Below are 94,538 nucleotides of genomic sequence, written 5' to 3'. Positions count from 1 at the left end.
ACGGCCAGCGGCCTGGCCGCTGGAGCAGAGGTCGGAAAAGCGGATGAATTGCATGGTGGTGCCTTGAGCGGGCAGCGGTGCTGCGGGGATGCGGGAGCGCAGGTGCGAAACGCGCAGCGCAAATTGTAGGCACTGCCGCCGCGTGAGGGCCGCGGCGACCAAGGCACGCCGTCAGTCCGGGTGCTGCGGCAGGGCTTCGGGGGCCTCGGCCCTGAAGCTGGCGAGCCACGCCCGGCCCTGGCTCCATCGGTGCACCACGGTCCAGGCCAGCACCGAGGCCAGCAAGCCGCCGGTCAGCACATCGACCGGGAAATGCAGGCCCAGCGCGACCCGGCTCCAGGCGACCAGCACGCCCGTCGCCAGCAGCAGCACACGCCCGATGCCATGCGGCGCGGACAACCAGCCCACCACGCCCAGGGCCATGGCCACGCTGGCGTGGCTGCTCGGGAAGCTTGGGGTGGGGGAGTGCTCCAGCCAGCGGTGCCCCAGGCCCAGGACGAAGGGCCGCGGCATCGGCAGCGCCCACTGGATGCAACGCGCCACCAGCCAGGCCAGGGCCATGGCCAGCAGCATCTGGCGCGCCATGGTGCGCCAGCGGGGCTGGCCCACCACAGCCACGCTGAGCGCGAAGACGACGGCAAAAGCGGGCAGCTGGACCGACGCAAAACGCGCCAGCGACAAGACCCACGGGCTCGCCGACGGCGACAGGTTCAACCAGAGGAACAGCGGTTGGTGAAGCTCGCTCATGGCTGCGCACCCCGGTGACCGGTGCGCTCGCGGAGCGTGTGCTGAGGGGTTCGCTGCATGGGGTGAAGATCTCCAACCGGGTTGATGCGCCGTCAGGACCTTAGGAGGTCCAACTTATGCGGCGCTTATCGCGGGCCACACCCCAGGAAATCCCCTGGACTTAAGCGGGCACAAATTTTAACAACCCAGTATCGACCCCGGCCCATCGGTCTATGTGAATTTGTCTTCGTTTCCCCAACTTTTCAGGAGGTTCCCCCCATGTCATCGCCCGCGCTCACCGAACGCTACCGCACCCCGTCCATCGTCCTGCACTGGGTCATGCTGCTGTTGATGGTGGCGGTCTACGCCAGCATCGAACTGCGCGAGCTGTTCCCCAAGGGCAGCGATCCGCGCGAGAACATCAAGACCCTGCACTTCATGCTGGGTCTCACCGTGCTGGCGCTGGTGGCCCTGCGCGTGGCCCTGCGCTTCTCGGCCCCCACGCCGCGCATCGAACCCGCACCACCCCGCGGCCAGCAGATCATGTCCAAACTGATGCACGCCGCGCTCTATGTGTTCATGGTCGGCATGCCGCTGGCGGGCTGGCTCTACCTGAGCGCCAAAGGCAAACCCGTCCCGTTCTTCGGCCTGGAACTGCCGGCCCTGATGGGCACCAACCCCGATGCCGCCCAGTGGATCAAGGAAGTGCACGAAACGGTGGGCGAGGCCGGCTACTGGTTCATCGGACTGCACGCCGCGGCCGCCCTGTTTCACCACCATGTGATCAAGGACAACACCTTGCTGCGCATGTTGCCCTCGCGCGGCTGAGCCGCCGCGCCGGACTCACCCCCCAACGCTTGAACAGGTGGCCCAGATCATGAACACCACAACGCCCATTCGCTCCACGACCGTCTGGCTCTTCGCGCTCCTGGCGGGCTGGGGCGGCCTTGCCATGGCCAGCACGCCCACCGAAAAAGTGGTCTGCACCCAGCTGCCGCGCTCGCAGTGGATGTCGGAGCAGCAGGCCCGGGCCGCGTTCGACGCGCCCCGGTACCTGCTGGTGCGCTTCAAGATCTCCCGGGGCAACTGCCACGAGTTCTACGCGGTGGAAAAAGACGGCACCGTGGTGGAAGCCTACCGGCACCCCGTCACCGGCGAAACCGTGCGTCTGACCCGCGTGCCGCCGCCCACGCCGGTGGCACCGCAGCCGACGGGGCAGCCCGAGGCATCGGGGACGCCGCCTGCGGGCCGGTAGTCTTGTTGGTTGGTTGGCTGGGCGGGCACGGCGCAAAGCCCGCACCCTGTTCGGGCCGGCCTTTTCGGTCTGAAGGCTATGGTGCAAATACCGGGTGCGCTCCAGAATCGGGTCCAAGAGACGGGTGGAACACCAACCAAATTGCGGCAAACTGCAGGCCTGAACACACACCACACACGTCCTGAAATGGGGCCCGAGCCCTTGGAGCCAGACGGCGAGCGGCTCGTCGCGAATCTCGAACGGAGGACACCATGGGACTTAAACCAACCAGCCTCCACGATTCCCGGGGCGGTTCATATATGCGCCGCAGACTAACGCTATCTCTCATCGTCGCACTCGCGGCCCCTCATGCAGCCGAAGCCGCCGATCCCGCGTTCGCGCCTCTTCCTCAAACAACCCAACGACAACTGGCAAATCAACGCCTGTTCGTTTCGTCACTTGTTGCCAACAATTTTCCCGGTGAAAAATTGTCTGGTTCGAAAAGCGACTTTCAGCTACTGCAACGCATACTCGACGCGAAACTGATCCCAAAGACCAGAACCTGGGAACTACAAGCTCTTGGGGTCGCATTTGGGGATTCGCTGGTCGCCACCGTCCCCGGTCTGGCCTGGTGGCAAGTCACAGACGAATACGGCACCGACCCGACAGTGCGCTATCGTGAGACAACTGTTCAGATCAACGCGCTCACAGCACTGTCGAAGCGAGTTGAAAGAAGCGAGGGCATCGAGGTCGAGAAACTTGCTGAGCACTTCTCGAAATTCATCGAGACTGAGGCGAAAAAATTCAAATGAAGCCCACCCCTTTCATCGAGAGGGACGTCCAAAGGCTATCGCCCTTGGACGCCATCATGCAAAACGTTGGGTGTCGCCGGGTATCCTTCGCGCATGTTCGCAAAATCTCAGGCTCAGTCCCTTCTTAAGAGTGCTCTCTCGGAGATCGCACAGTCCGACGGCATTGCAGCCACGGATCGCTTCTCTGGCCTGAGAGAAGTCGACGCGAAGGTCCGCGAAGTACGAATGATTCTTGAGGGAGTGGAAGGCTTGCCGCCGTCACTACTCACAAATCTCTCAAACGACATCGACTTCCAAGCTAACAGTCGGCGAATCAGACTGGAAGCACTTGCGAACTACATCAAAAGTGCCCTCAAGTTTCTGGATACGGGCGCTTTTGAGAAACCGAAAAAGATCATTCATGCACCACCCAATTTCAGCCAGCTTACAGCCTCCGTGCCAGGGTTGAGAGAGGAGCTGGAGAAAAGATGGCGCGAGTCCCAGAAGTGCATTCACGTAGAGGCGTACACGTCAGCCGTCATTCTGATGGGCAGTGTCTTAGAAGGTGCATTGCTTGCAAGAGCGCAGCTATCAGTCTCTTCTGCCTATCAGGCACAACGCGCACCGCGCGACAAGACTGGTAAGTCGCTCGCGATCCAGGACTGGACGCTAAGCGCTCTAATTGACGTCGCTGTCGAGCTTGGCTGGGTCAAGTCTGATCGCGGGAAGTTCAGTCACGCACTCCGCGAGTCGCGAAACGTTGTTCATCCTTGGCAAGCGGTAATGATTCGTGCCGCCTTCGATCAAGCCACATGCGTCACGAGTTGGAGCGTTCTTGAAGCCTCGGTGGAGGATCTGCTTTCAAGCCTGCCGTGAGAGCAACGCCTAACCCATTAATTGAGAGAGTGTGCCCCGACAAGCCGGGTGCCACCTTTCACGTCAAACCTTATGTCGATAGCTGACGCCTGGCCGATTGTCAGAGAAGGCGTTTGGCTGTACGCCGGCTCAGTCCCTGTCGCGGTTCGTATTCTGTTGAGTGCCGAAACGTGGGGAAGTGGCGACTATGAAGACGAGGAATCGATTCGCGAGAATCGTCAAGAAGAGTGCTATTTCCTTGCCTATGAGATGGCTGCGGCACCGGGAAAATTTTGCAATCTGGTGCCAAACCTTATGAGCTTGGAAGAAGCTGTGTCTGTTGCAGAGGAGCGCTTTCCCGGCATTCGATGGATGCCGAGAACGAGGCAATGAGCCATGTCCAGTCAAGCGTCCTGCTGCACGCAACAAGGCCGCAGCATCCGACCACCTGCGATGTCGGCTGAACGGCAACCTCAAACCTCACTGATCACGAAATCCGCCTTGCCCACCGAGCATTCGGGGCAGCGCCAGTCTTCCGGCACGTCGGCCCAGCGGGTGCCGGGCGGGATGCCGTCTTCGGGCCGGCCGGCGGCCTCGTCGTAGAAGAATCCGCAGACCACGCAGAGATAGCAGTTCATGGGGATGCCTTTCTTCAAATTTTCAAATGGGGTTGGAAAGAGGTGGGGCTGGAGACGCGGAAACGGACGGGGCACAGCGTCAATCGTCGTCGCCGTCATCGTCATGTCCGCCGCTGCCCCGGTGGTCGCCTGTGGTGAGGCTGCTCAGGGCCTGGGCCGACACCAGCCCCTTGGGCGACTGCTGCCACTCCCAGGCGCCGTAGGCCAGCACCGCGATCAACAGCAGGGCCGCGAGCCAGCGGCGGTTGTGCTGCACCAGGTTGGGCCCCGGACCTTCGACGCGGCCGCTCAGCATGGGCAGCGCCTGGTTCTTGCGCCGCAGCAGGCTCAAACCGGCGATCAGCGCCAGGTGCGCCAGCACCACGAACAATATGGCTTCGCCGAAGAATTCGTGCAGCTCTTCGAGCCAGTCACCACCGAGCACGTCGCCCCAGTCGTTGTAGGTGCCGTAGCCGCTGAGGGTGATCGGCACCACCAGCGCGAGCAGGGCCACCACGGCCAGCGCCATCAGCAGGTTCTGGCCCTGGCGCCAGTTGACGCCGGCCAGCGAGCCCCTGGGCACGGCCGCGCGGATCGAGCGCAGCCAGGCCGGGGCGGCGCCGAGCTTGCGCCACAGCAGGCCCAGCCCCGCTTGGCGCGGGCCGAACAGGCCGTAGAGCACGCGAAACGCCAGCAGGCCGGCCATGGTGTAGCCCAGGGTGACGTGCAGTAGCCGCCAGTGTTCGCCGTCGGCGGTGAGGTAGGCGCCCAGAAAGCTCAGGGCGAACAGCCAGTGGAACATGCGTGTGGGCGCATCGGTGACCAGGCGGCCCGGCGCGGCGGCCGCACGCGGCTGGCTGGTGGAGGTGTTGAGGGAGGGGTTGGCGTACATGGTCTGCTCCGTGACTCAGTCGTTCCAGGCCCGGCGCGAACGGGCATCGAGCCCGGCCGGAAACTGCAGGTTGTCGTCGTCGTAGTCGCCCTTGTCCGCGCCGGTGTGGCAGGCGGCGCAGTTGGCCGCGCTCTTCACGCTGGCGAGTCTCCAGACGGAGGGGGCGATGTCGTCGTGCTTGCGCTCGAACCAGGCCGAGCGGGTGATGCGGTCCTCGGGCGGTGCCTCGGCCACGCGTTTGTAGGTGCCGGCGTTGGCCACCAGCCAGGTGGTCAGCTGCTGCACGGTGGCGGCGTCGAGCGAGGCGTCGGTGCCGTAGTGCCGGTCCAGCCCGCTCATGATGCGTTGCCATGAGCGGGCGGGCAGCATGCCCGGGGCGTAGCCGGTGTGACAGGCAGCGCATTCCTGGGTGTAGGCCTGCGGCACATTGCGCGGCAGTCGGCGACCACCGTCGGCGTGCGCGGCCGACAGCGCGACCAGACCCAGGCTAGCGGCCAGGAGCAGGGAACGAAGGGTGCGGTGGGTGTTCATGGGGTTCTCCAGAGACCGGGGCCGGCGGGCGGTCATTTGAGGCTGTTCAGGTAGGCCAGCACGTCGGCCTTTTCGCCGGCGCTGCATTCGCGGCTGAGCACGTCGTTGCAGTTGCGCTTGAACCACTTGTCCACCTTGGCGGTGTCGGTGAAGGCCTTGGGGTTGAAGGCTGGCGCGAGCGGCGCGATCACTTTGCCGGTGTTGGCGTGTTTGCCCTGGGTGGTGGGCGGCGTGCCGTGGCAGGACGCGCAGGACCACTCGCCGCCCTGGCGGTTGTTGAAAAAGACCTGACCCTTGTCGGCGTTGCCTGGGGCGCCGGCCTGCGCGCTCCAGCGCTGCAGCTGCTCGGCGGCCGAGGTATCGGCGGCCTGGGCGGCGGGGGACAACAGGGCGCTGCTCAGGGCGATGGCCGTGAGGCCGGCGCGGATGAAAGAAGGGCGGATGGCGGTCATGGTGTGGGGCTTTCCGAAGCGTGGTGGGGGAACGGTGTCGCGATGGGGTGCATTGTTGAAAAAGCGTCTTGAACCGAAGCTGAAGACGGTGTTCATGGGCCGTTCAGAAAGCCGGCCCGACAATCGCGCCATGCCGTTGCACCCCACCACTCCCCGCACCCGCCGCTTCGTGGCCTGCACCGTGGCCGTGGCCGCGCTGTGGGCGGGCGGCGCCGCTGCCTGGGCCCGGGGTGAAGACGACCACGAGCGAGCGCAGCAGGCGGTGCAGGCCGGGCAGGTGCTGCCCCTGCGCACGGTGCTGGAGCGGCTGGAGCGCGAACACCCGGGCCAGGTGCTGGAGGTGGAGCTGGAGCACGACGGCGAGCGCTGGCTCTACGAAATCAAGCTGTTGCAAGCGGACGGACGGCTGTTCAAGCTTTTGCTCGACGCGCGAACCGCCGAGGTGCTGCGCAGCAAAAGCCGCGATCACAATGGCAGCGGTGGGCGCCGCCCGCCCCGCTGAAACCATCCCCTTTCCATTCCATGCGCATCCTGCTGGTTGAAGACGAACCCACCCTGCGCGCGCAGCTGCGCACGGGCCTGGTGGAAGCTGGCTACGCGGTGGATGAGGCCGACAACGGGCGCGAGGCCCACTTCCTGGGCGACACGCAGGCGTTTGACGCGGTGGTGCTCGACCTGGGCCTGCCGGTGCTCGACGGGCTGTCGGTGCTCAAGCGCTGGCGCGATGCCGGCCGCACGATGCCGGTGCTGATCCTGACCGCGCGCGACAACTGGCACGAGAAGGTGGCCGGCATCGACGCCGGGGCCGACGACTACCTGACCAAACCCTTCCACCTGGAAGAGCTGCTGGCGCGCCTGCGTGCGCTGATCCGCCGCGCCAGTGGGCAGGCCTCGCCGGTGCTGCAGTGCGGCGCGCTGGCGCTGGACACGCGCAGCGGCCGCGTCACGCTCGATGGCCAGCCCGTGACCCTGACCAGCCACGAATACAAAGTGCTGGACTACCTGATGCACCGCCCGGGCACGGTGGTCTCGCGCACCGAACTGACCGAACACATCTACGCCCAGGACTTCGACCGCGACTCCAACACCATCGAGGTGTTCGTGGGCCGGCTGCGCAAGAAGCTGCCCCAGGCCTGCATCGAGACCGTGCGGGGGCTGGGCTACCGGCTGGTCCCGCCCCCCCCCCCCTCCCCATGACGCGCGTGCGCTGGACCCGCTCCCTGCGTTTTCGCCTGCTCGCGGCCACGCTGGTGGCGCTGGCGCTGGCGCTGTTGCTCGCTGGCTGGGGGCTCGCTGGCCTGTTCCGCCAGCACGTGATGCGCCAGTTCGAGACCAGCCTGACCCAGCAGCTCGACCAGCTGACGGCGCGGCTGGAATTCGACGCCGCCGGGCAGCCGCAGATCGACCCGCAGACGCTGTCGGATCCGCGCTGGCACAAGCCGTATTCGGGGCTGTACTGGCAGATCGACCAGGTGAGCCGCAACGGCCAGGCGCGCAGCAGCGTACTGCGCTCGCGTTCGCTGTGGGACACCCGGCTGGAACTGCACCCCGACGATCTGGCCGACGGCGCGCTGCACGCGCACGAAGGCATCGGGCCGCAGGGTGCGGCGGTGCTGATGCTGGAGCGCACGGTGCGCCCCGACGAACAACCCGAAGCGCGCTGGCGACTGGTGGTGGCGGCCAACACCCAGGACAGCCTGCAGGCCGTGGCGCGCTTCAATGGCGTGCTCGCCACGTCGTTGCTGGTGCTGGGGTTGCTGCTGGTGCTGGCCGCGCTGGCGCAGGTGGCGGTGGGCCTGTCGCCGCTGCGCGCCCTGCAGCGTGCGCTGGCCCAGGTGCGCGAGGGACAGGCGGCGCGGCTGCAGGGCCAATTTCCGGCCGAGGTGCAGCCGCTGATCGACGATTTCAACGGCGTGCTGGAGCGCAACGCCGAGGTGGTGGCACGCGCGCGCACCCACGCCGGCAACCTGGCGCACGCCATCAAGACCCCGCTGGCGGTGCTCGGGCAAGCGGCCGCGCAGTCGCTGCAGGCCAGCCCGGGCGACCCGGCGCTGGCGCGGCTGGTGCAGGAACAGGTGGCCACCGCGCGCCGCCACATCGACTGGCACCTCGCGCGCTCGCGCGCGGCGGCCGCGCAGCGCCTGCCCGGCCTGCGCACGCCGCTGGCCCCGGTGGCCGCCGGCCTGGTGCGCGTGATGCAGCGGGTGCACGCTGCCCGCGCGCTGCGCATCGACACCACGGGGGTGCCGGACGCACTGGCCTTCGCGGGCGAAGAGCAGGACCTGCAAGAGATGCTGGGCAACCTGCTCGACAACGCCTGCAAGTGGGCGCGCACCACGGTACGGATCAGCGCCACGGGCACGGCCGACGGGCTGTGCGTGGCGGTGGAAGACGACGGGCCGGGCATCGATGAGGCCGCCCGCGATGCGGTGCTCGCGCGCGGGGTGCGCATGGACGAAACCGTGCCCGGCTCCGGCCTGGGCCTGGCCATCGTGAACGAGCTCGCGCAGCTCTACGGTGGCCAGCTGCGGCTGCGCAGCTCCGAACTGGGCGGGCTGCGGGTGACGCTCAGCCTGCCGATGGCGGCTTGAGGTCGGCGGCCTGCACGCGCGGCGCCGCGCAGGGCGCCAGGGCGTCCAGCGCCGGCCGGTAGGCCTGGGTGTTCACGTCCATCAGGCCCAGCACCGAATGGAAGAAGTGGTCGTGCGAGATCGGGTCGGCGCCACGGGCGCGCAGGCAGTCCAGCGACAGCCCCGAGCGCTCGCGCAGCCCGGGCGAGAGCCAGGCCACCATGGGCACATGGGTCTGCTGTTCGGGCGCGAAGCTGTAGGGCACCCCGTGCAGGTAAAGGCCGTTTTCCCCCAGCGACTCGCCGTGGTCCGACAGGTAGATCAGACCGGTGTCGTGGCTGCCGCTCTGGGCCTGGGTCTGCAGCCATTGCAGTGTCTGGTCCAGGAAGTGGTCGGTGTAGGCCAGGGTGTTGTCGTAGGCGTTGATCAGTTGTTCCGCCGGGCAGTCCGAAAGCGTGTTGCTGCGGCACTCGGGCTGGAACGGTTTGTGGCTGGCGGGCGTGCGCTTGAAGTACGCGGGGCCATGGCTGCCCATCTGGTGCATCACCACCACCACGCCGCGTGCGCGGCGCTGCGGGTCGAGCGCGGCGATGCGCTGGTCCAGCCCCTGCAGCATCACGGCATCAAAACACTCACCGTCTTCGCACAGGCCGGGCACCTGGAGCGCCAGGGTGCTGGCGTGCGGCACACGGTCACACACCCCCTTGCAGCCCGACTGGTTGTCCAGCCAGAGCACGGCCAGGCCGGCGCGCTGCAGCACGTCGAGCAGGTTTTCGTGCTCGGGGGTCTGGTCGCCGCCCTGCTGGCGCGTGAGCGGTGAAAACAGACAGGGCACGGAGACCTGGGTGTTGGTGCCGCAGGAATGCACCTGGCTGAAATTCACCAGCTCGCCCTGGGCCTGCCAGCGCGCCAGCGCCGGGGTGGTGGGGCGCGCATAGCCGTCGAGCATGAAGTGGTCGGCGCGCGCGGTCTCGCCCACCACCAGCACCAGCAGGGGCGGGCGCGGCTGTTGCGCGTAGCTCGCGCCCAGGCGCGCGTCTTCGCCCACGGGCTGCAGCGCGTGCGCCTGCCGGGGCCACTGGTCGGCGGCGAGCCGGGTGGCGGCGTACACGGTGTTGAGCGGGTTGGCCATGTAGCGCAGCGCCTTCTGGTTGCGCATGAGCGAGGCCAGGTCCTGGTAGCTCAGCAGCGCCATCAACAGCGCCAGCCCCAGGCCCGCCAGCACACCGGCGGTGTTGCGCGCGGCCTGCTGCCAGGAGCCACGCGCGCGCAGCGGGCGCTGCCACAGCCACCACAGCGGCGGCGCCGCCACCAGCAGCACGGTGGCGAGCAGCGACAGCGAGAGCAGGTCGCGCACCTCGCGCGCATCGGTCTGCACCACGTTGGCGAACATGGTCGGGTCGATCACGGCGCCGTACTGCCACATGAAGTGGGTGTTGAAAGCCGCCACCAGCAGCAAGCCGCTGGCCGCAGGCCGGAACAGGCGCGGCCAGGCCAGCAGCGAGAGCAGCGCGGCGATGGCGCCGGTCATCAACAGCGCAAAGCTGGCAAGCAGCCACACGCGATGCGCCAAGCTGCCCTCCATGCCGGCGATGCGCTGCCACAAGGGCAGGTTGCCGGGCACGGCGAGCCAGAGCGCCAGCGGCCAGACCATGGCCGCCGGCCACCGGCCGGCCGGCGGGGTGAACGTGTCCGCCCCCCGCGCGCTCGGGCTGAAACTGACAAAAAGAAGGGGCCGGGTGACCTGCATGGACAAGACCGAAAGCACCAGCACATGCTGGCCTTGCCATGTTGGAGGGGCGAAATTAAGTCAGCCTTATCAACCGCCGCGCCACCCTTTCACCGGAGCGCGCGACCCAGCCCAAGGCGCCGCGGAACCGGCTTTGCCGGGCCGCCAGCGCCGCCCCCTTGAGGGGGTCGCGCGTAGCGCGACGGGGGTGCTTCCTAGCTCTTCCAGCGCAAGGTAAAGCGTGTGGTCATGGGCGGCTGGCCCGTGTCACGCTCGAAACCTGCGCCCATCTGTTCGGCGAGGCGTTCGACCAGGCGCAGGCCCAGTCCCAGACCGGAGGTGTCCGCGGGCGCCAGTCGCGCGCTGCCGGGTGGGCTGGTGTCCAGCGGCAGCGGGCCGCCGCGCTGGCCGTCGTCACTGACCGAGACGCCCACCTCCTGCGGGGTCTGCCAGACCTCGACACACACCTGGGTGCCACGCGGGGTATGGCGCAGGGCGTTCTCGATCAGGTTGCGCAAGGCCAGCTCCAGCAGCATGGGTTGCACCTTGACCTCCACCGCGGTCGCGGGCTGCACCAGCGACAGCTCGTGGTCGGTCTCGTAGCCCAGCTGCGCGTGCCGGGAGATCAGTTCGCTGGCGACCGCGCCCAGGGCGACGGTCTGCGCTGCGACGCCGTCCGGCCCGTTGCCGCCGGTGCGCTGCGCGCGGGCCAGGTCCAGCAGCTGGGACAGGATGCGTCCGGCGCGCAGGGCCTCCTGCTCCAGCTGGGCCAGTTGTTCACGCGTTGCGCCGTGCTGCGCCGCGCTGGCCTGCAGGGCAATGGCCGACAGCGGGGTGCGCAACTCGTGCGCCACGTCGGAGGCGAACTCGCGCTCGCGCTGAGCCCGGGTCTGCAATGTGTCGACCAGGGTGTTGATGGCCGCCACGGTGCTGAAGAATTCACGGAAGCGGTGCTGCGTGTCCAGCCGCTGGCCGGCAAAACCGTCCAACGCCTCGACCTCGCTGGAGAGGCGGTCGAGCGGGCGCAGGCCACGCCGGATGGTCCACCACAGCACCAGGGCCACCAGCGGCAGCACCAGGATCGCGGGTTGCGCCACGTGCTCGGCAATGTCCTTGCCGAGCTCGAAGCGCTTGTCCATGTCCATCAGCGCCAGCACGCGGCGCTCGCGCCCGCCCACGTTCAGCTGCACGCCGTAGGAGCGCCATTCCCCCACGCCGTGTTCGGTCTGGAGCGTCACGGTGGAGAACCCGTGCGGGGGCATGTTGCTCAGGTTCAGGCCCGGCGCCATGCGGTGGGTGTCGGTCAGCAGGCGGCCGTTCTCCCAGGCCAGCACGGCCACGTCCTGCATGTACTCGTGATCGATCCCGGCCGATTCGGGGATGCTGTTCAGGGTGGTCCCGGTGGGCGCCGCTTCGAGCCACAAACGGGCCACCCCCACCAGTTGCCCATCGGAGAACTTGCGGGTCTCACGGAACCCGGTGGCCGCGGCCACGGCGATCAGTGTGAGCCACACCACCAGCAGGGCGCCCAGCGTCCAGCTCAGGATGTAGCGGCGCAGCACGGGCTGGCGCGCGGGCCGCGGCACGGAGGCGAGGTTCACGCCGCGTCCGCCTTGCCCGGTGCCGGGGCGGCCTCCACCTCGCGCGGGATGAAGTAGCCCACGCCGCGCACGGTCTTGATCAGCGCGTCGCCCAGCTTGCGGCGCAGGTGGTGTACATGGACTTCGATCGCGTTGCTCTCCAGCGACTCGCCAAAGCCGTACAGCGCCGACTCCAGCCGCGATTTGGACAGGACCTGCGGGCGCGCCTGCAGCAGCGTGAGCAGCAGCGCGAACTCGCGCCCGCCCAGGGCCACCGGCTGGCCCGCGCGTTCGACCGTGCGGTTGGCCGGGTCGAGCACCAGGTCGCCGTGCTCGATCACCGGCTTGCTGCGCCCGCTGGCGCGGCGCAGCATGGCGCGCAGCCGGGCCAGCAGCTCGTTGGCGTCGAAGGGTTTGACGATGTAGTCGTCGGCGCCGCTGTCCAGCCCGCTGATGCGGTCGCTCACGCCGTCGCGCGCGGTCATGATCAGCACCGGCATGTCGCTGTGGGGCAGGGTGTGGTGTCCGGCGGCGGGTTCGCGTTGGCGGCGCAGGCGCGCGAGCAGGTCCAGCCCGTCGCCATCGGGCAGGCCCAGGTCGAGCAGCATGACGTCGAACGGTTCCACCGAGAGCGCCGCCCAGGCCGCGTCCAGGGTCTGGCACACGTCCACCGCGTAACCGGCCTGACGCAGCGACACCGTCAGGCCGCTGGCGATGCCGGGATCGTCTTCCACCACAAGTGCACGCATGTCAAAGGAGGGCTCTGGGCCCTGGTGAAAAAGAAGTCATTATCCGAAGCGCGCTTAAGCACCCCTTAAAGCGGCCCACCGATGATGGTGCCCCATGCATGCCCCCACCCACAACCCCTCCCTCGCGGCGGCACGCCCGCCGCTCCCCCGACTGCTGCAGGCCTGGGCCGCCATGTTGCTGCTGACCCTGGGCTGGGATGTCTCGGGCGCCGACCTCGCCGTCATGCAGGCCATCGGCCACCCCGACGGGTTTGCCTGGCGCCACCAGTGGCTGCTGGAGGTGGTGTTGCACGATGGCCTGCGCCGGGTAGCGCTCGGCTTGTTCGCCCTGCTCGGGCTCTGGGCGCTCTGGCCCGCCCGGCCCGGGGGCGTGCGGCCGGGGCTTGCGCGGCGCGAGCGGGTGGTGGTGCTGTTGCTGGTGCTGCTGTCGCTGCTGGCGGTGAACCTGGTGAAGTCCAGCAGCCGCACCAGCTGCCCCTGGGAGCTGCAGCTGTTCGGCGGCCACGCCAGCTATGTGTCCCACTGGAACCTCTGGGTCGGGGATGGCGGTGGTGGCCGCTGTTTCCCGGGCGGCCACGCTTCCAGCGCCTTCGCCTTCCTGGCACTCTGCCTGCCCTGGCTGGCACCGCCACACGCCGCGGCCCGCCCGGCGCGGCGCGGCTGGGGTGTGCTGGGCGCCGTGCTGCTCGTGGGGCTGGTGGCGGGCGCCACACAAACCCTGCGCGGCGCACACCACCCCAGCCACACGCTGTGGACGCTGCTGATCTGCGGCGGGGTCAGCCTGGCGGGCTGGTACACGGCGCGACCCTGGATGGCCGCGGGCCGGCGCGAAGGACGCTCAGCCTCTCAAGCCGCGGAGCCGTCGCCGTAATAGCCGCGGTACCAGTCCACGAAACGCTGCACGCCCAGCTGCAGCTCGGTGTGGGGCCGCACACCGAAGCCCTGTTCGAGCGCGGTGGTGTCGGCCCAGGTTTCGGGCACGTCGCCCTGCTGCATGGGCAGGAAACGCTTGATGGCCTCGATGCCGGTGGCCTTTTCGATGCAGCCGATGAAGTCCAGCAGGCTCACCGGCGCGCTGTTGCCCACGTTGAGCACGCGGTGCGCCGCCGCGCCCGCGCTGGCCACCGGCGGCACGGCCATCACCTTGACCACGGCATCGATCACGTCATCCACATAGGTGAAGTCGCGGCGCATCTGGCCGTTGTTGTAGACGTCGATCGGCTGCTGCGCCAGGATGGCGCGCACGAACTTGAAGATCGCCATGTCGGGCCGGCCCCAGGGGCCGTACACCGTGAACAGCCGCAGCGCCGTGGCCGGGATCTGGTAGAGGTGGCTGTAGCTGTAGGCCATCAGCTCGTTGGCCTTCTTGCTCGCGGCGTAGAGCGAGATCGGCTGGTCGGTGACCTGGTCCTCGCGCAGCGGCATCTGGCGCGACGCGCCGTAGATCGAGCTCGACGAGGCGTAGACCAGGTGCGGCACGGCGCTGTGGCGGCAGCCTTCGAGCACGGTGAGCATGCCGGCCAGGTTGCTGTCCAGATAGGCCATGGGGTGGTCCACCGAGTAGCGCACGCCGGCCTGGGCCGCCAGGTGCACGACGCGCTCGAAGCGGTGCGTGGCAAACAGCCGGGCCATGGCGTCGCGGTCGGCCAGGTCCAGCGCGTGGAACACGAAACCCGGCTGCGCCTGCAGCTGCCGCAGGCGGGCCTGCTTCAGGCTGGGTTCGTAGTAGGCGTTCAGGTTGTCCAGGCCGTGCACCTGCAGCCCCAGGCCCAGCAGGCGCTGGCTCAGGTGAAAGCCGATGAAACCGGCGGCGCCGGTGACGAGCACGGGGCCAACGGCGTGGGGAGTCGAAGCGGTCATGGCAGGACCCCGCGCGTCACGGGGCGGTAAACAAAACGTTGGGCCTTGCGCGGGCTGCCACAGGCGCTCGCCAGGGTGTCGGGCCCCAGCAGCACCCATTCTCGGCGGTGCGCCTCGCCCAGCGAGACGGCGCGGCTCACGTCGAAACAGCTCAACTCGGCGTCGGTGGGCACGAGCAGGTGGCGCCCAGGCGCCTCGCGCATCCAGATCCAGGCGTTTTTCTCCTGCTCGGCCAGTGGCGCCAGGTAGCTGAAGTGGGTCAGCGGCCGCTCGGCAAAGAGCAGGAACTGCTCCTTGAAAAAGAGCAGGCCCAGCTCGGCGCTGGCGGGCAGCCGCTGCTCCACCTGCTGCATCAGGCGCTGCGGTGTGCGGTACGGGTCCACCAGCGGCCAGACCAGCAGCGAGACAAACAGCCAGACCGCCAGGCTGCTGGCCGCCAGCCGCACGAACAGGTCGGCGCGGCGCAGCCACAGCAGCAGGGCCAGCCACGCCAGCCCGAGCCCGATCAGCGGCCAGGCCACCGCGCCGAGCAGTTCGCTGTAGTCCTGCAGCCGCGCCGGCAGCCGGTGCGGGGCCAGCAGCAGGGCAAGGCCCAGGCCGGCGAGCAGCACGGCCAGCGCCATCAGCAGCCACTGCAGGACGGTGCCGATCTTCCAGGCCAGTGCGCGTTCGCGCACCTGCCCCCAGAGCACCGCCACCACCAGCGACAACAAGGGCAGCGCCGGGAAGATGTAGACCTCGCGTTTGCCCGAGCTGAGCGAGAAGAACAGCAGCACCAGTCCCACCCAGGCCAGCAGCACGCGCAGCTTCGGGTCTTCCCGCAGAAGACCCGCCAGCGGCCGCCAGAACACCAGCATCAGCAGCGGCAGCGGGAACCACACGGTCGGAATCGCCTGGGTGAAGAAGTAGTGCCAGGGCTTGACGTGGTGCCAGGCGTTCACGAAACGTTCGCCGGTCTGGCGGAACAGCAGGTCGTTCCGGTAGGCCACCATGGTGTCGGTGCCGACGCTGTGCACCTGCCAGAGCATCGGCCCCAGCCAGAGCGCGATCACCGCGAGCATCACCGGCAAGCCCAGCAGCAGCCTCCAGCTCCAAACCGGAGCGGCACCGTCGACCGGGCGTTTCACCCAAAGCGCCAGCGGCAGCAGCATCAGCAGCGGCAGGAAGCCGACGCCCTTGGTCATGATGCCCAGGCCCATGGCCACCCAGCTCAGGAAATACCAGCGCCAGTGCGGCCCGGTCAGGAAATGGCGCAGCAGGCCATAACAGCCCAGCGTGATCCAGAACGTGACCAGGGCATCCATCTGCGCGGCCTTGCCCTGCAGCAGGAACTGCGGCGTGAAAGCCAGCACCAGCACGGCGAACAGGGCGGTCTGCGCATTCCACAGGCGCCGGCCCAGGTCGTGCACCAGCCACAGGGTGCCGATCGAGGCCAGCGCGCTGGGCAGCAGGAACGACAGCTTCAGGTTGCCCAGCAACCCGTAGAACAGGGCGCTGAACCAGAGGAACACCGGCGGCTTGTCCGGGTAATACTCGCCGCCCCGGGTGGGAAACAGCCACTGGCCGCCCTCCACCATCTCGCGGGCGATCTGAGCGAAGCGGGGCTCGTCGGCCGGCCAGGGGTAGCGCAGGCCGATGCCGGCCAGCAGCACGAGGGCCGTGGCCGCCAGCCAGAACAGCGTCTGGCGGCGCACAGTGGTGTCAGACGTCATGGGTGTTGCGCTCCATCAAGCCTGCAACGCCATCCGTCCCAGGCAGCCGCGGAACCGGCTCCGCCGGGCCGCTGGCATCGCCCCCTGGAGGGGGTGACGCCGCAGGCGGCGCGGGGGTGACTTTCAATGCTTCCAGCCGCTGCTTGAAACCGTGGTGGTAGAGGTACCAGGCCAGCACGCTGGAGCCCACCAGCAAGGCAAAACTCATCCAGATCTTCGAGCTGTCCTGCAGGGCCACGCCGCGCCCGGCGTAGCTGAACAGCAAGGACTGCGGCAGGTACCCCGGCAGGCTGCCCAGGAACACCCCGCGCCGACTCAGGCCGGCGAGCGCCGCGGCCACGTTGGTCGCCAGATTGCTGCCCACGGGCATGAGCCGGATGATGCAGATCCAGAGCCAGGTGTCTTCGGCCAGCACCCGGCGCAACAGATCGATCCGGTCGCCATGGCGCTGGCGCATCCAGTCCAGGCCCATCTGACGCACCACGGCGATGGTCAGCAGCGCGCCAAACCCGGTGAGCAGCGCACTGACCACCCCGCCCGCAAAACCCCCGAGCAGGTACCCGCAGCTGAAGGCCAGCACCTGGCGCGGGCCACCCGCGGCCGTGTAGAGAATGCCGCCCAGGGCGAACACCGGCCAGGCCACGGCCCAGTGCTGCTGGAACAGCTGGCGCAGCAGGTCCTCTTCAGTGAACGATCCCCACCAGCCGTAGTGCAGGGAGACAAAGGCCAGCGTCAGCACAGCCGTCAGCCCCAGCGGCTTGACGAGCAGTTTGGCGCTAGATTTCACCGATGGTTTCCACCTGAGCGACCACCGCTTGCTTGCTGCGCCGGGTCAGCCAGCGCACGCCGAACATGTCGACGATGCCCACCCACACGCGGTTCCAGGCGGTGTACTTGGACACCCCGGCCGTGCGGTGGCGGTGGTTCACCGGCACCACCGCGATGCGGCCACCCAGGCGGCGCACCAGCGCGGGAATGTAGCGGTGCATGTGGTCAAAGTAGGGCAGCCGCAGCCAGGTCGCGCGCGGAATCAGCTTGAGGCCGCAGCCCGTGTCGGGCACGCCGTCGTCCAGTATCTGGCGACGCACGGCGTTGGCGATCTTCGACTGGATCTTCTTCCACTCGGTGTCCTTGCGCTTGTGGCGAAAGCCCGCGATGCAGAAATGCTCGCCCCCCGCCTCCAGGGCCTGCGCCTGGCGCAGCAGAGCCGGGATGTCGGCCGGATCGTTCTGGCCATCGCCGTCGATGGTGACCAGGTAACGCCCCCGGGCGTGCCGGGCGGCGGTGGACAGCGCCGTGCTCTGGCCCACGCTGGCCTGGTGCCGGATCAGCTGGGCGGCGGCGCCCAGCGCGGTGCAGCGCTGCACGAACTCGGCCGCCGTGCCGTCGCCACTGCCATCGTCCACCAGCACGATCTCGAAACCGCACACGGGCCGCAAAGCCTCCACCACCTCGGTCACGAGCTGGCCGATGTTGCCGGCCTCGTCCTTGGCCGGGATCAACACGGAGATCAGGGGGGTGGCGCTGGACGGCGCCGCAAGGCTCGCCGCCGGGCTGGGAGCTGACATGTTCTGGGTCACCATTCAGGAATCATCTGGGTCTGCTGCCGGTCAGCAACAGCGGCGCCCGAGGGAAAACCCTGACGCCTTGCGATTATCGGTAAGCTTTCTTAAGCATCTCTTAAGAAAAGTCGCCGGTCGTCCATTTTCACCCACCCGGTTCGGTGGTTGTTTGCGTTCGACCTACCAGCCCAGCCCGATCTTCAGCGGCAGGTACACCAGCATGCCGGCCACGATGGTGCCCAGCACGCCGCGTTTCCAGACAAACCAGGCCACGCCGGCGGCGGCGGCAAACAGGCGCGCGTCCTGCCAGGTGTGGATGATCTGGCCCTGCGTCATCACGATCTCCGGAATCACCACCGCCGACAGAGCGGCGATGGGCGCGTACTTCAGGCCGCGCTGGGCCCAGTGCGGCAAGGTCCAGGGCTTGCTGGAGATCAGGAAGAAACCGCGCGCGACCACCGTGACGACGCCCATCGCCACGATGGTGAGCAGAGTCCAGGGGTTGAGGTCAAACATGCCGCCCTCCTGGCGCGCTGCCACCCGATGCCCGGCTTTCGATGATCAGGCAGATGGCCACCGCGCTGGCGATGGCCACCAGGATGTTGAGCTTGAGCGGCAGCGCCCAGGCCGCCACCGCCGCGGCTCCGGCCACACCGGCCGAGACGATGCGCAGCGGTGAGCTCGCCAGCGAACTCAGCACCCCCAGCAAGGCCAGGATGCCTGCAAAGCCCAGGCCCCACGCGGTCGGGATGGCGTTGGCCAGCAGCACCCCGACCACACTGGCCAGCATCCAGGCCACGTAGTTCACCGCGCAGTTGCCCATCAGGTAGGCCTGCTGGCGCGCCAGTTCTTCCGGCGTCTGGCCCGGCTTGGGGAAACGGCGGGCAAAAAACACATAGCTCAGATCGCCGGTGACATAGCCCGACACCAGCCGCTGCCAACGCGGCAGATGCATCAGATAGGGCCGCAGATGCGCCGAGAACACCATGAAGCGCAGGTTGACGCAGAACGCCGCGGCCAGGATCACCCACAGCGGTGCGCCCGCCGTGATCATGGGCACGGCGGCGAGCTGGGCGCTGCCGGCGTAGACGATGAGCGTCATGAGCAGCGCCTCCAGCACCGACAGGCCGGACTTGACCATGGCCACACCGGTCATCAGGCCCCAGGCGGCGATGCCCATGGCTACCGTGGCCTGATCGCGCACGCCCTCCCGGAATTCCACCCGCTGGCGGTGCTCGCGCAGGTAGAACACGCCGAGTCAGCCCACCACGCTCTGCGGGGCCACGCCGTCCAGAACCTGCCCGGCTTCGAGGGGAAAGCCGCGCAGGAAGTCGGCCACACCCAGACGCTTGCCGCCCGCGCGCTGCAACTCGGTGAGCACCAGCACACCCTCGCCGGTCATGACACGGATGCCGCCCGCTCCCACGGCCAGCACCTGCCCCGGCGTGCCCGCGGCCGGCGCCGGGCCCGCTTCGGCGTGCGCCGCCCACAGCTTCACCGGCTCACCCGCCAGGGCGAAGGACGCCCCTGGAAACGGGTTGAAGGCCCGCACCCGCCGCGCAATGACGGCAGCGGGCAGTGACCAGTCGATGCTGGCCTCGGCTTTTTCGATCTTGTGGGCATAGCTCACGCCCTCGGTTGGTTGGGGCACCGGGCGCAAACCGCCGCAGGCGGCCAGTTCCAGCGCCTCCACGATCAGCCGTCCGCCCAGTTCGGCCAGGCGGTCGTGCAGCTCGCCCGTGGTCTCGGCCTCGCCGATGGGCAGGCGCTCCACCAGCAGCATGTCGCCGGTGTCCAGCCCGGCGTCCATCTGCATGATGGTCACGCCGGTGGCCGCGTCACCCGCTTCGATGGCCCGGTGAATTGGCGCGGCGCCGCGCCAGCGCGGCAGCAGCGAGGCATGGATGTTGAGGCAACCCAGGCCCAGACCTGAAGCGCTGGCAGCCCCCATGGCATCCAGCACCCACTGCGGCAGGATGAGGCCGTAGGCGGCCACCACCATCGCATCGGCCCGGGCGGCCACGATGGCCTCGCGCGCCGCAGCCGCGTCCTCGGGGTATCGGCCGTCCAGCCGCAGGCTGCGCGGCTGGGCCACGGGCATGCCCTGCGCCTGGGCGAACTGCTTCACCGCCGAGGCCTGCAGCTTCATGCCCCGACCGGCCGGCCGGTCGGGCTGGGTCAGCACCAGGGCGATCTCGAAGCCCGCCGCGTGCAGGCGCTCCAGCGCCACCCGGGCGAAATCGGGCGTGCCCGCGAAAATGACTCTCATGGGCTCACAGTCGTCACGACCGCTCCATGTCACGCTGGGCCTTCACCAGCTTGTTCTTGATGCGGTTGCGCTTGAGGGGGGACAGGTATTCCACAAACACCTTGCCCATCAAGTGGTCCATTTCGTGCTGAATGCACACGGCCAGCATGCCTTCGGCCTCGATGATGCGCGCCTCACCCTCGCCGTCGAGGGCGCGCACCCGCACCGCCACCGAGCGCTCCACACCGTCGTAAATGCCGGGCACCGAGAGGCAGCCTTCTTCGCCCTTACGGGTTTCCGGGCTGGCCCACTCGATCTCCGGGTTGATCAGCACCAGCGGCTGGTCGCGCGTCTCGCTGACGTCGATCACGACGAGGCGCTCGTGCACGTCCACCTGGGTCGCGGCCAGGCCGATGCCACTGGCGTCGTACATGGTGGCGAACATGCGGCCGATCAGCTCCTGGATGCGATCGTCCACCGCCTGGACAGGTTTGGCCACGGTGTGCAGTCGCGAATCGGGGTAGCGCAGGATGTTGAGCAAAGTCGGCGAAGTCATGGTCGGTCGCGGCCACTGGGCATCGGAAATGGGAGTCAACCCGGCGGGCCGATGGTGCGGCGCGGCGACCGGGTTACGGTTTGTCGCTATTTTCGCCACTTTTGAACCGGGGCGTGAGACTCGAACGCCATAAACATTGCCTAATCAAGGGCTTGGGCGCAAAATCAAATGCGAATTGTCAAGTCAAAAGCGCGACCGCGCTGGTACCGCCACCCCCTTTGCGGGCAAGGTTCGGGCAGCGGTGGCGACTGCCACAGGGCCCACACATGCCATTGAAAACCTGCGCGTCCGCCAATTTCCACCCGATTCAGACCCTGCGCCCGCTGGCCTGCGCCGTCGCCGTGTTCGCCACGCTGGCCAGCGCAACGGCCTGGGCCCAGAACCATCCGATCACGCAAGACCAGCGCGCCACCGCCAACCTGGTGGCCGAGTCCGGCGTGCCGCTGCACGAACTGGCCCCCAACGCGCCCGACAGCCACACCGTCAAACGCGGCGACACCCTGTGGGGCATTTCCAGCATCTTCCTCCAGAGCCCCTGGCGCTGGCCCGAGCTCTGGGGCATGAACATGCAGGACATCCGCAACCCGCACCTGATCTACCCGGGCCAGGTGCTGTACCTCGACAAGTCGGGCGGCCGCGCCCGCCTGAGCACACGCCGCCCCGGTGACAACGGTGAGCCGCAGACCGTGCGCGTGTCGCCGCGCACGCGTTACGAAGGCCTGTCCGAGTCCGCCATTCCCCCGATTTCGCTGCAGGCCATCGAGGCCTTCCTCACGGAGCCTCTGATCGTGGACGAAGCCACGTTCGCCCGGGCGCCCCGGATCGTGGCCGCGAAAGACAGCCGTGTGCTGCTCAGCCGTGGAGACCGTGCCTATGCGCGCTCGTTCTACGGCGACAACGCCCAAACCGAGGTCGAGCCCCTGAGCACTGCGTCGGGCCAACCGAGGGATTACCGGGTCTTCCGCAACGCCGTTCCGCTCAAGGACCCGAGCACGGGTGAAGTGCTGGCCTACGAGGCACAGTACGTCGGCAAGGCCTTCATCGTGCGTGGCGAGTCCCGCCAGGCGGCCGCGGCGGCACCGGCCAAAGTCCAGCCCGCCCAGCCCGCGACCCAGGACGTCTACACCCCGCAGTTCGAACGCACCGCGGCCAACATCGAGCGGGACAAGCCCGCCGCCAGCGCCGCCGCCCCCGCCAAGCCCCCTGTGGGCGAGATCGTGCCGGCGACGATCGACATCGTCTCGGCCAAGGAAGAAATGCGCGTGGGCGATCGCCTGCTGCCCGAGCCGCCACGCGAGTTCCCGCACTACGTGCCGGCCGCGCCGAGCAGTACCCAAACCGGCCAGATCGTTTCGGTCTACGGCAATGCGGTCACGTTTGCGGCACAGAACCAGGTGGTGGCCATCAACCGGGGCCGCGAACACGGCATCGAGCGCGGCCATGTGCTGGCCCTGCTGAGCGACAGCAACACCCTGGTCGACAAGACCGACGACAGCCGGCCAACCCTGCGCCTGCCCGGCGAACGCAATGGCCTGATGATGGTGTTTCGGACCTTCGACAAGGTGTCCTACGCGTTGGTGCTGCAGATCGCCGATGGCGTGAAGGTGGGCGACCGCTTCACCAACCCCTGATCCGCGCATGAGCAGGGACGAGCTGGCCGCATGGTTGCGGCTATTGCTCACGCCCGGCGTGGGCCCGGAGCATGCGCGCAAACTGCTGAGCGCCTTCGGCCTGCCCGAGGCGGTGTTCGAGCAGTCCGTCAGCGCACTGTCGGTGGTCGTGCCAAGCAGGCTCGCGCAATCCCTGCAGACGCCACCCGAAGATCTGGAAGCCCAGGTGGATCGGGTGATGGCTTGGCTGGCGGCGTCGACGGATCGCCACGTGCTGACGCTGGCCGATCCGCGCTTTCCGCCTGACCTGTTGCAGATCGCGGACCCGCCCTTGCTGCTGTACGTACAGGGTCAACCCGAGGCGCTTCGCCACCCCCGCCGGCTGGCCATCGTGGGCAGTCGGAATCCCACGCCGCAGGGCGAAACCAACGCGCGCCAGTTCGCCTTTGCGCTGGGCCAGGCCGACGTGTGCGTGGTGTCCGGCATGGCCCTGGGAGTGGACGGGGCCGCACACACCGGCGCCCTGGACGCCGGTGCACCCACGGTGGCGGTGGTCGGTACCGGGCTGGACCGGGTCTACCCCAAACGCCACCTGGCGCTCGCCCACCGCATCGCCGCACAGGGCGCCATCGTCAGCGAATTCCCGCTGGGCACGCCACCGCTACCGGCCCACTTCCCGATGCGCAACCGCATCATCGCCGGGCTGTCGCAAGGCACGCTGGTGGTGGAAGCGGCCGTGCAGTCGGGCTCCCTGATCACCGCGCGGCTGGCGGCCGAGCAGGGCCGCGAGGTGTTTGCCATCCCCGGGTCGATCCACGCGCCGCAGTCGCGTGGCTGCCATGCGCTGATCCGGCAGGGTGCCAAGCTGGTGGAATCGGCGCAGGACATTCTGGAAGATCTGCACATGGCCGAGGCGCCGACGGCGCCCGAGACCCCGACACCGCGCCCGGACAGCCTGCTCGATGCCATGGGCTACGACCCGGTGAGCTTCGACGCGTTGCAGGCCCGCACCGGGCTGGACACCGCCACCTTGCAGGCCCGCTTGCTGGATCTGGAGCTGGACGGCGAGGTGAGTCGCATGCCCGGTGGCTTGCTGCAGCGAATCGGGCAAAGCTGAGCCATCAAAACCAAGAGGGTTTCGACGCGCAATGTCTCAACCCAGAATGCCGCGGAACCGGCTCCGCCGGGCCGCTGGCATGGCCCCTTGAGGGGCGGAGCTGGCTCACAGAGTGAGCCAGCAATGGGGGTGGGGTGGTTAGCCGAGCAGTCTCTCGGGGTTGGCGTCGAGCTTGGCCAGCGCGTCGCGGGTGGCCCGCACCGTGAGCGCCTCTTCCTCGCTGGGCACCAGCAAACCGGCCTGCAGGTAGGCCGCAACCCGGTTGGACTGGACCAGGAAACAGCGTCCGCCGTTGGTGACGAACATGAACAGCTGACCACGCTCGCTGCGCCAGGCCAGTTGCACACTGTTGAGCTTGCCGTTGTGGTCCAACCCGAACCAGGAACCGATCTGCAGCTCCACCGCCCAGGCGCGCATGGCTTCGTTGGGCTGGCTGCCGCCCTGGTTGATCACCTCGATGTTGCTGGCGTCCACGCCGGTGATCATCTCGATGCTCTCGTTGTCCAGATCCAGATCCCCCATGCCGTTCTCGGGGATGTAGTCTTCCAGGTTCGCTAACCGGTCGGACAGGAGGTCCAGGCTTTCCTGGGAGATCGGTTCGGTGCGCGACATGAACGCATCGGCCAGCGTATCGCTGACGGACTTGATGTGCTGGTCCTGCAGCCCGGGTGGGTACCCGAGCAACCCCATGCCCTGGCGCAGGCGCTGCAGCAGGCTCGGCAGTTGCTGGATCACGCGGGCGCGGTCGTTGCGATTGGGCTTGGCGCTGGCCGCCCACAGCAGATCAGTCGCCACCTGCTTGAGCGAGGTGGTTTCTTCGTGCTTGAGGCCGTACTTGACGCTGGCCACCGCCAGCACGTCCACCCAGACCTTGAACAGGAAGTCCCGCACCTCGTCGCGAACCGGCACCTCATCGAGCAGCTTGCGCAGCTCGATGGTGTACTGGACCGACAGGGTTTCTTTCTGCTCCACCTGCTGCGCGACGCTGACGAAGCGGCTCGCACTGCCGTTTTCACTGAGGTAGGTGGAGAGGAACTTCTGGAACTCGTCGAGCACCAGCTGGAACACCCGCCGACCGGTTTCGGGGTACTGCTCGATCACCTGCACCACGCGTTTGATCTCGGCCTCCAGGGCGGCCGATCCGACGTTGGACTCGAAGCCCAACACACAGGAGCCCATGCGGTCGATCAGGCGCCGCGCGGGGTGCTGCAGGGCGCTGAAAAACTCGGGTTCGGCCAGCGCCACGCGCAACACCGGGATCTGCAGCCGTGCAAACCAGACCCGCACGCTCGGCGGGATGCGCTCCTCGGCCAGGATGCTCTGGAACATCAGCGCCACCACCTCGATGGTGGCCTTTTCGGTCGGTGTGGAGGCCGCTTCCTTGAGCTCGGTCGTGCGCTGGCGTAGCACCCTGGCAGCCTGTTCCACATGCGTGGCGTCCATGTAGGCCACGCCTGCACCAGCGTCCCCCGCGTTGGACACGCCGGCATTGATGTTGATCATCGGCAGCGGCTGCTCCATGGCCTGCTGAAGCCCCGGGGACGGCGGCACCAGCTGAGTGGCTTCGAAGTCGCTGCCCACCTTGTCCATCAGCATGCGCTTGAGCCGACCCATCACCCCTTGCGCACGCATGCGGGCACGGGCCAGCGGCGACGCACCGGTCATCATGCGGGTTTCGTCGTGAACACCCATGCTGGACGACGACATGCTCCCATGTGAGGAGCTCGGTGGGCCGCTGCGGCCTGAATCGGTCGCGGCACCACCCGGGCCCCAACGCGCCGGGGAGGAACCAGGCCCCTGACCCGCACGCCCCTGCGCATCGGGGGCAGCGGCGCTCCTGGGCACCGGCGGGGTCGCCGAGCGGCCGCCCGGTGTGCGTTTGACCAGCGCCTGCAGGTCGATCTCCTTCATGACACCGCTGGACACCAGGAACTCGTTGGTGGCCTTGTAGGCCTCGAGCAGCTTCTTGGCCATCAGCGGCGCCAGCGCGTCCTGCACCAGTTGCCAGCTTTCGCGGGTCATGTGCACGTCGAGCCACTGGTCCACCAGGATGCGGGCCGTGACGTCGGGCAGCAGCACGTCGCCGCGCGGCAGCTCCTGGCGTTTTTCCAGATGCTGGATGCGCAGGCGCAATTCGTTGAGTTCGGTGGAGGCGAGATCCAGCACCCGCATGGCCAGCCGCGAGGCCATGATCTGGTCGTCCATGACCCCTTCGGCCATCAACTCCAGCCGGCCCGGGGTGCTGACCTCGTGGCCCGACTGGCTGAAACGGGGCAGCAGGGTGCGCTGCAATGCCTTGCGGCTCTGGTTGAGCCAGGCGGTCTGGTTTTTCTGAAAGGCGGTCCAGGCATCGCGGCGCTCCTGCATTTCGCGCGCCGGGCCGGCCTGATCAAGGATGGTGGTGAGCCGGGTGTCGCAGGCCTTGACCAGTTCGGGAAGGGCGCGGCCCACCTGAACCACGAAGAGTTCACGCGCCTGTTTGGCTAGGGACGAGACGTTCTGATCGGGTGACGACACAATGTTTTCAGTATGACACGAAAGCACTCAGCCGCTCAGCCCCGCGGGCCCTCGCATACCCGCAAGCCCAGGCTTGTTCGCGCTTATACGACAGCACCCGCGTTGGGATCATCGGGATCACCTTCCTTGCGGCTGCCTCCGCCCTTGATCAGGTCCTCGCGCTTGATACCCAGCCACATCGCGATGGCGGCGGCCACGAACACCGACGAATAGATGCCGAAGAGAATGCCGATGGTCAGCGCCATCGCAAAGTAGTGCAGCGTCGGGCCACCGAACAGCAGCATCGACAGCACCATGATCTGGGTTGAACCGTGCGTGATGATGGTGCGGCTGATGGTGGAGGTGATGGCGTGGTCGATGATCTGAGACGTGGTCTTCTTGCGGTGCCGGCGGAAACTCTCTCGGATCCGGTCGAAGATCACCACAGATTCGTTGACGGAATAACCCAGCACCGCCAGCACCGCGGCCAGCACCGCCAGCGAGAACTCCCACTGGAAGAAGGCAAAGAACCCCAGGATGATGACCACGTCGTGCAGGTTGGCGATGATGGCCGACACAGCGTATTTCCATTCGAAACGGAACGCCAAGTAAATCATGATGCCGACGACCACCATGGCGAGCGCCTTGAGACCGTCTTCCACCAGCTCCTGCCCCACCTGCGGCCCCACGAACTCCGAGCGGCGCAACGCCACCGCCGGGTTCTGCGCCTTCAGTGCGGCCAGCACAGCCTCACTCTGTTGTCCCGAGCTCTTGCCCGCCTGCACCGGCAGGCGCAGCAGCACGTCGCGGGCGGAACCGAAGTTCTGCACCGGCACCTCGGCATAACCGAGCGACTCCACCACCTGGCGCACGGCGGCGAGGTCGGCCGGCTGCTCGTAGGCCACCTCCATGACGGTGCCACCGGTGAATTCCACCGACAGGTTCAGGCCCCGGGTCACCAAGAAGATGACGGCAGCGACGAAGGTGATGGCCGAGATCGCGTTGAGCACGATGGCGTGCTTCATGAACGGGATGTCGCGGCGGATGCGGAAGAGTTCCATGCTGCTTTACCTTCAAGTCTTCAGTCGGCCTTGGCGACGGCGTTGGCGGCGTCGGGGCGCCAGACGGTGCCGATGGACACGGTCTTGAGCTTCTTCTGACGACCGTACCAGAGGTTGACCAGTCCGCGCGAAAACACCACCGAGGAGAACATGCTGGTGAGAATGCCGATGCAGTGCACCACCGCAAAACCGCGCACCGGGCCGGAGCCGAAGATCAGCAGGGCCACGCCCGCGATCAGGGTGGTGACGTTGGAGTCCAGGATAGTGCCCCAGGCGTGTTCGTAACCGGCGTTGATGGCCGACTGCGGCGATGCGCCGTTGCGCAGCTCCTCGCGCACGCGCTCGTTGATCAGCACGTTGGAGTCGATCGCCATGCCCAGCGCCAACGCCATGGCCGCGATGCCTGGCAGCGTCAGCGTGGCCTGCAGCATGGACAACACCGCCACCAGCAACACCAGGTTGAACGCCAGCGCCAAGCTGGAGAACACGCCGAACAGCATGTAGTAGACGCACATGAAGACCACGATCACCGCGAAGCCCCACATCACGCTGTTGAAGCCCTTGGCGATGTTTTCAGCACCCAGGCTCGGGCCGATGGTGCGCTCCTCAATGATCTCCATGGGCGCGGCCAGTGAGCCGGCGCGCAGCAGCAGCGCGGTGTCGCTGGCCTCCACCGTGGTCATCGCACCCGAGATCTGCACCCGGCCACCGCCGATTTCGGTGCGGATCACCGGGGCCGTCACCACCTCGCCCTTGCCCTTTTCGAACAGGATGATGGCCATGCGTTTGCCCACGTTGTCGCGCGTGACGTCGCGGAAGATGCGCGAGCCCTTGGCGTCGAGCGTCAGGTGCACCGCGGCTTCCTGGGTCTGGCTGTCGAAGCCGGCCTGCGCGTCGGTGAGGTTCTCGCCGCTGAGCAGCACCTCGCGTTTCACGATCACGGCCCGGCCGCTGCGCTCGGGGTAGCGTTCGGAACCGAACGGCACCGCGCCGGTGCCGCGTTCGGCGGCCAGGCCCTCGGCGCTTTCGTCGACCAGGCGCACCTCCAGGGTGGCGGTGCGGCCCAGGATGTCCTTGGCCTTGGCGGTGTCCTGCACGCCGGGCAGCTGCACCACGATGCGGTCGGCGCCCTGCTGCTGGATCACCGGCTCGGACACGGCCAGTTCGTTGATGCGGTTGTGCAGGGTGGTGATGTTCTGCTTGAGCGCCTGGTCCTGCACCAGCAGCGCCGCCGCCGGTTTGAGGGTCGCCACGACGCGGAACTCACCGCCCTCGGGCGTGAGCACCGGCTGCAGATCGGGAAACTGGTCCTGGATCACGTTCTGCGCCGCCTGCGCCGTGGCTTCATCGCGTGCGCGCAGCTCAATGGTCTGGCCATTGCGGCTGACGCCGCCGTGGCGCACGCCCTTTTCGCGCAGGGCGGAGCGCAGGTCGGCGGCCAGCACGTCGGCACGCCGCTGCAGGGCCGCGGGCATGTCCACCTGCAGCATGAAATGCACACCGCCGCGCAGATCCAGGCCCAGGTACATGGGCGCAGCGTTCAGGCCGGCCAGCCAGGCGGGCGTGCGCGGCAGCAGGTTGAGCGCGACCACATGGCTCGGGCTGGTCGGATCGGGGTTGAGCGCCCGCTCCAGCGCGTCGCGCGCCTTGATCTGGTCGTCGGTGGTCTCGAACCGGGCCTTGACCGAGTTGCCTTCGAGCTGGATCAGCGACGGCGTGAGCCCCTGGGCGGCCAGCGCCTGCTCGACCTGGGTGACCGTGGCCGCGTCCACACGCACCGTGGCCCGCCCCGCCGACACCTGGACGGCCGGCGATTCACCAAAGACGTTGGGCAGGGCATACAGCAAACCGATCACCAGCGCGAAAGCGATGATCAGGTACTTCCAGAGCGGATATCGGTTCATGAGAAGGCAACCAAGGTGGCTTGAGGGGTAGCAATCCGTGAATGCGGCGGAACCGGCTCTGCCGGGCCGCCCGCATTGCCCCCTTGAGGGGGTGACGGGCCACGCAGTGAGCCCGGCGCGGGGGTGTTACTTAATAGTGCCCTTGGGCAGCACCTGCGTCACGGCCGAGCGTTGCATCTGGACTTCCACGCCATTGGCGAGTTCCACACCGATGTAGATGTCACCGATCTTGGACACCTTGCCCAGGAAACCCCCGGCGGTCACGACTTCGTCGCCTTTGGCCAGGGCCTCGACCATGGCCTTGTGCTCTTTCTGCCGCTTCATCTGGGGGCGGATCATCACGAAATACAGCACCACGAACATCAACACCAGAGGCAGCATGCCCATGATGGTGGATTGGGTATCGCCACCGGTGGCGGCCTGGGCGTAAGCGGAAGAAATGAACACGGACGGTCTCCAACAGGTTCAGGTGCACAACAGCGCCAAAGGCCCGGCGGCCCCGTGGGGCAGCGCCAGGCGCTTTGAACTCAACCGGCGATTGTATGTTGCGGGGGTCGCGATCAGGCGGCCCGGGTCACAGAGGCCGTGGGGGGCTGGCGCCATTGCGCCATCAGGCCGCTCCAGCGGCTGCGCGCGGCCGCCAGATGACGTTCCTTCACATGGCCGAACCCCTTGATCTGCTCCGGCAGGTTCGCGATCTCCAGCGCCAGCGCGTGGTTGTCGGCGTTCAGGCCCTGCAGCAACTCTTCCACACAGGCCCGGTACTCACCGATCAGGGCCCGCTCGGTGCGCCGCTCCTCGGTACGGCCGAAGATGTCCAGCGCCGTACCCCGCAGGCCCTTGAGCTTGGCCAGCACGCGGAACACGGTGAACATGGCCGGGCCGAACTTCTGCTTGACCAGCTCGCCCTTCTCGTTCTTCTTCGCGATCAGCGGCGGCGCCAGGTGCACCTTCAGCTTGAAATCGCCCTCGAACTGGCTGGCGATCCGGGCGTGAAACGCCGGGTCGCTGTGCAGGCGCGCCACCTCGTACTCATCCTTGTAGGCCATGAGCTTGAAGAGCTGGCGCGCCACGGACTCGGTGAGCACGGTCTTGCCCAGCGGCGCCTCGACCACCCGCACCTTCTCCACGAACCGCTGGTAGTCGGCGGCGTAGGCGGCGTTCTGGTAGCCGGTCAGGAACTCGACGCGGCGCGCCACCAGACCATCCACCGTCTCGCGCTTCTTGAACTGGATCACCTGCGCACCCGCGCCCGCCGGCACCAGCAAGGCGGCCAGCGCTTTCGGGTCGTGCGCGGCGCGGCGGCCCCATTCGAACGCGGTCTTGTTTTTTTCCACCTGCACGGCATTGAGTTCGATGGCGCGCATCAGCGCGTCGTGCCCCAGCGGCACCCAGCCGCGCTGCCAGGCGTAGCCCAGCATCATGGGGTTGGTGTAGATGCTGTCGCCCATCAGCTTCGTGGCCGCGGTTTCGGCGTCGAACACGCCCACCTCGTCCGCGCCCAGGCTGCGGGTCAGCGCGTCCACGCAGGCCTGCGCCGGGTTCTGCCAGTCCGGGTGGGTCACGAAGGCGGCCGTGGGCGTGGCGCTGGCGTTGAGCGCCACATGGCTGCGCCCGGCGCGCAGGCGCTGCCAGGTTTCCTTGTGCGCGGCGACGATGGGGTCGCAGCCGATCACGAGGTCGGCCGAGGCGGCCGACACACGCGTGGTGCGGATCGCATCCTGGTGCGCGCCGATCAGCACGTGGCTCCAGGTGGCGCCGCCCTTTTGCGCCAGGCCCGCCGCGTCCTGCGTGACGATGCCCTTGCCTTCGATGTGCGCGGCCATACCCAGCAGTTGGCCGATGGTGATGACCCCGGTGCCACCAACCCCGGCGACGATGATGCCCCAGGCCTCGGTGTCGAGCGCGGGCAGGGACGGCTGCGGCAACACGCCACCGGTCCATTCCAGACCGCCGGTTTTCTTGTCTTTCTTGCGCAGCTGGCCGCCTTCCACGGTGACGAAGCTCGGGCAGAAGCCCTTGACGCAGGAAAAGTCCTTGTTGCAGCTGCTCTGGTTGATGGTGCGCTTGCGGCCGAACTCGGTCTCCAGCGGCTCCACCGACAGGCAGTTGCTCTGCACGCTGCAGTCGCCACAGCCCTCGCACACCAGCTCGTTGATCACCACGCGCTCGGCCGGGTCCACCAGGGTGCCGCGCTTGCGGCGGCGGCGTTTTTCGGTGGCGCAGGTCTGGTCGTAGATGATGACCGTGGTGCCCTTGATCTCGCGGAACTCGCGCTGCACCGCATCCAGCGTGTCGCGGTGCTGGATCGCGATGCCACTGGGCAGGCCGCTCACCGAAGCGTATTTCTCCGGTTCGTCGGTCACGATGGTGATCTTCACCGCGCCCTCGGCGCGCATGCTCTGCGCGATCTGCACCACGCTGTGGCCCTCGGGCCGTTCGCCCACCTGCTGACCTCCGGTCATGGCGACGGCGTCGTTGTAGAGGATCTTGTAGGTGATGTTCACACCGGCGGCGATGCTCTGGCGGATCGCCAGGATGCCGCTGTGGAAGTAGGTGCCATCCCCCAGGTTGGCGAACATGTGCTGGTCATGGGAAAAGGGCTGCTGACCGATCCACGGCACGCCCTCGCCGCCCATCTGGGTGAAGCCCACGGTGGCGCGGTCCATCCAGATGGTCATGAAATGGCAGCCGATGCCGGCCATGGCGCGCGAGCCTTCGGGCACGCGGGTGCTGGTGTTGTGTGGGCAGCCCGAGCAGAACCAGGGCTGGCGCTCGGCGCCTTCGACGCCCTTGGTCAGCAGCGTCTGCATCGACTGCTCCTGCGCGGTGTAGATGGCGAGCTGCGCGTCGATGCGCGCCTGCACGTCCTCGGGCAGGCCCAGCTTGCGCAGGCGACGCGCCACGGCGCGCGCGATGATGGCCGGCGACAGGTCGGCGTTGGCGCGCAGCAGGGTGTGGGCGCTCGGGTTGGGCATGCTCCACTCGCCGCCGCTGAAATCGCCTTCGACCTCGTCGAACTTGCCCAGCACGTTGGGCCGCACGTCGCCGCGCCAGTTGTAGAGCTCTTCTTTCAGCTGGTATTCGATGACCTGGCGCTTCTCTTCCACCACCAGGATCTCGCGCAGGCCGGTGGCGAATTCGCGCGTGGTCTGCGCTTCCAGCGGCCAGACCACGTTGACCTTGTGCAGACGCAGGCCGATGCGACGGCAGGTGACGTCGTCCAGGCCCAGATCCAGCAGCGCCTGGCGCGTGTCGTTGAAAGCCTTGCCGCTGGCGATGATGCCGAAGCGGTCGTTCGGGCCGGCGATCACGTTGTGGTTGAGCTTGTTGGCCCGGATGTAGGCCAGCGCGGCGTACCACTTGAAGTCGAACAGGCGCGCTTCCTGGTCCAGCGCGTGGTCCGGCCAGCGGATGTGCACGCCGCCAGGCGGCATGTCGAACTCGGGGATCACGATCTCGACCCGCTCGGGGTCGATCATGGCCGTGGCGCTGGACTCGACGATCTCCTGGATCGTCTTCATGCCGGCCCAGACGCCGGAAAAGCGGCTCATGGCGATGGCGTGCTGCCCCAGGTCCAGGATGTCCTGCACGCTGGTCGGGAAGAACACCGGCAGGCCGCAGGCCTTGAAGATGTGGTCGCTCTGGTGCGCGGCGGTGCTGCTCTTGGCCACGTGGTCGTCACCGGCCACCGCGATCACGCCGCCCCAGGGCGTGGTGCCGGCCATATTGGCGTGCTTGAACACGTCGGAGCAACGGTCCACTCCCGGACCCTTGCCGTACCAGATGCCGAACACGCCATCGAATTTGTTGGAGCCGGGGGGTGCAAAGCCCAGCTGCTGCGTGCCCCAGAGCGCGGTGGCCGCCAGTTCCTCGTTCACGCCCGGCTGGAACACGATGTTCTGTGCCTTCAGGTACGGCGCCGCCTTCTGCAAGGCCTGGTCGTAGCCACCGAGCGGCGAACCGCGGTAACCACTGATGAAGCCCGCCGTGTTCTTGCCCTGCAGGGCATCACGCTGGCGCTGCAGCATCGGCAGCTTCACCAGCGCCTGCACGCCGCTCATGAAGGCGCGGCCGTGGTCCAGGGCGTATTTGTCGTCCAGCGTGACGGTTTCGAGCGCGCGGCGGATGTGTTCGGGCAGTGGGGCGTTCATCTTGTTGTCTCCAGTGGGTGGGGGCCGCCTCGTGAGCGGATGTCAACTGTCAACAGGCCGGATCAGCCTGTTTCAGTGTGCCGCACAGTGTATGACCCGGACGCCGACAGGTGTTTGCTTTTCATGCCGAAATTTCCGCCACCAAGGAAAGATTCTTCCCCAATAATGCCGACCATGGAAACACTCGACAAGTTTGACCTCGCCATCCTGAACGAACTGCAAAACGATGGCCGCCTGACCAACGCCGAGCTGGCCAACCGCGTGGGTCTGTCGGCCGCGCCCTGCTGGCGGCGCGTACGCGCGCTCGAAGAACAGGGCTTCATCCGCGGCTACCGGGCCGAGCTCGACCGCGAAAAAATGGGGCTGGGCGTGCTCGCTTTCGTGCGGCTCGATGCCGAACGCAACAGCGGCGACGTGCTGCGCCAGATGGAAGCCGCCATCCGGGGCATCCCCGAAATCGTCTCCTGCCACTACATCAGCGGCTCGGGCACCTTCGAGCTGCAGGTGGTCTGCCCCGACCTCAACCACTTCAGCCGTTTCGCGCGCGAGGTGCTGATCAACCTGCCCAACGTGAAGGATCTGCACACCAGTTTTTCGCTCGGCGAGGTCAAGTCCGCCAGTGCACTTCCGTTGTCACACCTGTCAACCAAAAGTTCTGGCACGGCACGTTCCACGAAAACTTGAGCCCTTTTTGCAACCGCCCATCCTCGAACCTCGACCGCCGGGGGAATAAGTGACCGTAAGTGCTTGGAAAACGTGACTTTTTCCCGGATATGGGCTTGCGCCAATAGACCTCACTCCGTACCATCGGCCTCACTATAAAAGTGACCAAAGTATTCAAAGTGCTGCGGCCACGCCGGTTTTCCATCCTTGAAGGTAACGTCGTGAAAAACTCCCTGCTCCTCAAGTCCGCCCTGGCGCTGGCCATGGCGGCGCCTCTCCTGGCTTCGGCCGAGTCCCAACTGGTGACCGGTGCCGGCACCGCCACCGCCCGCCTGGACCTGCGCGTTGTGATTCCGCGCGTGCTGTTCCTGGGTGTGGGCTCCGGCGCGGCCACCCCGCTGGCCAACAATGGCAGCATCAACACGCTGACATTCGACTACTCCACCAACCCGCTGGACGTCGGCACCGGCGCTGCGGCCGCGTCCATATCGAACGACGGCCCCCTGCCCGGCGGCAATGCCGTGCCGGTGCGCGTCTTCGGCAACGATGGCCAGATCACCATCACCGCCACCAACCCGGCCAACCTGACCAGCGGCGCCGACACCATTCCCTTCACCGAGCTGTCGGTGACCACCACGAATGCGGCCCTGCCTGCTCCCGGTTTCAACGGGGGCACCAGCCTGCCCACCCTGGCCGGCCGTGTCACCAACCAGACCGCCAACTGGGAATACAGCTACGCCAACGCCACCACGCCGGCGTTTGGTACCTACTCGGGCCGAGTGACCTACACCGCCACGATGCCTTGAGCACGCAGGTCCTGCGTCGCCGACACCGGTGAGCGCCTGCGCCACCACCGGTCAAACCACGGAGGGCCTGCACACCGCAGCCCTCCGTTGTCATTTGGGCCGCCACCGGTCCTCCCCCCGGAACCGCCCGGACGGCCGGCGATCACACCGACACCATGAACCACTTCCCGCGCCCGCACACCCCCAGACGGCTCGCCGCCGCCTGCCTGGCGCTGCTGTGTGGCGCACACATGGCGGCGGCGCAGGCCTGGTCGCTGACCCTTGCGGCGGCCTCACGCCGCGTGTTCCTGCACGTGGGCAACGGCACCTACGACAACAACAACGGCACCATCAACCTGGTGCAGGTCACGGTGCCCACGGCGCAGCTGGGCAACGGCACCGCGCTGGCCATGACCAGCAACAGCACCCAGGCCACCAGCCTGTACGGTGACAACTATGCCACCTGCCCCACACCCGCCAGCCAGGTGATGGTGGGGGCCTCCTACCGGCGCAGCAACGCCTTCAACGGCCCCGCCAGCGCCACGCTGAGCGTGACCTCACCGGCCAGCCTGACCACCACCGGCGGTGACACCATCCCCATTTCGCAGGTCAGCTGGACCGTGTCCGCACCGGGCAGCAACGCGCCCAACGTGATTCCCGCCGGCACCTTCAACGGCGGCACGCAGACCCTGGCCACCGTGCCCGCGAACCGCTACATCGAGAACTGCCACACCTTCAGCTACGCCAACAGCGCCGTGCGCGCCGCGGGCACCTACAACGGCCGGGTGACCTACACCCTGAGCAGTCCATGACGCTGACGCGCCCGCTGCTGCTCGCGTTGCTGGGCGGGCTGCTGGCCGGTCCGGTGCTGGCCAACCCGCACCGCTTGGACGACTCGCAGAGCCACACGGTGCCGCCCAACGTGCAGATGCAGTGGCGGCCCGTGGCCAAGAGCCGGTCCGACGTGGGTGGCATGGAAGCCTGGCTGCGGGTGAACGTGCGCATCGACACGAGCGAGTGGATCGGGCGCAGCGGCCGCGTCTACATGGTGTTGCCGCGCGACGAGACTTCCACCATCGAGGCCGTGTGGACCACGCAGGGGCGCCTGCTGGGCGGGCGCCTGGTGTCGGGCGAGCGCGCGCTGGTGTACGCGGGCCAGATTCCGGGCGCCACGCTGCAGGACCAGTTCCACGTGCGCCTGCGCTCGGGCGCGGACTGGCAGAGCAACACCCGACGCCTGAACTTCCACTTCGAGTTCGATGCCGACTGAGAGGCCGAGAGTCCTTCCCCCATGCCTTTTCTGATGTTCCGCTTCCAACGCCTCGAAACCCTGCTGCTGGGCTGCCTGCTGTGGGCCGCCGCCCCCTTCGCCAGCGCCCAGGGCTTCGCCGCGTACATCACGCCGCCCCGGTTCGACGTCAAGATCGCGCCCGGCCAGAGCCTGCGCCAGGTGTTCGAGATCCAGCACGTGGGCCAGCTCAAAGGGGGCTACCGCCTGTACACCAACGACTGGACCTATCTGCCGGACAACACCGTCACCTTCAGCGACGAGCTTGCGCCCGACAGTTGCCGCCCCTGGGTCGCGATCGAACGGCGTGAACTCACGCTGGAGCCCGGCGCGCGCTACCGCTTCCGGTTCGAGATCACCCCCCCGCCGGGCACGCCGGCGCGCGAATGCCGCTTCGCCATCATGGTCGAGGGCGTGGACCCGGCCAAGAGCAGCGTGGACGTGGGTGGGCGCATCGGCGTCATCGTCTATGCCGCCATTGGTGGCGCCGAGCCCGCGCTCGAACTCGCCGCCACCCGCGTGGCCATGGTCGGGGGCAAACCGGTCGCGATGCTGGACATCCGCAACCGCGGCAACGCCCATGGCCGGCTGGAAGGCTTCGTCAACGCCACCGATGCCGCCGGACGCCGCCTGGAGATGACCCCCACCGACATGCCCATCCTGCCCGGCGAGACGCGCAGCGTGGCGCTCGGGCCGGTGGTCGACGAAGGCCAGCCCGTGCCCGAGATCCGCTTCCCGCTGGTGGTCAAGGGCAACCTGGAATGGGGCAAGAACCGTCTTCCGCTGGACGCGAGTTTTGCTCCATGAGCCTGGCATCCCGGCCAGGCCGCTTGCTGCTGGCGACCCTGTTGGGCGCGGCGGGCCAGGCGCAGGCCCAGACGCCCCCGGCCGTGGCTGCGTCCACCGAGCCCACGGCCACCGCTACATCGCCAGTCCCGGCCTACGTCGACCGTGTCATCGAGGGTCTGCAGCCCGAGTCGCTGGACGAGGACGCCGGCTACGACTACGACCGCGCCGGATGGCCGCGCTTCCTGCGGCTGGAAACCCGGCTGGGCACCCAACCCTTTGACGAAAGCCAGCGCACCCGCCTGGGCTACAACCTCTACGGGCTGCTGGAAACCCCCAACCACGGCACCCTGTCGCTGGACGGCAGCTTCACGCCCAGCGACCGCCAGGGCACCCTCACCCTGCGCCAGCGCGGCATGCCGCTGGCCGGCGGCTGGCTGGCCAACCACGAGCTCGGCATCATCAGCACGCCCGCGCCCGCCATCACCCGCTTGCCCTCGCGCGTGTTCGTGCCCACCTCGATCCTGCAGGGCGTGGGCGGCGAGTGGGAAAACCCGGGCCGGGGCCTGCAGCTGCAGGCCGCCACCGGGGTGCCCGGGCAGTTGCAGATCCAGCCGGCTTCCGGGTTCGAGCGGCTGGCCGGGCGGCGCAGCACCCTGGGCGCCCAGTGGCGGCTGGACGCGGACAGCGCCAGCGACCCGCTGGGCGAGTCGCGCGAGGGCTGGACCCTGGCCCTGCAGCACGAAAGCGCGCAGGACGTGGCCCCCGTGGGCGCGCCCAGCGCGTCCGACCAGCGGGTTGATGCCCAGGCCACCCTGGTGGCCGCGCGCCACGAAGGGGCACAACACCGCCTGCAGGCCAAGGCCATGCGCAGCCGCGTCAACGATGCGCGCGGCGCGCTCGCCGGCTACTGGCTCGACGGCGAATGGGACGACGGCCCCCGGCGCTACGGGGCGGGGCTGTACCGGCTCGACCCCGGGCTGAACTGGGCCAACCTGCCCATGGCCAACGACATCACCGGCGCCCACCTGAGCACGGGCTGGCGCACCCGCCAGTGGTCGGCCGAGGGCTCGGTCGACTGGCTGCGCTCCGTGAGCGGGCGCAGCTCCGACGGCTACTACGCCACCTCCAGCGCCCGCTGGCGCCTGAGCCGCGACAGCAACCTGGGCCTTGGCGCGGCCCTGCGCAACTACGCCGGCCGGGCCTGGAGCAGCTACGGCGACTACCGCTGGCAGAACGGCTGGGGCACCAGCGGCCTGCGCCTGGAGCTCGAAGGCGGCGCCAGCCAGGCCTCGTCCCAACTGCTGAGCTACGACCAGGACTGGGCGGTGCCCCAGGGCTGGACGGTCTCCACCAGCGTGGGCGTGGGCCATGCCGGCGCCGATGCCACCAGCGGCCTGCCCGCCGAAAGCCTGTGGTCCACCGCGATCAGCTTCTCGGCCCCGGTGACCTCGCGCGCCAGCCTGCACGGCAGCCTCAACACCGAACACGCCAGCGCCAGCGCGAGCCGCAACAGCCTGAACCTGGGCGCCAGCTGGCGCATCGACACCCGCTGGAGCCTGGAGGGCAGCGCCATCCGCTCCACCGGGCGCAGCCGCACGCGCACCTCGATCGACCCCCTGGCCCCCCCACAGACCGCGGTCAACACCAGCGCCTACCGTTCGTTCCACGCCGTGCTGCGCTACGAGCTGCAGGCCGGCAGCCGCAGCGTGCCCATGGGCGGCAAACCCTCGGATGGCGGCGGGCGCATCGAAGGCACGGTGTATTTCGACACCAACCGCAGCGGCACCCAGGAAGCCAGCGAAACCGGGGTGCCGGGCGTCACGGTGTACCTGGACAACCGCTACGCCGTGCGCACCGACACGCAGGGCCGCTTCGAATTCCCCTTCGTCGCCAGCGGCCCGCGTACCGTGACCGTGCGCAACGAGACCCTGCCCCTGCCCTGGGGCGTGGTCGACGAAGGCCAGGCCAAGGTGGACGTGCGGCTGCGCGAAACCACCCGACTGAGCCTGCCGGTGCAGCGCAGCGACAACTGAGCCTGCAGACCGGCCATCGGTCACCATCAAGTTGGGCCACGGGCGGCCGATACAGGTGGCATGTCCGCGCCACTTCGCCCCTTGTTGCCGTCTTTTCTGGCGGCGCTCGGCCTGTTGTTCAGTCCGGCCGCCAGCATGGGCGAGAGCGCGAGCACATCGACCGCCCTGAGCGCCAGTGCGACGCTGGACATCCGCATCATCGTCCCGCCGGTGATCCGCGTGCTGGAAAACAGCCACCCGCAGCTGCTCGACGCCTTCGTCGACGGCGAGGCCAGCGCCCAGCAGCGCCTGGTGGTGCTGTCCACCATGAAGCGGGGTTTTTGCGTCTCGCTGCAGCGCACCGCCCCCCAACTCGGCACCTGGGAGGTGCAGACCGCCCCACAAAGCGGCATCCAGCTCAGCCCTGCAACCAACGGCTACCGCCTCTGCGGCACCCGCCCGGGACGCTACACCGTGCTGCTGCAACACCGCTTTGGCACCAGCGACAGCGGCGCCAACGCCCTGAACTGGCCGGTGCAGACCGATATCTCGGCCATCTGAGCCCCCGCTTCGTGGTCGCTCGTCCACGAAAACGGGTTTCGGGATGTAAACCCCACGCTCACATGACGGCACCCGTTACATGGAACCTCAGGCGGGGTGCGCCAATTTGTTCTGTACTTATCGCCCGAGGCGCGCCAGCACGGCCTTGGCGCGGCTGACTCTGGCGATATCCGACGCGCTGGCAGTCCAGATGAACGATTTGGGTCTTTTATGGTGATGTTCGATGTACTGCGCAATGGCTTGCTGGAGTTCGGCCACGCTGGTGAAGCTATCGCGTCTGATGCGATGCTCGAAGATGCCGCGGAGGAAGCGCTTGACCATGTTCAACCATGAGGTGTTGGCAGGGGTGGGGTGCATGACCACGCGTGGGTGTTCGGCCAGCCAGGCTTGGACCTCGGGGTCATTGGAGGTTGTGTCGTTGTCGACGATCAGGTGCAACTTCAGGTGCTTGGGCGTCTTGCGATCGATCAGGCGCAAGAACCTGAGCCACTCCTCGTGGCGATACCGGTCCTGGCACATCGAGATCACCGTTCCGTCCAGCGTGTTGAGCGCGGCAAACAGCGTTGTCGTGCCGTTGCGCTTGTGGTCGTGGGTCATGGTGCCGGCGCGTCCGGGCTCGATGCGGTTGAGCGCCTGAATCTGGATCTTCTCGCCACAGCTGAGCACCAGTGCATGCTCGCGCGGGTTCATGTAGAGCCCCACGACATCGACCAGCTCGTCCTCGAAGCGAGGAGGCGTGCGTAAGACCTGGGTGTCTTGCAAGTGCGGCTTGATTCCATTGCGCTGCCACACCCGGCGGATGGTCGTGGCGCTCAGGCCCAGATGCGCCGCCAGGCTGCGTGTGCTCCAGTGCGTGGTCGCAGCCCGTTGCTTGTGCAGCGTCGTGCTCAGGATGTGCGACTCGACCTCGGGCGTCACGCTCGGTGTGCGCCCCGGACGCGAGGCATCCTGCAGCAATGCCTGGAGGCCGCCTTCAATGAAGCGACGCCGCCACAACGCCACCTGCCGCCGGTCGAGCTTGACCTCGTCGGCGATGTCCTTGTTCTGCCAGCCCTGCGCCGCCAGCAGGATGACGCTGGCACGTTGCTGCACACGCGCCTCGACCCGCCGTCCCTTGGACAGCGTGCGCAGTCCCTGCTCGGTTTGCGCATCCAGCTCAATCGCCTCGGCAACCCGCATCGCTTCAACCTCCTGAAGCGCTGGAGTTTGCCTGAGACCATAAGTTCAATCAATTACGGCGCACCGCACCGGCGCGCCCCAGGCAGGGCATGAAACAAGGATTCGATCCATCGCAATCCTTGTTGGATTAACTCAAAGCTCGTTACATGCGACCTCGTTGCGCGTCCTAACAATGAAAAAGACGAGCGCAGGGCTTCATGCCCCGCGCACAACCCAACGAACCCAGGATGTCCATGTATGCCGTGCTTCAGCCACCAGACGTCCCCGCGCGCCATGCGAGTGCAAGCCATGCACCTGCATGGGGCCCACCCTTCGGTCAACCCCTTCCACAGCAGGCGCTGACATGGCCCGCGCACGCACCCACACGATCGAGGCCGCCCCTTCACCGGCTGAAGGCAGCCCGGGTCGGGTCGTCCCTCTCTACAACGAACACGACCTCGCCCGCAGCCTGGCCCCGTGGGCCGACCTCGGCCGGCGCCAGCAGCAGGTCAAAGCCTGGCTGGTGCTCACCGACCTGAGCGTGCTCGCCCTGTGTTTCGTCGCCGGGCGTCTGCCGGCGTGGTTCCGCGACGACGTGAGCCTCTCGCAGGCCATGAACATCTGGTGGGCCACCAACGGCCACCTGCGCCCCACGCTGTTCGCGGCCATTGCCCTGACCATGGTGAGCTGGATGTGGACCGTGCAGGGCCACTACACCGCCCACCGGCGAAAGCCCTGGTGGGACGAAGCGCGCCAGATGATCCAGGTCATCGTGCTCGCGGCACTGCTCGACGCCATGGTCATGTACCTCGCCAAGTGGCCGCTTTCGCGCCTGTGGACCGGCGCCACCTGGGGCCTTGCGCTCGTCCTGCTGCCGCTGGCGCGCCTGGCCGTGCGCACCGGCCTGCTGCGCGCCGGCCTGCTCACCCAGCCCTACGTGCTGATCGGCCACCCCGACGACGTGGAAAAAGCCGCCGCCGCCCTGGCCAGCGAGCCACTGCTGGGCTACAGGCCCGTGGCCGTCGTCTGCCCCGACCCCGGCGCGCGGCTGGTCAATCTCGGCGGTGGCCAGATGGCCGCGCCCACCGCGCTCACCCCGGGCGTGCGCGCGTTCCTGGCCCGGCCCGGGCCCCACCAGCTGGTGGGCGTGCTCGGCATCCGCGACAACAACTGGCTGCGCGAACTCGCGCAAGAGCTCATGCTCACCCGCGACGATCTCGTCATGGTGCCCGCGCTCGGCGGCCTGCCCATCTACGGCATGGAGGTCTCGCACTTCTTCAGCCACGAAGTGTTGCTGCTGCGCGCCCGCAACAACCTCAACCGCCGCGGCCCGCAAGTGCTCAAGCGGGTGCTCGACATCGTGGGCGCCGCCGCCCTGCTGGTGCTGCTCGCGCCGCTGTTTGCCTGGGTCGCGTGGCGCATCAAGCGCGACGACGCAGGCCCTGTCTTCTTCGTGCAAAAGCGCGTGGGGGTGGACGGCCAGCTGTTCGACTTCATCAAGTTCCGCAGCATGGTGATGGACGCCGACGGCGCCCTGGAGCGGTGGAAAACCGAGAACGAAAAACTCTACGTGCAATACCTGGCCAGCAACTTCAAGCTCGCCAACGACCCACGCATCACCCCCATCGGCAACTTCATCCGCCGCACCAGCATCGACGAGTTGCCCCAGCTCATCAACGTGCTCAAAGGCGACATGAGCCTGGTGGGACCGCGCCCGCTGCTGGCCCGCGAACTCGGCGAATACGGCAAGAGCATCGCGGCCTACGGCAAGGCCCGCCCCGGCATCACCGGCCTGTGGCAGATCAGTGGCCGCAGCGCCAGCACCTTCCAGCACCGCATCAACATGGACCTCTGGTACGTGCGCAACTGGTCGCTCTGGTACGACCTCGTGATCATGCTGCGCACCGTGCGCGTGGTGCTGCGGCAAGAGGGTGCCTGCTGAGACCCGCCATTCCCCAGCCCCGCGCCACCCGTACACGCCCCGCGCCGCGCTTGCCGTTTCGGAATCCCGCCAATGGCCACGGCCTTGCCGGCCTTGTTGGACACCTGCCACCTCAAACCAATCTCAAACCATGAGCACCACGATCACCCCCGTCATCCTTTGCGGCGGCGCCGGCACCCGTCTGTGGCCCCTGAGTCGCAAGAGCCTGCCCAAGCAGTTCGTGCCGCTGATCGGCGGCAAGAGCCTGCTGCAGCTCACGCTGGACCGCGTGCGTCCGCTCGGCCCCGGCCTCATGGTCGTCACCGCCGAAGCCCACCGCTTCATGGTGGCCGACGCGCTGCAAAAACCACCCGGCGCGGCCCAGGTGATCCTGGAGCCCGTGGCGCGCAACACCGCCGCCGCCATGGCGCTGGCCGCCCTGCTGTCGGCGCAGAACGGCGAGCCCGAGGCCCTGCTGCTGTTCTGCCCGTCGGACCACCACATTCCCGACGCCGCGGCCTTCGCCCGCACCATCGAGCAAGGTGTGGCCGCGGCCGAGGGTGGCGCCATCGTCACCTTCGGCATCGTGCCCAGCGCGCCGAGCACGGCCTATGGCTACATCGAGCACGGCGCCCCCCGGGCCGACGGTGCCCTGCAGGTCGAGCGCTTCATCGAAAAGCCCGGCGCCGACAAGGCCCTGCAGCTGCTGATGAGCGGCCAGGTCCTGTGGAACGCGGGCATCTTTCTGTGCCGCGCCAGCGCCCTGCTGCAGGCCCTGCAGCAACACGCGCCCGACATCCTCGCCGGCTGCCGCGAGGCCTTGCCCGCGCAGGTCGAGCCGGCCGCTGCGGCCCAGCGCGGAGCAGGGCTGCAATGGGTCACACCCCTGCCCGGCGCCTTCGCCGCCTGCCGCTCGCAGAGCATCGACTACGCCGTCATGGAGCACCATGCCCAGGTGGCCGTGGTGCCCTACACCGGCGCCTGGAGCGATGTCGGCAGCTGGAACGCCGTGGCCGAACTCACGCCCGCCGACGCCGACGGCAACCGCATCCAGGGCCAGGGCTTCGCCCCGCTCTCGCAAGACACCTACATCCACGCACCCCACCGCCCGGTGGTCGCGCTCGGCACCAAGAACCTGTTCATCATCGACACGCCCGACGCCCTGCTGGTGGCCCACTGCGACTGCGCCGAACAGGTCAAGGACGTGGTGGCCCAGCTGGAGAGCCTGGAGTGCGCCCAGGCCGTGATCCACCGCAAGGTGGCCCGCCCCTGGGGCTGGTACGACAGCATCGACTTGGGCGAGCGCTTCCAGGTCAAGCGCATCGGCGTGCGGCCCGGCGCCAGCCTCAGCCTGCAGAAGCACCACCACCGCGCCGAACACTGGATCGTCGTCAAGGGCACGGCCGAGGTCACCCGCGGCAGCGAGACCTTCCTGCTGTCCGAGAACCAGTCCACCTACATCCCCATCGGCGAGGTGCACCGCCTGCGCAACCCCGGCCGGCTGGAGCTGGAAATGATCGAAGTGCAGTCCGGCAGCTACCTCGGCGAAGACGACATCGTCCGCCTGGAAGACGCCTACGGCCGCGTGCCCGTTCTCGCCTGAACCCATTTTTTCCACGCCCTGAAAGGACCCACCATGAACGCCTTCCCGAAAATCTATGTGGCTGGTCACCGTGGCCTCGTTGGCTCGGCCATCGTGCGTCAACTCGTGGCCAATGGCCAGCCGCTGGACCGCATCGTCGGCCGCACCCACGACGAGCTCAACCTGACGGACCAGGCGGCCGTGCGCGCCTTCTTTGCCCGCGAGAAGCCCGACCAGGTCTACCTCGCGGCGGCCAAGGTCGGCGGCATCTACGCCAACAACACCTACCCGGCCGAGTTCATCTACGACAACCTCATGGTGCAAGCCAACGTGGTGGACGCCGCCTTCCTCAACGGGGTGCGCAAGCTGCTGTTCCTGGGCTCCAGCTGCATCTACCCCAAGCTCGCACCGCAACCCATGGCCGAGGGCGCGCTGATGCAGGGCGCCCTCGAACCCACGAACGAGCCCTACGCCATGGCCAAGATCGCCGGCATCAAGCTCTGCGAGAGCTACAACCGCCAATACGGCAGCAGCCACGGCGTGGACTACCGCAGCGTGATGCCCACCAACCTGTACGGCCCGGGCGACAACTACCACCCCCAGAACAGCCACGTCATCCCGGCGCTGATCCGCCGCTTCCACGAAGCCAAGGAAGAGGGCGCGGCCCAGGTCGTCATCTGGGGCACCGGCACCCCCCGGCGCGAGTTCCTGTATGTGGACGACATGGCCTCGGCCTGCGTGCACGTCATGAACCTGCCCAAGAGCGCATACGACAACAACACCTCCCCCATGCAGAGCCACATCAACGTGGGCTTTGGCGAAGACGTGACCATCGCCGAACTGGCCCGGCGCGTGGGCGAAGCGGTGGGCTACGAAGGCGAGATCGTGTTCGACACCAGCAAACCCGACGGCACGCCCCGCAAGCTGCTGGACAGCGACAAGCTGCTCGGCATGGGCTGGAGGCCCCGCGTGGACCTCCGAAAAGGGCTGGCGCTCGCCTACGCGGACTTCCAGAAACACCACGCTCCGGTTCCCGCATGAACAGCACCTCCTCAGCAGACAACACATCCAAGGTCGCCCTCATCACGGGCGTCACGGGGCAAGACGGTTCCTACCTTGCCGAGCTGCTGCTCGGCAAGGGCTACACCGTGCACGGCATTCTGCGCCGCAGCAGCCAGTTCAACACCCAGCGCGTGGACCACATCTACCAGGACCCCGGCATCGACGACGCGCGCTTCCACCTGCACTACGGCGACCTGAGCGATACCAGCAACCTGATCCGCATCGTGCAGGAGACCCAGCCCGACGAGATCTACAACCTGGGCGCGCAGAGCCATGTGGCCGTGAGCTTCGAGAGTCCCGAATACACCGCCGACGTGGACGGCCTGGGCGCGCTGCGCCTGCTCGAAGCCATCCGCATCCTCGGGCTGGAGAAGAAGACCCGCTTCTACCAAGCCAGCACCTCCGAGCTCTACGGCTTGGTGCAAGAGATCCCGCAGAAGGAAACCACGCCTTTCTACCCGCGCAGCCCCTACGCCGTGGCCAAGCTCTACGCGTACTGGATCGTGGTGAACTACCGCGAGGCCTACGGCATGTATGCCTGCAACGGCATCCTGTTCAACCACGAGTCCCCGCGCCGCGGCGAAACCTTCGTCACGCGAAAGATCACGCGCGGCCTGGCCAACATCGCCCAGGGCCTGGAGCCTTGCCTCTACATGGGCAACCTGGACTCGCTGCGCGACTGGGGCCACGCCAAGGACTACGTGCGCATGCAATGGATGATGCTGCAGCAGGACAGGCCCGAGGACTTCGTCATCGCCACCGGCGTGCAGTACAGCGTGCGCCAGTTCATCGACATGGCCGCCCAGGAACTGGGCATCACCCTGCGCTTCGAGGGTGAAGGCGTGAACGAGCAGGCCATCGTACAGACGGTCGAAGGCGACAAGGCCCCGGCGCTCCAACCCGGCGACGTGATCGTGAAGGTGGACCCGCGCTACTTCCGACCGACCGAAGTGGAGACCCTGCTGGGCGACCCGGCCAATGCCAAGGCCAAGCTGGGCTGGGTGCCGCAGATCGCGCTGCAGGAGATGGTGACGGAGATGGTGGCCTCCGATCTGACCGACGCACAACGCCACGCGCTGCTCAAGACCCACGGCTATGCCACCGCCGTGTCCAGCGAACACTGAAACACCGTCCCATACCCCGATGTCTGTCCCACACCCCTTGCGCACGCCCACCCTCGGTCTTTCGTCCATCGCCCGACGCATCGCCTCGGGCGCGGGTGCGTACGGCTATGCGCAGGCGGTCAGCATCGGCACCCAACTGGTGTCGCTGCCGCTGTTCCTGCACCACTGGGACATGGCCACCTACGGCACCTGGCTGGCCCTCACCGCGCTGCCCTTCTACCTGTCGCTGGCCGACGCCGGCATCTCCACCGCGTCGAGCAACCAGATGATCGGCCTGATCACGCAGGGCCAGAAGGCGCGAGCGGCCGAGGTGTTCCAGAGCGCGGTGGCCTTTCTGTCGTCCATCTCGCTGCTGATCCTGCTGGTCATCGGTGCCACCCTGTGGCTGCTGCCGTCCAGCGTGCTGGACATCCCGCAGTGGAAAGCGGTGCTCATGCTGCTGTCCATCAGCGTGGTGCTCGGCCTGTTCTGCAGCCTGGCCGAAGTGGTCTACAAGGCCACCGGCGGCTACGCGGCGGGCACCTACCTGGTCACCACCGGCCGCCTGGTCGAATGGGCCGGCGGCCTGACCGGCCTGGTGCTCACCCGCAGCTTCATCGGGGTCGCCGCCGCGGCGCTGCTGGCCCGCCTGGGCTACACGCTGCTCTGCATCGGGTTGAGCCAGCGGCGCACCGACTTTCTGCGCTGGGGCGTGCGGCGGGCCAGCCTGGCCGACGTCCGGCAAGCCGCGGCGCCGGGCGCGCTGTTCCTCTCGCTCTCGCTGACCAACGCGCTGAGCCTGCAGGGCTTCACCTTGCTGGTGGCGGCCACCCTGGGGCCCGCGGCCACCGCCGTGTTCAACACCTACCGCACCGTGGCACGGATCGTGGTGCAGGTCACCAACGCGCTGAGCAATCCGCTCTGGCCGGAACTCACCGCGCTCAAGGGACAGCGGGACGACGGCGCCTTCTGGAAGCTCTACCGCCGGGCCAACCGCCTGGGCCTGGCCATCGCGGCGGCCGGTGCGCTGCTGGTGTACGGGGTCTCGCCCTGGCTGCTGGACTTCTGGACCCACGGCCAGATTCCCTTCACTGCCACCAGCATGGCGCTGTTCCTGTTGTACGCGGCCGTGTGTTCGGCCACCCAGGTCCCGCGTGTCGTGCTCATGGCCATCAACCGCCACGCCGGTCTGGCCGGGCAGAGCCTGCTGGCTGCCGTGGTCGCGCTCGTGGTGGCCTGGCTGGTCTGGGACAGCGCCGGCATGCCCGGCGTGGTGGCAGCCATGTTGCTGGGCGAGGCCCTGGTCTGGCTCACCGCCACGCGCGCCGTGCGCCGACTGCACACCACGAAGACCACCCCATGATCATCGACCTGAACCACGCCCCGCCACCCGACACCCCACACGACGTGATCATCGTCGGCGGTGGCACGGTGGCCCTGTTGCTGGCCGTGCTGCTGGAGCGCCAGGGCCAGCGCGTGCTGGTGCTCGAAACGGGTGGTGGCAGCTTCGAGGCCCCGGCACAGGAGCTCAACGAGGCCACCGTCACCGGCCGGGCCCACACCGGCATTTCCGTGGCCCGGGGGCGTGCCCTGGGTGGCACCTCCAACCTCTGGGGTGGCCAGCTCACGCTCTTCGTGCCGTCCGACTTCGAGGCCCGCGCGGGCGTGTCCGACGCGCCCTGGCCCATCACCTATGAGGAGCTGCTGCCCTGGTACGAGGCCGTGGCCCAGGAACTGCGCCTGGCCGATGCGCTCGACGAAAGCACGCCCCAGGCGCACAAACTCTTCGGCGACCACTACCCCGACATTCCCGGCTTCACCCTGTTCCTCACGCGCTGGCTCAAGGAGCCCGCCATGGCCCGGTACTTCCACGAACGCCTGCAGAACGCGCCCGGCCTCACCGTCTTGCTGCACACCCACGCCACGGGGCTGAACCTGGCGCCCGATGGCGAGCGCATCACCTCGGTCCGCGTGGCGCGGCCCGACGGCAGCTCCACCGCCCTGCACGGCCAGCGTTTCGTGCTGGCCAACGGCACCATCGAAATCGCCCGCCTGCTGCTCGCCTGCGCGGCCGAACAGCCCCAGGTCCCCTGGGCCGGCAACCCGTGGGTGGGCGCGGGCTTTCAGGACCATCTCGAAATGCGTGGCGGCCGAGTGCACCTGCTGGACAGACCCCGCTTCCTGCGCACCTTCCAGAACATCGTGCTCGGCGGCCACAAATACCAGCCCAAGCTGCGGCTGAACATGGGCGCGGGCGCCGGTGGTGCCGAACTCGCGCTCAACGTCACCGGCTACTTCGCGTTCGAGTCCAGCATCGCCGAACACCTGCAGCACCTGAAGGTGCTGGTCAAGTCGCTGCTGCGCGGCGGGCTGCCGCACCAGGGCCTGGGTGACATGCTGCGCCACATCCGCGGCATGGGCAGCGCCTGGGTGCCGATGATCGTGCAGTACCTGCGGCACCACCGCATCTACAACCCGGCCGACCGGGGCGTCTGGCTCGTCATGCACGCCGAACAGGTGCCGCGCGACGACAGCCGCATCACGCTCGACCCCCAGCGCCGGGACCGCTTCGGCATGCCACTGGCCGCGCTGGACTGGCGCATTGGCGGTGCGCCCGAAGTGCGGGCCATGGCCGCCTTCGTGCGCCAGGCTGGTGAAAGCCTGCAGGCGGCCGGGCTGGCCCGGGTGGAGATCGACGCCCTGCTCGACGCCGAAGACGCCCGCGTGCTGGAGCAGGCCACCGACACCTACCACCAGTGCGGCGGCGCGCGCATGGGCCACCACCCGGGCGACGGCGTGGTCGACAGCGGGCTGCGCGTGTTCGGCACCAGCAACCTGTACGTGGCCGGTGCGGCCGTGTTCCGCACCTCCAGCTACGCCAACCCCACGTTCACCGCCATGGCGCTGACGGCCCGGCTGGCCGACCAGCTCGGCCGGGAGGCCACCCCATGAACCGCCCCACCACCGATCTGCTGACCCACCGCCTGGGCTTCGGCTGCGGCCGCCTCAAAGGGGGCGGCGACAAGGCCACGTCGCTGCGGCTCATCCACGCCGCGCTGGACCAGGGCATCCGCTACTTCGACACGGCACCACCCTATGGACTGGGCGCGTCCGAGGCCGTGCTGGGCGAGGCGCTCAGGGGCCGACAGGAAGCGGTGATCGTCGCCACCAAGGCCGGACTGGCCCGCCCTGCGTCCCCCCGCCTGCGGCAGACGGCCAGGGCCCTCGTCAAACCGCTGGCGGGCTGGGTCCCCGGACTGCGCCACGCTGTGCTCAAGGGCATGGCGCAGCGCGCGCCCGCCGCCAACTTCGGCATCGAGTTCATTGCCCAGTCCTTCGAGGCCAGCCTGCGGCAACTCAAACGCGATCGGGTGGACTGCCTGCTGCTGCACGAAGCGCGGCCGCACGACCCGCTGGCCCCCTTGGTGGCCCTGTTCGATCGTTATGTCGCCAGTGGCCAGCTGGGCAGCTATGGCAGCTCCACCGGCGAAACGCTGAGCCAGCTGATCCGCTTCGGCGCCGTGTCGCAGTACCGCTGCCCGGCGCCGGGCAGCGAAGGCCCGCCGGTCGCGCCTGGCGACGTGCTGCACGGCGCCTTGCGCTTCATCGCACCGGCCATCGGGCCGGCGATGGAGCGCGACCCCCACCTCGAGGCCCAGCTGGCGAGCCTGCTGCCCGCGGGCACCGACCCGGCCAGCGCGACGGGATCGCTGGCCCTGGCCTATGCCCTGGCCCGGTTCGAGGGCCGGGTGCTGCTCTCGACCAACCAGCCGCAACGCCTGATCACCACCCTCGAACAGGTCCGGCACATCACAGCATCGGCCGCATGGCAAAGCGCCATGTCGACCCTTCACGCGGCGTTCGCGCCAGCGCCTGCGCCATGAATCCGTTGATCCGGCTCTTCTCCCAAGGCATGCTCGGCCTGGCCATCTACATGGGTGGCTGGTACGTGGGGGGTTCGATCTTCCAGGCCGTGCAGCTGGGCGCGGTCGGCCTGTTCATCGCCGCCGGCGCCCTCGCCCTGATGGCGGGCGGCACACGCCGCATCGACCTGTGCGCCGCCGAAGTCATCCTGGGCAGCGCGTTCGTGTTCGCGATGCTGGTGGCCTTCGTGCGCGGGAACGCGCTGTCCACCGAGTTCGGCGCCATGTTCCTGCTGGTGCTGGCCTCGGCCGCCGTGCTGGCACGACAGCCCTGGGTGGCCAGCATCGACGGGGTGTTCCGCTGTGCCTACATCGCGCTGATCGCCTCCGTGCTGGTGGTCCAGCCCAGCGAATACCTGACGTCGGTGGCGGGCACCGTCGAACGCGCCGTCGGGCTGGTGCGCTTCGCGCCGCTGGGCATGCACCCCAACCTCAGCGGCCTCGTGTATGGCGGCGGCAGCCTGCTGTTCTTCCAGCACTTCCTGACCACCCCGCGGGTCCACCAGAAACTGTTCGCGCTGCTGCTGTCCGCGCTGTGCCTGAGCATGGTCCTCGCCGCATCCGCCCGGGCCAGCCTGCTCGCGCTGGGCCTGACGGGGCTGATCGCTGTGCTGCTCATCGCGCGGCGTGGCTCCCGCCGGGCCCGGACCGCTTTGATCCTCTCGGCCATCGCGCTGCTGGCCATCGGCGTTGTCAAGGCGACGGCCATCGCCGACTACCTGACCATCATCCTGGACCTGGACTCGCCCACGCGCGGCGTGGATTCGGGCGCCACGGGCCGGGAAGTCATCTGGCAGGAAGGCGTGAAGCTGGTGTTCTCCGACGCCATGCTGTTCTTCACCGGCCGGGGTGTGCGCGCCGCCGGCCCCGAGGTGATCGGCTTTCCGGTGGAGAGCTCCTACATCAACCTCGCGCTCGAGCATGGCGTGGTGTTCGGCTTGCTGATCACCCTGGCATTTGTTGTCACCGCATGGCGCACCTTCGGCCGCAGCTTTGCCACGGGGGTGATGAACCCGGCCCTCTTCGTGAGCGGCCTGATGCTGGTGTTCGTGCTGATGCAGTCGATCTTCAACCGCTACCTCGTCGCCGTGGGCAACCCCTACTCGCTGTGGATCCTGCTGCTGCTGGTGCGTCTCAACCTGAATCCTGCCCGGCTTGCCTCCGCCTCCGCCTCGGCCGCCACGCCGCCCCGGCGGCCTCGGCCCCCGCTGCACCAAGCCGTCGGCACCCACGCCGCCTCGCCACCATGACCTACGTTTTCTGGCATTCCTATCTGATGTTTCACCAGGCCGCGTACATCCGGGCCCTGGCGGAGCTGCCCGGCAACACCGTGCACTGGTGTGTGACGGAAGACCTGCCCGCCTACTACCGCGACCGCGGCTACCCGGTGCCCGACACCGGCCAGGTGCTGGTCCACATCGGGCCCACGCCGGAGCGCACCGCCGAACTGGTCCGCCTCCCCGGGTCGGTGCAGGTGTTTTTCGGCCTGCGAGGTTTCGCGTTGCCGCTGACCGCTTTCCAGGCCAGCCTGGGCGCGCCGGTGCACCGCTTCCTGATGACGGAAAACCGCTACGAACCCGGCGCCCAGCTGCTGCCCCGCTGGCTGGTCTACACCTGGGACGCGCTGCGCTACCGGCGCCACCTGAGCGGGGTGTTCTGCATCGGCCATTCGGGCCGCTACGGCGGCGCCCGGTTCTTCTCGGCCTGCGGCTACCCCCGGGAGCGCATCGTGCCCTTCGTGCACGTGGTGGGCGGCACGCCGGTGCAGCACCGGCCGGTGCAACGCGACCACAAGGAAATCCTCTACGTGGGCCAGCTGATCGTGCGCAAGCGGGTCGACCTGCTGCTGCAGGCCTTCAGCCAGCTCGACCAGCCTACGGCCCGGCTGCGCATCATCGGCAAAGGCGACCAGGAGCGGCCCCTCCAGCAGCTCGCCCACCAGCTCGGCATCGCCGAGCGGGTGAGCTTCTCGCCGGGCATGCCCAACGCCGGCATCGTCGCGGCCATGGCCGCCGCCGACGTGCTGGTGCTGCCCAGCCGGTTTGACGGCTGGGGCGCGGTGGTCAATGAAGCCTTGATGGTGGGCACCCCGGTAATCTGCAGCGACCGCTGCGGGGCCAGCGACGTGATCGAGAACGGACGCAATGGCTACGTGTTCGAGGCCGGCAACGCCCATGCGCTGCTGGAGCGCCTGCAAGCTTTCTGCCACGACTTCCACTGGGACCGCGCGGCGCTGGCGAGCGCCGAGTCCACCCGCCTGGGCGGGCCCGCGGTGGCCGCGCGCTTTCAGCAGAGCGCCCTGCGACTGATGGCACCGGGCCCGGCGACCAGGCGGGCCACCGGGCCCATGGACGGCGTGCGCCCTCAAGGGGAGCAACAGCCATGAGCGCCGCGCTGGGCCGCTCCCAAGCAAGCTCGCACCGCAGCCCGCAGGGCGAAGGTACTCCAGTGAACCCCACGGTCTCGGACACCATTCGCCTGGCGCGCATCCTGTGCATCCTGCTGCTGGTGTATGCCCACGCCCAGCCGTACCAGCCCGGGGTGCCCGAGTCCCTGTTGTCCCCCATGGGCTTGATCCACTACACGCGGCAGCTGCTGGGCCACACCAGCGTGCCCCTGCTGAGCCTGATCTCGGGCTACCTGCTGGCCCGCACGCTCAGCGCCCGGCCCTACATGGAAGAGCTCAGCCACAAATGGTTCTCCCTGATCGTGCCGCTGGTACTGTGGAACCTGATCACCATCGCCAAGGAGTACGTTGAGTCGGGCTTCACGACCGTGCCCGCACTCCACGAATGGCCGAACGCGGTGCTGGCCATCACCGCGCAACCGGCCATGACACCGCTCTATTTCCTGCGGGACGCCTTTGTCTGCTTTCTGATCTCGCCCGCGTTCATCTATCTGGCGCGCAAGCTGCCCGGCACCACAGCGGCCGCCTTGTTGCTCAACGCCTTGCTGAACATGGACGGTGTGCTGTTCATCAACAGCGCCATTCCCCTCTTCTACTTCGCGGGCTGTGTGTTGCTGGTTCGCAAGATCCCGATCCCCACCCAGGCCATGCCCCGCGAACCCGTGTGGGCCGCGGGCCTGGCCATGGTGTTGCTCTCGGCCGCACCCTTTTACCTGCCACCCGCCTGGGGCGTGTCCGACCCCCAAAGCGTGGCGTACGCCGCCGTCGACATTGCCCTTCGGGCGGCGGGCTGCGTGGTCTTCTGGTCCGTCGCTTCGCGGCTTCTGCATGGCAGGACAGGCAATGTGCTTCTGCAATTCGAGCCGATGGCGTTTTTCATTTTTTGCGCTCACGGCATGGCGATCGGACTCTGGTGGATGGCCATCGACCGTTTGGGCTACGCCGACGTCACCCCGATTTTTCTCAGCTACTTTGCCATCTCGCCCCTCCTGGCGCTGGTGGTTTGCGTCATGGCGGTGTGGTCCATCCGCTGGGTGACCCCCAGCGGCTTGTCACTCCTCATGGGCGGACGAATCCCCAACAACCAACAAATGGCATCCATGATCAAACCTCTCGGCCGCAGACACCTGGCACGGACCACCGGTGCTTGAGCATCTCAAGGAACCTCAAGAGATGAACGTCGGCATTCTCACTTTCCACTTCAGCGACAACTACGGTGCCGCGCTGCAAGCCTATGCCTTGCGCCGCTGGTTGATGGAGCAGGGCCACCACGCCCACTTCATCGACTACCGGCCAGCGCACATCGAACACGGTGGCCGGCTCAGCCTGCCCACCTCGCCCGCCAAGCTCAAGGCCAATCTGAAGGTCGTCTATCTGGCGGCGTCTTCGTTCGTCCACCAGCACTTTGGCCACCAGGGCCAGAAAGAGAAGTTCGACCGCTTCAGGGAGCACTTCCTGGGCATCCCCGGCGACGCCACACCCACCGACAACGACGCATCGCTCGCCGCGGCGCAGGCGTTCGACCTGATCGTGGCGGGCAGCGACCAGATCTGGAGCCCGTCCCAGCATTTCGGTTTTGATCCGAACTACTTTCTGGACTTCGCCCAGTCGTTCCCGGCCCGGAAGATCTCCTACGCCGCGAGCTTCGGCAGAGACCGGGTTTCCGCGTCCGAGGCCGCGCAGCTGCCCCGCCTGCTGCGCCACTTCGATGCCATTTCGGTGCGTGAGGCCTCGGGCGTCACCCTGGTGGAACGGGCCACCGGACAAAAGCCGGCCAACGTGCCCGACCCGACCCTGCTGCACGACGACTACGCGGAACTGACCGAGCAGGCGCCGTCCGCCGATGCCGACCCGTACATCTTCTGCTACGGGTTGCGCTCGCCCGACAACATCCGGCAGACGGCCGATCTGGTCTCGAAGCGGCTGAACTGCCCCATCCGATCGCCGCACAACCCGCACCGGCGGTGGGTCGAGATCGGCAATACCGTCTACCCCGATCCCGCCGAGTGGGTCGCCCTGGTGAAGAACGCGCGCTTCGTCGTGACCAACTCTTTCCACGGTACCGTGTTCGCCCTGCTGTTCCGCAAGCCCTTCATCGTGGCCGGGCTGACGGGCGAACGAGCGACCGCCAATGCGCGCGCCATCAACCTGCTGCGGGCGGTCCGCCTGGAGAGCCGTTTCACACCGGGTTTCTCGGCGCAGAACGTGCAGACCCTGATGGCCCATGAAATCGATTGGGCCGACGTGGACCAGCGGCTGGCCGAGCTGCGGCAGGCCGGCGACGCGTTTCTGAGCACACAACTGCGGGCGGCGGCCCCGCAGTACGCAGAACGGGGGGTCGTCCAGTGAGCGATGTCATGAACGAAGCCGTGAGCGATTTCCGTTCGCTGCGCTACCGCAACGATTTCACCACCGCGGCCAAGCTGCGCCGGTTCGCGTGGGAAGTGGTCTGGCTGCTGGCCTTCCGGCCCACCCCCCGCTGGGCGCTGCATGGGTGGCGGCGCCAGTTGCTGCGCTGGTTCGGGGCCGAGGTGGGCACCGGTTGCCGGATCGCGCCGTCCTGCCGCGTCTGGGCACCCTGGAACCTGGTCATGGGCGAGTTCTCAGCGCTCGGCGATGGCGTGGACTGCTACAGCATGGGCCGCATCACCATCGGGTCGAAAGTCGCCGTCAGCCAGCGCTCCTTCCTGTGTGCCGGCTCGCACGACATCCGTTCCCTGTCCCGCCCCCTGACCACCCACCCCATCGTGATCCAGGACCACGTGTGGATCGCGGCCGAGAGCTTCGTCCACCCGAACGTGGTGATCCGCGAGGGCGCCGTCATCGGCGCGCGCTCCGTGGTGCTCAAGGACATGCCGGCCTGGTCCATCTGCGCCGGCAACCCCTGCCGAAGAATCAAAGCCCGTGATCTGAGGGAGCCCCATGTTTGACAAACTCGCCAAGGTGGCCGGCATCTTCAGCGAAGCCCTGCGCGACGCCGCCCTGTTCCTGCGCTTCAACTCGTACTCGCCGTTCGTGGACAAGTCCAAACGCGCGTTCTACAAAATCATCATCGAGGCCCACACGATCGAGAAGGGACTGTCCCTGCCCGATCCCAAGCTGCTGTTCGGCAAGGACAAGATCCGCTTTGTCATGGCCGCGCTCTCGCGCTACGACCTCCAGCACTCGCCGGTGCCCGCCCACATGTCGCTGGGTGCCCTGGATGCCTATGTGAACTTCCATGCGAGGGCGGGCAAGTCCGACCCCTTGCTCGACGAGATCGCGGGCTACCTGAAAACCTGGGAAGCCAAACTGCCCAAGCCCTGGAAGGGCGGCACGCGGGACTGCTCGTTCGATGGCCAGCCGCCCGGCAACCTGCAACACCTGCTGGCCAGCCGCTCGAGCATCCGGGCGCTGCGGCCCACGCCGCTGGACCCCGAGCAGATCCTGCAGGCGATCGCGCTCGCGCAGCTCGCGCCATCGCAGTGCAACCGCCAGTCCTCCCGGGTGCATGCCTACCAGGACCCCGCGCGCATCCAGGAACTGCTCGCCCTGCAGGGCGGTTCGCGCGGCTTTGCGGATTCGGTCGGCAACCTGTTCGTGGTGAGCTCGGAGATCTGCGCCTGGGGCGGGCCCGGGCAGCGCAACCAGGCCTATGTCGACGGCTCGCTGTTTGCCATGTGCCTGATGCTGGCCTGCCGCTCGATGGGCTGGGGCACCTGCCCGCTCAACCTGGCCATCGACCACAAGACCGAGTCCGCGATCCGCCGCGCCGGCGGCATACCGGCGGGCGAGCGGCTCATCATGATGATCGCCTTCGGTGAGCCCCTCGCACCCGAAACCCGGGTGGCTTTCTCGCCGCGCAGGCCCGCGGCGGAAATCGCCACCCTGCACGCGTGAGGAGATTCCGATGAGCATCACCGCGATCATCCTCACCTACAACGAGTCCCGCCACATCGCACGGGCCATCCGGTCCATCCAGGCGTTCACCGACCAGATCTGTGTGGTGGACTCCGGCTCCACCGATGGCACCGCCGAGATCGCGCGGCAATGGGGTGCCGAGGTCCACACGCACGCCTTCGTCAACCAGGCCAAGCAGTTTCAGTGGGCCCTCGACACGCTCGACATCCAGGGCCAGTGGGTGCTCCGCCTGGACGCCGACGAGGTCATCGAGCCCGACCTGGCCCGCGAGATCGCTGAGACGCTGCCCCAGCTGCCGGCCGACGTGGTGGGCGTCAACCTCAAGCGCAAGCACATCTTCATGGACCGCTGGGTGCGCCACGGCGGGCGTTACCCGCTGGTGATGCTGCGCCTCTGGCGCCACGGGCATGGCCGCGTGGAAGACCGCTGGATGGACGAGCACATGGTGGTCTGGGGCGGGTGCACCGTCACCTTCAACGGCGGCTTTGCCGACCACAACCTCAACGACCTGGGCTACTTCACCGACAAGCACAACAAGTACGCCACGCGCGAAGCCATCGAGGTGTTGAACCAGCGGCTCGGCCTGTTCGCCCGCGACGAAGCGCTCAACGCCCGCAGCGCCTCGCCCCAGGCCTCGTTCAAGCGCTGGGCCAAGGAGCGCGTCTACAACCGCATTCCCTTCACCGTGAGTGCCCCCCTGTATTTCCTCTGGCGCTACGTCTTCCAGCTGGGTTTCCTGGATGGCCGCAGCGGGCTGGTCTACCACTTCCTGCAGGGCTGCTGGTACCGCTTTCTGGTGGGCGCCCGGCTCATGGAGCTGGAGCGCGGCGTGGCCCACCTCCATGACAAGGCAGACATCTGCGCCGAACTGAGCCGGCTGACCGGGCACAAGCTGGTGGCGCAGAGCGAGGCCTTGGCGCCCCCTGAAGTCGGCGAAGACCGACTGGCACCCCGGATCTGATCCCGTTTTTTCAAGGAGGAATTTCATGCAGACCACCATCCATCCCCGAACCAGACGCCGAACCAAGGCCCCGACCACCTGGCTGGCCCTGGCGGCCATAGGCCTGGCCGCACCAGCATGTGGTGGTGGCGGCGGCGGCGGCGCTTCTCACGCCAGTGGACGGGCCATCTGCACCGACACCGCGACACCCGCGGGCGCCACACAGGTGGGCGCGCTTCAGCTCGTGATCCTGGACTGCCCGAAGCTCGCCGATGTGGACTTCACGGGAAAGGCCGACGCCCGCAAGTACTACAGCGGTCTGTACTTCACCAAGCCCCGACCCAGCAGTCTCTATGAGCAAGCCGACGATGGCTTGATCCTCAAGAAGGGCGGCGTGGTGGCCACCGTGAAAATGACCTCGCACCCCGGACTGTTCCCGCTGCTCAGCGGGTCACAGCCGTTCTACATCGAAGCCCAGGCCTCGACCTCGTCCAACGACCCCGACAACTTTCCGGCCATCTGGCTCATGCCGATCGAGCACAACCTCCGGCTGGAGGACGTGTACCCACCAGACCCCAAAGGATTCGAGCGCTGGCTGGAGCTGGACATCGACGAAGGCGGTTTCGGGCCCGGTGGACACCACACCGCCATTTCGTGGTCCGGCAAGTGGCCCAACTACCAGAAGCTCCAGAACCCCAACGCGACCTCGACGGTACCGCTGGACCGCACCCAGCCCAACGTCTTCGGCGTGTCGTACGACCCCGCCACCCTGACTGTCCGGTGGTGGATGAACGGGCAGCAAGTGCTGGAAGCGGGCCCCCCTTACGTGCCCGAGATCGCGCGCCGGCAGCACTTCTACCTGATCGTCTCCGCGCAGAGCCACCGCAACATCAGCGACTACCAGATGAAGTTCATGGGCGTTCGCGCCTTTGTGGGCGCCGCCGCCCGGGCCAACGCGAGCACGGCCAACCCCATGGCGGCTCTCCCACCGAAAGGCACACGATGAAGCTGCTTTTCTACGGCATCAATTTCGCCCCCGAACTCACCGGCATCGGCAAGTACACCGGCGAGATGGCGCAATGGCTGGCCCATGCAGGGCACGAGGTGCGCGTCATCACCGCGCCACCCTACTACCCTGCCTGGAAGGTGGGGGCCGGCTACAGCGCCCGCCAGTACCGCACCGAATCGTGGCAGGGCGTGCGGGTGATGCGCACGCCGCTGTGGGTGCCGCACCAGCCCGGCGGCCTCAAGCGCCTGCTGCACCTGGCCAGCTTCGCCCTGGGCAGCCTGCCGGTGCTGTGGGCCCAATGGCGCTGGAAACCCGACGTGGTGTGGGTGGTGGAGCCGCCCCTGATGTGCGCGCCCGCGGCGGTGGCGTTTGCCACCCTGCGGGGCGCCCGAAGCTGGCTGCACATTCAGGACTACGAGGTGGACGCCGCGTTCGATCTGGGCCTGATCAAGGGCCACACGCTGCGCCGCTGGGTGCAGCGGGCCGAGCGCTGGTTGATGCGCCGGTTCGACCGCGTCTCCACCATTTCCGGCCGCATGGTGGACCGCGCCCTGGCCAAGGGCGTGGCCACCGAGCGGGTGCTGCACTTTCCCAACTGGGTGGACATCAGCGGCATCACCCCGCTGACCGCGCCCAGCGACTACCGGGCCGAGCTGGGCCTGGCGCCGGACGCCGTGGTGGCCCTGTATTCCGGCAACATGGGCAACAAGCAGGGGCTGGAGATCCTCGCCGACGTGGCCCGCCTGCTGCAGGACGAGCCGCGCATCCAGCTGGTGCTGGGCGGCAACGGTTCGGGGCGAGCCGATCTGCAGGCGCGCTGCGCCGGCATGGCCAACGTGCGCTTTCTGGACCTGCAGCCGCTGGAGCGGCTCAACGACTGGCTGGGCCTGGCCGATGTGCACCTGCTGCCCCAGCGGGCCGATGCGGCCGATCTGGTGATGCCTTCCAAGCTCACCGGCATGTTGGCCAGCGGCCGCGCGGTGCTGGCCACCGCGATGCCGGGCACCGAGCTGTGCCGCGTCCTGACCCAGGACGCCGCCTGCGGCCTGGTGGTGCCACCGGAGAACCCGGTGGCCATGGCCGACGCGCTGCGTGCGCTGGCGGCCGACCCGGCGCGCCGCGCCACGCTGGGCGCCAACGGCCGGCGCCACGCCGAGGCCGAGCTGAGCCAGGACGTGATCCTGCGCCGCTTCGAGGCGCAGTTGATGGCCCTGGTGCAGGGGGAGCCAGCGTCCGGCGAGTTGCGCAGGGCGGTGGAACAACTGAAGTGAGGCGTTACATGATCGACCTGGCCCAACGTGACCAACGGCCGGTTTTTCATGGAAACTGGACCGAACGGGCTGGCCGTCGGGCCATGGCCCTGACCCTGCCAGGTCCAAGGGGTCATGCCACGGCGGTGCGGCGCGCAGCCGCAGGAGCAGCGCCGACCGCCAGGCGGCGGCCCGGCTGGCCACGCGGCTGCACGCGGGGTGGGCCTTCCGCTTCGCACACCGGCCCACTCGATGCGGGCCCCGTGGCGGCGAGGTGTCGGGCGGCACGAGCCCGCGGCGTCGGAACCCACGAACGGCGCCTGGCGCCGTGGGATCGCCCGTAATCAAAGGTAATTTTTTGGCCCCTTCAGGGCCAGAAAGGGGATGCGTTATGCGCCGGAAGGAATTCATCATGAAAAGCAGGCCATGGGCCTCTTGGGGCCTCGGGGTGATGGCGGCAGTCGCGGCCTGGCCGCTGCATGCGCAGACGGCCAGCACCGGCACGGCGGGCCAGCCCGGGGGGGCGGCGATGCAGATGGAGCCCGTGCGGTCGACGCCGACGCAGGCGCCGGTGAACGCCACGGCCGCCCAGCTCGTGCCGGCCAGCGCTTCGATGGGCTCGGAGGGCACGGTCGCCCCCCTGAACCCGCTGAGCGCAGCGGGCGCGGTGGGCGCGGACTACCGCATTGCGCCCAACGACCTGATGGAGTTCAACGTGTTCGGCGTGCCCGACATGAAGCGCGACGTGCGCGTGAACGCCTCGGGCCAGGTGTCGCTGCCGCTCATTGGCCCGGTGCAGGTGGCGGGGCTCACCTCACAGGCGGCCGAAGAACTGATCGCCACCAAGTACCGGGAGAAGTACCTGCGCGACCCGCAGGTGTCGCTCTTCATCAAGGAGTTCACCACGCAGCGTGTCGCCATCGAAGGCGCGGTGACCAAGCCGGGCATCTACCCGGTGACGGGGCAGCTCACACTGCTGCGCGCCCTGGCCCTGTCCGGCGGCTTCGCGCAGTACGCCAACATCAACCAGATCATGGTCTACCGCAACGGCCAAGGGGGCGAGCGTGAGCAATTCACCTACGACCTCGACAAGGTGCGCGCCGGCCAGGAGAAGGACCCGGACATCCGCTCGGACGACGTGATCGTGGTCCAGCGCAACGCCAGCCGTGCCGCCCTGAGGGACTCGCTCTTCCGCGACATCCTGGACACGCTCAACCCATTCCGCTGACGCGGCTTCAACCCCATGGCTACCACTGACCAACACCCATTGCCCGCCGTTCCCGGCCCCAGGGGCGCACTGGCCCTGCAAGGGGAAGGCACCCTGTCCACGCAGATGCTGGCCCGGGGCGAACCCCGGGCCCTGGCGGAGGACCGGATCGACCTCAAAGCCATCTGGCGCACGCTGACCAAACACAAATGGACCATCGTGGGCATCACCCTCCTGTGCACCCTGGCGGCCGGGGTGTACACGCTGCGCATCACGCCGCAGTACCAGAGCACGGTCCTGCTGCAGATCGACCGCGCGGCGCAAAAGGTGGTGGGCTTCAACACCGAGGTCGAGGTGGAAGAGGGGGGCACGGCATCCGACCAGCTGCAGCTGCGCACGCAGATCGAACTGCTCAAGAGCCGCAGCCTGGCCGAGCGGGTGATCGACGAAATGGGCCTGTACAAGCCCGGCGCATCCGCCCCGCCGCCCGACGAGGCCGCCGACACCGACGCGAACGACGCGGCGGCGCCGACCGGCAACGAACCGGTCGACAAGGCCTGGGGCCTGGCCCGGAAGTTGATGGGCAACCTGCGCACACTGTTCACCCCATCGCAGGCGGACCGCCGCACGCTCAGCCGGTCGGGCACCGTGGCGCAGTTCGAACACGCGATCTCCGTGGAGCCCATCCGCAACTCGCGCCTGGTCGAACTCCGGGTGCTCAACCCCGACCCGGAACTGGCCGCCGGCATCGCCAACACCCTGGCCAAGACCTTCATCGCCAGCAACATCGAGCGCAAGGTGGAATCGTCGATCTACGCCCGACAGTTTCTGGAGGAGCAGATCCGCCAGACCAAGGCCAAGCTGGAAGAGAGCGAGCGCGTCATCAACAACTACGCGAAGAAAAACGAGATCCTGAACCTGGGCGAAAAAGGCAGCGCGGCCACCCAGACCTTCGTGGACTTTTCCGCTGCACTGGCCAAGGCGGAGCAGGACCGCATCAAGGCCGAGACGCTGTACAACCAGGTGAAGCTCAACCCCGAGAGCGCGCCCCAGGCGGTGGTCAACGAGGCCATCCGCGCCTACAAGGAGCAACGCGCCCGGCTGGAGGCCGAATACGCCCGGGACCTGGCCATCTACAAACCCGACTACCCCGCCATGGTGCAGGCGCGGGCCCAGATCGCCGAGCTGGAGGGGCGCATCAAGACCGAGGTGAACAACATCCTGGCCAGCATCCAGGGGCAGTACCTGTCCGCCCGCAAGGCAGAGGACGAGCTCCGGGCCAAGGTGGCCAGCAGCCGCAGCGAGGTGCTCACCGTGCAGGACCGCAGTGTGGACATGAACCTGCTGAGCCGCGAGCTGGACACCAACCGGCAGGTGTACGACAGCCTGCTACAGCGCCTGAAACAGGTGAGCGTGACGGCGGGCATCACCACCAACAACGTGAGCATCGTGGACGAGGCCACGGTGCCGCTGTTCCCGGCCAAGCCCAACCTGAAGGTCAACATCGGTCTGGGCGTGATGCTGGGCCTGTTCCTGGGCATGCTGGCGGCCTTGCTGCGCGAGCAGCTGGACGATTCCGTGAAACACGCCAACGAGATCGAAACCCAGTACCACCTGCCCCTGCTGGGCCTGATCCCGTTCACCCGGCCCGACAGGGGCCACAAGGGACCCGTGGCCCTGCTGGCGCACCACGATCCGCGCAGCACCTTTGCCGAGGCCTACCGCTCCATGCGCACGGCACTCCAGTTCAGCACGGCCGACGGCGCACCCCAGCGCTTCATGGTGACGAGCTGCGGCAAGGGCGAGGGCAAGACCACCACGGCGCTCGCGCTGGCCATCAACTTCGCCCAGCTGGGCCAGAAGGTCCTGTTGATCGACGCCGACATGCGCAAGGGCTGGGTGCACCAGATGCTTCAGGTGTCCAACGAGCGCGGCCTGTCCAACCTGCTGAGCGGGGACCGCAGCAGCGACGCGCTGATCCAGGAAACCACCGTCGCCAACCTGGGCGTGATCACCGCAGGCCCGGTGCCACCCGACCCGGTGGAACTGCTGATGGGCCCCCGGCTGGGCCTGCTGCTGGAGAAGGCTCAGGCCATGGGCTACCAGCAGATCGTGATCGACGGGCCGCCGCTGCTGGGCATCGCCGACGCCATCGTGCTGGGCAACCAGATCCAGCACATCGTGTTTTCCGTGAAGGCCGGCGGCACGCGCAAGGACAGCATCCGGGACGCGCTGCGCCGCCTGCGCAACGCGGGCCTGGTCCCCATGGGCATGGTGCTCACTCACGCTCGCAACGAGCACACCAGCGACTACGCCTACGCGGCCTACTACGGCTATGGCTACGGCGACGGCTACACACCACCCCGCGCCGCCCGGCCGGCCCCGGCGCCCAGCCCGAACAAGCCGCCCGTTCCGCTGCCGAGCGGCACCCGGATCGAGCCCACACTGGACCCGTCGGGCGCCTAGGATGAAACACCCCCCGCGCCGCTTCGCGTGCCTTGCAGGCCGCGGCATCGTCGGAGCCGATGCCTCTTCGTCCCGTCCAAGCCTGCGCAGGCAGGCTTGGAGCCGCGGTCCTCAGCCCCCCTCAAGGGGGGCGGCACTGGCCGTCCGGCAAAGCCGGCCCGGCGGTGCCTCTGGGTGGCGTTGTTTCATGCGTCGCGGGTGGCGCTCCGGCGCCGTGGATAACTGACATGAAACACGCCCGCCGCCCTTCGCACGATCCGCATGACCCCGATCGACCGGAGCCGCCTGCCGACCGCGCTGCTGGACTTTGAGCGTTCGCCCGGGCGCTACCGGGTGGTGCTGCGCGAGCCGCGCGCGCTGTTCGAGCACATCGGCAGCGTGATGCAGATCGCCGCCGGGCGCCCGGTGGAGGGCTTGCCCGCCGAACCCGCGAACGCGCCGGCGCTGCGCCGTGCGGCGCGCTTTTTCGTGCGCACGGTGATGCTGCGCCCGGGCTCGGACCCCTTGACCCTGCTGGGCCTGCACCCGGGCTTCGAGCCGGCGCAATTGCGCGAGCACTACCGGCTGATGATCCGCCTGACGCACCCGGACTTCGACGCCGCGGGCGAAGGCTGGCCTGCCGACGCCGCCACGAGGGTCAACCTGGCCAACGACCGCCTCTCCTCGCCGGAGAAGCGGGCGCAGCACGCCCTTGCGTGGCACACCCCGGCCGGCGATGTACCCGCGGCCATCGCGGGCGCGCCAAGGCGCCCGCAGCCCCTGCTGCCCCAACCGGCACGCCCCAGGCCCACCTTCGCGCACGACGAAACGCGCGCGGGCTGGCGCTCTCTTCGGGCCAGGCTGGCACTGGCCGGCATGGGTGCCGTGTTCATGGCGGGCGCGTTCCTGCTGGTCGACCCGATGGACAACGAGGGTGCTCTGGTGGTGCGCCGTGCCCCACCGGTGCAAGCCCCGGTGTTGCCGCCCTCGCCCGAGCCAGGCACGCCCTCGCCCGAGGACGCCGCACCGTTGCAGGATGCGGCCCGCGTGCCGGAGGCGCCGCGGCCATGATCGATCTGCACTGCCACATCCTGCCGGGCATCGACGACGGGGCGAAGACGCTGGACGAGTCGCTGGCGATGGCGCGCATCGCCGTGGCCGACGGCATCCACACCCTGGCCTGCACGCCGCACATCTACCCCGGCCTGTACATGAACGACGGCCCGGGCATCGCGCACGCCCGCGCCCGCCTGCAGGCGGCGCTGGACCAGCAGGGCATTGCGCTGAAACTGGTGGTGGGGGCGGACGTGCACCTGGTGCCGGGCCTGATCGACGGGCTACGGAGCGGGCAGGTGCCGACGCTGAACGGCTCGCGGTATTTCTTGCTGGAGCCTTCGCACACCACACCGCCGCCACGGCTGGAGGCCTCGGTGTTCAACCTGATCGTGGCGGGCTACACACCCATCATCACGCACCCGGAGCGGCTGACCTGGGTGGAGAGCCACTACCCGGTGTTCCAGCGGCTGATCGCGCAGGGTGCCTGGATGCAGGTGACGGCCGGTGCGCTGACGGGCGTCTTTGGCCAGCGCGCGCGGTACTGGGGCGAGCGCTTCATTGGCGAAGGCCACACCCACCTGCTGGCCAGCGACGCGCACTCCACCGGCCGGCGCCTGCCGCGACTGACCGAGGGGCTGGAAGTGGCACGTCGCCTGGTGGGCGACAGGGAAGCGAGCCGCCTGGTGACCGAGCGGCCGGCGGCGGTGTTGGCCAACCTGCCACCGCCGGGCTTTGGGCTGCCCCCCAAAGATGCGGATCAGGCAACGGGTCGGCCTTCGATGATCCGCCAATGGTTCTCAATGCGGCACCCGGCGCCCTGAGCAGCCGGGCCCGCCGCCACACGGTGGGCTGCGCGCGGCCTCAGCGCGGCCACAACACCCACAGCTGCAGCGGCTGCTTGAGCGCGGCGGCCGTGGTGTAGGCCGGGTCGGTCCAGCCGCCCCAGCCGGTGAACAGGTCGGCGCGCACCGCGCCCACGATAGCGCCGCCCGTGTCCTGCGCCAGCACCAGTTTCTGCTGGCTCAGTGTGGGGCCCTGCGTGGCCAGCCACACCGGCGTGCCGTAGGGGATGCTCTGCGGGTCGACCGCGATCGAGCGGCCCGGCGTGAGCGGCACGCCCTGCGCGCCGCGCGGGCCAAAGCGCGCGTCCAGCTCCGAGAGTTTTTCCTCGCGGAAGAACACGGTGCGCGGGTTGCTCCAGAGCATGTCATTGAGGCGCTGCGGGTTGCGCGCCGCCCAGGCCTTGATCGCTTCCCACGAGGCCTCGCTGATCGCGCGCTGGTCGAGCAGCCAGCGCCCCACGCTCTGGTAGGGGTGGCCGTTGTGCGCGGCGAAGGCCACGCGCACCTGGCGCTGGCTGCCGTCGGGCTCGCTCACGTTGAGCCGGCCCGAGCCCTGGATCTGCAGGATCAGCGCGTCAATGGGGTCGGCCAGCCAGGCGATGGCCTTGCCCTGCAGCGCGGCCCGGGCCGCGGGCAGGGTGTCGATCTCCTGCCGGCTGTACCAGGGCTGGCCCGGGCGCAGGCCGTCGGGCGGGCCGTACAGCGGCGTGCGGTGGGTGGCGGTGGGCACGCGGCTGGCGGGCAGGATGGGTTCGTAATAACCGGTGAGCAGGCCCTGGGACAGGCTGCCGTCGGGCTCGCTCACGCGGTAGGGCTGGAAGCGGCGCACGACCCAGGCCTGCTGCTCGGCGGGCGTGGCGATGGAGAGCTGGCGCACCTCGCCGCACAGCGCGGTGTGGCCGCTGACCGGCCGCTCGCAGCCGCGCACCCAGGCGTTCCAGGCCTCGTGCAGTTGGTCCTGGCCCCAGCCGGGCAGCTCGGCCCAGCGCACCGGGGTCCAACGGCTCTTGCCCCGCTGCTGCGCTGGCGGCAGCGGGTCGTTGTCGGTGAGGGGCGCTGGAGCCCTCGGCGCCGGGGTGGGATAGGGATAGGGGTCGATGGCGCAGGCGCCCAGGCTTCCTACAATCAGGGCCCACGCGGCCATCCGCAAACCCCGCGCTGCAGAGGCACGGCGCCCCCGCGGCGCTGCCGGCACCGGGCCCATCCACGAACCGTCGATCGCCGTCATGACCTTGTTGTTGCTGGAAGCCCTGGGCGCCCTGGTGTTGCTGGTGTTCATTGTGTGGTGGACCATGTTTTCAGGGCGCGAGAAGGGTGAACTGCCCGATCGGACCCGCAACGGGCCGGACGACGACGGCACACCAAAATCCTGAGCGCCGGCCGGGCGCGAGGCCGCTCAAGGCTGGCGCAGCGCATTGGCCAGTTCCACGGCCGATTTCACGCCCATTTTGTCGAACACACGCGAGCGGTGCACCTCCACCGTGCGCACGCTGATGTGGAGCTGATCGGCCACCAGCTTGTTGGGCAGGCCGGCGATCACCAGGTGCATCACGTCGCGCTCGCGATCGGTCAGGCCGGCCAGCCGCCGCTGCAGCTCGCGCTGGGCGCGGCGTGCGGCCAGCACCTGGGCCGAGCGGTGCAGCGCCTGCTCGACACGGTCGACCAGGGCGTTGTCGGAGAACGGCTTTTCGCAGAAATCGAAGGCGCCGCGTTTGACCGCGTCGACCGCGGTGGCCACATCGGCGTGGCCCGAGAGAAAGATCACCGGCAGCGCGGCCTGCCAGGGCAGGGTCAGCAGGTGTTCGAACAGCGCCAGCCCGCTGGTGCCGGGCATGCGCACATCGAGCAGCACACAGCAGGGATCGCCCGGCGCATCGGTCCAGCCCGCGATCTCGGCCAGGAAGGCGTCAGCGCTGTCAAAGCCCTCGCTGAGCAGCCGCCGCGTCCGCAGCAGCCAGGCCAGCGCTTCGCGCACGCCCGCATCGTCGTCGACGAGAAAGACCTTGGCGTCGGGGTACTGGGTCATGGGCGGATGATAGTGGAGGCTTTGCGCGCTCAGGCGGCCGGCAGGGTGAACCGGAACACCGTGCCGCGCGGCAACGCCGGCTCGTGGGTCAGTGCGCCGCCGTGCTGCTCGATCACGGTGCGGCACAGCGAAAGACCCAGGCCCATGCCTTCGGCCTTGGTGGTGAAGAAGGGGGTGAAGAGCTTGTCGCGCACCTCCGCGCTCAGCCCCTGCCCGTGGTCGGTCACGGCGAACTCGACCCAGCCCTTGCGCGGCGGATCGCCCGCGCCCTGGCCCGCGTGCAGGCGCGACTGGCTCACCGCCAGGGTGAGCACGCGCAGCCCCGAGCCCGGTGTCGGGTCGCCGTTGGGCATGGCCTGCACGCCGTTGCGCGCCAGGTTGAGCAGCACCTGTTCGACCATGGTGCGGTCGCACAACACCGGCGGGCAGCCGGGGGCCACGAGGGTCCGCACGCGGATGCCCTGCTTCTTGGCCTGCAGGCCGAGCAGGGGCAGGATGGCCTCGATCAGGCTGGCGGGCGCCACGGCTTCGCGCACCTGCTCGCGCCGGCGCACGAAGTCGGCCACGCTCTTGATGACGCGCCCGGCGCGTTCGGCCTGTTCGCTGATGCGCCGCATGGCCTGCTGGAGGTCGCCCTGGGGCAGGTGCTGCCCCGGGCCCAGGGGTTCATCGAGCAGGTTGAGCGTGCCGCTGGCGTAGCTGGCGATGGCCGCCAGCGGCTGGTTGAGCTCGTGGCTCAGCAATGAGGCCATCTCGCCCACGGTGGCCAGCCGGGCCGTGGCCTGCAGGCGCTCTTGCGAGGCGCGGTTGAGTTCTTCGATGCGGCGCTGCTCACTCAGGTCGAGGATGGCGCTCATGAAGCCGGTCTGCGTGCCTTGCGCGTCGATCAGCGGCGCTTCGATGATGAGCACCGGAAAGCGGGTGCCGTCGCTGCGCTGGAACACCGACTCGTAGCCTTCGCGCGGCAGCACCTGGCCGGCCAGCCGCACCGCCTGGCGCTGCTGGTATTCGTCCACCAGCTCGGGCGGCCACCAGGGCGCGGGCAGGCCCGAGCCGATGAGCTGCTCGGCGCTGAACCCCACCATCTGGCAGAACGCCGGGTTGACGTAGGTGATGCGGCTGTCCATGTCGCGCGCGCGCAGCCCGGTGACCAGCGAGTTCTCCATCGCCTTGCGAAAGGCCAGGGCCTGCGCCAGTTCGAGCTCGGCGCGCTGGCGGCGCCGGATGTCGCGCCCCAGCAGCGCCAGCACCGCCAGCAGGGCCAGCGAAAGCACGCCCACGACGGCGGTCAGCACGTTGGGAAACAGGCCGAACGGCCCCTTGCCGCCCAGGCGCGGACTCTCCAGCCGCAGCATGAGCGTGTGGCCGGGCAGATCAAGCAGGGTGCTGGCCTGCAGGGTGCGGCGGTTGCTCGGCGCGCTGCTGTGCAGGGCCAGTCGGGTGCCGTCGGGTTCGGTGAAAGCCAGGCCGCGGCCTCGCAACAGGTCCTTGTTGGTGAGTTCGGCGAGCAGGCCCGGCAGCGAGTAGGTGGCCACCAGGAAGCCGGCCGGCACGCCGGTGCGCACCACCGGCAGGCACATCTCCATCAGCTCCTGCCCCTGGCCACCGCTCATGGGCCAGAAGTAGCTGGGCGAAAACGACGGCCCCGAGACGCGCTGCGCGCTGTCGCAGGCCTGCCGCAGGTCGGGCAGGGCCTGCTCCCGGTGGAGGTAGCCAAACAGATCCGGCAGGTAGGGCGTGTCGCGGTGGGTGATGAGCCGGTAGGCGCTGTCGCGCCACTCCAGGCGCACGATCTCGCGGTGCTGGCCCAGCAGCTCGGCCGCCGGCCCGGCCCAGGAGTTGGGCGTGGGCGCCACGCTGTGCAGCGACTGCAGGGTCTGCACGTTGCGCACCAGGGCGCTGCGGATGTCGCTGGCCATCGCCACGGCATCGGCCTCCAGCGCGGCCTGGTCGCGCCCCTCTTCGTACTCGGCCGCCAGGAACACCAGCACGCCCAGCAAGAGCAGCACCAGCAGCAGCAAGGCCCCCCAGAGCATCCAGCGGCGCGAGCGCAGCAGGTGGTGCGCCCGCGGTTGGGATGGAGCCACTGCGGTCACGAACAGGCGAGGCGGTGGAGCGAGCGGCCCAGGCCACCACGGAACCGGCTCCGCCGGGCCGCAGGTGGCGCCCCCCAGTGGGGGGTGACGCGCCGTTGGGCGCGGCGCAGGGGGTGGTTCACGCGCCGGGCCGCCCCAAGCTTGAACCGCGCCCCCGTGGGGGGCAGCGACCCGCGCAGCGGCGGAGCGTGGGGGCCCAGTCTCATAATCTGCGGTGCTGCAGCGCCGGCAACTGCTGGCGCACGTTTTGCAGGCGCTCCATGTCCAGCTCGGCGAGCACCACACCGGAGCCCTCGGCCTGCATGGCCATGACCTCGCCCCAGGGGTCGATCACCATGCTGTGGCCCCAGGTACGGCGGCCGTTTTCGTGCAGCCCGCCCTGGGCGCTGGCGATCACGTAGGCCTGGTTTTCGATCGCGCGGGCGCGCAGCAGCACCTCCCAGTGGGCCTGGCCGGTGGTGTGGGTGAAAGCCGCGGGGACCAGCAGCAGGTCGGCCGCGAGCATGCGGTAGAGCTCGCCAAAGCGCAGGTCGTAGCAGACGCTCTGCCCGACGCGCCAGCCCTGGCCGTCGCGCGCCTTGCACTCGAACACGGTGGGCGTCTCGCCTGCGACCAGCACGGAGGCTTCGTCGTAACTCTCGCGGCCGTTGTCGTAGCGGAACAGGTGGATCTTGTCGTAGCGGCTGATGTTTTCGCCGCGCGGGGTGTAGGCCAGCGAGGCGTTGGCCGCGTGTGTGGGGTCATCGGTGGCCATGGGCAGCGTGCCGCCGACGATCCACATCTTCAGGTCGCGCGCGGCGTCGGACAGGAAGTCCTGCACCGTGCCCAGCCCCGGGGTCTCGGCGATCAGGAGCTTGTCGGCGTCCTGGTGGCCCATGAAGCAGAAGTACTCGGGCAACACGGCCAGCTCGGCCCCGTCGTGCGCGGCCTGGCGCAACAGGCGCAGGGCTTCGCTGAGGTTGGCGTCCAGGCTGATGCCCGAGACCATTTGGATGGCGGCGACTTTCATGACAGCTCCTGTGGGGTGGGCCAAAGGCCGCTCCCGGGGTGGAAACACAGCTTAACGCAGAGCAACAACCGGGACAGCCTATTCGCTTTTGGGCGCCACGGCAGCGACCCCGATTTTTTCGACCTGGGGGTCGGCCCAGCTGCCGGTGATGTGGAACTGCTGGGTGGTGGCGCTCTGCAGCGGCTGGCGCAGCAGGAACTGGGCCAGGAAGGTGCCCAGGCCCACGGCGGGGTTGATGGCGGTGGCGATCAGGGCGGCGGTGCCGGCGTTGATCTCGGGCACCACCACCACCTTGAGGTCCTGCTGTTCGCGCGCGATGTCGGCGCTGCCCTCCATCAGCACGGCGGCGTTCACGCCCTTCATCTGCAGGTTGTTGGTGTGCACCACGCCCTGCTCGATGCGCGCGTCGCCGCGCACGAAATCGAACGCGAATCCGTTGGAGAACACGTCGCGGAAATCCAGCACCAGACGCCGGGGCAGGGCCTGCAGGCTGAGCACGCCCAGCAGCTTGGCCGCCCCGGGCTCGACCTTGAGGAACTGACCGCGCTCGATGTCGACCTTGAGCTGGCCGGCCAGGCTGGCGTAGTCCATGGCCAGCGGCGAGCCCCGCCAGCCAATGTTGCCTTCGATGCGGCCCTTGCCATTGCTCACCACGCCCTCGCGGCCGAAGCGGGCCAGCAGCAGGCCGGAGTCGTTGATGTCGAGCGTGAAACTCAGGGCGGTGCGCCGCTGACCGCCCGGGCTGGCGCCATCGGGCGCCCAGTTGCCGGTGGCGCTCAGGCGCGCTTCGGGCACGTTGAGCTCCAGCCGGTTCAGCCGCCATTCGCTCACGCGGGTGGGGCCGGCGCGGTTCACGGCGTTGATCTCGACCCGGCCCAGGCGCCGGTTGGACAGCACCAGGTCTTCGACCGCGATGTCCAGCGCGGGCACGCTGCTGGGCTGCTGCAGGATCTGCTCCACGTCCTTGGCGGCCGAGGGCGCCAGGTTCAGCCGCGCCAGCCGCGCGTAGACGCTGCCGGCGGCCGGGCCGCTGGGCTGGCCGTATTCGACGTAGCCATTGAGTTCCTCGGCATCGATGTTGGCGCGCCACTGGGTGCCCTCGCGCGAGCCTCCGACCACCACCCGGTTGAAGCTGCGCCCGTCGACGGTGATGCGGTCAGCGCGCACCGCCAGGGTGGTGGGCAGGTAGGACAGGCTGGCGCCCGAGGCCGGCGCGGTGGACGCCGCGGACGTGGTGGGTGCGGTGGCCGTCCCGGTGGCGCTGGAGAACACGCGTTCCCAGTCGTCCACGTTGATCTGGCCGACCTGGATGTTGGCCAGCACCCCGTCGGCGGGCATGGGCGCCGACTCGCCGGCGCCCAGACCCAGGGCCACGCTGCCGCGCAGCACACGCGGCTCGGCGCCGACGATGTCACGCTCGTAGCGCAGCGCGGCCAGCGGGGTCTGCTCGGGGCCGAGCAGGACCGTCAGGCGGTCGCTGCGGGCCACTTCGCCGCTGGCGTCGGCCGCCGTGGACAGCACGGTGTTCTCGTAGCGCAGCGGCAGGCTGTCGGCCGCGGCCTTGGCCAGCGGCGCGGGCAGGTTCAGTGCCAGCCCCTGCAGGCTGCTGTTGACCACCAGCTCGGGCACTCCGGCGCGAAAGCCGAGCTGCGCGGTGTAGGCGGCCGTGCCGCTGGCGTGGGCAAAGAGGCGCGAGACGAAGCCCAGATCGGCGTCGCGCAGGCCCTCGGCCCGCGCCGTGCCCTGGCCCCGGAACTGGATGCGCGCCACGCCCTGGGCGTCGGGCTGCATGCCGCCGCTGAAGCGCAGTTCACCGCCGTAGAGCTGGGCCTGGGCGTCGCTCACACCAAACCCTTTTTCGCTGAAGCTCAGGCTGCCCTTGGTGCCGGCCAGCAGCGGGGCCTCGGGGCTGATGTGCACGTCGTTGCCGTCAAAGCGCACCGTGCCCCCGACGGTGGTGGCGTCCAGTTGCTCGAACGGCAGGCTCAGGCGGAACTGCGCACTGGCCGGCCCGGTCATGCGGGCCCGCGCCAGGGCTTCGCCGGTCATGCGGTTGAGCGGCGAGTTGCGCACGAAGCCCAGCATCTCGGTCGCGGGTCCACGCGCGTCGGCGCTCACCACCAGGGTGGCGTGGTCGACCAGGTTGGCCACTTCGATCCTGGCCTGGCTCAGGCGCACCTGGGGCGCGCCGTCCAGCCCCGCGTCCAGCCCGCTCAGGTGCAGCGAGGCACGGTCCAGCAGCAGGTCGCCGTTGAGGCCTTTGAGCATGGGCCAGGGCGCGTCGCCCGGTTCCTGCAGGAAGGTGGGCACGTAGGCGAAGTCCACCGCCTGCAGGTGGGCCGCGATGCGGAAGTCGCCGCTGGTGCCGGGCGTGTCGAAGGGCATGTCGTACATGTCGCCCTTGATCTGGAAGTCCACCTTGTCGGACCGGCCCGAGCGCACCGCCTCGCGCACATAGCGCCGCACCTCGGCCGACACCGTCAGCGGCAGGTAGCGGTGCACGCGGTCGGCGCTGGCGCGGGTCAGCGTGGCGTTCACGTCGAGCACGCCGGGGAAGCGGGAACGCGAGGCGCTGCGCTGGGGGTCGCTGGTCTGCCAGCGGGCCTGGCCCGTGCCTTCGGCATCGGCGTTGGCCAGGCGCACGTTGTCCAGTTGGGCCTCGATGCGCTCGCCGTCCAGGCGCCAGAGCGCGTCGGCCTCGAAGCGCGTGAGCGGCAGCACCGGGTCCTCGAACACGTCGGGCAATTCGAGGGCGCCGTTGGCCACCGTCAGGTGCGCGCGCCCGCCTGCCTGATTGAGGTCGAAGTCCACCGTGGCACCCGCGATGCCGGGCCGCCCGGGCAGGGGGTAGCGGCCCGAGGCCGAGGTCTTGCCGCTGGGCTGGCCGGACAGCGCCAGGCCCACCACGCGGCCCTTGGCCTGGTAGGTGTCGACGCTCCAGTCGATGCCCTCGGCGGGTGTCTCGGCGTTCACCACGGCGGCGCCCGGCGCCCGCGCGGCGGCGGACGGTGGCAGGCCCTGCCACCGGGCCGTCAGGCCATCGACGCGACCAGCCGGTTTCAGGCTGGTCAGCAGCGCGGGCGTTCCACCGGGCAGCGGCAGCCGGCTGGCCAGCGCGGACAGCGGCGCGAGTTCGATGCCGTCGGCGCTGAGTTCGGTGTGGGCCACGCGCTGGCCCTGGCGCGCGGTGTGCTCCAGCCGCAGGCGCCCGCCGGGCCAGACCTCGCCCGCGCGGGTGCGAAAGCGCAGGTTGTCGGTGGTGAAAGAGAACCCCGCGTCGCTCCATTGCGAGGCCAGGCGACCGCTGAGTTCGTCCAGCGCCAGCGGGGGCAGGTCCGGGCCCAGGCGGGACTCCACGTCCCGCAGCGCCAGGTCGGCGGTGACGCCGGCCACCTGCCCCCGTTTCACGTCGGCCCAGGCGCGCACCGCGCCCTGGCCCGCGCGCACCTCGACGCCCCAGTCGGACAGGTCCACATAGGCCCGCAGGCGCGACACGTCCATGCGGGTGAAGTCGGCGAACAGCTCGCCGTCCCAGCGCTGCCAGCGCGCCTGGCCCTCGGCCTTGCGGCCCAAGTCGAGCAGAGGCTCGCGCAAGCTGGCACGCAGGCTCAGGCGCTCGCCCCACTCGGACGGCGGTGTGGCGTCGAGCCGGAACTGGTGGTTGCGCGCCTGGTTGCGCGCCACGAAATCCAGCGCGCCCAGCTGCAGCGGCGGTTGGCCACGCAGGTCGTCGGTCCAGCGCACGGTGCCGTTCTGGATCACGAACTCGGGCTGGGAAAAAAACCAGTCAGAGGCCGAGTGGTCACCGCTGTCCGGCCTGGTCAGGTCCAGCCCGGCCACCTCGATGTGGCCCTGCGTGGTGCGCCGCACGTCGAGCACCGGCGAGGCGATCACCACCTGCTCGAAGCCCAGCCGCCACAGCGAGCGGACCGACAGCGCGGTGCGCACGCTCGGCAGGTGCAGGGCTTCGCGCCCGGCGGCGTCGAACAGCCGCACGTCGCTCAGCTCGAAGGTGGGCACCAGGGCGGGCAGGAAATCGGGCAGCCAGTCGTGCCCCGCCGATCCGGCCTCGGCCCGGATCGCCCCCACGCGCACGGTTACCCCTACGGTGGTGCTGGCCCAGCGTTCCAGGTCGGGACGCCACTCGCCGATTCGCGGCACAATCCACAGATGCAGCACGCCCAGGGTGAGTGCGAACAGGCCCCAGACGGCCAGCACCAGCCAGAGCAGCAGCCGCGTTGCCACGGAAAGTGTCTTGAGGGATCGCGTGAAGGGTGCACGCACAGGAGATTCGGCGGCATCTGCCGGGCTTTGATGGTTCATGTCCACTGCAAATTATGACGGCCAGCCACACCAAGGGTTCCGCAGTCCAGGAATCCGCTTTGTCAATGAATGTGATACCCCCGTCCCCCAACCACCCGCCCCTGACACCCGCTGACCGGATCGCCGAACACTCGCGTTTCGTGCAGCGCGTGCGCCGCCGCTACACCGAGGAACTCGCCTGCCTGCCGCCCGGCGCACCGGTGCACGCCAGCATGCAGGCCTGCCTGGCCGAGCTGCGCGCCCGCGGCCTGGCCCTGCCTGCGGCGCTGCGGGTGCTGCGCCAGCTGGTGCTCGAGCGCCTGGTGGTGCTGGACTGCGAACAGGACGCGCCGCTGGCCGTGGTCACACGCGCGGTCACCGAGCTGGCCGAACTCGCGCTCGACGCGGCCTGCACGCTGGCCTGGAGCGAGCTCGACGAGCTGTTCGGCGCCCCCCAGTACCTCGGCCCCGACGGCCAGCCCCAGCGGGCCCGGATGTGGGTCATCGGCATGGGCAAGCTGGGCGCGCGCGAGCTCAACGTGTCGAGCGACATCGACCTGATCTACGTCTACGACCACGACGGCGAGACCGCCGGCAACGCCCAGGGCCGCAACCGCATCAGCAACCACGAGTACTTCGGCAAGGCGGTCAAACACATCTACAACACCGTGGGCGAAGCGACCGAACACGGCAACGTGTTCCGTGTCGACCTGGCGCTGCGGCCCAACGGCAACTCGGGGCCGAGCGCGGTTTCGCTGGGCGCGCTGGAGGAGTATTTCCTGGTGCAGGGCCGCGAGTGGGAACGCTTCGCCTGGCTCAAAAGCCGCGTGATCGCCCCGGCCGCCAGCATCGCCGACAAGAGCGCCAGCGCGCTGCGCGGCGCGGTGCTGCCCTTCGTGTTCCGCAAATACCTGGACTACAACGTCTTCGACTCCCTGCGCACGCTGCACCGCCAGATCCGCGAGCACGCGGCCAAGCGCGCCGCCGGCAACCCCGGCCGCGCCAACGACGTGAAGCTCTCGCGCGGCGGCATCCGCGAGATCGAATTCACCGTGCAGCTGCTGCAGGTGGTGCGCGGCGGCCAGTTTCCCGAGCTGCGCACCCGCCCCACGCTGGACGCGCTCACGCGCCTGTGCCGCGCCGGCCTCATGCCCCAGGCCAACGCCGACGCGCTGGCGCGGGCCTACGGCTTTCTGCGCCGGGTCGAGCACCGCATCCAGTACCTAGACGACCAGCAGACCCACGTGATGCCCACGCGCGACGACGACCTGAACTGGCTCGCCGCCACCATGGGCCACGCCAACGTCTGCGACTTCCTGCACACCCTGGACGCACACCGCGAGCTGGTGGCGCAGGAGTTCGACACCCTGCTCGGCGGCCCCACCCACGGGGGCTGCAACGGCAAGGGCTGCAACGGCCGGAACGGAAAGCCGGGCGCCAACGGCCAGCCCCGCGGCACGACCGACGACCTGCAGTCGGTGCTGGCCCAGCTGCCCGAGGCCTTCGCCGCCAAGGTGGCGCAATGGAGCGGGCACCCGCGTGTGCTGGCGCTGCGCGAAGACGCGCGCGCGCGCCTGGTGCGGCTGGTGCAGCGCACCGGCGCCTGGCTCGAACAGGGGCGCGTGAGCGAAGAAGCCGCCCTGCGCCTGGCCGACTGGATCGAACCCCTGCTGCGGCGCGAAAGCTACCTCGCGCTGCTGCAGGAGCGCCCCTCGGTGCACGAGCGCCTGCTGCGCCTCATGGGGGCGGCCAAGTGGCCCGCGCGCTACCTGCTCCAGCACCCGGGCGTGATCGACGAACTGGCCAGCCAGCAACTGCTGGCCGAGCGCTTCGACGCCGTGCAGTTCGAGGCTGAACTTGAGGCCCGGCGCGCCGCGCTGCACTCCACCGGCGAAGACGACGAAGAGGCCCTGCTCAACCTGCTGCGCCGCGCGCACCACGCCGAGGTGTTCCGCACCCTGGCGCGCGACGTGGAAAAGGTGCTCACCGTGGAGCAGGTGGCCGACGACCTCTCGGCCCTGGCCGACACCATGCTGCGCTTGACGGCGCGCTGGTGCTGGGCGCGGCTGAAGAACCGCCACCGCGAAGAGCCTGGTTTCGCCATCATTGGCTACGGCAAGCTCGGCGGCAAGGAGCTGGGCTACGGCAGCGACCTCGACATCGTGTTCGTCTACGAAGACGAGGACGAGCGCGCCCCCGAAATCTACGGCGCCTTCGTGCGCAAGATGATCAACTGGATGACGGTGAAGACCGGCGAGGGCGACCTGTTCGAGATCGACACCGCGCTGCGGCCCAACGGCAACTCCGGCATGCTCGTGACCAGCTTCAACGCCTACGCCAACTACCAGCAGCAGCGCGGCAGCAACACCGCCTGGACCTGGGAACACCAGGCGATGACGCGGGCGCGGTTTGTCATGTCTGGAAGTGAAGAAACCCCCACGCTCCCCGCTACGCGTGGTTCGCTACCCCCCGAGGGGGCTGGCCCCGCCTTGGGGCGGCCCGACGACGGGGCCGTGACCGCTTCCCTTCGCGAGCGCTTCGACGCCGTGCGTGAGGCGGTGATCACGTCGGAGCGCGATCCCCAGGCGCTGGCCGCGGAGATCGTGGCCATGCGCGAGAAGGTGCGTGCCGCCCACCCCGTGCGCGGCACGCGGTTCGACGTCAAGCACAGCCCGGGCGGCATGGTGGATGTGGAGTTCGCCGTGCAGTACCTGGTGCTGTCGCAGTCGCGCACCCACCCCGAGCTGCGCGCCAACAGCGGCAACATCGACCTGCTGCTGCGCGCCGAACGCGCCGGCCTGCTCGCGCCCGGCATGGGCGAGGCGGCCTCGCGCGCCTACCGCGAGCTGCGCCAGATCCAGCACCGTGCGCGGCTGGACGAAGCGCCGACCCAGGTCGATGCCGAGCTGGTGGAACCCCAGGCCGCGGCCGTGCGCGCGCTGTGGCAGCACGTGCTGGGCTCGCGCATGGCGGCATGAAGCCCTCGCGCAGCTGGCTGGTGCTCTGCGCGGTGCATGGTGTGGCCAGCATGCTGCTGTGGTGGGCCCGCCCGGGCGCCGTCGACTCCCTCACCTGGCACGCCCACGACTGGTTGCAGCAGCCCTGGACGCTGTGGACCAGCGCCTGGGTGCACATGAACACCCCGCACCTGATCGGCAACCAACTCGCGCTGGGCGCGCTGGCCGCTTTTGCCTGGGTGATCCGACCCTCGCTGGCCTGCACCTGGGCCTGGCTGCTGGCCTGGCCGCTGATGCAAGGCTCGCTGCTGCTGTGGCCGCAGATCGGTTACGCCGTGGGCCTGTCGGGCCTGCTGCACGCCGGGGCCATGGTGCTGGCCATGCAGCTGATCCAGAAGCGTATCCCCGTGCCCAAGGCGCGGCGCTGGGGCGGACTGCTGGCGCTGGGTCTGCTGGTGAAGCTGACACTGGAGCAGGGCTGGTCGAACCCGGTGGTCTGGGACCCGGGCAACGAGATGTCGGTGGTGCAGGCCGCCCACCTGGCGGGCACGCTGTGGGGCCTGGTGTTGGGGCTGATGCTGGGCTGGCTGCCCCGCGGCACGGCCAGCGCCCCGGCGCCTTCACTGCCCGCGCATTGAGGCGCCAGCGCACCAAGCTCCAACCCAGAACACGGCGGAACCGGCTCTGCCGGGCCGCTCGTGTTGCCCCCTTGAGGGGGTCGCGCGCAGCGCGGCGGGGGTGTTCATCTCGGGGTGGCCCCTCCTCACACCAGCGACTTGCGGAACCGGTTGAGCTCCTGCACCGTCTTGAAACTCTGCTCCATTAGCAGGCTCATGTTGTGCAGGATGCGCTCGACCACGCGGCTTTCCCACACCGCGTCGAAATCGATCTGCTTGTCCAGCCAGTGTTCGAGCCACTCGGGGTTGGGCAGGCGGCTCTGGATGGTGTCCTGGGGAAATAGCGCCTTGTTCACGTGCAGGTTGGTCGGGTGCAGCGCCTGCGCGGTGCGCCGCGCGCTGGCCATGAGCACACCCACCTTGGCGAACGCGCTGCGCGCCTCGTCGCCGAAGTTGCCGATGGCGCGTTTCATGTAGCGCAGGTAGGCGCCGCCGTGGCGCGCTTCGTCCTGGCTCAGGGTGGCGTAGATCTTCTTGATCACGGGCTCGGTGTGCCACTCGCTGGCGCGGCGGTACCAGTGGTTGAGGCGGATTTCGCCGCAGAAATGCAGCATCAGCGTCTCCAGCGGCGGGGCCGGGTCGAACTCGAAGCGGACGTCGTGCAGCTCCTGCTCGGTGGGCACGAGCTCGGGCCGGAAGCGGCGCAGGTATTCCATCAGCACCAGGGAATGTTTCTGTTCCTCGAAGAACCAGATCGACATGAAGGCCGAGAAGTCGGAATCGTCGCGGTTGTCGCGCAGGAACATCTCGGTGGCCGGCAGCGCCGCCCACTCGGTGATGGCGTTCATCTTGATGGTCTGGGCCTGCTCGTCGCTGAGCGCGCCGGCCTGGAACGTTTCCCAGGGAATGTCTTTGCCCATGTCCCAGCGGACGGACTCCAGCTGCTTGAAGAGTTCGGGGTAAAGCATGCGCGTCCTCGGTGGCAAAAAATCAGTTTACGGCCGGCACAAGACCGTTGTTTGACAAAGCTGCGGGCGTTGAATGGGTATCGGCCACGCCATAACCCTGCCTGGCCCAGGGATACAAAGAAGATTGAATGGACCAAAAAGATACCAATCAGTCACAATAAGACTATACAGTGCATTTTCAGACCAAACTCTCCACCATCACGCCGGACCCATCCATGTTCACGCAGTCCAGGAACTTTTTCGCACCGGCGCCGCTCCATCTCCACAAGGCGGCGCCGGAACCCGTGCCGCCCACCGTTTTTGCACTGCGAAGCCTTCCGACCCCTGGTGGTCTGGCTGAAATCCCGGGACGTCTCTCCTCCTCCTCCCTCCCTCCCTCATTCGTCTCGGGGCGCTTCGCAGTCTTTTGTCTTCCGGCCCACCGGGCCATGGGGGTCTGAACCATGCATTCAGACCCCCGCTTCCAGCCCAAGGGCACCCGCCCGCCCTGCCGTGTGGCCATCATCGGCTCGGGCATCTCGGGCCTGGCCGCCGCGCACACCCTGGCCGGTCTGGCCGACATCACCCTCTTTGAAGCCGGCGCCTACTTCGGCGGCCACACCCACACGGTGGACGTGACCCTGCCCGACGCGCAGGGCCGCCCGCTCCGTTTCGGCGTGGACACCGGTTTCCTGGTGCTCAACGAGCGCACCTACCCCAACCTGCTGGCGCTGCTGGCCGCGCTGGAGGTGCCGGTGGCGGGCTCCGACATGTCGTTTTCGGTGCAGGCCCCGGGCGCCGGGCCCGACGGCGGCGCGCTGGAGTGGAGCGGTACCAGCCTGTCCAGCGTGTTTGCCCAGCGCCGCAACCTGCTCAACCCGCGCTTCTGGCGCATGCTGGTCGACATCGTGCGCTTCAACCGCATCACCACGCGGCTGGCGCAACAGGGGCAGGACCTGGGCGAGCACAGCCCGCTGCTGCAGCCGCTGGGCGAGTTCCTGCACGCGCAGGGCTTCTCCCGCGAGTTCCGCGACTGGTATTTCCTGCCCATGATGGGCTGCATCTGGAGCTGCCCGACCGACCAGATGCTGGCCTTTCCCGTGGCCACCATGGTGCGCTTCTGCCACAACCACGGCCTGCTCCAGATCACCCACCGGCCGCGGTGGACCACGGTGGCGGGCGGCGCGCGGCGCTACGTGGAAAAGATCGTGGACGGTATCCCCGACCGGCGCCTGCGCACGCCGGTGCACCAGGTGCTGCGCGACGAACAGGGCGTGCGCGTGGTGAGCGAGGGCCGGGTCGAACGTTTCGACGCCGTCGTCATGGCCTGCCACAGCGACCAGGCGCTGTCTGTCCTGGGCGAGGCGGCCAGCCCGGCCGAGCGCGCCGTGCTCGGCGCGATCCGCTACCAGCCCAACCGCGCGGTGCTGCACACCGACGCCTCGGTATTGCCCACAACCCCCGCCGCCTGGGCGGCCTGGAACTACGAGCGCGAAGCCCCCGGCCCGCAGGCGCCGTCGGCTCAGGTCTGCCTGCACTACCTCATCAACCGGCTGCAGCCGCTGCCGGTGGCGCAGCCGGTGCTGGTGTCGCTCAACCCGCGGCGCGCGATCGACCCGGCGCGGGTGATCGGCGAATACGCCTACGAGCACCCGGTGTTCGACCTCGCCGCCCTTCGGGCCCAGGCCCGCCTGGGTGAGCTGCAGGGCCGACAGCACACCTACTACGCCGGCGCCTGGATGGGCTACGGCTTCCACGAAGACGGCCTGAAAGCCGGCCTGCACGCCGCCCGCGCGCTGATCGACGCCCACGGTCTGGTGCCCGCCACCAGCGGCGCGGCCGCGCGCCACGCCGCCCTGCCCGGGGTGTTCGGATGAGCACGCCGCCGGTGGCGCAGATCGGCTTTGGCCAGGTGCGCCACACGCGCCTGCGCCCGCGCCGCCATGCCTTCGCCTACCCCACCTACTTCCTCATGCTGCCGCTGCGCAGCCTGCGCGCCCACGGCAACGGCGAACTGGCGCGCAACCGGCGCGCGGCGCTGAGCTTTCACGACGCCGACCACGGCGACGGCGGGCCCGACTGCCTGGCCTGGATCGATGGTCTGCTGCGGCAGCACGGCATCGAGGACGCGCTGGGCGAGGTCTGGCTGCACACCATTCCGCGCGTGCTGGGCTACAGCTTCAAACCGGTGAGCCTGTGGTACTGCCACCGGCCCGACGGCCGCCTGCGCGCGGTGCTGGCCGAGGTGAACAACACCTTTGGCGAGCGCCACTGCTACCTGCTGGAGAACCCGCGCTACGGCGTGCCCTGCACGGCGGACAAGGCCTTGCACGTCTCGCCGTTCTGCCCGGTGCGGGGCCAGTACCGCTTCGTCTTCATGCGCACGCCGGGCCACCCCGGCGCCGGTCCGGCCCGCACCGTCGCGCGCATCGACTACCACGACGACGGGGCCGACGCGCCCGCGCTGATCCAGACCAGCGTGAGCGGCGCGCTGCAGGCGCTCAATGCCCGCAGCGTGCGGCGCGCGCTCTGGTCCTACCCGGCCATGACCCTGGGCGTGATCGCCCGCATCCACTGGCAGGCGCTGCGCCTGTGGCTCAAGCGCACGCCCTTCTTCCGCCAGCCGGCCGCACCGAGCGCTGCCGTCACCGTGGGCGAGCCCTCCACCCCTTCAGCGCCCTCGCGCTGAACCCCTCCGTCCCTCCCACTCCGCCCTGGCTGCCCACCATGAACAGCACCACCGCTCCCCGACACCCCGCCGGTTTCGCCCTGCCGCGCAACGCGCCCGCCACCGCCCGCAGCGCGCTGCAGTTGCTGCAACGCCTGCGCCACGGCAGCCTCACGCTGCAGCTGCCCGACGGCTCCATGCAACGTTTCGGCGACGCCCACGGCCCGCACGCCAGCCTGCGCCTGGCCAACTGGAAGGTCTGCGCGGCGGCGCTGAAATCGGGCGACATCGGCTTCGCCGAGAGCTACATCGCGGGCGACTGGCACACGCCCAACCTCACCGAGCTGCTGCGCCTGTTCATCGCCAACCGGCGCGAAATCGAGGACATGGTCTACGGCTCCTGGTTCGGTCGGCTGGCCTACTGGGTCCAGCACAAGCTCAACCGCAACTCCCGGGCCAACAGCCGCAAGAACATCCACGCCCACTACGACCTGGGCAACGGTTTCTACCAACTCTGGCTGGACCCGACCATGAACTACTCGTCGGCCCTGTTCGAAACGCCGGAGCAGTCCATGGTGGAAGCGCAGCACGCCAAGGTGCGGCGCGCGCTGCGCATGGCCGGGGTGCGCGCCGGCGACCGCGTACTGGAGATCGGCTGCGGTTGGGGCGCGCTGGCCGAGATGGCCACCACCGAATTCGGCGCATCCCTCACCGGCGTGACCTTGTCCACCGAACAGCTGGCGTTCGCGCTGCAGCGCATGGAGAAGCTGGGTGTGCCGCTGATGACCGACACGCCCGCCGCCGGGCTGCCCCAAGGCGAGGCGAGCCCCCTTGGGGAGCGTGGGGGCATCGGCCCCGCCGCCGATCTGCGCCTGCAGGACTACCGCGACATCGACGACGGACCCTACGACGCGATCTGCTCCATCGAAATGGTCGAGGCCGTGGGCCGCGAATACTGGCCGGGCTACTTCGGCGCGCTGCACCGCCTGCTCAAGCCGGGCGCACGGGCCTGCGTGCAAAGCATCGTGATCCGCGACGACCTGTTTGATCGCTACATCGCCGGCACCGACTTCATCCAGCAGTACATCTTCCCCGGTGGCTGCCTGCCCAGCCCGCGCGAATTCCGCGCCGCCGCGCAGCGCGCCGGGCTGGAGGTGGTGGACCAGTTCGACTTCGGGCAGGACTACGCGCGCACGCTGCGGCTGTGGCGCGAGCAGTTCCTGCGCGAGCACGAGCGGGTACAGCGGCTCGGCTTCGACCCGCGTTTCCTGCGCATCTGGGAGTTCTACCTGGCCTATTGCGAAGCCGCGTTCCTCGAAGGCAACACCAGCGTCGTGCAGTTCACCTTGCGCCGCCCGGACTGAACGATGCAACACCCCCACGACCTCCTGCCGCGGCACGCGCTGGCGCTGATCGCGCTGGCCGCCGCCCTGTGCGCGCCCGCGCAGGCCACCAGCCCCATCGAGCCCACGGCCAGCGCAGCACTGCAAGGCAAACAGGCGGTGGGCCAGGGCCTGCTGCGGATCTGGGGCTTCGAGGTCTACGACGCCAGCCTCTGGGCTGCGCCGGGGTTTGATGCCCCGCGTTTTGCCGCGCAGCGATTCGGGCTGGAGCTGCACTACCGGCGCGCCTTCGCGGGGCGCGACATCGCGCAGCGCTCGATCGACGAGATGCGCGGCATCGGCGCGCTCGCGCCCGAGCAGGCCGCACGCTGGCAGCAGGCCATGGGCGCGCTGTTTCCCGACGTGAAGCCGGGCGACCGCATCCTGGGTCTGCACGTGCCCGGCAGCGGCGCGCGCTTCTACCTCAATGGCCGGCTGCTCGGCGAGATCGCCGACGAAGCGTTTTCCGCCCGCTTCTTCGGCATCTGGCTCTCGCCCGCCACCTCGCAGCCGCGCCTGCGTGAAGCGCTGATCACGCAGGCGCGGCGATGAGCCCGGCCCGCCCCACCCGCATCCCCACGCCGGCCGAACACTTCGTGGGCGCCGGCGCCTGGCGCCACGGCCTGCGCTATGGCCTGCTCGGCCTGCCGCTGGCCTTCGTGGCGCTGCCGTTGTACGTGATCCTGCCCAACCACTACGCGCGCAGCTTTGGCGCGCCGCTGGCCGCGCTGGGCCTGGTGTTGCTGCTGGCGCGCTTGTTCGACGCGCTGCTCGACCCGCTGATCGGCCGCTGGTGCGACCGCCTGTTCGCGCGCTCGTCCCGCGCCGTGCTGGCCGCGGGTGCCGGCGCGGCCGTGGCACTGGCCCTGGGCCTGTGGGCGCTGCTGTTCCCACCCGAGGCGGTGCGCGCCGACCTGGGCGCGCTGCTGGCCTGGGCCGGCGGCCTGATGGCCCTCACCTACACCGCCTACAGCGTGGCCAGCGTGGCGCACCAGACCTGGGGCGCGCGCCTGGCCGGCAACGAGGCCCAGCGCAGCCGCATCACCGCCTGGCGCGAAGGCCTGGCGCTGCTGGGGGTGTTGCTCGCGGCGGTGCTGCCCGGCACGCTGGGGCTGGGTGCCACGGTCACGGCCTTTGCCGTGCTGCTGGCGCTGGGCTGGTGGGCCTGGAGCGCGGCGGTGGTGCCGCTGCCCGGCAGCCCGGCCACGCCCGCGCAGGCGGGTATGCCGGCGCGGCGCTCGCCGCTGCGCCAGCCGCGCTTTCTGAAACTGCTGGTGGTGTTCGTGCTCAACGGCACGGCCAGCGCCGTGCCCGCCACCCTGGTGCTGTTCTTCGTGCAGGACCGGCTGCAGGCGCCCACCGCCATCGAGCCCGCCTTCCTCGCCACCTACTTCCTGTTCGCCGCGCTGTCGCTGCCGCTGTGGGTGCGACTGGTGGGGCGCCTGGGCCTGGCGCGCACCTGGCTGGCCGGCATGGCGCTGGCCGTGGGGGTCTTCGTCTGGGCGGCCACCTTGGGCGAGGGCGACGTCTGGCCGTTCCTGGTGGTGTGCGCCCTCTCGGGGCTGGCCCTGGGCACCGACCTGGCCCTGCCCGGCGCCCTGCTCACGGGCCTGATGGACGAGTTGGGCGAACGCGGCCGACGCGAAGGCGCCTACCTCGGCTGGTGGAACTTCGCGGCCAAGCTCAACCTGGCGCTGGCCGCCGGTCTGAGCCTGCCGCTGCTCGCCCTGTTCGGCTACAGCCCCGGCGCGCGCGACCCCGCCGCGCTGCAGGTGCTCACGCTCGCCTACTGCCTGCTGCCCTGCGTGCTCAAGCTGCTCGCGGGCGCCGCGCTGCACACCCTGGTGATCCGGCCCGGACACCGGACCGAGGCCCCGACACACACCCCATTGAAAGCCCACCCATGAAACGACGCCTCGTACTCACCACCGGCATCGCCGCCACGCTCGGCCTGGCGGGCTGCGCCGGACCGCAGCTCAGCGACCACGCGAACGAGAAACCCGCGCTGGACCTGCGCGACTACTTCAACGGCACGCTCGATGCCTACGGCGTCTTCACCGACCGCGCCGGCAAGGTGATCAAACGCTTCACCGTGCTGATGCGCTGCCACTGGACGGGCGAGGACGGCGTGCTCGACGAGCACTTCGTGTACTCGGACGGCAGCACGCAACAACGCATCTGGCGCCTCAAGCACCTGGGCGAGGGCCGCTACAGCGGCACCGCCGACGACGTGGTGGGCGTCGCCCTGGGCCAGACGCGCGGCAACGCGTTCCGCTGGGGCTACACGCTGGCCCTGCCGGTGGATGGACAGATCTGGCACGTCGACTTCGACGACTGGATGTACCTGATGGACCCGCGCGTGATGCTCAACAAGGCGGTCATGCGCAAGTTCGGCGTTCGCCTGGGCGAGGTCACGCTGTCCTTCGTCAAACGCTGAGATGAAGCACCCCCCGCGCCGCTTCGCGTCTCCCCCCTCCAAGGGGGGCGGCACTGGCCGTCTGGCAAAGCCAGCCCGGCGGTGCCTCTGGACGGCACCGGTTCGTGCGGTGCGGATCGCGCTCCGGCGCCATGAACAACTGACATGTACTTTCCTGACCCACTGGCCACGCCCATGACGCCCCAACGCAGCTTCGTCAAACCCAGCCCCCTGGCACGCATCAGCTCCGTGCAGCGGCGCGGCTGGCACCTGCTGCGCCCGTTCAACCCGCCCATCACCGACTGGCGCGGCCTGCGGGTCTGGGTGATCGGCGCCTCCAGCGGCATCGGCTTGGCCACCGCCGAGGCGCTGGTGGCGCGCGGTGCGCGGGTGCAGGTGTCGGCGCGCAACGCGGCCGCGCTGGAGCGGCTGGTGGCCCGGCATCCGGCACGGCCCGGCGCGGTACCGGTGCAGGCCTGGCCGCTGGACGTGACCGACGCCACGGCGGTGGCTCAGACCGCGCGCGCCATCCTGGCCCAGGGTCCGCTCGATCTGGTGCTGTACTGCGCCGGCCACTACCGCGAGATGCGCGCCACAGCGATCGATCTGGCCGAGCTGCGGCGGCACTTGGCCATCAACTACGTCGGCGCGCTCAACGTGCTCGATGCCGTGCTGCCCGCGCTGATCGCGCGCGGCACGGGCCACCTCAGCCTCATCAGCAGCGTGGCCGGGTTTCGCGGCCTGCCCAAAAGCCTGGCCTACGGCCCGACCAAGGCCGCGCTCACCCACCTGGCCGAAACCCTGTACCTCGATCTGGAGCCGCAGGGGCTGGGCGTGAGCGTGGTCCACCCCGGTTTCGTGCAGACGCCGCTGACCGAGCAGAACGACTTCAGCATGCCCGCCCTGATCACGCCCGAGCGCGCTGCGCTCGCCATGCTCGACGGCTGGGCGCGCGGCGCCTTCGACATCCACTACCCCAAGCGTTTCACGCGCTGGATGAAGCTGCTGCGCCTGTTGCCCTACCGCGCCTACTTCCCGGCCGTGCGGCGCTTCACCGGGCTATAAACCTCCCATGACACCGCCCACCGACTCCCGCGCCGCGGTCGCCCGCCTCACCGTGTATTTCGAAAGTCTCACGCCGCAGAGCGTGGCGCAGATCGGCCACTTCTACACGCCGCAGGCGCGCTTCAAGGACCCGTTCAACGAGGTGCAGGGCATCCCCGCGATCACCCGCCTTTTCGAACACATGTTCACGGCCCTGCACGAACCGCGCTTCACCGTGACGCAACAGATCGTGGACGGCCCGCAGGCGTTTCTGGTCTGGGAATTCCGCTTCCGTTTCCAGCGCTTCGACACCACCACCGTGCAACTGATCCGCGGCGGCTCCCACCTGACGCTGGACAGCGACGGCCGCATCAGCGAACACCGCGACTACTGGGACGCGGCCGAAGAGCTGTACGAAAAACTGCCGGGGCTGGGCACGCTCATGCGCTGGCTCAAGCGCAGGGCAACCCAGTAAATCAGTCGGCGAAGGGGCTTGATTGAGGGATGCCGCGGAACTGGCTTTGCCAGGCCGCAGGCATCGCCCCCTGGGGGGGTGACGCGCCCTTAGGCGCGGCGCGGGGGGGACCTATCAATCAGGCTTTGTATCCACAAAGCTCTGCCGCAAAAAGAGCTTCTCGGCGAGCCGGGCCAGATTCGGATAGGACGTGCGCCAGTCGATGTCGGGGAAGCGGAAGTCCAGGTAGCCCAGCGCGCAACCCACCGCCAGATCGGACAGGCTCAGGTGGATGCCCGAGCAGAACGGCTTGTCGCCCAGGCCCTGGCTCATGGATTTGAGCGCCGCGTGCACCTTGCCCATCTGGCGTTCGATCCAGGCGTCGCTGCGCTGCTCGTCGGTGCGGCCGGCCCAGGTGGCTTCCAGTCGGGCCAGGATGGCCGCGTCCAGCAGGCCGTCGGCCAGCGCTTCCCAGGTTTTGACTTCGGCGCGTTCGCGGCCCTGGGCCGGGATCAGCTTGCCCACAGGCGAGAGGGTGTCGAGGTACTCCACGATCACCCGCGAATCGAACACCGCTTCGCCGCCCTCCATCACCAGGCACGGCACCTTGCCCAGCGGGTTGGAGGTGCCGATCTGGGTGCTGGCCGACCACACGTCCTCTGGCAGGAACTGGTAGTCGAGCTTTTTCTCGGCCATGACGACACGCACTTTGCGCACGTAGGGGCTGGTGATGGCGCCAATGAGTTTCATGGACGGTGCTTCGTGAGACAGGTTTCCCTAGGGTCGGCCATTTTAGCCAGCCATCGGCTTCTCAGGGCTGACAGTGGCATGGCGCAACAGCCGACCACCGGCACCGGCCAGCGCGCGGCGCCGGACGGCACCGGGCTGCCGGGGCCGCGCCTCCTACAATTGGGGGATGCGCCCGACCACCCCCGCCCCCACCGTTCACTCCCCCGCGGCTTCCCAGGCCCTGACCCCTGTTTCCGCCCTGTCCCCGCTGGACGGCCGCTACGCCGGCCGGCTGGCCAGCCTGCGGCCCTTCATGAGCGAACAGGGCTACATGCACCGCCGCGTGCAGGTCGAGATCGCCTGGTTCATTGCGCTGTCCGACGCCGGTTTCGATGAATTCAAGCCACTCTCGCCCGGCGCCCGCACCTACCTGCTGGGCCTGGTGAAGAATTTCAGCGAAGCCGATGCGGTGGCCATCAAGGACATCGAGAAAACCACCAACCACGACGTGAAGGCGGTGGAGTACTGGATCAAGTCGAAATTCGACGCCCGCCCCGAGCTGGAAAAGGCCGCCGAGTTCGTGCACTTCGCCTGCACCAGCGAAGACATCAACAACACCAGCCACGCCCTGCAGCTCAAGGGCGGACGCGACACCGTGCTGCTGCCCGCGCTCGACGGCGTGATCGCCCGGCTGCGCGAGATGGCGCACGCCTTCGCCGCCGTGCCCATGCTCAGCCGCACCCATGGCCAGACCGCCAGCCCCACCACGGTAGGCAAGGAACTGGCCAACGTGGTGGTGCGCCTGGCCGCCGCGCGCGAAAAGATCGCCAGCGTCAAGCTCATGGGCAAGATGAACGGCGCCGTGGGCAACTACAACGCCCACCTGTCGGCCTGGCCCGATTTCGACTGGGAGGCCTTCAGCCGCAACGTGATCGAGCAGCCCGAGCCGCTCGGCCTGGGCCTGAGCTTCCAGCCCTACAGCATCCAGATCGAGCCGCACGACTACATGGCCGAGCTGTTCGACGCCATCGCCCGCACCAACACCATCCTGATCGACCTGGCGCGCGACATCTGGGGCTACGTCAGCGTGGGCTATTTCAAGCAGCGCCTCAAGGCCGGTGAGATCGGCTCCAGCACCATGCCGCACAAGGTCAACCCGATCGACTTTGAAAACGCCGAGGGCAACCTGGGCCTGGCCAACGCCCTGCTCAAACACCTGTCCGAAAAGCTGCCGATTTCCCGCTGGCAGCGCGACCTGACCGACTCCACCGTGCTGCGCAACATGGGCGTGGCGCTGGGCTACGCGGTGCTGGCCTACCACTCGCTGGGCGTGGGCCTGGGCAAGCTCGAACTCAACGAAGAAGCGCTGGCCGCCGACCTGGACGCGTCGTGGGAAGTGCTGGCCGAGCCGATCCAGACCGTGATGCGCCGTTTCGGCGTGCAAGGCGCCTACGAAAAGCTCAAGGAAGTCACGCGCGGCAAGACCGTGACGGCCGAGGCCCTGCACGCACTGATCCGCAGCCTGGAGATCCCCCAGCCGGAAAAAGACCGCCTGTTGGCCATGACACCCGGCAGCTACATCGGCAAGGCCGAGGAACTGGCGCGCCGGGCCTGATCAGGCGTCTCATCCGCTCCGGGTGTGACCTATGTCCCGCCCGACCGGGAAATGTGGGCGGCCCCTCCGTGCAAAGTGCGGTATTTCCGACATAGTGCGCCGGACAAACGACAGCGCCCACCATGTGCCCGGCGCGAATACCTAGAATCCGTTGCCCGCCCCCTCGTCCGACCACTGAAAGACCGCCCATGGCCATCGAACTCTTCAACAAAAACGGCCATGTCTGCCTGATGTTCGCCCACCTGAGCGACGAGGACGGCGAGCCTGGTCAGGCCGTGCAGGCCAACCAGTTCCTGGTCATCCATGGCGACACCGGCGCCATCATCGACCCGGGTGGCAACATGGCCTACAACGAGCTGCTGCTCACCATCGGCCGCTTTTTCCCGCCGAGCAAGCTGTCCAAGATCCTGGCCTCACACGCCGACCCGGACATCATCGCCTCGCTGGACCGCTGGATGACCAGCACCCAGGCCACGCTGTACATCTCGCGCCTGTGGGAGCGTTTCGCGCCCCACTTCTGCAAGCCCGGCAAGACGGCCGGCCGCATCATCGGCATTCCCGACCCGGGCGTGCGCATTCCCCTGGGCAGCTCCGAGCTGGTGGCGCTGCCCGCGCACTTCATGCACTCCGAGGGCAATTTCCAATTCTGGGACCCGGTGAGCCGCATCCTCTTCTCGGGCGATCTGGGGGTCTCCATCGGGACCTCGGCCGACGCGGCCACACCCATCACCTCGCTGGCGCCCCACATCCCGAAGATGGAAGCGTTCCACCGGCGTTACATGGTCTCGTCCAAGGTGCTGCGGCTGTGGGCCAACATGGCCCGCACCCTGCCCATCGACATGATCGTGCCGCAGCACGGCGCCCCCCTGGCGGGTGCGGCGGTGGGTGAGTTCATCAACTGGATCAGCGACCTGAGCTGCGGCATCGACTACGTCACCCAGGCCAACTACACGGTTCCGGCCTGAGCCTCTTCCAGCGCCCGCTCGGCGTAGCGGTTGAAGCGCCAGGCGCTGCCTTCGAGCGTGATGCGCCGCCAGCTGGCGCGCTTCTCGCCCGGAGTCATTTCGGTCCAGAGCTGCACTTCGTCGAAGGTGCGCCCGCAGCCTTTGCACACCTCGTCGCCCTGGCTGGTCGAACAGATGGCGATGCAGGGGGTATCGGGCATGCTGCCGAACCAGGCGAGCCAGGCCTCGTGCGCCTGGGTGGGCAGGGTGGTTTCGTCGGCCTCAGTCTCGCGAAAGTACACCATGAGCGCGTACACCTCGGCCAGCGCGCGCGTCTGAGGCGCCAGCGACAAGCCATCGGGTGAGGGTGAGCGCTCACGCCAGTGGTTGATCGCGGCCTCGATGTCGGTGATGTGTATGCCAGCCATGGGGGATGGATCATAGCCAGCGCGCCCGTTTCCTGGCCAGTGCAGGCGCTGGAACACCGCCTCGCTCTGTGGGAACTGCGTATCCGCAACGGCGGTCACGGGGTGTGCCGGGTCGGTACAATCGCGGGTTTTGAAGGGGAGTAGCTCTCCGCTCCGCCGCCACAAAGCGCCTTGCGCCCCCAGCGGCCGGACATTCGGACTGTCGTCAATACGAAGCGGTGCCACCCGCTTCCGGCAGTCCGGGCCCGGCGATCCATCGCCAGGCTGAGCAAGACCTTTGATGGGCTCCCCTCGGGCCGATCAAGGCATGTCCGATCCCCTTCGCCTGCGCTGCCGCGCCGTCGCAGGCCGGTGAGACAGCGCCTTCCGATCTCCCTGGGTGGCCGAACATGAGAAGGTCGGGCGGACGACGGGTACGCCTCGCGTCCGGCCCTTTTGAACACATCACCACGAGGCATTTATGGATTTCCTGACTTCACCTGCGTTCTGGGTCGCGCTGGGCCAGATCATCATCATCGACATCCTGCTCGGCGGCGACAACGCGGTCGTGATCGCGCTGGCCTGCCGCAAGCTGCCGCCCGCGCAACGCACCAAGGGGATCATCTGGGGCACCGCCGGCGCCATCATCCTGCGCGTGATCCTGATCGCGTTCGCGATGACCCTGCTCAACGTGCCGTTCCTCAAGCTCGCGGGCGCGGTGCTGCTGGTGTGGATCGGCGTCAAGCTGCTGGCGCCGGACGACGACGGTCACGGCGACATCGCCGGCAGCGACAAGCTGTTCGCGGCCATCAAGACCATCATCGTGGCCGACCTGGTCATGAGCGTGGACAACGTCATCGCCATCGCTGGCGCGGCGCAACACGCGGGTGAACACTCGCTGCTGCTGGTGATCCTGGGCCTGCTGATCTCCATCCCGATCATCGTCTCGGGCAGTCAGTTGGTGATCAAGCTGATGGCGCGCTTCCCCATCATCATCACCGGCGGCGGCATGCTGCTGGGCTGGATCGCCGGTGGCATGCTGGTCACCGACCCGGCGCTCGCGGATCCGGACAACATGGCATGGATGCTCAAGCTGCCGCAAACCCCGGTGGTGAAGTACGCAGCCGCCGTGGTGGGCGCGCTGCTGGTGCTCGTGATCGGCAAGGTGATGGCGGCCCGCCACCCGGTGCCGGAAGAAGCGTAAACCGCACGGCGTTCGCCATGGGGCGGCCTCCGCGAGGATGCCGCCTTTTTCACGTCCGGTGCTATGCTGCCCCGCATGAAACTCATCCTGAAATGGCTGCTTGCAGCCTGCGCCTTGTTGCTCGTGGGCTACCTCTACCCCGGCGTGCAGATCCCCAACTTCAGCTCGGCCCTGATCGCCGCGGCGGTGATCGGCCTGCTCAACACATTGGTGCGCCCGGTGCTGGTCGTGCTGACGCTGCCGGTGACGGTGGTCACGCTGGGCCTGTTCCTGTTCGTCATCAACGCGCTGATGTTCTGGGCCGCCGCCAGCCTGCTCGACGGCTTTGGCGTCAACGGTTTCGGCGCCGCCCTGCTGGGCTCGCTGATCTACTCGGCGCTGATGCTGGTGGTGGACATGGCGCTGAAATCAGTCCTCTCGGACTGATTCACGCAGCAGCGCCTCGACCTCGCGGCGGCGCACGTCCACGATCGCCAGTTCCATGCCGTCGCTGGCGCGCTCGGCAGCGGGCAGCGACTGTGCGGCCCTGAAGCGCTCGACCGCCCCCGCGTAGTCCAGCTGCGCCGCACGGGCTTCCGCCTCGGCGCGGATGGCGCGCAGGCGCTGGCCCAGCGCCAGTTGCGCCCGCGCCAGCGTCTGCCAGGCCTGCGCATCGCGCGGATGCGCCGCCACCCAGTCCTGCAGCCGAGCCGCAGCCTGTCGGGCAGCACCGGTGGCCAGCGCCGCCTGGGCACCGAGCAGCACCGCCGCGCGCTGGTGGCTGGCGAGCGCCGCGTCGCGCAGAGCCCCCAGCGGAGCCTGCATCGCCGCCCCGGCCGCACCACCTGAGGTCGCGGTCGGCAGCATCAGTTCCATCAACAGCGCATCCACCGCCCAGCGCGTCTCGGGTGCCGCCGGCACCGCTTCCGCGCGCAGGCGCTGCGCCAGGCTCAAGGCCAGATCGCGCTGCCCGAGGCGGTGCGCGGACAGCGCCGCGGCATAGCGGTCACCGGGCTTGGCATCGGCCGACTGCCCGGTGCGCAGCCAGGCGCGCCAGCGATCCGGCCCGTTTTCGGCCAGCACCCGGGCCCGCGCCGACATCAGCGCGTGCAAGGCCGGCGTGGCCGACGCCGGGGCGCCGGGCAGGCGCGGCATCGCACCCTCGCGGCCCGGCGCGGACGGCGGCAGCGTCAAGGTCAAGCCTGATGGTGCGGCGCCGGGCACCGGCGCGGCCGCTGCGGGAGCGCCAACGCGAGGCCCCACCACCGTGCTGGTGGCCAGCGGCAGCCGCGCGCGCATGTCAGCGATGCGCTCGCTGGTCAGCGGGTGGCTACGCAAGTAGGGGAAGGAACCGTCGTCGTTGAGTCGCCCGGCCTGTTGCAGCTTGTCGAACATGCTCACAAAACCCCGGCCATCGAAGCCCGCGCCCGTGAGCACGCCAAAGCCCACGCGGTCGGCCTCGCGCTCCATGTCGCGCGAGAAGTTGAGCTGGGTCTGCACCGCGACCGCCTGGCTCCCGACGATGGCCGCGTTGGCCACGTCGGCGTTGGCCCGCGCCGCCAGCACCCCCAGCACCATGGCGCCCAGCAGCCAGGGCGCCTGCTTGTCCTGGCGCGAGAGCATGCGCGCGATGTGGCGCTGCGACACATGACTCAACTCGTGCGCCAGCACGCTGGCCACCTCCTGCGGCGTCTCGGTCACCGCCAGCAGCCCCAGGTGCACCCCCAAGTAACCGCCGGGCAGGGCAAAGGCGTTGACGCGCTTGTCGCGCGAGATCATCAGTTCCCAGGCCAGCCGCTCGGACAACTCGGCGGGCACATCCCCGCGCGTGCGCGCCGCGCCCAGCAGTGGCACCCAGAGCGACTGCAGGTAGTCCACCAGCACCGGGTCGTCCAGGTAGTCGGGGTCGCGGTAGAGTTGTTGCGCGATGCTGTCGCCCAGCCGCCGCTCGGCCGCGATGGACATGTCGGAACCATCGCCCAGTGTGGGCAGACCCGAAGTGACCGGCGCATCGACACCGGCCGTCTGCGCATTAGACAGCGCCGCCGGCAGAGCGGCCAGCGCCGCGAGCAGCAGCGTCGTGGAAACCGGTCGCGCCGGGGGTGAAAAGAGGGGCCTGAAGGAGAAACGCATCCTCGTATGATGCCGCCAAGTCCCCCAGGTTTCTGTAAAGACCGCGCAAAGCACCCCCATGAACACCCCCAAGCCCACTGCCCCCTCCGACAGCAGCCCGCTGACCCATTTCGACGCCCAGGGCCAGGCCCACATGGTGGACGTAGCCGCCAAGGCCCATACCCACCGAGTGGCCGTGGCCGAAGGCCGCATCACCATGGAGCCCGCCACCCTGGCGCTGATCCAGAGCGGCAGTGCGAAAAAGGGCGACGTGCTGGGCATCGCACGCATCGCGGGCATCCAGGGCGCCAAAAAGACCAGCGAACTGATCCCCCTGTGCCACCCGATCGCACTCACGCGAGTGGCGGTGGAGTTCGAGGTGGAGGCGTCATCCAATAGCGTGCTGTGCCGCGCGACGGCCGAATGCACCGGCCAGACCGGCGTGGAAATGGAAGCCCTCACCGCCACCAGCGTGGCCCTGCTCACGATCTACGACATGTGCAAGGCGGTGGACCGCGGAATGACAGTTGGCGGGGTGCGGCTGGTGGAGAAGCGGGGGGGAAAGAGTGGGCATTTTGTGGCCACATAGCAATTCTCGCATCCAAATACGTCGCATACCGCCCTCAGGGGCTACCATAATTCAGCCTTACTAAACGCTCCCTTTTTACTGGATCAGATCACCCGCGGTCTTAACTGACTGGCATTAACCCCACGGGGGGGG

At 68.7% G+C, this 94,538-nt stretch carries 85 protein-coding genes; 54 read left to right on the top strand and 31 right to left on the bottom strand.

What is annotated here, in order from left to right; all coding sequences use genetic code 11:
* Positions 1-171 precede the first annotated feature (171 nt).
* Entirely contained in the window at positions 172-747 is a 576-nt protein-coding gene (locus HTA01S_RS23335; RefSeq protein WP_084236526.1) for a phosphatase PAP2 family protein, read from the bottom strand.
* Between the two features lie 258 nt (positions 748-1,005).
* On the opposite strand from HTA01S_RS23335, the gene HTA01S_RS23330 reads away from it, so the two are divergent.
* The 5 genes from HTA01S_RS23330 to HTA01S_RS25450 all read left to right on the top strand — a co-directional run bounded on the left by HTA01S_RS23330 (position 1,006) and on the right by HTA01S_RS25450 (position 3,999).
* Complete coding sequence (locus HTA01S_RS23330) at positions 1,006-1,554, top strand: cytochrome b (protein WP_068175971.1); 549 nt, start codon at positions 1,006-1,008, stop codon at positions 1,552-1,554.
* 49 nt (positions 1,555-1,603) lie between these two features.
* Positions 1,604-1,981 (top strand): PepSY domain-containing protein, encoded by a 378-nt coding sequence (locus HTA01S_RS23325; protein WP_157572244.1) that lies wholly within the window; start codon positions 1,604-1,606, stop codon positions 1,979-1,981.
* A gap of 251 nt (positions 1,982-2,232) precedes the next feature.
* The gene (locus HTA01S_RS24970; protein WP_084236524.1) at positions 2,233-2,772 is read left to right on the top strand and encodes a DUF3806 domain-containing protein; all 540 of its coding nucleotides are present in this window, start codon (positions 2,233-2,235) and stop codon (positions 2,770-2,772) included.
* A gap of 93 nt (positions 2,773-2,865) precedes the next feature.
* Positions 2,866-3,627, top strand: coding sequence for a hypothetical protein (locus tag HTA01S_RS23315; protein ID WP_068175963.1), 762 nt, complete (start codon positions 2,866-2,868; stop codon positions 3,625-3,627).
* Between the two features lie 72 nt (positions 3,628-3,699).
* A complete protein-coding gene (locus tag HTA01S_RS25450; RefSeq protein WP_157572243.1) occupies positions 3,700-3,999 on the top strand; it encodes a hypothetical protein in 300 nt (99 codons plus the stop codon).
* Positions 4,000-4,079: 80 nt separating this feature from the next.
* Here the strand turns inward: HTA01S_RS25450 and HTA01S_RS23310 are convergent, their stop codons facing one another.
* The 4 genes from HTA01S_RS23310 to HTA01S_RS23295 all read right to left on the bottom strand — a co-directional run bounded on the left by HTA01S_RS23310 (position 4,080) and on the right by HTA01S_RS23295 (position 6,098).
* On the bottom strand, positions 4,080-4,244 hold the full coding sequence (locus HTA01S_RS23310) for a rubredoxin (protein ID WP_068176006.1): 165 nt from the start codon (positions 4,242-4,244) through the stop codon (positions 4,080-4,082).
* A 79-nt stretch (positions 4,245-4,323) separates the two neighbouring features.
* Complete coding sequence (locus HTA01S_RS23305) at positions 4,324-5,115, bottom strand: cytochrome b/b6 domain-containing protein (protein WP_068175960.1); 792 nt, start codon at positions 5,113-5,115, stop codon at positions 4,324-4,326.
* A 15-nt stretch (positions 5,116-5,130) separates the two neighbouring features.
* The gene (locus HTA01S_RS23300) at positions 5,131-5,646 is read right to left on the bottom strand and encodes a diheme cytochrome c (RefSeq protein ID WP_068175958.1); all 516 of its coding nucleotides are present in this window, start codon (positions 5,644-5,646) and stop codon (positions 5,131-5,133) included.
* A 32-nt stretch (positions 5,647-5,678) separates the two neighbouring features.
* Entirely contained in the window at positions 5,679-6,098 is a 420-nt protein-coding gene (locus HTA01S_RS23295; protein WP_068175954.1) for a DUF1924 domain-containing protein, read from the bottom strand.
* 130 nt (positions 6,099-6,228) lie between these two features.
* On the opposite strand from HTA01S_RS23295, the gene HTA01S_RS23290 reads away from it, so the two are divergent.
* From HTA01S_RS23290 to HTA01S_RS23280, 3 genes are read left to right on the top strand one after another with little or no spacing between them, the layout of a single operon-like run.
* On the top strand, positions 6,229-6,600 hold the full coding sequence (locus tag HTA01S_RS23290) for a PepSY domain-containing protein (RefSeq protein ID WP_068176003.1): 372 nt from the start codon (positions 6,229-6,231) through the stop codon (positions 6,598-6,600).
* A gap of 20 nt (positions 6,601-6,620) precedes the next feature.
* Positions 6,621-7,295, top strand: coding sequence for a response regulator transcription factor (locus tag HTA01S_RS23285; protein WP_068175952.1), 675 nt, complete (start codon positions 6,621-6,623; stop codon positions 7,293-7,295).
* Entirely contained in the window at positions 7,292-8,689 is a 1,398-nt protein-coding gene (locus tag HTA01S_RS23280) for a sensor histidine kinase (protein ID WP_068175950.1), read from the top strand. The genes HTA01S_RS23285 and HTA01S_RS23280 overlap by 4 nt, the downstream gene beginning before the upstream one ends.
* Here HTA01S_RS23280 and HTA01S_RS23275 read toward each other — a convergent pair.
* The 3 genes from HTA01S_RS23275 to HTA01S_RS23265 all read right to left on the bottom strand — a co-directional run bounded on the left by HTA01S_RS23275 (position 8,667) and on the right by HTA01S_RS23265 (position 12,726).
* Positions 8,667-10,322, bottom strand: coding sequence for a phosphoethanolamine transferase (locus HTA01S_RS23275; protein WP_068175999.1), 1,656 nt, complete (start codon positions 10,320-10,322; stop codon positions 8,667-8,669). The two genes, HTA01S_RS23280 and HTA01S_RS23275, sit on opposite strands and share 23 nt — an antisense overlap.
* 290 nt (positions 10,323-10,612) lie before the next feature.
* Entirely contained in the window at positions 10,613-11,998 is a 1,386-nt protein-coding gene (locus HTA01S_RS23270; RefSeq protein ID WP_068175947.1) for a sensor histidine kinase, read from the bottom strand.
* A complete protein-coding gene (locus HTA01S_RS23265; protein ID WP_068175943.1) occupies positions 11,995-12,726 on the bottom strand; it encodes a response regulator in 732 nt (243 codons plus the stop codon). Before HTA01S_RS23265 ends, HTA01S_RS23270 begins: the two co-directional genes overlap by 4 nt.
* Before the next feature lie 94 nt (positions 12,727-12,820).
* Here HTA01S_RS23265 and HTA01S_RS23260 point away from each other — a divergent pair, with 94 nt between their 5' ends.
* Positions 12,821-13,597: a phosphatase PAP2 family protein gene (locus HTA01S_RS23260; RefSeq protein ID WP_068175940.1), complete on the top strand. Its 777-nt coding sequence runs from the start codon at positions 12,821-12,823 to the stop codon at positions 13,595-13,597.
* Here the strand turns inward: HTA01S_RS23260 and HTA01S_RS23255 are convergent.
* From HTA01S_RS23255 to def, 8 genes are all read right to left on the bottom strand, one after another.
* The gene (locus HTA01S_RS23255) at positions 13,573-14,586 is read right to left on the bottom strand and encodes an NAD-dependent epimerase/dehydratase family protein (protein ID WP_068175937.1); all 1,014 of its coding nucleotides are present in this window, start codon (positions 14,584-14,586) and stop codon (positions 13,573-13,575) included. The genes HTA01S_RS23260 and HTA01S_RS23255 overlap by 25 nt on opposite strands.
* Positions 14,583-16,298, bottom strand: a complete 1,716-nt coding sequence (locus tag HTA01S_RS23250) for an ArnT family glycosyltransferase (RefSeq protein WP_068175933.1) — start codon at positions 16,296-16,298, stop codon at positions 14,583-14,585. The genes HTA01S_RS23255 and HTA01S_RS23250 overlap by 4 nt, the downstream gene beginning before the upstream one ends.
* A complete protein-coding gene (locus HTA01S_RS23245; RefSeq protein ID WP_068175929.1) occupies positions 16,288-17,085 on the bottom strand; it encodes a TVP38/TMEM64 family protein in 798 nt (265 codons plus the stop codon). The genes HTA01S_RS23250 and HTA01S_RS23245 overlap by 11 nt, the downstream gene beginning before the upstream one ends.
* Positions 17,075-17,866 carry a glycosyltransferase family 2 protein gene (locus tag HTA01S_RS23240; protein WP_218017387.1) on the bottom strand — a complete coding sequence of 264 codons (792 nt, stop codon included), beginning with the start codon at positions 17,864-17,866 and terminating at the stop codon, positions 17,075-17,077. Before HTA01S_RS23240 ends, HTA01S_RS23245 begins: the two co-directional genes overlap by 11 nt.
* A gap of 174 nt (positions 17,867-18,040) precedes the next feature.
* Complete coding sequence (locus HTA01S_RS23235; protein ID WP_068175926.1) at positions 18,041-18,376, bottom strand: AzlD domain-containing protein; 336 nt, start codon at positions 18,374-18,376, stop codon at positions 18,041-18,043.
* Complete coding sequence (locus HTA01S_RS23230) at positions 18,369-19,112, bottom strand: AzlC family ABC transporter permease (protein ID WP_068175923.1); 744 nt, start codon at positions 19,110-19,112, stop codon at positions 18,369-18,371. The genes HTA01S_RS23235 and HTA01S_RS23230 overlap by 8 nt, the downstream gene beginning before the upstream one ends.
* Before the next feature lie 6 nt (positions 19,113-19,118).
* The gene (gene fmt, locus HTA01S_RS23225) at positions 19,119-20,129 is read right to left on the bottom strand and encodes a methionyl-tRNA formyltransferase (RefSeq protein WP_068175922.1); all 1,011 of its coding nucleotides are present in this window, start codon (positions 20,127-20,129) and stop codon (positions 19,119-19,121) included.
* A gap of 13 nt (positions 20,130-20,142) precedes the next feature.
* Positions 20,143-20,664 (bottom strand): peptide deformylase, encoded by a 522-nt coding sequence (def, locus tag HTA01S_RS23220; protein ID WP_068175919.1) that lies wholly within the window; start codon positions 20,662-20,664, stop codon positions 20,143-20,145.
* A gap of 266 nt (positions 20,665-20,930) precedes the next feature.
* Between def and HTA01S_RS23215 the strand changes: the two genes are divergently transcribed.
* The gene (locus tag HTA01S_RS23215) at positions 20,931-22,295 is read left to right on the top strand and encodes a LysM peptidoglycan-binding domain-containing protein (protein WP_084236522.1); all 1,365 of its coding nucleotides are present in this window, start codon (positions 20,931-20,933) and stop codon (positions 22,293-22,295) included.
* A gap of 7 nt (positions 22,296-22,302) precedes the next feature.
* Positions 22,303-23,391 carry a DNA-processing protein DprA gene (gene dprA, locus HTA01S_RS23210; protein WP_068175917.1) on the top strand — a complete coding sequence of 363 codons (1,089 nt, stop codon included), beginning with the start codon at positions 22,303-22,305 and terminating at the stop codon, positions 23,389-23,391.
* Between the two features lie 138 nt (positions 23,392-23,529).
* Here the strand turns inward: dprA and HTA01S_RS23205 are convergent, their stop codons facing one another.
* From HTA01S_RS23205 to HTA01S_RS23185, 5 genes are all read right to left on the bottom strand, one after another.
* Positions 23,530-25,908 carry a DUF1631 family protein gene (locus HTA01S_RS23205; RefSeq protein ID WP_068175914.1) on the bottom strand — a complete coding sequence of 793 codons (2,379 nt, stop codon included), beginning with the start codon at positions 25,906-25,908 and terminating at the stop codon, positions 23,530-23,532.
* An 83-nt stretch (positions 25,909-25,991) separates the two neighbouring features.
* Entirely contained in the window at positions 25,992-26,948 is a 957-nt protein-coding gene (gene secF / locus HTA01S_RS23200; protein WP_068175912.1) for a protein translocase subunit SecF, read from the bottom strand.
* 20 nt (positions 26,949-26,968) lie between these two features.
* Positions 26,969-28,852: a protein translocase subunit SecD gene (secD, locus tag HTA01S_RS23195; RefSeq protein WP_068175907.1), complete on the bottom strand. Its 1,884-nt coding sequence runs from the start codon at positions 28,850-28,852 to the stop codon at positions 26,969-26,971.
* Between the two features lie 126 nt (positions 28,853-28,978).
* Positions 28,979-29,299, bottom strand: a complete 321-nt coding sequence (gene yajC / locus HTA01S_RS23190) for a preprotein translocase subunit YajC (protein WP_068175904.1) — start codon at positions 29,297-29,299, stop codon at positions 28,979-28,981.
* Between the two features lie 113 nt (positions 29,300-29,412).
* On the bottom strand, positions 29,413-33,006 hold the full coding sequence (locus HTA01S_RS23185) for an indolepyruvate ferredoxin oxidoreductase family protein (RefSeq protein WP_068175901.1): 3,594 nt from the start codon (positions 33,004-33,006) through the stop codon (positions 29,413-29,415).
* Positions 33,007-33,180: 174 nt separating this feature from the next.
* Here HTA01S_RS23185 and HTA01S_RS23180 point away from each other — a divergent pair, with 174 nt between their 5' ends.
* The 7 genes from HTA01S_RS23180 (at position 33,181) to HTA01S_RS23150 (ending at position 39,104) form a co-directional block, all read left to right on the top strand.
* Entirely contained in the window at positions 33,181-33,690 is a 510-nt protein-coding gene (locus tag HTA01S_RS23180; RefSeq protein WP_068175988.1) for an Lrp/AsnC family transcriptional regulator, read from the top strand.
* A gap of 200 nt (positions 33,691-33,890) precedes the next feature.
* Positions 33,891-34,475, top strand: a complete 585-nt coding sequence (locus tag HTA01S_RS23175) for a hypothetical protein (RefSeq protein WP_068175897.1) — start codon at positions 33,891-33,893, stop codon at positions 34,473-34,475.
* Between the two features lie 155 nt (positions 34,476-34,630).
* Positions 34,631-35,266: a hypothetical protein gene (locus tag HTA01S_RS23170; RefSeq protein WP_068175894.1), complete on the top strand. Its 636-nt coding sequence runs from the start codon at positions 34,631-34,633 to the stop codon at positions 35,264-35,266.
* Entirely contained in the window at positions 35,263-35,724 is a 462-nt protein-coding gene (locus tag HTA01S_RS23165; protein ID WP_068175893.1) for a hypothetical protein, read from the top strand. Before HTA01S_RS23170 ends, HTA01S_RS23165 begins: the two co-directional genes overlap by 4 nt.
* A gap of 21 nt (positions 35,725-35,745) precedes the next feature.
* Entirely contained in the window at positions 35,746-36,549 is an 804-nt protein-coding gene (locus HTA01S_RS25610; protein WP_068175888.1) for a COG1470 family protein, read from the top strand.
* Positions 36,546-38,564, top strand: a complete 2,019-nt coding sequence (locus tag HTA01S_RS23155) for an SdrD B-like domain-containing protein (RefSeq protein ID WP_169804807.1) — start codon at positions 36,546-36,548, stop codon at positions 38,562-38,564. The genes HTA01S_RS25610 and HTA01S_RS23155 overlap by 4 nt, the downstream gene beginning before the upstream one ends.
* 60 nt (positions 38,565-38,624) lie before the next feature.
* Positions 38,625-39,104 carry a hypothetical protein gene (locus HTA01S_RS23150; RefSeq protein ID WP_157572241.1) on the top strand — a complete coding sequence of 160 codons (480 nt, stop codon included), beginning with the start codon at positions 38,625-38,627 and terminating at the stop codon, positions 39,102-39,104.
* A 117-nt stretch (positions 39,105-39,221) separates the two neighbouring features.
* On the opposite strand, the gene HTA01S_RS23145 is transcribed toward HTA01S_RS23150, so the two are convergent.
* Entirely contained in the window at positions 39,222-40,283 is a 1,062-nt protein-coding gene (locus HTA01S_RS23145) for an IS630 family transposase (protein ID WP_068175879.1), read from the bottom strand.
* 343 nt (positions 40,284-40,626) lie between these two features.
* Here HTA01S_RS23145 and wbaP point away from each other — a divergent pair, with 343 nt between their 5' ends.
* The 20 genes from wbaP to HTA01S_RS23045 all read left to right on the top strand — a co-directional run bounded on the left by wbaP (position 40,627) and on the right by HTA01S_RS23045 (position 64,888).
* Positions 40,627-42,204, top strand: coding sequence for an undecaprenyl-phosphate galactose phosphotransferase WbaP (gene wbaP / locus HTA01S_RS23140; protein ID WP_068175877.1), 1,578 nt, complete (start codon positions 40,627-40,629; stop codon positions 42,202-42,204).
* A gap of 130 nt (positions 42,205-42,334) precedes the next feature.
* Positions 42,335-43,786 carry a mannose-1-phosphate guanylyltransferase/mannose-6-phosphate isomerase gene (locus HTA01S_RS23135; RefSeq protein WP_068175874.1) on the top strand — a complete coding sequence of 484 codons (1,452 nt, stop codon included), beginning with the start codon at positions 42,335-42,337 and terminating at the stop codon, positions 43,784-43,786.
* Positions 43,787-43,819: 33 nt separating this feature from the next.
* A complete protein-coding gene (fcl, locus tag HTA01S_RS23130; RefSeq protein WP_068175872.1) occupies positions 43,820-44,806 on the top strand; it encodes a GDP-L-fucose synthase in 987 nt (328 codons plus the stop codon).
* Positions 44,803-45,951 (top strand): GDP-mannose 4,6-dehydratase, encoded by a 1,149-nt coding sequence (gmd, locus tag HTA01S_RS23125; RefSeq protein ID WP_068175870.1) that lies wholly within the window; start codon positions 44,803-44,805, stop codon positions 45,949-45,951. Before fcl ends, gmd begins: the two co-directional genes overlap by 4 nt.
* Before the next feature lie 19 nt (positions 45,952-45,970).
* A complete protein-coding gene (locus tag HTA01S_RS23120) occupies positions 45,971-47,293 on the top strand; it encodes a lipopolysaccharide biosynthesis protein (RefSeq protein ID WP_068175868.1) in 1,323 nt (440 codons plus the stop codon).
* Positions 47,290-48,882, top strand: a complete 1,593-nt coding sequence (locus HTA01S_RS23115; RefSeq protein WP_068175864.1) for a GMC oxidoreductase — start codon at positions 47,290-47,292, stop codon at positions 48,880-48,882. The genes HTA01S_RS23120 and HTA01S_RS23115 overlap by 4 nt, the downstream gene beginning before the upstream one ends.
* Entirely contained in the window at positions 48,879-49,814 is a 936-nt protein-coding gene (locus tag HTA01S_RS23110) for an aldo/keto reductase (RefSeq protein ID WP_068175862.1), read from the top strand. Before HTA01S_RS23115 ends, HTA01S_RS23110 begins: the two co-directional genes overlap by 4 nt.
* The gene (locus tag HTA01S_RS25605; RefSeq protein ID WP_169804806.1) at positions 49,757-51,103 is read left to right on the top strand and encodes a hypothetical protein; all 1,347 of its coding nucleotides are present in this window, start codon (positions 49,757-49,759) and stop codon (positions 51,101-51,103) included. The genes HTA01S_RS23110 and HTA01S_RS25605 overlap by 58 nt, the downstream gene beginning before the upstream one ends.
* A complete protein-coding gene (locus HTA01S_RS23100; RefSeq protein WP_068175853.1) occupies positions 51,100-52,239 on the top strand; it encodes a glycosyltransferase in 1,140 nt (379 codons plus the stop codon). Before HTA01S_RS25605 ends, HTA01S_RS23100 begins: the two co-directional genes overlap by 4 nt.
* Positions 52,236-53,411, top strand: a complete 1,176-nt coding sequence (locus HTA01S_RS23095; protein ID WP_068175850.1) for an acyltransferase family protein — start codon at positions 52,236-52,238, stop codon at positions 53,409-53,411. Before HTA01S_RS23100 ends, HTA01S_RS23095 begins: the two co-directional genes overlap by 4 nt.
* A gap of 22 nt (positions 53,412-53,433) precedes the next feature.
* Complete coding sequence (locus tag HTA01S_RS23090; protein ID WP_068175847.1) at positions 53,434-54,609, top strand: polysaccharide pyruvyl transferase family protein; 1,176 nt, start codon at positions 53,434-53,436, stop codon at positions 54,607-54,609.
* Between the two features lie 8 nt (positions 54,610-54,617).
* On the top strand, positions 54,618-55,190 hold the full coding sequence (locus HTA01S_RS23085; RefSeq protein ID WP_068175844.1) for an LbetaH domain-containing protein: 573 nt from the start codon (positions 54,618-54,620) through the stop codon (positions 55,188-55,190).
* Positions 55,183-56,139: a nitroreductase family protein gene (locus HTA01S_RS23080; protein WP_068175841.1), complete on the top strand. Its 957-nt coding sequence runs from the start codon at positions 55,183-55,185 to the stop codon at positions 56,137-56,139. Before HTA01S_RS23085 ends, HTA01S_RS23080 begins: the two co-directional genes overlap by 8 nt.
* Positions 56,140-56,149: 10 nt before the next feature.
* Entirely contained in the window at positions 56,150-57,121 is a 972-nt protein-coding gene (locus HTA01S_RS23075; RefSeq protein ID WP_068175836.1) for a glycosyltransferase family 2 protein, read from the top strand.
* A gap of 25 nt (positions 57,122-57,146) precedes the next feature.
* Positions 57,147-58,106: a LamG domain-containing protein gene (locus tag HTA01S_RS23070; protein ID WP_068175833.1), complete on the top strand. Its 960-nt coding sequence runs from the start codon at positions 57,147-57,149 to the stop codon at positions 58,104-58,106.
* The gene (locus tag HTA01S_RS23065) at positions 58,103-59,380 is read left to right on the top strand and encodes a glycosyltransferase WbuB (RefSeq protein WP_068175831.1); all 1,278 of its coding nucleotides are present in this window, start codon (positions 58,103-58,105) and stop codon (positions 59,378-59,380) included. Before HTA01S_RS23070 ends, HTA01S_RS23065 begins: the two co-directional genes overlap by 4 nt.
* 391 nt (positions 59,381-59,771) lie before the next feature.
* Complete coding sequence (locus HTA01S_RS23060; protein WP_169804805.1) at positions 59,772-60,587, top strand: polysaccharide biosynthesis/export family protein; 816 nt, start codon at positions 59,772-59,774, stop codon at positions 60,585-60,587.
* A 15-nt stretch (positions 60,588-60,602) separates the two neighbouring features.
* The gene (locus HTA01S_RS23055) at positions 60,603-63,032 is read left to right on the top strand and encodes a GumC family protein (RefSeq protein WP_084236516.1); all 2,430 of its coding nucleotides are present in this window, start codon (positions 60,603-60,605) and stop codon (positions 63,030-63,032) included.
* A 261-nt stretch (positions 63,033-63,293) separates the two neighbouring features.
* A complete protein-coding gene (locus HTA01S_RS23050; protein ID WP_068175822.1) occupies positions 63,294-64,082 on the top strand; it encodes a J domain-containing protein in 789 nt (262 codons plus the stop codon).
* The gene (locus HTA01S_RS23045) at positions 64,079-64,888 is read left to right on the top strand and encodes a tyrosine-protein phosphatase (RefSeq protein WP_068175819.1); all 810 of its coding nucleotides are present in this window, start codon (positions 64,079-64,081) and stop codon (positions 64,886-64,888) included. The genes HTA01S_RS23050 and HTA01S_RS23045 overlap by 4 nt, the downstream gene beginning before the upstream one ends.
* 40 nt (positions 64,889-64,928) lie before the next feature.
* Here HTA01S_RS23045 and mltA read toward each other — a convergent pair whose 3' ends face one another.
* Positions 64,929-66,203, bottom strand: coding sequence for a murein transglycosylase A (gene mltA, locus HTA01S_RS23040; protein ID WP_068175817.1), 1,275 nt, complete (start codon positions 66,201-66,203; stop codon positions 64,929-64,931).
* Between mltA and HTA01S_RS25600 the strand changes: the two genes are divergently transcribed.
* Positions 66,136-66,282 carry a hypothetical protein gene (locus HTA01S_RS25600; RefSeq protein ID WP_169804804.1) on the top strand — a complete coding sequence of 49 codons (147 nt, stop codon included), beginning with the start codon at positions 66,136-66,138 and terminating at the stop codon, positions 66,280-66,282. The two genes, mltA and HTA01S_RS25600, sit on opposite strands and share 68 nt — an antisense overlap.
* A gap of 23 nt (positions 66,283-66,305) precedes the next feature.
* On the opposite strand, the gene HTA01S_RS23035 is transcribed toward HTA01S_RS25600, so the two are convergent.
* The 4 genes from HTA01S_RS23035 to HTA01S_RS23020 all read right to left on the bottom strand — a co-directional run bounded on the left by HTA01S_RS23035 (position 66,306) and on the right by HTA01S_RS23020 (position 74,285).
* The gene (locus HTA01S_RS23035; protein ID WP_068175813.1) at positions 66,306-66,935 is read right to left on the bottom strand and encodes a response regulator transcription factor; all 630 of its coding nucleotides are present in this window, start codon (positions 66,933-66,935) and stop codon (positions 66,306-66,308) included.
* Positions 66,936-66,964: 29 nt separating this feature from the next.
* A complete protein-coding gene (locus HTA01S_RS23030) occupies positions 66,965-68,971 on the bottom strand; it encodes a two-component system sensor histidine kinase NtrB (RefSeq protein WP_068175812.1) in 2,007 nt (668 codons plus the stop codon).
* 262 nt (positions 68,972-69,233) lie between these two features.
* On the bottom strand, positions 69,234-70,040 hold the full coding sequence (locus HTA01S_RS23025) for a carbon-nitrogen hydrolase family protein (protein ID WP_068175808.1): 807 nt from the start codon (positions 70,038-70,040) through the stop codon (positions 69,234-69,236).
* 78 nt (positions 70,041-70,118) lie between these two features.
* Positions 70,119-74,285 carry a YhdP family protein gene (locus HTA01S_RS23020; RefSeq protein ID WP_245638184.1) on the bottom strand — a complete coding sequence of 1,389 codons (4,167 nt, stop codon included), beginning with the start codon at positions 74,283-74,285 and terminating at the stop codon, positions 70,119-70,121.
* A 143-nt stretch (positions 74,286-74,428) separates the two neighbouring features.
* Here HTA01S_RS23020 and glnE point away from each other — a divergent pair, with 143 nt between their 5' ends.
* On the top strand, positions 74,429-77,320 hold the full coding sequence (gene glnE, locus HTA01S_RS23015) for a bifunctional [glutamate--ammonia ligase]-adenylyl-L-tyrosine phosphorylase/[glutamate--ammonia-ligase] adenylyltransferase (RefSeq protein ID WP_068175800.1): 2,892 nt from the start codon (positions 74,429-74,431) through the stop codon (positions 77,318-77,320).
* Positions 77,317-77,937, top strand: coding sequence for a rhomboid family intramembrane serine protease (locus tag HTA01S_RS23010; protein WP_068175797.1), 621 nt, complete (start codon positions 77,317-77,319; stop codon positions 77,935-77,937). Before glnE ends, HTA01S_RS23010 begins: the two co-directional genes overlap by 4 nt.
* A gap of 125 nt (positions 77,938-78,062) precedes the next feature.
* Here the strand turns inward: HTA01S_RS23010 and HTA01S_RS23005 are convergent, their stop codons facing one another.
* Positions 78,063-78,884 (bottom strand): ferritin family protein, encoded by an 822-nt coding sequence (locus tag HTA01S_RS23005; RefSeq protein ID WP_068175794.1) that lies wholly within the window; start codon positions 78,882-78,884, stop codon positions 78,063-78,065.
* A gap of 443 nt (positions 78,885-79,327) precedes the next feature.
* Between HTA01S_RS23005 and HTA01S_RS23000 the strand changes: the two genes are divergently transcribed.
* From HTA01S_RS23000 to HTA01S_RS22965, 8 genes are all read left to right on the top strand, one after another.
* Entirely contained in the window at positions 79,328-80,740 is a 1,413-nt protein-coding gene (locus HTA01S_RS23000; protein WP_068175790.1) for an NAD(P)/FAD-dependent oxidoreductase, read from the top strand.
* On the top strand, positions 80,737-81,552 hold the full coding sequence (locus HTA01S_RS22995) for a DUF1365 domain-containing protein (RefSeq protein ID WP_068175786.1): 816 nt from the start codon (positions 80,737-80,739) through the stop codon (positions 81,550-81,552). The genes HTA01S_RS23000 and HTA01S_RS22995 overlap by 4 nt, the downstream gene beginning before the upstream one ends.
* A 38-nt stretch (positions 81,553-81,590) precedes the next feature.
* Entirely contained in the window at positions 81,591-82,895 is a 1,305-nt protein-coding gene (locus HTA01S_RS22990) for an SAM-dependent methyltransferase (RefSeq protein ID WP_068175784.1), read from the top strand.
* Between the two features lie 3 nt (positions 82,896-82,898).
* A complete protein-coding gene (locus tag HTA01S_RS22985) occupies positions 82,899-83,465 on the top strand; it encodes a chalcone isomerase family protein (protein WP_084236512.1) in 567 nt (188 codons plus the stop codon).
* The gene (locus tag HTA01S_RS22980) at positions 83,462-84,820 is read left to right on the top strand and encodes an MFS transporter (RefSeq protein ID WP_084236510.1); all 1,359 of its coding nucleotides are present in this window, start codon (positions 83,462-83,464) and stop codon (positions 84,818-84,820) included. Before HTA01S_RS22985 ends, HTA01S_RS22980 begins: the two co-directional genes overlap by 4 nt.
* Positions 84,817-85,350: a DUF3833 domain-containing protein gene (locus HTA01S_RS22975; RefSeq protein WP_068175781.1), complete on the top strand. Its 534-nt coding sequence runs from the start codon at positions 84,817-84,819 to the stop codon at positions 85,348-85,350. Before HTA01S_RS22980 ends, HTA01S_RS22975 begins: the two co-directional genes overlap by 4 nt.
* 144 nt (positions 85,351-85,494) lie before the next feature.
* Positions 85,495-86,394, top strand: coding sequence for an SDR family NAD(P)-dependent oxidoreductase (locus HTA01S_RS22970; RefSeq protein ID WP_245638183.1), 900 nt, complete (start codon positions 85,495-85,497; stop codon positions 86,392-86,394).
* Positions 86,395-86,401: 7 nt separating this feature from the next.
* Entirely contained in the window at positions 86,402-86,848 is a 447-nt protein-coding gene (locus tag HTA01S_RS22965) for a nuclear transport factor 2 family protein (protein WP_068175779.1), read from the top strand.
* Between the two features lie 114 nt (positions 86,849-86,962).
* On the opposite strand, the gene HTA01S_RS22960 is transcribed toward HTA01S_RS22965, so the two are convergent.
* Positions 86,963-87,577, bottom strand: a complete 615-nt coding sequence (locus HTA01S_RS22960) for a glutathione S-transferase C-terminal domain-containing protein (protein ID WP_068175776.1) — start codon at positions 87,575-87,577, stop codon at positions 86,963-86,965.
* A 166-nt stretch (positions 87,578-87,743) separates the two neighbouring features.
* On the opposite strand from HTA01S_RS22960, the gene purB reads away from it, so the two are divergent.
* Together purB and HTA01S_RS22950 are read left to right on the top strand one after the other, a co-directional pair.
* The gene (purB, locus tag HTA01S_RS22955; RefSeq protein ID WP_068175773.1) at positions 87,744-89,171 is read left to right on the top strand and encodes an adenylosuccinate lyase; all 1,428 of its coding nucleotides are present in this window, start codon (positions 87,744-87,746) and stop codon (positions 89,169-89,171) included.
* A gap of 188 nt (positions 89,172-89,359) precedes the next feature.
* Positions 89,360-90,136 carry an oxygen-binding di-iron domain-containing protein gene (locus tag HTA01S_RS22950; protein ID WP_068175770.1) on the top strand — a complete coding sequence of 259 codons (777 nt, stop codon included), beginning with the start codon at positions 89,360-89,362 and terminating at the stop codon, positions 90,134-90,136.
* On the opposite strand, the gene HTA01S_RS22945 is transcribed toward HTA01S_RS22950, so the two are convergent.
* Positions 90,118-90,543, bottom strand: a complete 426-nt coding sequence (locus tag HTA01S_RS22945; protein WP_068175762.1) for a DUF3717 domain-containing protein — start codon at positions 90,541-90,543, stop codon at positions 90,118-90,120. The two genes, HTA01S_RS22950 and HTA01S_RS22945, sit on opposite strands and share 19 nt — an antisense overlap.
* A 460-nt stretch (positions 90,544-91,003) precedes the next feature.
* On the opposite strand from HTA01S_RS22945, the gene HTA01S_RS22940 reads away from it, so the two are divergent.
* The gene (locus HTA01S_RS22940; protein ID WP_068175760.1) at positions 91,004-91,726 is read left to right on the top strand and encodes a TerC family protein; all 723 of its coding nucleotides are present in this window, start codon (positions 91,004-91,006) and stop codon (positions 91,724-91,726) included.
* Positions 91,727-91,801: 75 nt separating this feature from the next.
* Complete coding sequence (locus HTA01S_RS22935; protein WP_068175977.1) at positions 91,802-92,152, top strand: phage holin family protein; 351 nt, start codon at positions 91,802-91,804, stop codon at positions 92,150-92,152.
* On the opposite strand, the gene HTA01S_RS22930 is transcribed toward HTA01S_RS22935, so the two are convergent.
* Positions 92,135-93,838 carry a M48 family metalloprotease gene (locus HTA01S_RS22930; protein WP_068175759.1) on the bottom strand — a complete coding sequence of 568 codons (1,704 nt, stop codon included), beginning with the start codon at positions 93,836-93,838 and terminating at the stop codon, positions 92,135-92,137. The two genes, HTA01S_RS22935 and HTA01S_RS22930, sit on opposite strands and share 18 nt — an antisense overlap.
* Before the next feature lie 58 nt (positions 93,839-93,896).
* Here HTA01S_RS22930 and moaC point away from each other — a divergent pair, with 58 nt between their 5' ends.
* Entirely contained in the window at positions 93,897-94,406 is a 510-nt protein-coding gene (gene moaC / locus HTA01S_RS22925; RefSeq protein WP_068175757.1) for a cyclic pyranopterin monophosphate synthase MoaC, read from the top strand.
* Positions 94,407-94,538: the final 132 nt, after the last annotated feature.

This window comes from Hydrogenophaga taeniospiralis CCUG 15921 (genome assembly GCF_001592305.1).
Taxonomy (GTDB): Bacteria; Pseudomonadota; Gammaproteobacteria; order Burkholderiales; family Burkholderiaceae_C; genus Hydrogenophaga; species Hydrogenophaga taeniospiralis.
The sequence above is the reverse complement of the archived record's forward strand: the minus strand, read 5'-3'. Positions and strand labels throughout refer to the sequence as shown.

What these genes read in the sequence shown, in the direction of transcription:
- HTA01S_RS22975 (WP_068175781.1), top strand. Translation starts at nt 84,817, where the DNA reads ATGAAACGACGCCTCGTACTCACCACCGGCATCGCCGCCACGCTCGGC.
- HTA01S_RS23120 (WP_068175868.1), top strand. Translation starts at nt 45,971, where the DNA reads ATGTCTGTCCCACACCCCTTGCGCACGCCCACCCTCGGTCTTTCGTCC.
- HTA01S_RS23005 (WP_068175794.1), bottom strand. Translation starts at nt 78,884, where the DNA reads ATGCTTTACCCCGAACTCTTCAAGCAGCTGGAGTCCGTCCGCTGGGAC.
- glnE (WP_068175800.1), top strand. Translation starts at nt 74,429, where the DNA reads ATGAATGTGATACCCCCGTCCCCCAACCACCCGCCCCTGACACCCGCT.
- HTA01S_RS22970 (WP_245638183.1), top strand. Translation starts at nt 85,495, where the DNA reads ATGTACTTTCCTGACCCACTGGCCACGCCCATGACGCCCCAACGCAGC.
- HTA01S_RS22930 (WP_068175759.1), bottom strand. Translation starts at nt 93,838, where the DNA reads ATGCGTTTCTCCTTCAGGCCCCTCTTTTCACCCCCGGCGCGACCGGTT.
- mltA (WP_068175817.1), bottom strand. Translation starts at nt 66,203, where the DNA reads ATGGTCCACCACACAATGAACACCAGCAACACCAGGGCGCCCAGGGCT.
- HTA01S_RS22945 (WP_068175762.1), bottom strand. Translation starts at nt 90,543, where the DNA reads ATGGCTGGCATACACATCACCGACATCGAGGCCGCGATCAACCACTGG.
- HTA01S_RS23025 (WP_068175808.1), bottom strand. Translation starts at nt 70,040, where the DNA reads ATGAAAGTCGCCGCCATCCAAATGGTCTCGGGCATCAGCCTGGACGCC.
- HTA01S_RS23305 (WP_068175960.1), bottom strand. Translation starts at nt 5,115, where the DNA reads ATGTACGCCAACCCCTCCCTCAACACCTCCACCAGCCAGCCGCGTGCG.
- HTA01S_RS23050 (WP_068175822.1), top strand. Translation starts at nt 63,294, where the DNA reads ATGACCCCGATCGACCGGAGCCGCCTGCCGACCGCGCTGCTGGACTTT.
- HTA01S_RS23060 (WP_169804805.1), top strand. Translation starts at nt 59,772, where the DNA reads ATGAAAAGCAGGCCATGGGCCTCTTGGGGCCTCGGGGTGATGGCGGCA.
- HTA01S_RS25605 (WP_169804806.1), top strand. Translation starts at nt 49,757, where the DNA reads ATGGCAAAGCGCCATGTCGACCCTTCACGCGGCGTTCGCGCCAGCGCC.
- HTA01S_RS23090 (WP_068175847.1), top strand. Translation starts at nt 53,434, where the DNA reads ATGAACGTCGGCATTCTCACTTTCCACTTCAGCGACAACTACGGTGCC.
- secF (WP_068175912.1), bottom strand. Translation starts at nt 26,948, where the DNA reads ATGGAACTCTTCCGCATCCGCCGCGACATCCCGTTCATGAAGCACGCC.
- HTA01S_RS23165 (WP_068175893.1), top strand. Translation starts at nt 35,263, where the DNA reads ATGACGCTGACGCGCCCGCTGCTGCTCGCGTTGCTGGGCGGGCTGCTG.
- HTA01S_RS23110 (WP_068175862.1), top strand. Translation starts at nt 48,879, where the DNA reads ATGAACCGCCCCACCACCGATCTGCTGACCCACCGCCTGGGCTTCGGC.
- fmt (WP_068175922.1), bottom strand. Translation starts at nt 20,129, where the DNA reads ATGAGAGTCATTTTCGCGGGCACGCCCGATTTCGCCCGGGTGGCGCTG.
- HTA01S_RS24970 (WP_084236524.1), top strand. Translation starts at nt 2,233, where the DNA reads ATGGGACTTAAACCAACCAGCCTCCACGATTCCCGGGGCGGTTCATAT.
- HTA01S_RS23325 (WP_157572244.1), top strand. Translation starts at nt 1,604, where the DNA reads ATGAACACCACAACGCCCATTCGCTCCACGACCGTCTGGCTCTTCGCG.
- HTA01S_RS23300 (WP_068175958.1), bottom strand. Translation starts at nt 5,646, where the DNA reads ATGAACACCCACCGCACCCTTCGTTCCCTGCTCCTGGCCGCTAGCCTG.
- HTA01S_RS23240 (WP_218017387.1), bottom strand. Translation starts at nt 17,866, where the DNA reads ATGTCAGCTCCCAGCCCGGCGGCGAGCCTTGCGGCGCCGTCCAGCGCC.
- gmd (WP_068175870.1), top strand. Translation starts at nt 44,803, where the DNA reads ATGAACAGCACCTCCTCAGCAGACAACACATCCAAGGTCGCCCTCATC.
- HTA01S_RS23115 (WP_068175864.1), top strand. Translation starts at nt 47,290, where the DNA reads ATGATCATCGACCTGAACCACGCCCCGCCACCCGACACCCCACACGAC.
- wbaP (WP_068175877.1), top strand. Translation starts at nt 40,627, where the DNA reads ATGGCCCGCGCACGCACCCACACGATCGAGGCCGCCCCTTCACCGGCT.
- HTA01S_RS25450 (WP_157572243.1), top strand. Translation starts at nt 3,700, where the DNA reads ATGTCGATAGCTGACGCCTGGCCGATTGTCAGAGAAGGCGTTTGGCTG.
- HTA01S_RS22995 (WP_068175786.1), top strand. Translation starts at nt 80,737, where the DNA reads ATGAGCACGCCGCCGGTGGCGCAGATCGGCTTTGGCCAGGTGCGCCAC.
- HTA01S_RS23095 (WP_068175850.1), top strand. Translation starts at nt 52,236, where the DNA reads ATGAGCGCCGCGCTGGGCCGCTCCCAAGCAAGCTCGCACCGCAGCCCG.
- HTA01S_RS23290 (WP_068176003.1), top strand. Translation starts at nt 6,229, where the DNA reads ATGCCGTTGCACCCCACCACTCCCCGCACCCGCCGCTTCGTGGCCTGC.
- HTA01S_RS23250 (WP_068175933.1), bottom strand. Translation starts at nt 16,298, where the DNA reads ATGACGTCTGACACCACTGTGCGCCGCCAGACGCTGTTCTGGCTGGCG.
- HTA01S_RS22980 (WP_084236510.1), top strand. Translation starts at nt 83,462, where the DNA reads ATGAGCCCGGCCCGCCCCACCCGCATCCCCACGCCGGCCGAACACTTC.
- HTA01S_RS23215 (WP_084236522.1), top strand. Translation starts at nt 20,931, where the DNA reads ATGCCATTGAAAACCTGCGCGTCCGCCAATTTCCACCCGATTCAGACC.
- HTA01S_RS23045 (WP_068175819.1), top strand. Translation starts at nt 64,079, where the DNA reads ATGATCGATCTGCACTGCCACATCCTGCCGGGCATCGACGACGGGGCG.
- secD (WP_068175907.1), bottom strand. Translation starts at nt 28,852, where the DNA reads ATGAACCGATATCCGCTCTGGAAGTACCTGATCATCGCTTTCGCGCTG.
- HTA01S_RS23155 (WP_169804807.1), top strand. Translation starts at nt 36,546, where the DNA reads ATGAGCCTGGCATCCCGGCCAGGCCGCTTGCTGCTGGCGACCCTGTTG.
- HTA01S_RS23170 (WP_068175894.1), top strand. Translation starts at nt 34,631, where the DNA reads ATGAACCACTTCCCGCGCCCGCACACCCCCAGACGGCTCGCCGCCGCC.
- def (WP_068175919.1), bottom strand. Translation starts at nt 20,664, where the DNA reads ATGACTTCGCCGACTTTGCTCAACATCCTGCGCTACCCCGATTCGCGA.
- HTA01S_RS23070 (WP_068175833.1), top strand. Translation starts at nt 57,147, where the DNA reads ATGCAGACCACCATCCATCCCCGAACCAGACGCCGAACCAAGGCCCCG.
- HTA01S_RS23135 (WP_068175874.1), top strand. Translation starts at nt 42,335, where the DNA reads ATGAGCACCACGATCACCCCCGTCATCCTTTGCGGCGGCGCCGGCACC.
- HTA01S_RS23030 (WP_068175812.1), bottom strand. Translation starts at nt 68,971, where the DNA reads ATGCTCTGGGGGGCCTTGCTGCTGCTGGTGCTGCTCTTGCTGGGCGTG.
- HTA01S_RS23145 (WP_068175879.1), bottom strand. Translation starts at nt 40,283, where the DNA reads ATGCGGGTTGCCGAGGCGATTGAGCTGGATGCGCAAACCGAGCAGGGA.
- HTA01S_RS25600 (WP_169804804.1), top strand. Translation starts at nt 66,136, where the DNA reads ATGACCTTGTTGTTGCTGGAAGCCCTGGGCGCCCTGGTGTTGCTGGTG.
- HTA01S_RS23185 (WP_068175901.1), bottom strand. Translation starts at nt 33,006, where the DNA reads ATGAACGCCCCACTGCCCGAACACATCCGCCGCGCGCTCGAAACCGTC.
- HTA01S_RS23055 (WP_084236516.1), top strand. Translation starts at nt 60,603, where the DNA reads ATGGCTACCACTGACCAACACCCATTGCCCGCCGTTCCCGGCCCCAGG.
- HTA01S_RS23180 (WP_068175988.1), top strand. Translation starts at nt 33,181, where the DNA reads ATGGAAACACTCGACAAGTTTGACCTCGCCATCCTGAACGAACTGCAA.
- HTA01S_RS22990 (WP_068175784.1), top strand. Translation starts at nt 81,591, where the DNA reads ATGAACAGCACCACCGCTCCCCGACACCCCGCCGGTTTCGCCCTGCCG.
- HTA01S_RS23150 (WP_157572241.1), top strand. Translation starts at nt 38,625, where the DNA reads ATGTCCGCGCCACTTCGCCCCTTGTTGCCGTCTTTTCTGGCGGCGCTC.
- HTA01S_RS22985 (WP_084236512.1), top strand. Translation starts at nt 82,899, where the DNA reads ATGCAACACCCCCACGACCTCCTGCCGCGGCACGCGCTGGCGCTGATC.
- HTA01S_RS22935 (WP_068175977.1), top strand. Translation starts at nt 91,802, where the DNA reads ATGAAACTCATCCTGAAATGGCTGCTTGCAGCCTGCGCCTTGTTGCTC.
- HTA01S_RS23310 (WP_068176006.1), bottom strand. Translation starts at nt 4,244, where the DNA reads ATGAACTGCTATCTCTGCGTGGTCTGCGGATTCTTCTACGACGAGGCC.
- purB (WP_068175773.1), top strand. Translation starts at nt 87,744, where the DNA reads ATGCGCCCGACCACCCCCGCCCCCACCGTTCACTCCCCCGCGGCTTCC.
- HTA01S_RS23260 (WP_068175940.1), top strand. Translation starts at nt 12,821, where the DNA reads ATGCATGCCCCCACCCACAACCCCTCCCTCGCGGCGGCACGCCCGCCG.
- HTA01S_RS23295 (WP_068175954.1), bottom strand. Translation starts at nt 6,098, where the DNA reads ATGACCGCCATCCGCCCTTCTTTCATCCGCGCCGGCCTCACGGCCATC.
- HTA01S_RS23000 (WP_068175790.1), top strand. Translation starts at nt 79,328, where the DNA reads ATGCATTCAGACCCCCGCTTCCAGCCCAAGGGCACCCGCCCGCCCTGC.
- HTA01S_RS23285 (WP_068175952.1), top strand. Translation starts at nt 6,621, where the DNA reads ATGCGCATCCTGCTGGTTGAAGACGAACCCACCCTGCGCGCGCAGCTG.
- moaC (WP_068175757.1), top strand. Translation starts at nt 93,897, where the DNA reads ATGAACACCCCCAAGCCCACTGCCCCCTCCGACAGCAGCCCGCTGACC.
- HTA01S_RS23085 (WP_068175844.1), top strand. Translation starts at nt 54,618, where the DNA reads ATGAACGAAGCCGTGAGCGATTTCCGTTCGCTGCGCTACCGCAACGAT.
- HTA01S_RS23315 (WP_068175963.1), top strand. Translation starts at nt 2,866, where the DNA reads ATGTTCGCAAAATCTCAGGCTCAGTCCCTTCTTAAGAGTGCTCTCTCG.
- HTA01S_RS23075 (WP_068175836.1), top strand. Translation starts at nt 56,150, where the DNA reads ATGAGCATCACCGCGATCATCCTCACCTACAACGAGTCCCGCCACATC.
- HTA01S_RS22960 (WP_068175776.1), bottom strand. Translation starts at nt 87,577, where the DNA reads ATGAAACTCATTGGCGCCATCACCAGCCCCTACGTGCGCAAAGTGCGT.
- HTA01S_RS23330 (WP_068175971.1), top strand. Translation starts at nt 1,006, where the DNA reads ATGTCATCGCCCGCGCTCACCGAACGCTACCGCACCCCGTCCATCGTC.
- HTA01S_RS23235 (WP_068175926.1), bottom strand. Translation starts at nt 18,376, where the DNA reads ATGTTTGACCTCAACCCCTGGACTCTGCTCACCATCGTGGCGATGGGC.
- dprA (WP_068175917.1), top strand. Translation starts at nt 22,303, where the DNA reads ATGAGCAGGGACGAGCTGGCCGCATGGTTGCGGCTATTGCTCACGCCC.
- HTA01S_RS22950 (WP_068175770.1), top strand. Translation starts at nt 89,360, where the DNA reads ATGGCCATCGAACTCTTCAACAAAAACGGCCATGTCTGCCTGATGTTC.
- HTA01S_RS23275 (WP_068175999.1), bottom strand. Translation starts at nt 10,322, where the DNA reads ATGGTCTGGCCGCTGGCGCTCTGGCTCGCCGTGCCCGGCAACCTGCCC.
- HTA01S_RS22940 (WP_068175760.1), top strand. Translation starts at nt 91,004, where the DNA reads ATGGATTTCCTGACTTCACCTGCGTTCTGGGTCGCGCTGGGCCAGATC.
- HTA01S_RS23100 (WP_068175853.1), top strand. Translation starts at nt 51,100, where the DNA reads ATGACCTACGTTTTCTGGCATTCCTATCTGATGTTTCACCAGGCCGCG.
- HTA01S_RS23335 (WP_084236526.1), bottom strand. Translation starts at nt 747, where the DNA reads ATGAGCGAGCTTCACCAACCGCTGTTCCTCTGGTTGAACCTGTCGCCG.
- HTA01S_RS23265 (WP_068175943.1), bottom strand. Translation starts at nt 12,726, where the DNA reads ATGCGTGCACTTGTGGTGGAAGACGATCCCGGCATCGCCAGCGGCCTG.
- HTA01S_RS23035 (WP_068175813.1), bottom strand. Translation starts at nt 66,935, where the DNA reads ATGACCCAGTACCCCGACGCCAAGGTCTTTCTCGTCGACGACGATGCG.
- HTA01S_RS23080 (WP_068175841.1), top strand. Translation starts at nt 55,183, where the DNA reads ATGTTTGACAAACTCGCCAAGGTGGCCGGCATCTTCAGCGAAGCCCTG.
- HTA01S_RS25610 (WP_068175888.1), top strand. Translation starts at nt 35,746, where the DNA reads ATGCCTTTTCTGATGTTCCGCTTCCAACGCCTCGAAACCCTGCTGCTG.
- HTA01S_RS23010 (WP_068175797.1), top strand. Translation starts at nt 77,317, where the DNA reads ATGAAGCCCTCGCGCAGCTGGCTGGTGCTCTGCGCGGTGCATGGTGTG.
- HTA01S_RS23280 (WP_068175950.1), top strand. Translation starts at nt 7,292, where the DNA reads ATGACGCGCGTGCGCTGGACCCGCTCCCTGCGTTTTCGCCTGCTCGCG.
- HTA01S_RS23255 (WP_068175937.1), bottom strand. Translation starts at nt 14,586, where the DNA reads ATGACCGCTTCGACTCCCCACGCCGTTGGCCCCGTGCTCGTCACCGGC.
- HTA01S_RS22965 (WP_068175779.1), top strand. Translation starts at nt 86,402, where the DNA reads ATGACACCGCCCACCGACTCCCGCGCCGCGGTCGCCCGCCTCACCGTG.
- HTA01S_RS23065 (WP_068175831.1), top strand. Translation starts at nt 58,103, where the DNA reads ATGAAGCTGCTTTTCTACGGCATCAATTTCGCCCCCGAACTCACCGGC.
- fcl (WP_068175872.1), top strand. Translation starts at nt 43,820, where the DNA reads ATGAACGCCTTCCCGAAAATCTATGTGGCTGGTCACCGTGGCCTCGTT.